102 protein-coding genes, 3 tRNA genes, 11 pseudogenes and 1 riboswitch (2 of these 117 running past the window's edge) are annotated in these 115,343 nt (G+C 63.6%); of the genes and pseudogenes, 53 read left to right on the top strand and 63 right to left on the bottom strand.

Annotated features, from left to right (window positions below; genetic code table 11):
- Positions 1 to 287: the 3' portion of an alpha/beta fold hydrolase gene (locus DC31_RS20365; protein WP_327036879.1), read on the top strand. Its footprint begins 76 nt before the window's first position; only the last 287 of its 363 coding nucleotides appear in the window; its start codon lies beyond the left edge, outside the window; it ends in the stop codon at positions 285 to 287.
- Positions 244 to 690 carry an alpha/beta fold hydrolase gene (locus tag DC31_RS14320; RefSeq protein ID WP_327036878.1) on the top strand — a complete coding sequence of 149 codons (447 nt, stop codon included), beginning with the start codon at positions 244 to 246 and terminating at the stop codon, positions 688 to 690. The genes DC31_RS20365 and DC31_RS14320 overlap by 44 nt, the downstream gene beginning before the upstream one ends.
- A gap of 101 nt (positions 691 to 791) precedes the next feature.
- On the opposite strand, the gene DC31_RS14315 is transcribed toward DC31_RS14320, so the two are convergent.
- The 9 genes and pseudogenes from DC31_RS14315 to DC31_RS14275 form a co-directional block, all read right to left on the bottom strand.
- Positions 792 to 1,463 carry a hypothetical protein gene (locus tag DC31_RS14315; protein ID WP_152545442.1) on the bottom strand — a complete coding sequence of 224 codons (672 nt, stop codon included), beginning with the start codon at positions 1,461 to 1,463 and terminating at the stop codon, positions 792 to 794.
- Between the two features lie 437 nt (positions 1,464 to 1,900).
- Positions 1,901 to 2,773: a DUF2510 domain-containing protein gene (locus tag DC31_RS18810; protein ID WP_036281079.1), complete on the bottom strand. Its 873-nt coding sequence runs from the start codon at positions 2,771 to 2,773 to the stop codon at positions 1,901 to 1,903.
- Between the two features lie 33 nt (positions 2,774 to 2,806).
- Positions 2,807 to 3,196 carry a monovalent cation/H(+) antiporter subunit G gene (gene mnhG / locus DC31_RS14305; protein ID WP_036281077.1) on the bottom strand — a complete coding sequence of 130 codons (390 nt, stop codon included), beginning with the start codon at positions 3,194 to 3,196 and terminating at the stop codon, positions 2,807 to 2,809.
- The gene (locus DC31_RS14300; RefSeq protein ID WP_036281076.1) at positions 3,193 to 3,462 is read right to left on the bottom strand and encodes a monovalent cation/H+ antiporter complex subunit F; all 270 of its coding nucleotides are present in this window, start codon (positions 3,460 to 3,462) and stop codon (positions 3,193 to 3,195) included. Before DC31_RS14300 ends, mnhG begins: the two co-directional genes overlap by 4 nt.
- Positions 3,459 to 4,031, bottom strand: a complete 573-nt coding sequence (locus tag DC31_RS14295) for a Na+/H+ antiporter subunit E (RefSeq protein ID WP_036281074.1) — start codon at positions 4,029 to 4,031, stop codon at positions 3,459 to 3,461. The genes DC31_RS14300 and DC31_RS14295 overlap by 4 nt, the downstream gene beginning before the upstream one ends.
- Positions 4,028 to 5,581 carry a Na+/H+ antiporter subunit D gene (locus tag DC31_RS14290; protein WP_036281072.1) on the bottom strand — a complete coding sequence of 518 codons (1,554 nt, stop codon included), beginning with the start codon at positions 5,579 to 5,581 and terminating at the stop codon, positions 4,028 to 4,030. The genes DC31_RS14295 and DC31_RS14290 overlap by 4 nt, the downstream gene beginning before the upstream one ends.
- Positions 5,578 to 6,138 (bottom strand): Na(+)/H(+) antiporter subunit C, encoded by a 561-nt coding sequence (locus DC31_RS14285; RefSeq protein WP_036281070.1) that lies wholly within the window; start codon positions 6,136 to 6,138, stop codon positions 5,578 to 5,580. The genes DC31_RS14290 and DC31_RS14285 overlap by 4 nt, the downstream gene beginning before the upstream one ends.
- Positions 6,138 to 9,082 (bottom strand): annotated as a pseudogene (locus tag DC31_RS14280) (Na+/H+ antiporter subunit A). The gene DC31_RS14285 and the pseudogene DC31_RS14280 overlap by 1 nt, the downstream one beginning before the upstream one ends.
- A gap of 108 nt (positions 9,083 to 9,190) precedes the next feature.
- Positions 9,191 to 10,255, bottom strand: a complete 1,065-nt coding sequence (locus tag DC31_RS14275) for a LacI family DNA-binding transcriptional regulator (RefSeq protein WP_036281068.1) — start codon at positions 10,253 to 10,255, stop codon at positions 9,191 to 9,193.
- A gap of 59 nt (positions 10,256 to 10,314) precedes the next feature.
- Between DC31_RS14275 and DC31_RS14270 the strand changes: the two genes are divergently transcribed.
- The 3 genes and pseudogenes from DC31_RS14270 (at position 10,315) to DC31_RS14260 (ending at position 12,960) form a co-directional block, all read left to right on the top strand.
- The gene (locus DC31_RS14270) at positions 10,315 to 11,538 is read left to right on the top strand and encodes an MFS transporter (RefSeq protein WP_036281066.1); all 1,224 of its coding nucleotides are present in this window, start codon (positions 10,315 to 10,317) and stop codon (positions 11,536 to 11,538) included.
- A 39-nt stretch (positions 11,539 to 11,577) separates the two neighbouring features.
- A pseudogene (gene nucS / locus DC31_RS14265) lies at positions 11,578 to 12,272 on the top strand (endonuclease NucS).
- Positions 12,273 to 12,294: 22 nt separating this feature from the next.
- On the top strand, positions 12,295 to 12,960 hold the full coding sequence (locus DC31_RS14260; protein WP_036281064.1) for an HAD hydrolase-like protein: 666 nt from the start codon (positions 12,295 to 12,297) through the stop codon (positions 12,958 to 12,960).
- Positions 12,961 to 13,072: 112 nt separating this feature from the next.
- Here DC31_RS14260 and DC31_RS14255 read toward each other — a convergent pair whose 3' ends face one another.
- Together DC31_RS14255 and DC31_RS14250 are read right to left on the bottom strand one after the other, a co-directional pair.
- Positions 13,073 to 13,279: a cold-shock protein gene (locus tag DC31_RS14255; protein WP_036281062.1), complete on the bottom strand. Its 207-nt coding sequence runs from the start codon at positions 13,277 to 13,279 to the stop codon at positions 13,073 to 13,075.
- 632 nt (positions 13,280 to 13,911) lie between these two features.
- Positions 13,912 to 15,957, bottom strand: coding sequence for an MMPL family transporter (locus DC31_RS14250; protein WP_036281060.1), 2,046 nt, complete (start codon positions 15,955 to 15,957; stop codon positions 13,912 to 13,914).
- A gap of 190 nt (positions 15,958 to 16,147) precedes the next feature.
- Between DC31_RS14250 and DC31_RS17805 the strand changes: the two genes are divergently transcribed.
- Positions 16,148 to 16,321 carry a CsbD family protein gene (locus DC31_RS17805; RefSeq protein WP_081813876.1) on the top strand — a complete coding sequence of 58 codons (174 nt, stop codon included), beginning with the start codon at positions 16,148 to 16,150 and terminating at the stop codon, positions 16,319 to 16,321.
- 106 nt (positions 16,322 to 16,427) lie between these two features.
- Here DC31_RS17805 and DC31_RS14245 read toward each other — a convergent pair.
- Positions 16,428 to 18,052 (bottom strand): annotated as a pseudogene (locus tag DC31_RS14245) (MFS transporter).
- Between the two features lie 136 nt (positions 18,053 to 18,188).
- Here DC31_RS14245 and DC31_RS14240 point away from each other — a divergent pair.
- Entirely contained in the window at positions 18,189 to 19,076 is an 888-nt protein-coding gene (locus tag DC31_RS14240) for a hypothetical protein (RefSeq protein WP_152545441.1), read from the top strand.
- 61 nt (positions 19,077 to 19,137) lie between these two features.
- Here the strand turns inward: DC31_RS14240 and DC31_RS14235 are convergent.
- Positions 19,138 to 19,220: transfer RNA gene (locus DC31_RS14235), tRNA-Leu, on the bottom strand.
- A 179-nt stretch (positions 19,221 to 19,399) separates the two neighbouring features.
- Between DC31_RS14235 and DC31_RS14230 the strand changes: the two genes are divergently transcribed.
- The 7 genes and pseudogenes from DC31_RS14230 to pknB all read left to right on the top strand — a co-directional run bounded on the left by DC31_RS14230 (position 19,400) and on the right by pknB (position 28,256).
- Positions 19,400 to 20,092: an FhaA domain-containing protein gene (locus tag DC31_RS14230; RefSeq protein ID WP_036281056.1), complete on the top strand. Its 693-nt coding sequence runs from the start codon at positions 19,400 to 19,402 to the stop codon at positions 20,090 to 20,092.
- On the top strand, positions 20,089 to 20,604 hold the full coding sequence (locus DC31_RS14225; RefSeq protein WP_036281054.1) for an FHA domain-containing protein FhaB/FipA: 516 nt from the start codon (positions 20,089 to 20,091) through the stop codon (positions 20,602 to 20,604). Before DC31_RS14230 ends, DC31_RS14225 begins: the two co-directional genes overlap by 4 nt.
- Before the next feature lie 7 nt (positions 20,605 to 20,611).
- A pseudogene (locus DC31_RS14220) lies at positions 20,612 to 21,928 on the top strand (PP2C family protein-serine/threonine phosphatase).
- On the top strand, positions 21,925 to 23,310 hold the full coding sequence (locus DC31_RS14215) for an FtsW/RodA/SpoVE family cell cycle protein (protein WP_036281052.1): 1,386 nt from the start codon (positions 21,925 to 21,927) through the stop codon (positions 23,308 to 23,310). Before DC31_RS14220 ends, DC31_RS14215 begins: the two are co-directional and overlap by 4 nt.
- Positions 23,310 to 24,767 carry a peptidoglycan D,D-transpeptidase FtsI family protein gene (locus DC31_RS14210; protein ID WP_036281050.1) on the top strand — a complete coding sequence of 486 codons (1,458 nt, stop codon included), beginning with the start codon at positions 23,310 to 23,312 and terminating at the stop codon, positions 24,765 to 24,767. Before DC31_RS14215 ends, DC31_RS14210 begins: the two co-directional genes overlap by 1 nt.
- On the top strand, positions 24,764 to 26,500 hold the full coding sequence (locus DC31_RS14205; protein WP_081813875.1) for a protein kinase domain-containing protein: 1,737 nt from the start codon (positions 24,764 to 24,766) through the stop codon (positions 26,498 to 26,500). The genes DC31_RS14210 and DC31_RS14205 overlap by 4 nt, the downstream gene beginning before the upstream one ends.
- A 49-nt stretch (positions 26,501 to 26,549) precedes the next feature.
- A complete protein-coding gene (gene pknB / locus DC31_RS14200) occupies positions 26,550 to 28,256 on the top strand; it encodes a Stk1 family PASTA domain-containing Ser/Thr kinase (RefSeq protein ID WP_036281048.1) in 1,707 nt (568 codons plus the stop codon).
- A gap of 7 nt (positions 28,257 to 28,263) precedes the next feature.
- On the opposite strand, the gene DC31_RS14195 is transcribed toward pknB, so the two are convergent.
- Genes DC31_RS14195 through DC31_RS19715 form a run of 4 tightly spaced genes read right to left on the bottom strand, consistent with a single transcriptional unit; the run spans position 28,264 to position 29,849 of the window.
- A complete protein-coding gene (locus DC31_RS14195) occupies positions 28,264 to 28,899 on the bottom strand; it encodes an anthranilate synthase component II (protein ID WP_036281046.1) in 636 nt (211 codons plus the stop codon).
- Positions 28,896 to 29,051 carry a hypothetical protein gene (locus DC31_RS18805; protein WP_036281044.1) on the bottom strand — a complete coding sequence of 52 codons (156 nt, stop codon included), beginning with the start codon at positions 29,049 to 29,051 and terminating at the stop codon, positions 28,896 to 28,898. The genes DC31_RS14195 and DC31_RS18805 overlap by 4 nt, the downstream gene beginning before the upstream one ends.
- 10 nt (positions 29,052 to 29,061) lie before the next feature.
- Positions 29,062 to 29,619 carry a class E sortase gene (locus DC31_RS14185; protein ID WP_235201535.1) on the bottom strand — a complete coding sequence of 186 codons (558 nt, stop codon included), beginning with the start codon at positions 29,617 to 29,619 and terminating at the stop codon, positions 29,062 to 29,064.
- Complete coding sequence (locus DC31_RS19715; protein WP_235201534.1) at positions 29,571 to 29,849, bottom strand: hypothetical protein; 279 nt, start codon at positions 29,847 to 29,849, stop codon at positions 29,571 to 29,573. Before DC31_RS19715 ends, DC31_RS14185 begins: the two co-directional genes overlap by 49 nt.
- Before the next feature lie 78 nt (positions 29,850 to 29,927).
- Between DC31_RS19715 and DC31_RS14180 the strand changes: the two genes are divergently transcribed.
- Positions 29,928 to 30,167, top strand: coding sequence for a cell division protein CrgA (locus DC31_RS14180; protein ID WP_036281042.1), 240 nt, complete (start codon positions 29,928 to 29,930; stop codon positions 30,165 to 30,167).
- A 180-nt stretch (positions 30,168 to 30,347) separates the two neighbouring features.
- Here the strand turns inward: DC31_RS14180 and DC31_RS14175 are convergent, their stop codons facing one another.
- The 5 genes from DC31_RS14175 to DC31_RS14155 form a co-directional block, all read right to left on the bottom strand.
- Positions 30,348 to 31,091, bottom strand: coding sequence for a rhomboid family intramembrane serine protease (locus DC31_RS14175; RefSeq protein ID WP_327036877.1), 744 nt, complete (start codon positions 31,089 to 31,091; stop codon positions 30,348 to 30,350).
- A gap of 174 nt (positions 31,092 to 31,265) precedes the next feature.
- Complete coding sequence (locus DC31_RS14170) at positions 31,266 to 31,823, bottom strand: peptidylprolyl isomerase (protein ID WP_036281038.1); 558 nt, start codon at positions 31,821 to 31,823, stop codon at positions 31,266 to 31,268.
- Between the two features lie 64 nt (positions 31,824 to 31,887).
- Positions 31,888 to 32,847, bottom strand: a complete 960-nt coding sequence (locus DC31_RS14165; RefSeq protein ID WP_036281036.1) for a hypothetical protein — start codon at positions 32,845 to 32,847, stop codon at positions 31,888 to 31,890.
- Positions 32,844 to 33,284 (bottom strand): hypothetical protein, encoded by a 441-nt coding sequence (locus DC31_RS14160; protein ID WP_152545440.1) that lies wholly within the window; start codon positions 33,282 to 33,284, stop codon positions 32,844 to 32,846. The genes DC31_RS14165 and DC31_RS14160 overlap by 4 nt, the downstream gene beginning before the upstream one ends.
- Before the next feature lie 144 nt (positions 33,285 to 33,428).
- Complete coding sequence (locus DC31_RS14155) at positions 33,429 to 34,184, bottom strand: WXG100-like domain-containing protein (protein ID WP_235201533.1); 756 nt, start codon at positions 34,182 to 34,184, stop codon at positions 33,429 to 33,431.
- A 161-nt stretch (positions 34,185 to 34,345) separates the two neighbouring features.
- On the opposite strand from DC31_RS14155, the gene DC31_RS14150 reads away from it, so the two are divergent.
- Positions 34,346 to 34,840, top strand: coding sequence for a hypothetical protein (locus tag DC31_RS14150; protein WP_036281032.1), 495 nt, complete (start codon positions 34,346 to 34,348; stop codon positions 34,838 to 34,840).
- A gap of 38 nt (positions 34,841 to 34,878) precedes the next feature.
- On the top strand, positions 34,879 to 35,337 hold the full coding sequence (locus tag DC31_RS14145; RefSeq protein ID WP_036281303.1) for an aminoacyl-tRNA deacylase: 459 nt from the start codon (positions 34,879 to 34,881) through the stop codon (positions 35,335 to 35,337).
- A gap of 22 nt (positions 35,338 to 35,359) precedes the next feature.
- Here DC31_RS14145 and DC31_RS14140 read toward each other — a convergent pair whose 3' ends face one another.
- The 3 genes from DC31_RS14140 to DC31_RS14130 all read right to left on the bottom strand — a co-directional run bounded on the left by DC31_RS14140 (position 35,360) and on the right by DC31_RS14130 (position 38,703).
- Positions 35,360 to 35,782 (bottom strand): NUDIX hydrolase, encoded by a 423-nt coding sequence (locus DC31_RS14140; RefSeq protein ID WP_036281030.1) that lies wholly within the window; start codon positions 35,780 to 35,782, stop codon positions 35,360 to 35,362.
- A gap of 44 nt (positions 35,783 to 35,826) precedes the next feature.
- Entirely contained in the window at positions 35,827 to 37,422 is a 1,596-nt protein-coding gene (locus DC31_RS14135) for an amidohydrolase (protein WP_036281028.1), read from the bottom strand.
- 138 nt (positions 37,423 to 37,560) lie between these two features.
- Entirely contained in the window at positions 37,561 to 38,703 is a 1,143-nt protein-coding gene (locus DC31_RS14130) for an aminotransferase class V-fold PLP-dependent enzyme (RefSeq protein ID WP_036281026.1), read from the bottom strand.
- A gap of 247 nt (positions 38,704 to 38,950) precedes the next feature.
- Here DC31_RS14130 and DC31_RS14125 point away from each other — a divergent pair, with 247 nt between their 5' ends.
- On the top strand, positions 38,951 to 40,021 hold the full coding sequence (locus tag DC31_RS14125; protein ID WP_036281024.1) for a 3-deoxy-7-phosphoheptulonate synthase: 1,071 nt from the start codon (positions 38,951 to 38,953) through the stop codon (positions 40,019 to 40,021).
- Positions 40,022 to 40,076: 55 nt separating this feature from the next.
- On the opposite strand, the gene DC31_RS14120 is transcribed toward DC31_RS14125, so the two are convergent.
- The 12 genes and pseudogenes from DC31_RS14120 to dnaA all read right to left on the bottom strand — a co-directional run bounded on the left by DC31_RS14120 (position 40,077) and on the right by dnaA (position 53,233).
- Positions 40,077 to 40,149, bottom strand: a tRNA-Ala gene (locus tag DC31_RS14120).
- 28 nt (positions 40,150 to 40,177) lie between these two features.
- Positions 40,178 to 40,251 (bottom strand) — tRNA-Ile (locus DC31_RS14115).
- Positions 40,252 to 40,303: 52 nt separating this feature from the next.
- Positions 40,304 to 41,257, bottom strand: a complete 954-nt coding sequence (locus tag DC31_RS14110) for a DUF4097 family beta strand repeat-containing protein (RefSeq protein WP_081813874.1) — start codon at positions 41,255 to 41,257, stop codon at positions 40,304 to 40,306.
- Positions 41,254 to 41,949, bottom strand: a complete 696-nt coding sequence (locus tag DC31_RS14105) for a response regulator (protein WP_036281022.1) — start codon at positions 41,947 to 41,949, stop codon at positions 41,254 to 41,256. Before DC31_RS14105 ends, DC31_RS14110 begins: the two co-directional genes overlap by 4 nt.
- Positions 41,937 to 43,214, bottom strand: coding sequence for a sensor histidine kinase (locus DC31_RS14100; RefSeq protein ID WP_036281020.1), 1,278 nt, complete (start codon positions 43,212 to 43,214; stop codon positions 41,937 to 41,939). Before DC31_RS14100 ends, DC31_RS14105 begins: the two co-directional genes overlap by 13 nt.
- Before the next feature lie 135 nt (positions 43,215 to 43,349).
- Positions 43,350 to 43,753, bottom strand: a pseudogene (locus tag DC31_RS14095) (DUF3566 domain-containing protein).
- Positions 43,750 to 46,314 carry a DNA gyrase subunit A gene (gene gyrA / locus DC31_RS14090; RefSeq protein WP_036281018.1) on the bottom strand — a complete coding sequence of 855 codons (2,565 nt, stop codon included), beginning with the start codon at positions 46,312 to 46,314 and terminating at the stop codon, positions 43,750 to 43,752. The pseudogene DC31_RS14095 and the gene gyrA overlap by 4 nt, the downstream one beginning before the upstream one ends.
- Positions 46,315 to 46,354: 40 nt before the next feature.
- Positions 46,355 to 48,400, bottom strand: a pseudogene (gene gyrB, locus DC31_RS14085) (DNA topoisomerase (ATP-hydrolyzing) subunit B).
- Between the two features lie 119 nt (positions 48,401 to 48,519).
- Complete coding sequence (locus DC31_RS14080) at positions 48,520 to 49,011, bottom strand: DUF721 domain-containing protein (protein ID WP_036281016.1); 492 nt, start codon at positions 49,009 to 49,011, stop codon at positions 48,520 to 48,522.
- Positions 49,004 to 50,220: pseudogene (gene recF / locus DC31_RS14075) on the bottom strand (DNA replication/repair protein RecF). The gene DC31_RS14080 and the pseudogene recF overlap by 8 nt, the downstream one beginning before the upstream one ends.
- Positions 50,221 to 50,273: 53 nt before the next feature.
- Positions 50,274 to 51,416: a DNA polymerase III subunit beta gene (gene dnaN / locus DC31_RS14070; RefSeq protein ID WP_036281014.1), complete on the bottom strand. Its 1,143-nt coding sequence runs from the start codon at positions 51,414 to 51,416 to the stop codon at positions 50,274 to 50,276.
- A 424-nt stretch (positions 51,417 to 51,840) separates the two neighbouring features.
- Positions 51,841 to 53,233 (bottom strand): annotated as a pseudogene (gene dnaA / locus DC31_RS14065) (chromosomal replication initiator protein DnaA).
- A 319-nt stretch (positions 53,234 to 53,552) separates the two neighbouring features.
- Here dnaA and rpmH point away from each other — a divergent pair.
- The 10 genes from rpmH (at position 53,553) to DC31_RS14020 (ending at position 61,214) form a co-directional block, all read left to right on the top strand.
- A complete protein-coding gene (rpmH, locus tag DC31_RS14060; protein ID WP_036281012.1) occupies positions 53,553 to 53,690 on the top strand; it encodes a 50S ribosomal protein L34 in 138 nt (45 codons plus the stop codon).
- Positions 53,691 to 53,695: 5 nt separating this feature from the next.
- On the top strand, positions 53,696 to 54,046 hold the full coding sequence (rnpA, locus tag DC31_RS14055) for a ribonuclease P protein component (protein WP_081813873.1): 351 nt from the start codon (positions 53,696 to 53,698) through the stop codon (positions 54,044 to 54,046).
- Complete coding sequence (gene yidD, locus DC31_RS17800; protein ID WP_081813872.1) at positions 54,043 to 54,393, top strand: membrane protein insertion efficiency factor YidD; 351 nt, start codon at positions 54,043 to 54,045, stop codon at positions 54,391 to 54,393. Before rnpA ends, yidD begins: the two co-directional genes overlap by 4 nt.
- Before the next feature lie 3 nt (positions 54,394 to 54,396).
- Entirely contained in the window at positions 54,397 to 55,470 is a 1,074-nt protein-coding gene (gene yidC, locus DC31_RS14050) for a membrane protein insertase YidC (RefSeq protein ID WP_036281010.1), read from the top strand.
- The gene (locus tag DC31_RS14045) at positions 55,467 to 55,997 is read left to right on the top strand and encodes a Jag family protein (RefSeq protein WP_036281008.1); all 531 of its coding nucleotides are present in this window, start codon (positions 55,467 to 55,469) and stop codon (positions 55,995 to 55,997) included. The genes yidC and DC31_RS14045 overlap by 4 nt, the downstream gene beginning before the upstream one ends.
- A gap of 31 nt (positions 55,998 to 56,028) precedes the next feature.
- Positions 56,029 to 56,652, top strand: a complete 624-nt coding sequence (rsmG, locus tag DC31_RS14040; RefSeq protein WP_036281006.1) for a 16S rRNA (guanine(527)-N(7))-methyltransferase RsmG — start codon at positions 56,029 to 56,031, stop codon at positions 56,650 to 56,652.
- Positions 56,653 to 57,469: 817 nt separating this feature from the next.
- Complete coding sequence (locus tag DC31_RS14035) at positions 57,470 to 58,393, top strand: ParA family protein (protein ID WP_036281004.1); 924 nt, start codon at positions 57,470 to 57,472, stop codon at positions 58,391 to 58,393.
- A complete protein-coding gene (locus DC31_RS14030) occupies positions 58,393 to 59,364 on the top strand; it encodes a ParB/RepB/Spo0J family partition protein (protein ID WP_036281002.1) in 972 nt (323 codons plus the stop codon). Before DC31_RS14035 ends, DC31_RS14030 begins: the two co-directional genes overlap by 1 nt.
- Positions 59,365 to 59,429: 65 nt before the next feature.
- Positions 59,430 to 60,869 (top strand): sugar porter family MFS transporter, encoded by a 1,440-nt coding sequence (locus DC31_RS14025; protein ID WP_051606996.1) that lies wholly within the window; start codon positions 59,430 to 59,432, stop codon positions 60,867 to 60,869.
- Between the two features lie 9 nt (positions 60,870 to 60,878).
- Entirely contained in the window at positions 60,879 to 61,214 is a 336-nt protein-coding gene (locus DC31_RS14020) for a hypothetical protein (RefSeq protein WP_036281000.1), read from the top strand.
- Positions 61,215 to 61,304: 90 nt separating this feature from the next.
- Here the strand turns inward: DC31_RS14020 and trxA are convergent, their stop codons facing one another.
- The 3 genes from trxA to DC31_RS14005 form a co-directional block, all read right to left on the bottom strand.
- The gene (trxA, locus tag DC31_RS14015) at positions 61,305 to 61,628 is read right to left on the bottom strand and encodes a thioredoxin (protein WP_036280998.1); all 324 of its coding nucleotides are present in this window, start codon (positions 61,626 to 61,628) and stop codon (positions 61,305 to 61,307) included.
- A 66-nt stretch (positions 61,629 to 61,694) separates the two neighbouring features.
- Entirely contained in the window at positions 61,695 to 62,657 is a 963-nt protein-coding gene (gene trxB, locus DC31_RS14010) for a thioredoxin-disulfide reductase (protein ID WP_036281293.1), read from the bottom strand.
- 106 nt (positions 62,658 to 62,763) lie between these two features.
- On the bottom strand, positions 62,764 to 64,869 hold the full coding sequence (locus tag DC31_RS14005; RefSeq protein ID WP_235201532.1) for a DUF6049 family protein: 2,106 nt from the start codon (positions 64,867 to 64,869) through the stop codon (positions 62,764 to 62,766).
- Between the two features lie 188 nt (positions 64,870 to 65,057).
- Between DC31_RS14005 and DC31_RS14000 the strand changes: the two genes are divergently transcribed.
- From DC31_RS14000 to DC31_RS13980, 5 genes are all read left to right on the top strand, one after another.
- Entirely contained in the window at positions 65,058 to 66,569 is a 1,512-nt protein-coding gene (locus DC31_RS14000; protein ID WP_036281291.1) for a DUF7059 domain-containing protein, read from the top strand.
- Between the two features lie 48 nt (positions 66,570 to 66,617).
- Positions 66,618 to 67,670, top strand: coding sequence for an LLM class flavin-dependent oxidoreductase (locus tag DC31_RS13995; protein WP_036280994.1), 1,053 nt, complete (start codon positions 66,618 to 66,620; stop codon positions 67,668 to 67,670).
- Positions 67,671 to 67,880: 210 nt separating this feature from the next.
- Positions 67,881 to 68,444, top strand: coding sequence for a hypothetical protein (locus DC31_RS13990; protein ID WP_036280992.1), 564 nt, complete (start codon positions 67,881 to 67,883; stop codon positions 68,442 to 68,444).
- A 23-nt stretch (positions 68,445 to 68,467) separates the two neighbouring features.
- A complete protein-coding gene (locus tag DC31_RS13985) occupies positions 68,468 to 69,664 on the top strand; it encodes an AIPR family protein (RefSeq protein ID WP_160173249.1) in 1,197 nt (398 codons plus the stop codon).
- A gap of 414 nt (positions 69,665 to 70,078) precedes the next feature.
- Positions 70,079 to 71,506 carry a CCA tRNA nucleotidyltransferase gene (locus DC31_RS13980; RefSeq protein ID WP_036280988.1) on the top strand — a complete coding sequence of 476 codons (1,428 nt, stop codon included), beginning with the start codon at positions 70,079 to 70,081 and terminating at the stop codon, positions 71,504 to 71,506.
- A gap of 10 nt (positions 71,507 to 71,516) precedes the next feature.
- Here the strand turns inward: DC31_RS13980 and DC31_RS13975 are convergent, their stop codons facing one another.
- Positions 71,517 to 71,912, bottom strand: a complete 396-nt coding sequence (locus DC31_RS13975) for a PIN domain-containing protein (protein WP_036280986.1) — start codon at positions 71,910 to 71,912, stop codon at positions 71,517 to 71,519.
- Positions 71,909 to 72,292 carry a FitA-like ribbon-helix-helix domain-containing protein gene (locus DC31_RS13970; protein ID WP_036280984.1) on the bottom strand — a complete coding sequence of 128 codons (384 nt, stop codon included), beginning with the start codon at positions 72,290 to 72,292 and terminating at the stop codon, positions 71,909 to 71,911. The genes DC31_RS13975 and DC31_RS13970 overlap by 4 nt, the downstream gene beginning before the upstream one ends.
- A gap of 119 nt (positions 72,293 to 72,411) precedes the next feature.
- On the opposite strand from DC31_RS13970, the gene DC31_RS13965 reads away from it, so the two are divergent.
- The 3 genes from DC31_RS13965 to DC31_RS13955 all read left to right on the top strand — a co-directional run bounded on the left by DC31_RS13965 (position 72,412) and on the right by DC31_RS13955 (position 74,697).
- On the top strand, positions 72,412 to 73,344 hold the full coding sequence (locus tag DC31_RS13965) for a VOC family protein (protein WP_036280982.1): 933 nt from the start codon (positions 72,412 to 72,414) through the stop codon (positions 73,342 to 73,344).
- Positions 73,341 to 73,970 carry an alpha/beta hydrolase gene (locus DC31_RS13960; protein WP_036280980.1) on the top strand — a complete coding sequence of 210 codons (630 nt, stop codon included), beginning with the start codon at positions 73,341 to 73,343 and terminating at the stop codon, positions 73,968 to 73,970. Before DC31_RS13965 ends, DC31_RS13960 begins: the two co-directional genes overlap by 4 nt.
- 79 nt (positions 73,971 to 74,049) lie before the next feature.
- Positions 74,050 to 74,697, top strand: coding sequence for a hypothetical protein (locus DC31_RS13955; protein ID WP_036280978.1), 648 nt, complete (start codon positions 74,050 to 74,052; stop codon positions 74,695 to 74,697).
- A 12-nt stretch (positions 74,698 to 74,709) separates the two neighbouring features.
- Here the strand turns inward: DC31_RS13955 and DC31_RS13950 are convergent, their stop codons facing one another.
- Positions 74,710 to 75,849, bottom strand: coding sequence for a hypothetical protein (locus tag DC31_RS13950; protein ID WP_036280976.1), 1,140 nt, complete (start codon positions 75,847 to 75,849; stop codon positions 74,710 to 74,712).
- 33 nt (positions 75,850 to 75,882) lie between these two features.
- On the bottom strand, positions 75,883 to 76,758 hold the full coding sequence (locus DC31_RS13945) for a GlsB/YeaQ/YmgE family stress response membrane protein (RefSeq protein WP_051606992.1): 876 nt from the start codon (positions 76,756 to 76,758) through the stop codon (positions 75,883 to 75,885).
- Positions 76,759 to 76,871: 113 nt separating this feature from the next.
- On the opposite strand from DC31_RS13945, the gene DC31_RS13940 reads away from it, so the two are divergent.
- The 5 genes from DC31_RS13940 to DC31_RS13920 all read left to right on the top strand — a co-directional run bounded on the left by DC31_RS13940 (position 76,872) and on the right by DC31_RS13920 (position 82,713).
- Positions 76,872 to 77,852 carry a glycosyltransferase family 2 protein gene (locus DC31_RS13940; RefSeq protein ID WP_200872938.1) on the top strand — a complete coding sequence of 327 codons (981 nt, stop codon included), beginning with the start codon at positions 76,872 to 76,874 and terminating at the stop codon, positions 77,850 to 77,852.
- The gene (locus DC31_RS13935; protein ID WP_036280972.1) at positions 77,849 to 79,201 is read left to right on the top strand and encodes a polysialyltransferase family glycosyltransferase; all 1,353 of its coding nucleotides are present in this window, start codon (positions 77,849 to 77,851) and stop codon (positions 79,199 to 79,201) included. The genes DC31_RS13940 and DC31_RS13935 overlap by 4 nt, the downstream gene beginning before the upstream one ends.
- Entirely contained in the window at positions 79,198 to 80,382 is a 1,185-nt protein-coding gene (locus tag DC31_RS13930) for an acylneuraminate cytidylyltransferase (protein WP_036280970.1), read from the top strand. Before DC31_RS13935 ends, DC31_RS13930 begins: the two co-directional genes overlap by 4 nt.
- Before the next feature lie 70 nt (positions 80,383 to 80,452).
- Complete coding sequence (locus DC31_RS13925) at positions 80,453 to 81,325, top strand: N-acetylneuraminate synthase family protein (RefSeq protein ID WP_036280968.1); 873 nt, start codon at positions 80,453 to 80,455, stop codon at positions 81,323 to 81,325.
- A complete protein-coding gene (locus DC31_RS13920) occupies positions 81,322 to 82,713 on the top strand; it encodes a DUF6716 putative glycosyltransferase (protein WP_036280966.1) in 1,392 nt (463 codons plus the stop codon). The genes DC31_RS13925 and DC31_RS13920 overlap by 4 nt, the downstream gene beginning before the upstream one ends.
- Before the next feature lie 130 nt (positions 82,714 to 82,843).
- Here the strand turns inward: DC31_RS13920 and DC31_RS13915 are convergent, their stop codons facing one another.
- Positions 82,844 to 83,713, bottom strand: a complete 870-nt coding sequence (locus tag DC31_RS13915) for a hypothetical protein (RefSeq protein ID WP_036281286.1) — start codon at positions 83,711 to 83,713, stop codon at positions 82,844 to 82,846.
- 92 nt (positions 83,714 to 83,805) lie between these two features.
- Positions 83,806 to 85,059, bottom strand: coding sequence for an acyl-CoA dehydrogenase family protein (locus DC31_RS13910; RefSeq protein WP_036280964.1), 1,254 nt, complete (start codon positions 85,057 to 85,059; stop codon positions 83,806 to 83,808).
- Between the two features lie 180 nt (positions 85,060 to 85,239).
- Between DC31_RS13910 and DC31_RS13905 the strand changes: the two genes are divergently transcribed.
- The 5 genes from DC31_RS13905 to rplI all read left to right on the top strand — a co-directional run bounded on the left by DC31_RS13905 (position 85,240) and on the right by rplI (position 88,333).
- Positions 85,240 to 86,481 (top strand): acyl-CoA dehydrogenase family protein, encoded by a 1,242-nt coding sequence (locus DC31_RS13905; RefSeq protein WP_051606990.1) that lies wholly within the window; start codon positions 85,240 to 85,242, stop codon positions 86,479 to 86,481.
- Between the two features lie 182 nt (positions 86,482 to 86,663).
- Positions 86,664 to 87,032, top strand: a complete 369-nt coding sequence (rpsF, locus tag DC31_RS13900) for a 30S ribosomal protein S6 (protein ID WP_036280962.1) — start codon at positions 86,664 to 86,666, stop codon at positions 87,030 to 87,032.
- A gap of 5 nt (positions 87,033 to 87,037) precedes the next feature.
- Positions 87,038 to 87,556, top strand: coding sequence for a single-stranded DNA-binding protein (locus DC31_RS13895; protein WP_036280960.1), 519 nt, complete (start codon positions 87,038 to 87,040; stop codon positions 87,554 to 87,556).
- Between the two features lie 58 nt (positions 87,557 to 87,614).
- Positions 87,615 to 87,869, top strand: coding sequence for a 30S ribosomal protein S18 (rpsR, locus tag DC31_RS13890; protein ID WP_036280958.1), 255 nt, complete (start codon positions 87,615 to 87,617; stop codon positions 87,867 to 87,869).
- A gap of 11 nt (positions 87,870 to 87,880) precedes the next feature.
- A complete protein-coding gene (rplI, locus tag DC31_RS13885) occupies positions 87,881 to 88,333 on the top strand; it encodes a 50S ribosomal protein L9 (RefSeq protein ID WP_036280956.1) in 453 nt (150 codons plus the stop codon).
- A gap of 168 nt (positions 88,334 to 88,501) precedes the next feature.
- Here rplI and DC31_RS13880 read toward each other — a convergent pair whose 3' ends face one another.
- Entirely contained in the window at positions 88,502 to 89,686 is a 1,185-nt protein-coding gene (locus DC31_RS13880) for a chaplin family protein (RefSeq protein ID WP_235201531.1), read from the bottom strand.
- A gap of 82 nt (positions 89,687 to 89,768) precedes the next feature.
- Entirely contained in the window at positions 89,769 to 90,596 is an 828-nt protein-coding gene (locus tag DC31_RS13875; protein WP_152545439.1) for a hypothetical protein, read from the bottom strand.
- Between the two features lie 504 nt (positions 90,597 to 91,100).
- On the opposite strand from DC31_RS13875, the gene dnaB reads away from it, so the two are divergent.
- The 3 genes from dnaB to DC31_RS13860 all read left to right on the top strand — a co-directional run bounded on the left by dnaB (position 91,101) and on the right by DC31_RS13860 (position 95,259).
- A complete protein-coding gene (gene dnaB / locus DC31_RS13870; protein ID WP_051606988.1) occupies positions 91,101 to 92,474 on the top strand; it encodes a replicative DNA helicase in 1,374 nt (457 codons plus the stop codon).
- 30 nt (positions 92,475 to 92,504) lie between these two features.
- Positions 92,505 to 93,074 carry a dihydrofolate reductase family protein gene (locus tag DC31_RS13865; protein ID WP_036280950.1) on the top strand — a complete coding sequence of 190 codons (570 nt, stop codon included), beginning with the start codon at positions 92,505 to 92,507 and terminating at the stop codon, positions 93,072 to 93,074.
- A 100-nt stretch (positions 93,075 to 93,174) separates the two neighbouring features.
- Positions 93,175 to 95,259 (top strand): heavy metal translocating P-type ATPase, encoded by a 2,085-nt coding sequence (locus DC31_RS13860; protein ID WP_081813870.1) that lies wholly within the window; start codon positions 93,175 to 93,177, stop codon positions 95,257 to 95,259.
- 118 nt (positions 95,260 to 95,377) lie between these two features.
- Here DC31_RS13860 and DC31_RS13855 read toward each other — a convergent pair whose 3' ends face one another.
- The 4 genes from DC31_RS13855 to DC31_RS18510 all read right to left on the bottom strand — a co-directional run bounded on the left by DC31_RS13855 (position 95,378) and on the right by DC31_RS18510 (position 100,606).
- A complete protein-coding gene (locus DC31_RS13855) occupies positions 95,378 to 97,393 on the bottom strand; it encodes a hypothetical protein (RefSeq protein WP_152545438.1) in 2,016 nt (671 codons plus the stop codon).
- Between the two features lie 137 nt (positions 97,394 to 97,530).
- On the bottom strand, positions 97,531 to 99,063 hold the full coding sequence (gene dacB / locus DC31_RS13850; protein ID WP_160173248.1) for a D-alanyl-D-alanine carboxypeptidase/D-alanyl-D-alanine endopeptidase: 1,533 nt from the start codon (positions 99,061 to 99,063) through the stop codon (positions 97,531 to 97,533).
- A 43-nt stretch (positions 99,064 to 99,106) separates the two neighbouring features.
- On the bottom strand, positions 99,107 to 100,300 hold the full coding sequence (locus tag DC31_RS13845; protein ID WP_051606983.1) for a serine hydrolase domain-containing protein: 1,194 nt from the start codon (positions 100,298 to 100,300) through the stop codon (positions 99,107 to 99,109).
- 132 nt (positions 100,301 to 100,432) lie between these two features.
- Positions 100,433 to 100,606, bottom strand: a complete 174-nt coding sequence (locus DC31_RS18510; protein ID WP_160173247.1) for a hypothetical protein — start codon at positions 100,604 to 100,606, stop codon at positions 100,433 to 100,435.
- 252 nt (positions 100,607 to 100,858) lie between these two features.
- On the opposite strand from DC31_RS18510, the gene DC31_RS13835 reads away from it, so the two are divergent.
- Positions 100,859 to 102,118 carry a serine hydrolase domain-containing protein gene (locus DC31_RS13835; protein WP_235201530.1) on the top strand — a complete coding sequence of 420 codons (1,260 nt, stop codon included), beginning with the start codon at positions 100,859 to 100,861 and terminating at the stop codon, positions 102,116 to 102,118.
- 46 nt (positions 102,119 to 102,164) lie between these two features.
- Here DC31_RS13835 and DC31_RS13830 read toward each other — a convergent pair whose 3' ends face one another.
- Positions 102,165 to 102,830: a response regulator gene (locus DC31_RS13830; RefSeq protein WP_036280942.1), complete on the bottom strand. Its 666-nt coding sequence runs from the start codon at positions 102,828 to 102,830 to the stop codon at positions 102,165 to 102,167.
- Complete coding sequence (locus DC31_RS13825) at positions 102,818 to 104,500, bottom strand: sensor histidine kinase (protein WP_036280940.1); 1,683 nt, start codon at positions 104,498 to 104,500, stop codon at positions 102,818 to 102,820. Before DC31_RS13825 ends, DC31_RS13830 begins: the two co-directional genes overlap by 13 nt.
- 178 nt (positions 104,501 to 104,678) lie before the next feature.
- On the opposite strand from DC31_RS13825, the pseudogene DC31_RS20640 reads away from it, so the two are divergent.
- Together DC31_RS20640 and DC31_RS20635 are read left to right on the top strand one after the other, a co-directional pair.
- Positions 104,679 to 105,952, top strand: a pseudogene (locus DC31_RS20640) (flavin-containing monooxygenase); the annotation flags it as partial.
- An 18-nt stretch (positions 105,953 to 105,970) separates the two neighbouring features.
- Positions 105,971 to 106,924, top strand: a complete 954-nt coding sequence (locus DC31_RS20635) for an SDR family oxidoreductase (protein ID WP_442921910.1) — start codon at positions 105,971 to 105,973, stop codon at positions 106,922 to 106,924.
- 91 nt (positions 106,925 to 107,015) lie between these two features.
- On the opposite strand, the pseudogene DC31_RS13810 reads toward DC31_RS20635, so the two are convergent.
- The 7 genes and pseudogenes from DC31_RS13810 to DC31_RS13780 form a co-directional block, all read right to left on the bottom strand.
- Positions 107,016 to 107,611, bottom strand: a pseudogene (locus DC31_RS13810) (histidine phosphatase family protein).
- An 83-nt stretch (positions 107,612 to 107,694) separates the two neighbouring features.
- Positions 107,695 to 107,922 carry an RNA-binding S4 domain-containing protein gene (locus tag DC31_RS13805; protein ID WP_036280938.1) on the bottom strand — a complete coding sequence of 76 codons (228 nt, stop codon included), beginning with the start codon at positions 107,920 to 107,922 and terminating at the stop codon, positions 107,695 to 107,697.
- Positions 107,923 to 108,017: 95 nt separating this feature from the next.
- Positions 108,018 to 108,944, bottom strand: a complete 927-nt coding sequence (locus tag DC31_RS13800; RefSeq protein ID WP_036280936.1) for a J domain-containing protein — start codon at positions 108,942 to 108,944, stop codon at positions 108,018 to 108,020.
- Positions 108,944 to 109,660 (bottom strand): nicotinamide riboside transporter PnuC, encoded by a 717-nt coding sequence (gene pnuC, locus DC31_RS13795; RefSeq protein WP_036280932.1) that lies wholly within the window; start codon positions 109,658 to 109,660, stop codon positions 108,944 to 108,946. Before pnuC ends, DC31_RS13800 begins: the two co-directional genes overlap by 1 nt.
- Before the next feature lie 84 nt (positions 109,661 to 109,744).
- A riboswitch (FMN riboswitch) is annotated at positions 109,745 to 109,873 on the bottom strand.
- A gap of 52 nt (positions 109,874 to 109,925) precedes the next feature.
- Positions 109,926 to 111,479: an HNH endonuclease signature motif containing protein gene (locus tag DC31_RS13790; protein WP_036280929.1), complete on the bottom strand. Its 1,554-nt coding sequence runs from the start codon at positions 111,477 to 111,479 to the stop codon at positions 109,926 to 109,928.
- A gap of 194 nt (positions 111,480 to 111,673) precedes the next feature.
- Complete coding sequence (locus DC31_RS13785) at positions 111,674 to 112,591, bottom strand: DUF808 domain-containing protein (RefSeq protein WP_036280927.1); 918 nt, start codon at positions 112,589 to 112,591, stop codon at positions 111,674 to 111,676.
- Positions 112,592 to 112,656: 65 nt separating this feature from the next.
- Entirely contained in the window at positions 112,657 to 113,487 is an 831-nt protein-coding gene (locus tag DC31_RS13780) for an SDR family NAD(P)-dependent oxidoreductase (RefSeq protein WP_036280925.1), read from the bottom strand.
- A gap of 22 nt (positions 113,488 to 113,509) precedes the next feature.
- Here DC31_RS13780 and msrA point away from each other — a divergent pair, with 22 nt between their 5' ends.
- The gene (msrA, locus tag DC31_RS13775) at positions 113,510 to 114,043 is read left to right on the top strand and encodes a peptide-methionine (S)-S-oxide reductase MsrA (protein WP_036280923.1); all 534 of its coding nucleotides are present in this window, start codon (positions 113,510 to 113,512) and stop codon (positions 114,041 to 114,043) included.
- A 91-nt stretch (positions 114,044 to 114,134) separates the two neighbouring features.
- On the opposite strand, the pseudogene DC31_RS13770 reads toward msrA, so the two are convergent.
- A pseudogene (locus DC31_RS13770) lies at positions 114,135 to 115,179 on the bottom strand (NAD(P)-dependent alcohol dehydrogenase).
- 45 nt (positions 115,180 to 115,224) lie between these two features.
- On the bottom strand, positions 115,225 to 115,343 hold the end of the coding sequence (locus DC31_RS13765; RefSeq protein WP_235201528.1) for an alpha/beta fold hydrolase. Its footprint extends 661 nt past the window's final position; only the last 119 of its 780 coding nucleotides appear in the window; its start codon lies off the right edge, out of view; its stop codon occupies positions 115,225 to 115,227.

The following is a 115,343-nucleotide window of genomic DNA, read 5'->3' as shown; positions in this document are numbered from 1 at the left end:
TCGCCGAGGACTTCGGTACCGGCGTGCGACCGTACGTACTCATCCACGGCATCGGCATGGGACGCAGCGTCTACCTCGACTTCGTCGAGCGGCTATCCGGGCGCATCATCGCGCTCGACCTGCCCGGATTCGGCGAGGCGCCTGAGCCGGTCCGTACGTTGACCATGGAGCGGCACGCCGACCTGATCGCGGCATTTCTTCGCAGCATAAAACGTTTCGGACGCCGTGATCATCGGCCACTCGATGGGCAGCCAGATCGGCGCGGAGTTGGCGGCGCGGCATCCTGACCTCATCGGCGGCCTCGTGCTCGCGGGTCCCACCGTGAACAGCGCTACGCGCAGTATCCGGGAACAAGCCACGTATCTGCTGCGGGATCTGCTCGGCGAGCGCCCGACTGTGCTGTGGCGCGGCGGGCGGGAGTATCTCCGCGGGGGTCCGCACTTGATCCGGAAGATTCGCGCAACCGTGGTTCACGAGCCCGAGAAGGCGTATGCGCGTGTGAAGTGTCCTGTGCTCGTGCTGCGCGGCGAGCGCGATCCGCTCGCGCCGGTGTCGTGGTGTCGCAAGATCACCGAGCTCGTTCCCGGGCCCGCCGAGATGCACGAGGTCCCCGACCACGGCCACGGCACCCTGATCAGTGACGCCGAGTTCGCCGCCGACACGATCGCGGAGTTCGCCGCGTCCCTCTGAGCTGCGGGTCGCGGGCTGTTCTGGTTCATAACTCCTCCAAACTTGCCGGGAGCACGGCGTTTCGACGCGCAGCGGGCCGAGCTCCACTGTTTTTGGAGGAGTTATGAACGCCGACCGGCGGGAAGTGCGGCCCGAGAGCGGCCACTGCCGCGGCAATTGACCTTCGTCCCCGCCGTGTCTCGCATGATCTCAGTTGCGAGCGGGCGGAGGGTGACGCACCCGAGTTTCGCTGCGGCCATGTCGCGATGTCGATCTTCGACTTGTTTCTCCCAACCCTCGTGCCACTCTTTGCTGTCGCACTCGATGATGAGCCAACCCTCAACGAGGAAATCGACGTAGCCAACGCCGGGCAGGAATACCTGAGTTTCGTACTTCAGGCCCAGCCCACGCAGGATCAGCCGCATGAATGTCTCTGGTCCAGAAGCCGCCGAGGCATCGACCAGCGAGAGCAGCACACGGTACCGCTTCGGGAGCAGCGCGAACACGGCCTCAAGTTGCGCCGGCGACATCAGGGAGTGATGCAGCACGCTGTCCAGCGTGGCGAGGGCTGCTCGCGGCGACTGACAGCGCACTGCCTCCCGCACCGCGACCTGCAAAGCAACCGCGTGCATCGTCTCGGCGCCAAGTGTCGAGTCAGCGTCGAGCGCGGCATTCCAATGCAACTTCGTCGCGTCGTTCTTCGGCGCGCGAATTCGGGATGTGCCGCGATCGATGTGCACATGAAGGTGCGGACAGGCCAGTACAAAGATGCCTATCGCCTTCAGTAGAGACAAGCACGACAGCCGACCGCCGATTCGTACAGCCTCTGCCACATCGTGGCCGACCCGATCTCACCGCGGCGGTGATGTCCCGCCCGCTGGATCCAGTCTGGAGCAGCTCCGCGCGCGTGAATACAACTTGCACGTATGCGTCTCGAGCGCGTTCAACCACTGTCTTCTGCTTCTCTCCCATTCCAGAAGTGTCGACAGTGCTCCGGTACGCGGTACGCCTGTTTCCACGGATCGGGGATAGGTTCGGACAACCCGAATTTGTGCAGCAAGAGTAGAGGTGGCCGATGCGGCGGACGCGTGGTTCACAACTCCTCCAGATCGGGCGAGTTCGGGCCCGATCGCGCCCGATGCGGCCGGAAGCGTCCGTTTGTGGAGGAGTTATGCACAACAGCGCGGGCGGGCGCGCGGGGGCCGCGCAGGCGAGCGGGCGGGCGGGGCGCTCAGCGCAGCGGCGGGGCCTGCGTCGGCAGAATCATCGTGTAGCGGCGGATGTACGTCAGCAGCACGATCAGACCGCCCGCGAGGCCGAGGATCACCGCGGGGATGATAACGGCGACACCCACCCACCTGTCCAGCAGAGCGATCATGGCTATTCCGAGCACTACGCCCAACGCACCAACCCCCGCAAGGACCCAGCCCGCAATCATCGAGACGCGGTAGCCGCGGGCGCCGGCGTGCGCCGGCCGCACCCCGAACTTCTGCCCGACGTAGTGGCTCCACTGGGTTCCGGTCCACCAGCGCGTGACCCGACCTGCGACCGGATACCAGCCGGCACCGGCACCCTCAGCCTCGCCAGGCAGTGGTCGCGTCGAAGGGTCAAACACCGGCACAGTCGACGGAACAGAGAGCTTCTTCAGTTGACTGACGCGGAAACTTCCGATCAGCCAGATGACGCCGCTCGCCAAGAACAGCACGGGTGTGATCGCCAAGCCTGGCTGACCCGAGAGGCTGTACGTGTTGAACTGCGTGAAACCCAGGACGATGAAAAGAATTCCCAGCGTCATCCCGGTAGACGCGGGTTCAATGGCGAAGGCATCCGGGCGCGACTTGCCATCACGAAGGCGGTACGGGGTCCAGCCGCCACCATCCCACCAGCGGACGTCCGATGTACCGACCACGGGGAACCAGCCCATCGGCGCGGCCTGCGCGACAGGCGCCGCATACTGCGCCTGAACCGGCTGCTGAGCCTGAACCGCCTGAACCGCCTGCGCAGCCACCACCACCGCGCGCTCGTGCGCGGTCCATTGCGTGCCGTCCCACCAGCGTTCCTGTCCAGGAACTCCGGCGTCATACCAACCCGGCTGTGCGTTCACATCTCCCCCTCGTAGCTGCCACCCTGCGGGCGTCTAGCCCGCCCCAGGTGGCGTCTGCTTCGACTCCGCGAGTTCGTCGACCACCAGTCGACGCTCTCCGGTCGTGCCGTTACGGTAGGCCTGTCGTCCGACCATGTGCGCCGACAGCGGGGCTGTCGCGAACTGCATCAGCACGATGGGCGCGACCAGCGCGAGCCCGAGCAGAATGCCGCCAACCGAACGCTGCGACAGCGCAATCGCCAGACAGATAAAGATGATCCCGAGCACCTGCGGCTTCGTCGCGGCGTGCAACCGCGAGGGAACGTCGCGAAAGTGCAGCAGCCCCACGGCGGCAGAAAGACACAGCACCGCGCCGAGCAGGATCAGCACCAGCACCGCCACATTGATGATGGCATCCGGAATCTCGAAACCGAGCACGTTCATGATGTCGTGTTGTCCCTTCGCGCCACATACCGAGCGACCGAGATCGATCCGAACACGCCGACCGCCGCGATGATGAGCAGCACCGGGATGTTGCGGGTGTGCCCGTTGATCGCCATCTCTGCGCCCAGAACACACATCACCTCGGTGAGCAGAACGTCGGATGCCACAGCACGGTCAAGAATCGACGGGCCGCGGATGATCCGAAACACCGTCAGAATCGCAGCGATGCCGAAGACCACCACGATCGCGCCCATGAGGATGTTCACCGCACACCTCCCGCGCGTTCGTCTTCCTTCAGCGCACGATACTGCGCAGGGCTGCCGAGCGCCCGGACGATCCTTCGCTCCCAGCGGAGCACACCTTCACGCTGCTTGTCCACATCCGCGCGGCTCCGCACCCCGATCACGTGCAGGTACAGGATGCCGCGGTCACGGTCTGTTTCAACGACGAGAGATCCGGGGATCAGCGACGATGTCACCGAGACGTGGGTCATGATCAGGTCATCCGCATACTTCAGCGGCACGGCCATGATGGCGGCGCCCGGCTGATGCCGGAAGTCGAATACCTGGATCGTGACCGCAATCGCCCCGCGCAGCACTGCGAACAAGAACTTCACGATAAACGATGCCGTATACCAGACGTTGATCCGGCCGGAGAGTTCGATCGTCGGCAGGCGGAACACCCGCGTGACGAAGACGGCAACGACAAGGCCGCTGACGAGCGAGAGCACGGTGAACTGGTTCCACAGCAGCATCCACAACAGGATCAGCCAGACCAGGAAGGGCACCTGCAGCCACACGTCATGCAACAGATGGCGGCGCGTCTCAGGACTCACGGAGACACCTCCTCTTCGAGCTGCACCAGGTTAACCGGCTGCAGCAACGAGTCGCCGATACGGTCACACAGTGCGTAAAGAGGACCAGCGAAGACCGTCAGCATCAGTGTCACGCCGACCATCCCGCCCGTCGCGAGCGTCATGATCTTCGGGATGCGACGACGCTCTTGGTGCTCGTCGGCAGCCGGAGCGTTACCGAGGTAGGAGATGCGTCCGTCGGTCTCGGTCAAGTCTTCTTCTTCGCGCCAGAACGCAAGGTTCCATGCGCGCATGAGCGCATAGAGGGTCAGGAGTGACGTCAGGATGCCGCCAAAGATCAGCACCATCATGATCGGAGTGCCGACGGATGCCGCGGCCTCGAAGAGCGCGAATTTGCCGATGAATCCGGAGAAGGGTGGGAGGCCACCCAGGTTGATGGCGGGCACGAAGTAGAGCACGGCCAGCAGCGGTGCGGCCTTCAATAGTCCCTTGACGCGCAGGATCGACGTGCTCCCGGCACGACGCTCGATGAGGCCGACGGCGAGGAAGAGAGTGGTCTGGACGACGATGTGGTGGACGATGTAGTACACCGTCGCGCCGATCGCTGCTGGAGTAGCAATCGCGAGACCGAAGATCATGTAGCCCACGTGGCTGACGAGCGTGAACGAAAGGATTCGCTTCAACTCGGCCTGCGCCACCGCACCGAGAACACCGATGACCATGGTGGCGAGCGCGACGATCAGCAGCAGCGTGTTGATGCTGTTCTCGGCGAACAGCTGCGTCTCGGTGCGGATCAGCGCATACACGCCGACCTTGGTCAGCAGGCCGGCGAAAACCGCAGTTACCGGCGCCGGTGCGGTCGGGTACGAGTCCGGGAGCCAGAACGACACCGGGAAGATCGCGGCCTTGATTCCGAACGCGACGACCAGCATCAGGTGCAGCACGAGCTGCGTCTCCTGCGGAAGCTCCGTCATCCGCTCGGCGATCTGCGCCATGTTCACGGTGCCCAACGCCCCGTAGATCATCGCGATCGCGGCGAGGAAGATGATCGACGACACCAACGAGACGACGATATATACCGCGCCGGTGCGGATACGGGACTCCGTACTGCCCAGCGTAATCAGCACATATGAGGCGACGAGCAGAATCTCAAAGCCCACATAGAGGTTGAACAGGTCGCCCGCGATGAAAGCATTGAAGATGCCGGCCGCGAGGATCAGATACGACGGATTGAAGATCGAAATCGGAGTCTCGTCCGTGCCGTCGGCCGCACCCTGACCAATGGAAAACAGGAGCACGGCGAGCAGCACGATGCTGGAGATCAGGACCAGCAGTGCGGCGAGTCGATCGACGTAGAGCACGATTCCGAACGGAACCGGCCATCCGCCCACCGACACCGCAAGCGGAGTCCCACCGTCGACCGCGACAAGCAGGATTGCCGCGATGATCGCCACGGCGGCGAGCGTCGCGACGGTGACGAACATCTGCAGGCGCGGGCTGCGGCCGAATACCAAGGTGATGGCCGCGCCGAGAAGCGGAAGTGCGACGAGAAGAGGGACAAGCGCGGTCACGGGCGGTCCTCCTCTTCGGCAGGGTCGGGGATCGAAGGCGCAGTGTCAGCCTTCGCGGCCGCTGGTCGATCCGTGGGTGCATCGTCGTGGATCGAAGGATGATCGCGCATGTGCAGCACAGTGATCGGCGCGGTGTGCACTCCGACGAAGTCGGTGGTCGCTTCTTCCTCTTCCACGTCGTCTTCGTCGTCCATGACGTCTTCGTCCGCGTCGGTACGTTCGCGCAGGGCGATGTCGGCCTCGTCATCCTCGACGGTGTCGGCCTGACCGAGCTGCCATGACCGGTAGATGAGAGCGAGCAGGAACGCGGAGACGGCAAACGTGATGACGATAGCAGTGAGCGTCAGCGCCTGCGGCAGCGGGTCGCTCGTGTCGATCTCGCCGTAGAACGGTGCGTTGCCCGGCACGCCCATCACAATCATCAGCAGCAGGTTTGTGGCGTTTCCGAGCAGCAGGAACCCTATGAGCACACGGGTCAGGCTGCGCTCGAGCATGGCGTAGGTGCCACACGCGAAGAGCACAGCCATCACGAGGATGAGGGTGATCGAAACATCCATCAGCTACTCACCCCCCGCGTGCGCATCTGCTGTGCCTGCTTGTCGACCTCGGCGCCGAGGCTGCGAAGCACGTCGAGCACGAGGCCGATGACGACGAGGTAGACCCCGGCATCGAAGATCGTCGACGTGACGAACTCCATGTGCCCGATCCCCGGAACTTCCCACTCCCAGAACGAGCTGGTGAGCGGCGCGAGGCCGAAGAACAGCGGAACGACCGCGGTGCCGACGGCAAGGATGAGTCCGGCGCCCAGCAGGCGACCAGCATCCGTCGGGGCCGCGGCGCCCAACTCCCAGCGTCCGCCGGCGATGTAACGCATAACAAGCGCCATGCCGGCGACGAGGCCGCCCGCGAAGCCGCCACCGGGGCCGTTGTGCCCCGCGAAGAGCAAATAGATCGACACCACGATGATGGTGTGGAAGAGGATACGGACGATCACCTCGAGCAGAATCGAGCGGTTTTCGGGCTTCATCTGCTGCCCGCCGACGAGCCAGGCACGCGGGTTGCTGCGGTTCTCGGCGGTCTGGAAACGGACGCCCTCGGTCGTTTCGACCAGCGGTGAAATTCGCGCCTTGCGGCGCAGCCGCTTCGGCAGTGCCGGACGCTGCGAAAGCATGTCGGCGCGGTGGCTGACGAACACGAGGGATGCCACACCGGTGGCTGCGAGCACCAGAACGGACAGCTCTCCCATGGTGTCCCAGCCGCGCAGGTCAACGAGAGCGACATTCACGACGTTCTTGCCATGGCCGATCTCATAGGCGAGCTCGGCGAAGGAGAGCGAGATCGGCTCCGTGATCCGGGCTTGTGTTGCGACAACCGCGATGAACGCCATCGTCACGCCGACGGCGATTGCAAGGACCGCACGCGGGATGCGCGATACCGAAGCGTTGTGCTCACCCATCCGCGACGCAGCCGCCGAAGCACGAGCGCGAACGCACCATCGTGACGGTCTCCACGAGAATCTGCGTGAGCGCGAGGTCGGGCGCCCCGCTCGTCGCAAAGAGCGCGACCATGCCGAGCCCCGTGACCGAGACAAGCACGACGCCGGTGTAGCGCTTCCGCGCCTGCACGGCGAAGATCGCAGCGATGGCCATGATCGGCGCGACGGCGATCTGGGTCGGCGTGTGCCAGGCCGACAGATTCAGCTGATCGACGTCGCTGGCGAGCAGCGCGGTGATCTCGGCCGCGACAAAAAACGACGAAGATCGTTCCGACATACACCGGCAGCGAGCCTCGCTGAGTGAATGTCGTCGTGATCACGGACAGGCGGTCAACGCCGCGCATGACGTAGTAGTACGCATCGGCGGCGGTGAACTTCAACACACGTGGCTTGCGGTCCCAGCCAGTGCGACGCGTGAGCAGGAACAGTCCGATACCCAAAAGAATCGCGACTGCCGAGATTCCAAGAGCGGGCTCGAACCCGTGCCAAAGGGCAAGATGCCCCGGACCCTCGGTCGCTGCCCCCTCGGCATCCAAACCGGGGATCGCGGTGATTGCGTAGCCATTGAGCGCAACGTCGACGGCAGGGGCTCCGATGCCGGCGGCGAGCGTGAGCCCCGCCAGGATGATCGGCGCCGAGAGGAATCCGACGGGAGGGTCGGGCCAAGGCGTGTCTGCCACGCGCTCACCCTGCTTATCGCGCTTCTTCCAGAAGGCCCCCCACAGAAAGCGCACGCCGTATGCCGTAGTGAGAATAGATCCGAGGATGACGCCGATCAGCGCAACGAGTCCCCACACTGAACCACCCATTGCATCGTCGAGCAGGCCCGTGAGGGCCGACTCCTTACCGACGAAGCCGATGGTCGGAGCGATGCCGGCCATCGATGCCACGGAGATGAACGCGACCGTCGCCATTACCGGCGCCTGTCTGCCCACGCCGGAGAGCTCATCGATGTCACGCGTGGAGAGCTGACGGTCGATAACACCCACGATCAAGAACAGTGCGGACTTGAATAGTGCGTGGCCGATCACCAGCGCAATCCCTGCGAGTGCGGTGGCTTGCGTGCCGTAGCCGACCACAACGGTGAAGAAGCCCAGCTGACTGACTGTACCGAACGCGAGAATGCGCTTGAGGTCGGTTTCGCGCAGAGCCTGAATACCGCCGAGCAGCATCGTGAACACGCCCAGGGAGACCACGATCGGACGCCACGTATCCGACAGCGCGAAGATCGGCGCGAATCGCGCAATGAGGTAGATGCCAGCCTTGACCATGGCCGCAGCATGCAGGTAGGCGCTCACGGGCGTTGGTGCTGCCATCGCACCCGGGAGCCAGAAGTGGAACGGGAAGATTGCCGATTTGCTCAGCGCACCGATCAGCAGCATCACGATCGCGGCATTAACGAGCGGGCCGCTGGGGGCGAGCTCGAGGATCTCGGTGATGCTCGAGGTACCGGCCCCAACGACCAGAATCACGACGCCAACGAACATGATCAGTCCGCCGAGCGTCGTCACGAGAAGTGCCTGCAACGCAGCACGACGGCTGGCAGCGCGGCGGCGGTAGTGGCCGATCAACAGGTAAGACAGGATGCTGGTGACTTCCCAGAACATCACGAGCATGACCAGGTCATCGGTGAGAACGAGGCCGTACATCGCGCCAGCGAAGCCGAGCAGAACGCCAGCAAACTGACCAAGATCAGTGACGTCGTCAAAGAAGTACCAGCGGCAATAGAGCAGCACGAGCGCGCCCACGCCGGTGACAATCAGGGTAAGCACCCAGCTGAGTACGTCCATGTGCATGGAGAGATTTAGACCCAGCTGTGGGATCCATTCCACCGCCTCGAACGGCGCTGGATCATCACCCAGCACCTGCGGCGTCATCATCAGTGCCTGAACGAATGCCGCTGCGGGAATAAGAGCCGCGATCGCGAACGCCTGCGCGCCAAGCCACCGGACCAGCAACGGGAGAAGGAGAGACCCGAGCAGGAACACAGCGAGGAGCAACAGCATCGGCGGCTCCTCAATGGCACGTCGGCCTTCACGGCACAGGCGGGCAGGTTCTTCACAGTTTACCCGGCGGTAGCGTCGTCCCGCGCGGAGCCCAATTTTCGGGCCGGGTTAGGCGGGCGGCTGCGCAGTCGTCGTGCCGGCCCGGAAGCGGCAGGTGAAGTGCAACGATGCCGCGTGCTCGCCGCGGAGCATCCGCGCGATCTGTTCTCCCGCGGCCCGGCCCTTCTCCACTGCTGGCTGCACCATCGTGGTCAGCACGTGCGGTCCCATACCGTCGAGCGTGATGCCGTCAAAACCGGCGACGCTAATATCTTCCGGCACTCGCAGTCCAAGCTCTTCGGCCGCCCGGATCACGCCGACGGCAAGCAGATCGCTTTGGGCAAGAACAGCGGTCGGTCGCGTCGAAGAGTCTGCGAGAAGCGCTCGCCCCGCGATCACTCCCTCGTCGATGGAACTGCTTCCGGCAGAGACCGCTAACGCGTCCGGGTACACCTCGCGCACCCCGGCAAGCCGGTCGATCGTGACGTCAACGCTCGCCCGCGCCAGGCGTTCGGCGTTGACCACGCCGCGCTCACGGTAGCTGTCGAGCGGCAGCGTCACAGTCGCGACTCTTTCGTGGCCGAGCCGGCGGATGTGCCGGGCGAGGCCGTTCGCCGCCTCGCGGTTATCGAGAGAGATCTGCGGGACCCCCTCGCCCGCGTCCCCCTCGATCACGACGACAGGCAGTCCTCTCGAGCGGACGACCTCTAATGACGCACGGGTGCGGCCGGAGCATCCGATCAGCACGACCGCGTCGACCGGCGCCGTCGTGAGCGGTGATGCCTCGTCTTCCCCCGGCTCATCGCGCAGCAGCAGAACCCCTGCACCCAGCGAAGCAAGGCCATCGGTGAGCCCGTCCATCATGGGAATGGTCACCGGATCGAGAAACGCTGTGCGCAGCTGACCCTCCAGAACCACGGCCACAATCCCACTGCGTCCGCGCCTGAGAGACGCCGCACGTGGATCTGGGCCGAGGTAGCCGAGATCCACTGCCGTGGCGCGGACCCGCTCGCTCGTGGCATCCGACACCTTCGTCTTGCCGCTGAACACGACGGAGGCCGTCGAGGTCGATACACCTGCTGCGCGCGCCACGTCGGCGAGAGTCGCGCGACGTGGGGCGGAAGACGAAGCCATGATTCGAGGATAGCCCGAAATATTTCCGGAAATCGAATCGATTCGATACGCTCTCTCTCATGGACTTTGCCCTCAATCGCTCGCAGTACGTTCGTTGGCGCAACGCGATCTTCGCGATCTTCCTTGCCAGCGGACTCTCCATCGCGACGTGGGCCTCCCGCGTGCCGGACATCAAAATCTCGCTCGGCGTCGATAACGCACAGATCGGCCTGCTGCTGCTCGGCATGGGAATCGCCTCGATCCTCGGTATCTCAGCGAGCCCCGCAGTCATGGCGCGCACCGGTGCACGACGCGGGATGCTGAGTGTAATGATCACGCTGGCGCTGGGCCTCGCCGTGATCGGTGTCGGCACCACGGTGTTCCAATCGTTCCCGCTCGTCATCGTCGGTCTTGTGCTCTTCGGATTCGGCAACGGATGCCTCGACATCATGATGAACGTCGAGGGAACAGCCATCGAGCAGAAGGCCGGGAAGACGATCCTGCCACTGTTCCACGCCTTCTTCAGCTTCGGCACCGTCATCGGCGCGGGACTGGGCTGGGCGGCTGCAACCGCCCATGTCTCCGTGATCGCGCACGCCGTCATCGTCGCCGCCATCATCTTCGTCGGCGCCTTCGTCTGCATCGCGAACGTGCCGAACCGCGAGGCAACGCTCGATCCGGCGCCCGCCGGCGATAAGCCGCACTGGCGCGAACGCATGCATGTCGCGCTTTCGGCCTGGCGCGAACCGCGCACCTACGCACTCGGCCTCATCCTTCTCGGAATGTCATTCGCCGAGGGCGGCGCGAACGACTGGCTGGCACTGGGCACCGCAGAGGATCACGGCGGCGGCACCGCCATGGGCGCGGCCGCACTCACCGTTTTCGCCGTGTGCATGACTCTGGTGCGGGTGTTCGGCGGACCGCTCGTCGACCGCTTCGGGCGGGTGCTCGTGCTGCGGATTCTCGCCGGCGCCGCGGCGACCGGCATCCTGATGTTTATCCTCGCCCCCTCGCTGCCCTTCGTATTCGTGGGTGCCGCGCTCTGGGGTATGGGTGCGTCACTCGGCTTCCCCCTTGGCATGTCGGCAGCGGCGGATGATCCGGAGAAGGCCGCGGCACGCGTGAGCGCCACCGCCACCATCGGATACGTCGCCTTCCTCGGCGGCCCACCCGTGCTCGGCATGATCAGCGAGCACATCGGGTTGCTGAACACGCTGTTCATCCTCGTTGCGCTCGTCGCATTGTCTGGCTTCGCCTCTGGCGCTGCGCGCCCGCTGAAGGTCACCACCGCTTCGCGTTTATGAACGCACCACGGGCACGGTGAAGACCGTTAGGCTCGTCGGGTGCGTCTCGTCATCGCCCGCTGTTCCGTGAACTACACCGGACGGCTCAATGCCCACCTGCCCCTTGCCACGCGTCTGCTCGTGCACAAGGGTGACGGGAGTCTGCTCGTGCACTCCGATGGCGGCAGCTACAAGCCACTGAACTGGATGAGCCCGCCCTGCACCCTCACCAACGAGGAGCCCGGCGAAGAAGAGTCGATCGCCGGCGCGTCGAGGTGTGGCGCGTCACTCACAAGAAGACCGGCGATGCGCTGCGTGTGCAGATCTTCGAGGTGCTGCACGACTCGAATCACGAGCTCGGTATCGATCCCGGCCTGCAGAAGGACGGCGTCGAAGCCGATCTGCAGCGGCTGCTCGCCGAACAGGTCGGACTCATCAGCGAAGGCGCGACACTCGTGCGCCGCGAGTACCCGACGGCGATCGGTCCGGTTGACCTGATGGTGCGGGATGCCTCGGGCGCTGCCATCGCGGTCGAGATCAAGCGGCGCGGCGACATCGACGGCGTCGAGCAACTCACGCGTTACCTCGAGCTGCTCGGGCGCGATCCGCACCTCGCTCCGGTGCAGGGAGTGTTCGCCGCCCAGGAGATCAAGCCGCAGGCGCGCGTGCTCGCCGAAGATCGCGGCATCCGCTGCCTGGTGCTCGACTACGACGATATGAAAGGCCTCGAATCGGGCGTTCCGCGACTGTTCTGAACGGCAACATCTAGGTTGAAGCATGCCCCAATCCCCCTATTCCTGTGTGCTGTGGGACGTCGATGGCACCATCATCGATGCCTCAGTCGGCATCCTTCGTCGCCTCGAGATCGCTCTGACTCACTTCGGTCACCCCGCGCCAACGCGCGACGATCTCGTGCACTGGATCGGGCCGCCGATGTTCGACTCCTTCCAGGATCAGGCGGGCATGACGCCTGCCGAGTCTGCTGAGGCTGTCACGTTCTACCGCACGCTCGGCAAGGCCGACGGCTACACCCGAGATGTTGCGACCTATCCCGGCATCGTCGAACTGGTCCGGGACGTCCACGCCGCCGGCATTCCACAAGCGACCGCGAGCTCGAAGCCAGAGATACAGGTCGACGCTCTCGTAGATCACTTCGAGCTGCGCTCGGCGTTCCTCACGACAGTGGGTGCGACCCCGGACGAATCCACCCTTGCGTCGAAGACGGACATCGTCGCGGAGGCACTGCGTCGGCTCGGCGAACGCGGAGCGGACACCTCGCGCCCGGTATTGATCGGCGACAGGCACCACGACGTCGTCGGCGGCAATGCCAACGACGTGCCGGTGATCTTTGTCGAATGGGGCTTCAGCAACGAGCACGAGGGCGACGAAGCCGCTTTCCGCGTGGCATCCGTGGCGGAGCTGCGAGCCCAAATACTGAGCTGATCCACCCGGGCTGATCCACCCGGGCTGATCCACCCGGAAAAGGCACAGAACTCCCCACCAGAGCACGCGAAAGGCGGCTCCGGACGGGGAGTTCTGTGTGTATGCCGCGCCGTTAGACGGGACGAATGTTTTCGGCCTGCAGGCCCTTGGGGCCCTGCGCCACCTCGAACTCAACGCGCTGGTTCTCTTCGAGTGAGCGGTAGCCGCTTGCTTCAATGGCGGAGTAGTGCGCGAAGACGTCAGCGCCGCCGTCATCGGGGGAGATAAAGCCGAAGCCTTTTTCCGAGTTGAACCACTTAACCGTGCCTTGGGTACTCATGTACTGCCGTTCTGCTTGAAATTTTGTCGATGCCGGGTGCCCCGACGATGCCCACAATATCTGCGCAGCGCGCACGCGGAAGGGCTCAGACGAGAAGGTAACCCAAATGTTGCATGAGCAGCACATTCGAGCAGCGGCGCTCCCGATGTCCGCACAGACACTCGCCACGTGCCGGAATGGAGATCAACGTGCCCGAAAAAGAAAACGGCCCTCACCGCGGGGGGAGCGATGAGGGCCAAAGACGACCGGAGGGTGCGTCATAAAACACCCTAATACCTAACCAGATGTCTTGTCCCCCATTTGGGGGACAAATTGAGAAGATCGTGGCAAGATGCTAGATAGTGGCCCTCTCGAATAGCCCATTGGGGACTGAACTACTAGAGGGGCCCGATCACATGCGCCGATCGTCGGGCTGGGGAAGTTAATCCGTCTTCTGGGGAAGATGGGACGATCAATCCCCGTGCGCATGTCCCCTATACGAGGGGTTGAAGTTGGGGAGATGATCCTGCGTGGATCGCAGGTCTCGGGAGGAGATGGGGCGCACAGCACGGAATACATATTCCGTCGCCTCACCTCCCCCGAAACCGCGGGATACCACGAAACCGCAGGATGCCGCGGCGAGGGCCCACGCGTCAGACGATGCGATCGGCGGGTCGGCGCGGCCACCAGATGCGATCGCCCAGCACTCCGAAGAGCGCAGGCACGATCACCGTACGCACGATCAGCGTGTCGACGACCACACCTACGCCGACGATCAGGCCCAGCTGACCTAGTGTCACCAGCGGCAGCACGCCGAGCGCGGCGAACACCGCGGCAAGCACGATGCCGGCACTGGTGATGACCGCGCCCGTATGCGAGACCGCGCGCACCATGCCTTCTCGCGTGCCATGCTCCGCAGCCTCAGCCCGCGCCCGATGCACGAGGAAGATCGTGTAATCGATCCCCAACGCAACGAGGAAGAGGAACGCCAGTAGCGGCACCTGAAGATCGAGCGCCGGCTGATCGAACAGCACCCGACTGAGCCATGATCCGAGGCCAATGGCAGCGGCAGCGCTGGCAAGGTTCACCAGCAGCAGCACGATAGGCGCCACGATCGAGCGCAGCAGTACGAGCAACACGATGAAACTCACGGCGAGGACGAGTGGAGCGATCACCAACAGGTCCTGTTGATTTCCCGCCCTGGCATCCAGGTCAGTAGCGACCGCGCCGCCGACGAGTGCGTCAGCATCCGGCACATCGTGAGCGACGTCGCGCAGCTCGCTCACCAGAGCAAGGCTCTCGGGAGTGCTGGGAGCATATTCGCCGGTGACCATGATCTTCGTCAGCGATCCGTCGTTGGTCTCGGCGATGGCGTGTGCGCGCACGACACCGTCGACGTCTTCGACTGCGGTCAGTACGTCATCAGCCTGTGCAGTGTTCGCCACGACGAAGATGGGCTGCGATTCTCCGGGCGGGAAGTGATCGGCGAGCACTTCGAGTCCCGCTGCCGACTCCGACTGCACCCGGAACTTCTCGACCTGGTTGAGACCCACCGACGTGCCGAACAAGCCTGCCCCCATCACGGCGAGGATCGCAAGGCCAGCACCGAGGCTCACCCACGGGCGACGCATCACTCGAGTGGCGATGCCGTGCCAGACCGTGCCCTGTTTCGCACTGCTGCCTGCCTTCGGCACGAAGGGCCAGAACACCTTGCGGCCGCAGACCGCCAACAGCGGCGGCAGAGCGAATAGCACCGCGGCGAGCGCAATCAGCAGGCCGACGGCTGATGAGATGCCGAGGCCGCGGGTGCCGGGAATCACGGCGAGCGCAAGCGTGAGCAGTGCGAGAACAACGGTGATGTTGGAGGCAAGGATGGCCGGAACCGTCTTCCGCCAGGCCGAGCTCAGTGCCTGCCGGTGATCTTGGTGGGTGAGTAGTTCTTCGCGGTAGCGCGAGATCAGCAGCAGTGCGTAGTTCGTGCCAGCCCCGAAGACGAGCACGCTGATGATTCCGGAGTCGAACTGCAGGTCGAGCCACGTACCAACTGCTCCGGTCACCTTGCTGGCGAGCTGATCGGCGAACGCGACCACGACGAGGGGGATCAGCCAGAGAACGGGCGAGCGGTAGGTGATGATGAGCAGCAGCGCCACGATCAGGATCGTCACCAGCAGCAACGTAAAGTCAGCGCCGTCGAATGCCGAGGTGACATCCGCACCGAATGCCGGTCCGCCAGTGACCTGCAAGATCAAGCCACCTGGAGCCGAGAGGGATGAACGCAACTCTTTGATGATGTCGGCAGTCTCTGCGTTGTCAGCACCGACGGTGATCGGCGTGACGATGACGCCGGCCGCACCATCCTCACTCACATTCGGGCCGGATGCCGTAAGGCCGGTGTGTGCGTCGAGCGCGGGCACCATCTTCTCCAGTGCCGCGATGTCGGCGGTTGAGAGATCAGCGGCATCCTCGCGGGTGGCGACGATGAGTACGGACTGCTCATCCGCGTTCGGGAAATCGTCTAGCAGCGCGCTCACCTGAGAAGACTCGGAGTCTGGGGGCGCCGTCTCATTTCCGGAGGGACCGTCGATCCGACTGAACATGCCGAAGAGTGCCACGAAGACTAGAAGAACGATGCCGAGGGAGAGCCATGCTCCGCGGCGAGAGGTGAGCCGATCGGAGAAGCGCGCGCGAGAAGCTGTCATGCCTCAAGCCCACCAGGATGCGTGCTCTCGGACATCGCTCAAGAGGTTGAGCCGAATCTCCATCGTTTGATCGACGTTGGGCGCTTGTAACGAGCGAATCCACGTTCGTCAACCCCCTTAAACCAACTGATCTGGCATGTAAGAGTCGAAGACACCGGATCACGGATCCGCTACGAAAGGAATGGATCATATGGGTATCGGAGACAAGGCAAAGCACGCAGCCGAAGACGCCATCGGAAACGCCAAGGAGGGCCTCGGCAAGGCCACCAACAACGACGACCTCAAGCATGAGGGTCAGGCAGACCAGGCGAAGGCCAACGTGAAGAAGGTCGGAGACGACATCAAGGACGCTTTCGACAAGTAGGTTAAGTCGTCCTATCGCGTCGCTGTCGGATGCTGGAGCGAATCGAGCTCCCCCGACAGCGGCGCGATTTTCTTTTGTGCGCTTCAGCGCGCGGCGCGGCTGGCCCTCAGCGCGCGGCGCGACGCAGGCGCAATGCGCCGACGAGACCGAGAACGAGGAAGACGGTGGCGATCAGCAACGCCAGCCGGGTGCCATCCGTGAAGCCCGCCGCGAGCGCCTCGACAGCCTTCGCGGTCTGATCGCCCAGGTTGCTGGCCGAGCCTTCTGCACGCAGCTGGCTGATGGTCGTGCCGGCTGACTGTCGGGTGGTGGTTGCGAGCTGGTCGGCAGTCTTCCCGGTGATTCCTGCGGCATCCAGTGCGGCAGGCAACGTGAGCGCGAGCGAAATGGACAGCGTCGCGCCAGCGAAAGCCGTGCCCAGCGCCGAACCGATCTGGCGCACGGTGCTCTGCGTCGCCGATCCTTGACCTGAGACCCTACCGGGACATCACGCAACACCGTGCCGGTCAGCTGCGCCGACGCGAGGCCGAGGCCGAGGCCGTACACGACAAGCGGAATAGCAATGAGCCAACCGGGTGTCGTGCTGCTGATGATCAGAACGAGGATGCCGACGCCAAGGACCTCAAGCGCCAGCCCAATGAGCACGGTACCTGGCGAGCCGAAACGTGCGGCGAGGTGCCGGGCGGATGCGCCGGAGAAAAACGCACCCAGTGCCATCGCAGCGAGGACGAGTCCCGCGCCCATGACGTCGAGCCCGAGCGCATTGATCAGGTAGAGCGGCAGTACGAAGATGATCGCGAACTCGCCGACGGCGACCATCGCCGCCGTCACGTTGCCCCACGAGAACGTGGGGAGAGTGAAGAGCGACAGATCGAGGATGGCGTCACGCTGCACGTTTTCGCGGTGACGCTCCCACACGACGAAAAGCGTCAATGCCACCGCCGCGATCGCGAATGCGATGGGCACGGCCGAGATCGCGGCATCCGCTGGCCACACCCATCCGAAGAGATTCAACTCGACCTTGGGTTTCCACCAACCCAGCTCTGGGCCTTCGATGACGGCGAACACGAGCGTGCCGAATCCGATCGCGCTGAGCAGCGCACCGTCGACGTCAGCGCCTGGGCGCCCCTTGCGTCCGCGCGTATTCGGCACGAACAGCAGTGCCCCGATGAACACGAGAATGCCGAGCGGAATGTTCACGAGGAAGATCCAGTGCCACGACACCCACTGGGTGAGCGCTCCACCGGCCAACGGCCCGACGGCGGCGGCACCCGAGATGACAGCGCCCCACACACCGAAGGCCGCAGCGCGGTACTTGCCTCGGAAGACCGCGTTGACGGTCGAGAGCGTGGATGGCATGATGAACGCCGCCCCGATCGCCTGCACGGCGCGAGCCGCGATGAGAGGGCCCGCAGCATCCGACATTGCCGCCAGGATGCTGCCACCGACGAAGACTGCAAGTCCAATCAGGAACATGAGTCGGCGTCCCCAACGGTCCGCGAGCCGCCCGGTTGAGAGCAACAGCGCCGCCAACAGCACCGCGTAGAGGCTATTCACCCACTGCGCATCGGTCAGGTTGAGGCCGATGTCGCCGATGATCGCGGGGAGCGCGACGCCGACGATGGTGCCGTCGAGCACAATGAGGCCGAGCCCGATCGACAGGACGGCAAGTCCCAGCCATTCTTTTCGGGTGGGTGCCTGCTCGGCGGTGGCGGTGGTTTCAGTGCTCATGCGTTCGGCGTTCCCTTCGGTAACGAAGCTAGTCCTGCCGCTAGCGATACGACTCCATCAAAAGGAGGATAGTGAGGCAGCCCGCTGAGATAACGGTCAAGTGGCGCAGGTCGTTCCGATCAGCAACGATAGGAAGATGCTCGGGCTCTTCGGAACGATCTGGCGCCCGTTGTGGCAGAAGCGCGGCGAACCCGTAGAGCTGAAATGGCTCTCGGCACGCACGTACACCGCAAAGTGGTACCCGCAGGGTATCGACGTGGGTACGTGGCAGGGCCGACGAGTCGTGGCGGTCAGCTGGTTCCGCAAAGACAAGAGTGGTCGACACCTCGCATCCCGCGTTTCCATGATCGACCTGAAACGCTCGCGGCTCGTTGATATCGCCCTCACATTCGAGGATGACGACGGCAGAATTCACCCGGCGCAGATTCACGCCGGTGGAATTGCCTGGTTCGGCGATCGGCTCTTCGTCGCCGCAACCGGGCAGGGCATCTGGGAGTTCGACATGCGCGCAGTCCGCCGTCTGGGGCGCGCCGATGCCCGACGAGCCATCGGGGCGAACGGACGCGGCTATGGAGCCTCTGCTCTGGCCGTCGTCCGCACCCGCGTGCATCCCGTTCCATTGCGGTGTTCGTTCGTGGGGCGCGTGTTCGATGCGGACGGCACATCGCTGCCTCGAGTGCTCATCGGCGAGTATCGCAACGACGAGAAGGGTCGCATCGGCGAGTTCACGATTCCCACTGGGGATGAGGGATTCACGAAACTCGACACCTCTCGCCCCGGCATCCGCCATATGCAGGGTGCCGTGCACTGGGGAGAGCACCGCTACGTCTCCCAATCCCGTGATCTGAAAGCGGGCGCGCTGTGGAGCGGCACGGGTGAGACTCTCGAGCGCAACGAGGTTGTGCTGCCCGTCGGATGCGAGGATCTCGCCCTTGATCCCGAAGACCGGATGCTGTGGTCGCTGGGTGAACACCCGTGGCGTCGCGTAGTGCGGGGTATCCCGTTCACACAGCTCGACATATGAAGACATAGAAACTGGCCCGGTCTCCTGAAGGGAGCCGGGCCAGTTTCATAAAAATCTCGCGTGCGCGAGGGGGGACTTGAACCCCCACGCCCGTAAGGACACTGGCACCTGAAGCCAGCGCGTCTACCATTCCGCCACTCGCGCGAGCGCTGCGTTCCGAAGAACTCAACTTCCCGAGGATATCACGCGATCTGCCCGCTCCTGAAACGCGCCCCCGCTCCCCCGCAGGAAGTGGTTTTTCGGCACAATGACGTGGTCCGAAGGCGGACATTCAGCACAACTGGCTACGATATGTCTACCGTCGGCCATGCCAGAGGAGCCCAGTGGGACTACTTGACAGCTTTGAGAAGGGTCTTGAGCGCGCCGTAAACGGTGCATTCGCCAAGACCTTCCGTAGCGGCATCCAGCCGGTAGAGATCGCCTCGGCGCTCCGCCGCGAAGCGGACACCAAGGCTGCCGTCGTGAGCCGCGACCGCATCATTGCGCCCAACAGCTATGTTGTGCGCCTCAGCGCAGATGACGACGAGCGGATGCACGCACTCGGCGGCGCACTAAAAGACGAGCTGCATGCACTCATCAACACGCACGCCAAGTCGCAGGGTTACAGCTTCGCCGGCCCCGTTTCGATTGCGATCGAAGCAGATGAGAAGGTCGCCACCGGCACGGTGCGGGTCAGCTCCGGCACGGCGGAAGGACGCGTCAGCTGGCAAGCGGTCGTCGATGTCGACGGAAAGCGGCACACCCTTACTCGGGCGCGAAACGTCATCGGGCGTGGCAGCGACGCCGACATTACGATTTCGGATGCCGGATCCAGCCGCAAGCACGTCGAGATTCTGTGGGACGGCGAGCGCGCCATGATGCGCGACCTCGGCTCGACCAACGGCACCAAGGTCAGTGGACAGAAGGTGCGCGAAGCGCCGCTCCCCACCGACACCACCATCACGATCGGTCGCACCGATCTCGTGTTCCGGATCGTCCCCGTCGCCGCTGATCGCCCCTCGGGGGTGTCCCGATGAGTGAACTGGTTCTCCTCCTCCTGCGCATCGGCTTCCTTCTGCTGCTCTGGTTCTTCGTGTTCGGCGTGGTCTACTCGCTGCGTGCCGACCTGTTCGGCGTGCGCGTGCGCAAGCTTCCCGCCGAAGCAGCAACCGGCGCTGCGGTGCCCGCTGCCGCCCCTGCCCCGACCACCAGGCCCAAGCCGTCTGCGCACAGCGGCGGTGCGGCAACCACGAAGAGCGTCTCCACACTCGTCATCACTTCAGGGCCTAAGGCCGGTCTTGAGCTTCCGCTCGGAACTGAGCCGATGACCATCGGTCGCTCCAGCGAATCCGGTCTCGTCATCCGCGACGATTACACCTCGAGCCATCACGCACGCCTGCTGTTGCGCGGCGATGCGTGGGCCATCCAGGATCTCGACTCGACCAATGGCACCTATCTCGCCGGCACGCGCCTGTCGGGCGCGCCGACGCCAATCAAAATCGGCGACGCGATCAAGGTCGGCGCCACGACCTTCGAGCTGCGAGCCTGACGCCGGCATGGTCTTCGAAGGATCAAGTGCTGCGATCTCCCACACCGGGAAGGTCCGCTCCAACAACCAGGACTCCGGTTACTCCGGAGCGAACCTCTTCGCCGTCGCCGACGGTATGGGCGGCCACGCCGGCGGCGATGTCGCCTCCAGCATCGCGATCCAGCGGCTCGAGCGGCTCGATCAATCCTTCGACTCCACCGACGACGCGCAGGCTTCGCTGCAGGCCGCGGTCACCACGGCCGCGGGCGACCTCATTCGTGCGGCGAAAGAACGACCAGAGCTCGCGGGCCTCGGCACCACGGTCAGTGCGATCATCATGGTCGAAGACCACGCCGTCATCGGCCACATCGGCGACTCGCGCATCTATCTGTACCGCGACGACGATCTGACCCAGATCACCGCGGACCATACGTTCGTCCAGCGTCTCGTCGACTCCGGCCGCATCACACCGGAAGAAGCTCGCTACCACCCGCGTCGCTCGGTGCTGATGCGCGTGCTCAGCGACATGGATCACGATCCAGAGTTGGACATGTTCGTCATGCCGACACTCCCCGGCGACCGCTGGGTGCTTTGCTCAGACGGACTGTCCGGCGTCGTCGACGAGTTGCACATCCTCAAAGCCATGCGCTTGGGCCTGCCCCCAGGGCGCACCGCCGACAACCTGCTCAAGCAGGCCCTTGACGGCGGAGCGCCAGACAACGTCACGACCGTCATTGTCGACGTCGGCGGGGTGCACCCGCTCTCCTCGGGCACCCCGACCATCGTCGGTGCGGCATCGAACCCCTCCGGCGTCCTCATCCCGGCAGCGCGCGTCGGCCGCACAAGCTGGCTGCACCCGGTGCGTCAGGCAGCCAACGAGCCCTCGCACTTCGAACCCGCCGCCGACTACCTCGAAGAGCTCATCGAAGAAGATCGCCGCGCGCGAAGCGCCGCCGAATCGGTTGGTTCGCTGCACTGGTCGTGGTGATCCTTGCCCTCGCCGCGCCGGTCTCTTGGCGTACAACTGGACGCAGACGCGCTATTTCGTCGCGCCGACGATGACAGTGTCGTGATCTTCCAGGGTGTACAGCAGAGCATCGGGCCGATTTCTCTCTCGAGTGAACTCGACGACACCGGCATCCTGCTCGCCGAGCTTCCTCCCTATCAGCGTGCGTCGGTTGAACGCACGATCAATGCGCGCTCGCTCGCCGATGCGATGGCGATCGTTGATCGGCTGCGCGCCGGTGCGGATGCCGTCGTCACGGAGACTCCCGCCACCACGCCCTCGCCGACACCGATCCCAACTCCCGCGGCCACGAGCACTGACGGAGGGGATGCCGGATGAGCACCGACGTCGCCGCCGACACCGCGGTCATCAAAGCCCTCAAGCGGATGCGAATGCCGCAGACCCAGCGCAACCGCGAGTTCTGGCTGCTGCTGTTCGCCTGCGCCATCAGCGGGGCAGCCCTCACGCTCGTGCAGCTGGGCGCACTCGGCCTGATCGACCCGTTCATCCTGTTCATCGGCGGCGGCCTGGCGGTCCTCGCCTTTGCCCTGCACATCGTGCTGCGTGTGGTGGCATCCGACGCCGACCCATTCGTCCTTCCCATTGCGACACTGCTGACCGGCCTCGGCATTGCGATGATCTACCGGATCGACATCGCCGAACACAACACCGGCTGGAACGCGTACTCCACGAAACAGTTGGCCTGGACGGCTATCTCGCTCGCTGGCGCCATCGTCGTCGTCATTCTGCTGCGCAACTACCGGATCCTGTTCCGCTACACCTACCTCTTCGGGCTCGCCGGAATCCTGCTGCTGCTCCTGCCGTTCGTTCCCGGCCTCGGCGCCTCCGGCTCGAACGCCGACGTGTGGGTGTCTCTCGGCGGCCTCTTCGCGTTCCAACCCGGTGAGCTCGCCAAGATCTGTCTGGCGATCTTCTTCGCCGGCTATCTGGTGCGCACGCGAGAGAGTCTCACGTCAGTCGGAAAAGTCTTCCTGGGCATCACCTGGCCGCGCATGCGCGAGCTCGGCCCGGTCATCGTCGTCTGGCTGATCTCACTGGGCATCATCGTCGTGCAGCGCGACCTCGGCACCGGCATGCTCATCTTCGGCATGTTCATTGCCATGCTCTACGTTGCGACCGGAAAGACCAGTTGGGTGCTCATCGGTCTCGCGCTCGTCGCCGCCGGCGCACTCGTCGCGACGCAGATCCTTGCATACGTGCACGCTCGCTTCGTCAACTGGCTGTTTGCATTCGATCCGACGGTCGTTGACCCGCAGGGTCCGGGCTACCAGCTCGTGCAGGGGATCTTCGGTCTCGCCCACGGGGGCCTCATCGGCACCGGTCTCGGACAAGGCCGCCCAGACATCACCCCGCTCGCGCACAGTGACTACATCATCCCCAGCCTGGGCGAAGAGCTCGGCCTCATCGGGCTGTTCGCGATCCTTGCGCTGTACATGGTGTTCGTCAGCCGGGGGGTAAGGATCGGCATCGCCGGGCAGGATGACTTCGGCAAGCTCCTCGCGACCGGACTGTCGTTCACGATCGCGCTGCAGGTGTTCATCATGGTGGGCGGCGTGACGCGCGTCATCCCGCTGACCGGCCTCACCACACCGTTCCTCGCCGCTGGCGGATCGTCGCTGGTCGCGAACTGGCTGATCGTAGCCCTCCTGCTGCGCATCTCGGACGGCGTACGCAGCCAGCCCAGGGCGGTGATCGGCTGATGACTAAAGAACTCCGACGTCTCAGCATCGTGATGCTGTTCATGTTCCTATCGCTGTTCGCCGCGACGAGCTGGATCCAGGTGATCGAGGCAGACAACCTCGGACAGGCCGATCGCAACACGCGCTCATTGCTCGACAGCTACGAGATCCAACGCGGCTCGATCATCGCCGACGGCATGCCGATCGCCTACTCCGTGCCCGCAGACGACGAATACCAGTACCAGCGCGTGTACGCAGATTCACCGATGTGGTCGAGCGTCACCGGCTTCTTCAACCCCGCGCTGCAATCGTCGACCGGCATTGAGAACGCGTTGAATGGTGATCTCTCCGGAACGGGCGCGAACGCATTCTTCTCCGAGATCGAGCGGATCGTCTCCGGCCAGGCGCAGACCGGATTCAGCGTCGAGCTGACCCTGGATGCCGCGGCTCAACAAGCGGCGTACGAAGCTCTCGGTGATCTGCAAGGTGCCGTGATCGCCATCGAGCCCAAGACTGGACGCATCCTTGCGATGGTCTCTACGCCCGGCTATGACGCGAACGAGATCGCCGTGCACAGCGCCAACCAAGCGGATACCGCGTACAACACTCTCGACGCGCTCCGACCGAACCCGCTGGAGAACCGCGCGATCGCCGGCAACCTGAACCCGCCGGGATCGACATTCAAGGTCCTGGTGGCTGCGGCCGCGTATGCCACCGGCAAGTGGACGCCTGACTCGCCCCTGCCCAACCCCGCGCGCTACGCGCTACCCGGCTCCACGGCGCAGGTCTCCAACGCCTGGGGCGGCACGTGCGGCGACGGCGCCACAGTGACGATCTCCGAAGCCATCCGCCTCAGCTGCAACATCCCGATGGCCGAGCTCGCCGTCGCGATCGGCGACTCGACGATCCTTGAGACGGCCGAGAAGTTCGGATTCAACAAGAGCTTCGATACTCCGCTGGCGTCGACGCCCTCCAGCTATCCGCGGGCCCTTGATGACGCGCAGACCGCGCTCACGGGCTTCGGCCAGGGTCAGGTAACGGCGACGGCGCTGCAGGTGGCAATGATCTCCGCCGGGCTCGCCAATGACGGCGTCGTGATGAACCCGCGACTCGTCGATTCAGTGATCGGAAATGATCTCTCGACCGTCCGGGAGTACTCGGACAGTGAGTTCGGCCGTGCCGTCGATGCAGATGTCGCGGCTGCCGTCACTCAGTCAATGGTGGCGAGCGTCACGGATGGCGCGGCGACGGGTGCAAGAATAGATGGAATCGACGTAGCCGGTAAAACGGGGACGGCGGAGAACGACGGAGACGAGCCATACACGCTCTGGTTCACCGGTTTTGCGCCGGCGGACAACCCGCAGATCGCGGTGGCAGTCGTCGTCGAAAACGGCGGCGGAATGGGACAGTCGGGATCCGGTGACTCGCTCGCCGCCCCGATCGCGAAGAAGGTCATTGAGGCGGTGCTTAACAGATGAGGCCGACGCAAGGTGTGTCGTTCGGTGGTCGATACGAGCTTCAGTCACGTATCGCAATCGGCGGCATGGGCGAGGTATGGGAGGCAACCGATCACGTCATCGGACGTACGGTTGCCATCAAGATCCTCAAGGACGAATACATGGGGGATCCGGGCTTCCTCGAGCGCTTCCGCGCTGAGGCCCGTCACGCTGCCCTCGTCAACCACGAGGGCATCGCCAGCGTGTTCGACTACGGCGAGGAGAACGGCAGCGCCTTCCTCGTCATGGAACTCGTGCCCGGTGAGGCGCTCTCCACTGTTCTCGAGCGCGATGGCGCGCTGGGTGCTGACAAGACGCTCGACATCGTCGCGCAGACGGCATCCGCTCTTCAGGCCGCACACGCGGCCGGGCTCGTGCACCGCGATATCAAGCCGGGAAACCTGCTGATCACTCCGGATGGCCGAGTGAAGATCACCGACTTCGGCATCGCCCGCATCGCCGACCAGGTGCCGCTGACGGCGACCGGCCAGGTCATGGGCACCGTGCAGTACCTCTCCCCCGAGCAGGCCTCGGGACACGCGGCATCCCCCGCGACCGATACCTACTCGCTGGGCATCGTCGCCTACGAGTCGCTCGCCGGCAAACGCCCCTTCACTGGCGAGTCGCAGGTAGCGATCGCGATGGCGCAGATCAACGAGCAGCCACCGCCGCTGCCGCCGACAGTACCCATCCCGGTGCAGAACCTCGTCATGGCGATGATCGCAAAGAAGCCGGCCGACCGGCCCTCCTCTTCTGCGACCGTCGCTCGGGCCGCCCAGGCGCTGCGCCGAGGCGACCTCAACTCGGCGGCAATCGCGGTTCCTGCTATCGCCACCGGCGGGATCGCTGGCGATGACGCCACGCGCTTGCTGACCTCGAGCGGTGACGACGGAAACACTCGGATTCTGCCGACGACCGCGCAGCTGCCCGCAGAGGGTGCTGCCGCGGCGGATGAGAAGAAGAAGCGCAGCCCGTGGACGTGGCCGCTGATCGCGCTGATCGCCCTGCTGGTGATCGTGCTCGGCGGAACGGTGATCGCTCTGATGAATCAGAACGATGGCCCGGCGCCCGTCGAGTCCACCGCCACCCAGGCTCCGCCCAAGACGCCCAGCCAAGCCCCGAGCAAGACGCCATCGCCCACGCCGACGCGTGTCAGCGTTGACGGGCTGGGGCTCATTGGCATGACGTGCGATGACGCGATGGCAACTGCCACCGCTGCTGGCCTCGCTCCGGTCTGCCAGACGGGGACCAACCCGGCACCGTCGGATGAGCAGGTAGGCACCGTTGAGTCGGTCAACCCGCGCGGTGACCTCGAGCAGGGTGCTTCGATCACGCTGGTGCTTTACGGCGACCGGGTGCAGATCGGCTCCCCGACAAGCGCGCCAACGATCACGGGAGATCCCGTCGCTGCCAGCACGGTCAAGTTGAACTGGACGAACTTCACCTGCCCGAGTGGCACCGGCAACCTGAGCGGCTACAAGGTGACGATTACGAACGCCACGTTCGCTGACGGTACGACGGCGTCCACGTTCGACCCTGCCACGCGAAGCGCCGACATCACACTCGGCAATGCCGGGTTGCAGGTCACCGCGACGTACACGGCCCTGTGTTCTGGTGGCGGCAACGACCAGCGCGAGTCTGGTCCTTCCCCGCAGATGGCTGTGTCGATCACCGCCCCCACCACGCCAGCCCCCGACGGTGGCGACGCAGGCTGAGTAGCCTAAAGAAGAATCAGAACCATTGCCACACCAGGGAGAGTCATCAGTGTCCGTAGAGCCGCGCATCATCGCTGAGCGATATCGCGTTGACGAGCTCATCGGCCAGGGCGGCATGGCAAAGGTTTACCGGGGCTACGACATCACGCTCGGGCGAGAGGTCGCGATCAAGATCCTCAACCCCGAACTCGCTCGCGACACCGCGTTTCGCAACCGCTTCCGGCTGGAGGCCCAGGCGGCATCACGGATGGCGCACCCCTCGGTTGTGCGTGTGTACGACGCCGGCGACCCCACGTCAGCGGGCGAAGGCGCGCCGGCAGCGGGATCGCCCGGTAGCGAGCCGTACATCATCATGGAGCTGGTGCGCGGCCGTCAGCTGAAGGATGTCATCGCTGAGGGACCGGTCTCCGTCGAGGATGCTGTGCGCTACGCCGACGGCATCCTCGAAGCGCTCGACTACTCGCATCGTGCCGGCGTCGTGCACCGCGACATCAAGCCCGGCAACGTGATGATCACCGAGAAGGACCAGGTCAAGGTCATGGACTTCGGCATCGCACGCGCGGTGTCCGATTCTTCGTCAACAGTCGCCGAGACCACCCAGATCATCGGCACGGCGGCATACTTCTCGCCGGAGCAGGCGAAGGGCGAGCCGGTCGACGCGCGCGCCGACCTCTACTCGACGGGCGTCGTGCTCTACGAGATGCTCACCGGCCGTCAGCCGTTCCGCGGCGAGTCTCCTGTGGCAGTGGCGTATCAGCACGTGAGCGAGACGCCGTTGGCTCCGACCGAGGTGAATGAAGACTCGCCCGGTGCGCTTGACCCGATCGTGCTTCGTGCTCTCGCGAAAGACCCGTACCAGCGGTATCCGGATGCCGCGAGCTTCCGTGCCGCGCTCGACAATGCCGTCGCCGGCAAAGCGCCGAGCAAGCGCCAGCTCGGCGCATTGACCAGCGAGCTGTACGGATCGAGCCCTCGACAGGCACAAGAGACAGCACGCTCACTGCGTCAGCTCAGCACCGACACCACCATGGCCCGCACGCAGTCCGGACCCCCGGTCGTCTGGATATGGGCAGGTGTCGCGCTACTGGCCGTACTGCTTATTTCGGTGCTGGTGTGGGTGCTCATGATGCCGCGCGGCGAACAGATCCCCACCTCATCACGCACCGTCCCCGATCTCTCTGACGTGTCTTACGAACGCGCACAGGAAGCGTTGCTTGATCTCGACCTGCAGTCTGCTCTGGTGTACGAGGCGAGTGCCAGCGTCACAGAGGACAACGTCATCCGCACCAACCCTGTCGGCGGCCAGTCCGTGGAAAAGGGCCAGAAGGTCACCCTTTACGTTTCCACCGGTGCGGAAACCGTGGCTGTGCCAACGCTCGTCGGCCTTTCCCAAACTGCGGCCAGGGCTGCGCTTGCGGGCGTGGGTCTCGAGATGGGTAGCGTCATCCAGCGCAATGAGCCCAACAGTGCCGCTGACACGGTGTTGGAAGCGAGCGTAGACGAGGGCGCAGAAGTCGCTCCGAAGACGGTCGTCGATGTCGTCGTATCCAGCGGCCGCGTCACCCTTCCAGATGTATCCGGCTGGACGGTAGACGCCGCAACCGCAAGGCTCGAAGAACTCGGGCTGACGCCAACCCCGGTTGCGCAGGCAGACTGCCCCGCCACTTCACCCTCGACCGTCGCATCGATGTCTGCCGCACCGGGAGACGTTGCCGTGCACTCCGAAGTCCAACTCCGCTACTGCACCGGCGGATAGGCCTGAGCTAGCCAGGGAGCGGATGCAGCTCGGCCGCAGCCGCGACCGCATTGGCATCGCCGAGTTCGGCCAGCCAGTTTGCCAGTAGGCGATAGCCATGCGGGGTAAGCACACTCTCAGGGTGAAACTGCACACCGCGGATCGGCAGGTCACGGTGCGCGATTGCCATCACCGTTCCTGAATCTGTGCGCGCAGTAACGATGAGCTCCTGTGCGAGTGAAGACTCGGCCAGGGCGAGTGAGTGGTAACGCCCGACATCGAACGGCGAGGGGATGCCATCGAACAGCGCTGAGGAGTCGTGATTGACCGTTGAGACCATGCCGTGCATGAGTTCCGGAGCCTCGGAGACCTCGGTGCCGAAGGCCGCGCCGATCGCCTGGTGCCCGAGGCAGACGCCCAGCAGCGGCATCCGTCGGGCGGCAGCGAGCTCGACGATGTCGACCGAAGCGCCGGCGTCGCGTGGACGTCCGGGACCGGGAGAGAGCAGCACGCCGTCGAAGGTCGGCAGAAGGCGAGCGAAGCCCGCGGCATCCTCAGCATCCGCTTCAACCAGCGAGACGTCGGCACCTAGCTGTCGAAGGTAGCCGACCAAGGTGTGAACGAAGCTGTCGTGGTTGTCGACGACCAGCACCCGTACGCTCATCCCAAATCGACCTCACCGGGAGTGATCAGCGGGCTCACCCAGGGGAAGAAATAGAAGAACAGCCCGTACAGAATCGCTGCGACCGCGACGATCAGAATCAACACGCGCACCCACCACGGACCGGGCAGGATACGCCAGAGCGCTGCATACATCAGATATTCCTCACCAGGACGGGGATGCGACGACGTCGACAGAAGCCATGGATTCCGGTGCTCCCTCGGCCCGAGGCTGGAACCCTTCGAATACGGCGTATCCCACGATGCGCTCAGCCAGCGAGTAGAGCGGCGAGCACGCGGTCAAAGTCAGATAACGCTCGCCGGTGGCGGCGCCTGGGACCTGCGGAACATCCGCAAGAACGTCGACCTGGCCCGGATGCACGTACTCAAGCGTGCGGAAACGGTAGGTGTACCACCCGTCCTGCGTCTCCACCACGACCGCATCGTTGAGACGCAGCTTGTCCATCCTGTTCAGAGGGAAACCCCACGTCGTACGGTGCCCAGCGACCGAAAAATTGCCGACCTGTCCCGGCATAACGGACTGCTCGTACACGCCGATCCAGCCGTTATCGAGAGTGGTGGAGCGTGAGGTTCCCCCCGCGATGGCGACGTTGTAGTCGTCACCGAAGCGCGGGATACGCATCTGCGCAAGATATTCACCGTCGCCCGGATGCGTCAGCAGAGGCGGCTCGTACCAGGTCTCACCGGTGTCCTCGTCGGCCACGACAGGTGGCAGGTCGGGTACCGGCGCTGCTCCCACTTGTGCGTGATCTCCTGACCTTGGCTATTGCTCTGTGCACTGATGATCAAGTCACCGATCCACATCTGCCAGGCGACAAACAGCAGCACGATAACGCCGGCCGTGAGCAGCAGCTCACCGAGCACACTCGTGAACGTGGCACGCGAACCTCGGCGGCGCTCGCGGCGGGGCGACGTCGCGACGGGTGCACTCATACGCGAGATCTTATCTCTCGCAAATAGACGACAGCCGAAGAAGCTGAGAGTCAGCGTGCTCTTGGGTAGACTGGGCCCATGGCACGAGACCGCAAGAGCGAAGAACCCGTCGTCGAGCGCGCCGAAGGCGATGCCGCCCCGAACGCCGTCTGGTTCAAGCCAGTGATGATCGGCTTCATGCTGCTGGGGCTGGTGTGGATTCTCGTCTTCTACATCTCCGGCATGCAATTTCCCGTTCCGGGCATCGGCTCATGGAACCTCGGCATCGGCCTTGGCATCGCAATGATCGGATTCCTCATGACGACGCGCTGGCGCTAAGCCTCCATCTGCTTCACGGCCCTCGCTTCGGCGGGGGCTTTTTCATGCCATCTTCCGGATGCATCTCTGCATCCTCAGCGGTTACGTCGTGTCCGGAGTTATCCACAGGGTTATACACACCTGGGGAGAATTACACCAGTGTTATTCACAGGAGTGGAGAAACCTGTTAACAACTTCTGATCAGGGCATAAGGATCAGCGGCGGGATGAAGGCCACCACCACGATCAGGAGAACGACGGTGGCTGCGAGCAGGATGATCTGCAGGCTGCGCTGATTCGGGCGCCGCGTGCGCATGTAGATGAAGGCGACCACGGCACCGATAATGGCACCGCCCAGGTGTGCCTGCCAGGCTATCCCGCCGATGAAAAAGCCGATGGCGAAGTTGATGCCGAGGACGATGAGGATCCCTCTGACGTTCGCGCCAATGTGGCGTCCGATGATCAGCAGCGCTGCCATGAGTCCGAAGATCGCACCGGAGGCACCGACCGTCGCAGTCGTCGGCGCGATGACGGCGACCATGACGGATCCCCCGAGGCCGCTGATCAAGTACAGCGCGAGGTAGCGAGACCTACCCAGCATGGGCTCAAGGCCTTGCCCGAGCATCCACAGAGCGAGCATGTTCAGCGCCAGGTGAATGAAGCTGCCATGCACGAACACGGCGGTGAGTAATCGCCAGGGTTCGAAGAACCCACCATTGAGGTTCGGGTACAGATAGGGAGCAGCGAAAAGTAGTGCGCTGGTGATCTGTTCGCCAATGCCGGGGATCAGTTGCACCAGACCGATGAACGAGGTGATCGCAAGGAGCGCGTAGGTGATGACGGGCTTGCCGCTGCGCACCGCCGTGACCGAACCGGCTGAACGGGAACCCCACTGGCGCTGTGCGCGCTTCTGAGCGGGAGTGCGCTTCTTGCGCTCTGCGTCCATGCACTCCGGACAGATGACGCCGACCGGGGCTTGAGTCTGGCACTCCGGGCAAATGGTGCGCATACACCGCTGGCAGAGCACGAAACTCTGCCGATCCGGATGGCGATAGCAGAAATTGTCGCGATTGCTCGCGAACTCAGGTGTCGTCATCCGGATCGGCCAGAGGAAGTTCGATCAGGCCGCGACGATGTCGACGGACTGCAGAACGACGGGCTCGATCGGACGGTCGCCCGCAGCGGTGGGGACTGCGGCGATCGCATCGACGACCTTCTTGGAGGCATCATCTGCCACCTCACCGAAGATCGTGTGCTTGCCCTGCAGCCACGGAGTGGGGTCGGTGGTGATGAAAAACTGCGAGCCGTTGGTGCCCTCGGCCTTGCCGGTGATGGCGTTACGACGCTGACCTGCATTGGCCATGGCGAGGATGTAGGGCTCGTTGAAGTTGAGCTCCATGTTGATCTCGTCGTCGAAGTTGTAACCGGGGCCCCCGACGCCCTGACCGAGGGGGTCGCCACCCTGGATCATGAAGTTCGGGATGATGCGGTGAAAGACGACGTCCTTGTAGAGCGCGCCCTCGCCCGGCTTGCCGGTAGCGGGGTGCGTCCAGTCCTGTGTGCCGTCGGACAGGCCGACGAAGTTCTTGACCGTCTTCGGGGCATGATCACCGAAGAGGTTGACGACGATGTCGCCGTGGTTGGTGTGCAGAGTTGCGACGTGTGAGTGCTGAGCCATACGTCTATTGTCGCAGAGCTTCGTATGACTTCGCTCGGTCTGCGCAGTCAGATCGGCTCTCCGGCTAGACCCCGACGCCCGGCATCAGGACGGTGACATCAACCGTCTGGTCCGATTCGTAGTTGAACTGCACGTACCGTTCCCCGACGAGATAAAGATCCATATCTTCGCTCGCGTAATGAGGAGTGCCGAAGTGCTCTTTGATCTGAGCACGGCTGGATGGCAGCGCGCACCCTGTGACCAGACGTTCGGGCCGCGGGTAGGCCGATTCGTCCTCGTCGGCGATCAATCTGACCAGTGCACCGACGAGAAGTTCGTTCTTGAACTGGAGGATCACACCGGTTTTGGGGAACCGGTGGTATTCCCACGCTGCGCCGTCCTGCTCTGCCTCTTCAACTTCCATTGCGGGGCCAGCGAGAACGATCAGCGCAAGGTGCTCAGGCGAATGGATCGGCTTGCCAAGCGCGTTCAGGAAGGCACTGAGTTCGCCGTCGATTTCTGGTTCCGCTTCGGGCTCAGCACGGAGCGCCTCCGCAGCGTCGGGGTCGGGATCTGTGGCCGTGGCGCTTGCAGACGTCGTGGATGCGGTTCCCACCCCTGGGGCCTCACGCTGAGCGACTGCCATGGTGAGGGTGCCTTCTTCGAAGGCGAATCGCACAAAGGCGTCGTCGACCGCGTAGAGCATGGCCTGCGGCGTCGAATAGTACGGCTCCCCGAGGACCCGAACGATGTCGTCACGCGATGCATCGGGCCCGATCCCATCGACAAGACTCGACCAGCCGAAATACGGGGAACGGTCGCGACTACCTTCGGCATAGAAGAAAACGCTGCTGAGCGCACCGGCCTTCAGAAGGAAGTCGGCGCCTCGATCCATCTGGATGAGGTATTTCTCCTCGAACCCGCGATCGTTGTACGTCTCGACCTTGTACTGGTCTCCGACGAGTGCAACTGCATCCGTGAATCGCTGTTCACCTTCGCTCGTCCCCAACGCATTCACATACGTGACAATCGCACCCTCGATCATCCGATGCCTCGCTCCCTGTTCATATTCCGGATCAATTGGATCACATCACTGATCTCGTCGGGCTTCAGCCTGCCATCGTTCATCAGATTATTCCTCAGCGTGCTCAAGTCTCGTTCCATAGCAGCCCCGAGATCACTCGCATCCAGGTCGATCTGATCCTGAGTGTTGCGCCCCTTGAACGTGCGACTCATCGCGTGCAGCGCGTCGCTGAGTTCGACGGCGACGCCGCTGTTATGTATCGCGTCGCGTACCTCTTGCCGTTGCGCCGGGGTCATATCACCCACATTGGCATTTTCATGAGCGCGGATGAGCGCCGCGGATGAGGGGATGTGATCATGCTGCATGTGGTCGCCGACCGTCTCACCCTTCCTCAGATCCCGGTAGGTGCCGACGTCAAACTCTCGCACCGGCCCGCGCCCGTCGGTGTAGGTGTCCATCCCCTCGATGTCACTCTTGTTGCTCCTGTGCGCGTCGCCCCTTTTGCGGAGCATGTCACCGAGCTTCTTCAACTCGTGCGGCATGTCACCCAGCGATCGCAGCAACGGACGGATGACCGACTCTCCGATGTTCTTGCCCATTGTCTAGTCCCCCGTGACATTCAGCGTAGAGAGATCGGTGAACAATCTCTCGGTCAACGTCTCGATGTCTTCGGCATGCATGTCCATCTGCTCTTGCGCCTGCCCCAGCGCCTGAAGGTCGGCCGCGAACTCGTCGACATCACCGAGGTTCGACTCGACAATCGGTGAGTCCAGCGCAGCCATGACCAGCACCGGGAGCTGCTCTGCCATCGGCTCGATCACCATGGGGAGCACTTGATTGAGCACCTGCTCGACCGCGATGTCGACCGCAGCGTTGAGCAACCTCTTCTTGATCAGCAGCATGGGCCCCGCGCCCAGCGCCGTGACCGGATTAGTCAGCATCGCGACCAGTGTGATCAGGGTCGTCGACACATCGAAGATGACCTTGAGCTTCAGAGCAAGCACCACGTCCGCCGCGATATCGATGCCCGTGGGAACCGGGTCGAGCAGGTCGAGCAGTCCTTGCAGATTCTGCGAACGGTTCGTGTTCCATGCGCCCACGTACGCCGGCCCGGTCTTGCCGCTCATGGCGGCTGCGAAATCGCCGTTGACTTTGCGGTCTACAGCCTGAATCGCGGACTCGAATTCGGTCGTGAACACCCGGATCATCTCACCACCGCGACGTAATTCATCCTCGTCGACATCTGGCCACTCAAACCCGAGCTTCTCCATCACCCAGATCAGCTCATTCGGCAACATCATTCCCATGGCAGCATCCCTCCTGCAACGACCGTAGGCAAAGAAGCCAGAGACCACCATGGGCACTCCTTCCCTTCGAGACTTTCTGTCTCAGGCAATTTCACCAACTGGGAGTTCGCTAAACCGGCTGATGAGATGGCACGGCAGGCATTTTCTCTCCCGGCATACAGACTCGTCTGGCAAGATAGTGAACCCGTACTCCCCAACGACAGGAGAACATCGTGAGCCTGACCCGCAAGCGGAAGAAGGAACTGCGTCGCCTGCAGAATGACGCCAACGACCTCTGGGAGAACCAGCAAGTTTTGGTCGGTCATGCTGCTGACGTCGCCCGCGAAGCTGGCCGCCAGCTTGGCAACGTCGGACGCGAGCAGGTACTGCCGGTCGTGCAGGACGCGTACAACCGCAACGTCGCCCCGACGGTGAACCGCGGCATCAAGCTCGGCCGCCACGTCGTGGATGACAAGGTCGTGCCGCTCGTCGGCGGAGTCGTCGGCAGCGCACTGTCTGCCTGGGATGTCGCAAACGCCAAGCGTCAGCAGCTCCCGTTCCTGCGCCAGCCCGAGCCTGTAAAGACCGGCCCGGGTATTGGTGGCGTCATTGCCATCATTCTCGGTATCGCAGCCGCAGCTGGCGTGGTCTACGCCGCATGGCAGGCCTTGCGCACCGATGACGAGCTTTGGGTCGCTGACGACCCGCTCACGGCACCGCCCGCGTGAATTCTGAGCAGTCGGCATCCCTCGACCCGCACGGGCGGGTGAGGGATGCCGCAGCCGCGCGTGGCCTCGATATCGAGCTGCGCGAGCGGCCCGAGGCCGGCAGCCTGCATGAGGCCGCTGCGCTTCTCGGAATCGAGCCGTCCGGAATTGTGAAGACCCTCGTGGTCAAGCGCGCCGACGACACGTACCTTTTCGCACTCGTGCCAGGAGGTCGCTCGATCTCGTGGCCGAAGCTTCGCGCCGTCGTCGGCGTGAACAAACTACGCATGCCAGAGCCTGAGCTCGCCCTCGCCGCAACCGGTTACGAGCGCGGCACCATCGTTCCCATCGGCAGCAGCAGTGACTGGCCAGTTTTCGCCGATGAGTCGATCGTCGGAAAGCGCGTCGCCATGGGCGCGGGATCGCACGGGTACAGCCTGTTCGTCAACGCAGATGACCTCATCTCCGCCTATGACGCGACAGTGGCTGACATCACCGTCCCGGAGACTCCGCGCTAAGCGGCGAGCACGGATAACGGGCTTAAATCACCTCGGCCATTCGCAGTGCGATGTCGACCAGCTTGACGCGTTGCAACGCCGCCACCTCGGCGAGGGTGAACCACCCGGCCATGTCGGTGGAACCATTCTCTTCGAAGCGCAACTTGCCGCCGGAGATCTTCGCGCGATAGACGATTCGCAGCGTGTGCAACGGATGCGGCGCCTTTTGCACGCGGCGACCGGCTGGGATCACCCGCGAATGGATGCCGAGCAACTCTTCGACATGGACCGAGTAACCGGTCTCTTCGCGCACTTCACGGCGCACAGCATCCTCGGGATCTTCACCAGCCTCTAGACCACCGCCCGGCATCGTCCAGGCGACGCGGCGCCCCTCGGTCCAGCGCGCGAGCAATACCTTGTCCTCGTCATTCGTGATGACGGCGTACGCTGCGACCCGCAGATCCATGAGCCAACCATAGTCGCTGCGCCGCGCCGCATTCGGCCTGGCGGTCAGACGACCTTCACGCCCGCGAGGTAAACGGCACGCACCACGGTCTCGGCGAGTTCTTCGGCCGGGACGGTTACTGGATCACGGTCCACGACAATGAAGTCCGCAAATAGGCCCGGTGCCAGCGCTCCCACCTCATGCTCGCTGAACAGTTGCCAGGCGGCGTTCGTCGTCTGAGCGGCGAGGGCCTGGACGCGCGTGACTGGTATGCCGCCCGGCATCCGAAACCCGCTGCGCGTGGTGCGCGTCTCGGCGACGGCCATGTTGCGGAACGGCTCATTCGGGGTGACCCAACCGTCGTTGTGGAACGTCGCCCTGTGTCCGGCGGCGAACGCAGCGCCGGCATCCGCCCAGGCTCCGCCGTGCTCGGGGCCGAACAGGTCATCGACGAGCACTTCTCCCCAGTACGTGATGTGGTCGACGAACAGGCTGACGGTGACTCCGAGGGATGCTGCCCGCTCGAACTGCGCCGGCAGCATCGCCCCGCAGTGCTCGAGTCGGAATCGGTGGTCGGTGAGTCCGTGTCGGGTGATGATCTGCTCGTACACGTCGAGCGTCGATGCAACAGCGAGGTCACCGTGAGCGTGGCACGAGAGCTGCCACCCACCGGCGGCATACGGTTCGGCGATCTCGTGCAGTTGGTCGGTCGTGTAGTTCGCGGTGCCGATGTGGTGCGGTTCGAGGCCCAGCGCACGAGTCGCCTCGGTATCGAGGTAGGGAAACGACGTGGCGATGTTGCCGATCCAGGGAGAGCCGTCAGACCAGGTCTTCACTCCCACCTGGCGGAACAGCTCGTCGCCGTTGCCACGTGGTGATGCCGTGCCGCCGGGGCGTGACATCTCGTACCAGCGCAGCCGCACCGGCAACTGCCCCTTGGCGTACAGTGCCTCGACGAGCGGGTTGAGATCGGCGTTCCAGGAGAGGTCGGAGACCGTGGTGATGCCGCGTCGCGCGAGGTCACGCAGATGCGCAACGAGGAGTTCCGGCAGGTGCTTCTTCGCGCTTTCCAGCACCGGAGCGACGACCTTCTCGACTGCGGCCTCTTCGACGGCGACGCCACTGAGTGCCCCGCTCGCGTCATGCCCGAAATGGGCGCCGACCGGGTCTTCTGTCGTTCTGTCGATTCCAGCGGCACGTGCTGCAGCAGTGTTGAAATACGCCGAGTGCCCGGAGTTGTGGATGACAACGAGCGGGGTGTCGCCCGCGAGCTCGTCGAGCCAATGGATGTCAGGGTCAGGGAGTCCTCGCTGCAACAGCGAATCCCATCCGTTCGCGAAGATAGCCTGCCCATCGGATGCCGCAACCGCTTCACGGAGCGCAGCGAGGACGCCCGCGGCGTCCGGAATTGTCACGGGACGGATGTCGAGCACGAGATCCGAGAGGAGGATCGATGAGTATCCGGGGTGTCCATGCGGTTCGATCAGCCCCGGTATCACCCATCCGTCGAGCGCGACGGTTTCTGCGTCGGGATACTGTGCAGTGAGTTCGGCGGCCGCACCCAGCGCGACGATGCGGCCCTCTTCGACGGCGAAGGCCTCTACCTGGGTTCGGATATCTGTGCCGAGCGGGCGGACCTTGCCAATGAAGACTGTCGTCATGGCGTCAGTCTGGCAGGGATGCCTGGCGGGCGGGGTCGTAGTGGGTCATTGAGCTCGCGGAGGGGCCACAGTGGGTCGCTGAACTTGTGATTTAGCGGCGAAGCCCGACCCCCACCCGCTCGATCAGGCCCCGCTCGATCAGCGTCCGATGGCGTCGAGAGCCCGCTCGAGGCGCGCGAGCGTGCCGTCGACGTCGGCGAGCTTGTCGAGGCCGAACAGGCCGAGGCGGAAGGTCGAGAACGACTCTGGCTCATCGCAGTGCAGCGGCACACCGGCGGCGATCTGCAGTCCCTGTGCCTTGAATGCGGCTCCCGACTTCATCGCCGGGTCATCCGTGTGCACGACCACGACGCCGGGGGCGGCGAATTCGGATGCTGCGACCGACGGCAGCCCGCGTTCGGCAAGGAGCGCCCGCACCCGAGCACCCAGTTCGATCTGCGCGTCGCGGAGCTTCTCGAATCCGCGGTCGCGCGTCTCAATCATCGCTGCGAGGTTATGCACCAGCGCATCGGTGGGCATGGTCGCGTGATACGCCGGACGGCCAGCACGATACTCGTCGGCGATGGCAAGCCACTTCGCGAGGTCGATCGCGAAGCTCGACGACGGACGGCTGGTGACAGCATCCCTACCGGCCTCGCTGAGCATGACGAACCCGGCGCACGGCGAACCGCTCCAACCCTTCTGAGGAGCGGAGAGCAGCACATCAACGCCGAGAGCCTGCATGTCGACCCAGATTGCGCCGGAGGCGATGCAATCGAGCACAAGGAGAGCACCGACCTCGTGCGCGGCATCCGCAAGTGCACGCACATAGTCGTCGGGCAGAATCATGCCGGCCGCGGTCTCGACGTGCGGCGCAAAGACGACCTCGGGCTGGCGCGCGCGGATCGCAGCGGTCACTTCGTCAATGGGCGCCGGCGACCACGCAGCCTGTGCGTCATCCGAATCGGGGCGGGCTGCGAGCACCGTGACGTCATCGCTGATGCCACCCACGTCGAGGATCTGTGACCAGCGGAACGAGAACAGTCCATTGCGGACGACGAGCGTGCGGCGACCGGTGGCGAGCTGGCGAGCGACCGCCTCCATCGCATACGTGCCGCCACCCGGCACGATCACCGAGGTGTGCGCGTTGTACGCCTGGTCGAGAATCGCGAGGATCTGCTGCATCGCGTCAACAAATCGTGCGGACATGTGGTTCAGCGAGCGGTCGGTGAAGACCACCGAGTACTCAAGAAGGCCGTCCGGGTCGACATCATCGTGCGGGAGGTGGGGCAGCTGGCTCATGCGCCCATGATCCCACGAGGGGTGCCGATCAGTAGAACCGTGGGAGCCGAGCATGTACGTGCATGGGGTATTGTCGTTTGCATGACAATCCGTTGGTATGCGTATTACGAGTCGGCTCTGGAGGGGCCGGCGCGAATTTAGCGCGTACCGACACCTTCAGAGCGACAAGCCAGAGCATCTTGCTCTGGCTTTCGCCGTTTCCACGGCGGGCTCTGACCAGGTCCGCCCTCTCATCAGGACAGGACCCATGAACACCATCGATGCCACCGCCGACCTGCACGTCGCGCAGTTCACCACGCTTCCCACGCCCGCCGATATCGCCTCTGAGCTTCCGGTTGGCGAAGAGCGAGCCTCACTCGTCGCCCGCACCCGCGCAGAGATTCGCGCGATCATGTCGGGAGAGGACGACCGACTTCTCGTCGTCGTGGGTCCCTGCTCGATCCACGACCCGGCCGCCGGGCTCGAATACGCAGGTCGCCTGGTGCGCGAGGCTGAGCAGCACCGCGACGACCTGCTGATCGTCATGCGCACGTACTTCGAGAAGCCGCGCACCACAGTCGGGTGGAAGGGCCTCATCAACGACCCTCACCTCGACGGCAGCCACGATATCGAGACCGGTCTGCGCCTGGCGCGCGGATTCCTGCGCGATGTGACGGCGCTCGGGATGCCGTGTGCCACCGAGTTCCTCGAGCCGATCAGCCCGCAGTACACCGCTGATCTCATCACCTGGGGTGCGATTGGCGCACGGACCACGGAAAGCCAGATTCACCGGCAGTTGGCATCCGGCCTGTCGATGCCGATCGGTTTCAAAAACGGCACGGACGGCGGACTTCAGGTGGCGCTGGATGCCGCGGCCGCAGCATCCGCTCCGCAGGCGTTCCTCGGCATCGGAGCCGACGGCCGGGCGAGTCTCGTGTCGACGACGGGAAACCCTGACACTTCTGTCATTCTGCGCGGCGGGGCCGATGGGCCGAACTACGGTGCAGAGCACGTTCAGCGGGCGTCTGCGCGACTGTCAGCGTCGATGCTGGTCCCACGGGTGATCGTCGACGCGAGCCACGGCAACAGCGACAAGGATCATGTGCGTCAGGCGGAGGTCGCAGCCGAGCTCGGTGCACAGATCGCCGATGATGGCGCGGCGATTGCCGGCGTGATGCTGGAGAGCAACCTTGTCGCCGGTGCGCAGAAGCTCGACGTCGCCGCCGGACGGACGCGGTTGACCTACGGCCAGAGCGTGACGGATGCCTGCATGGGCTGGGATGCGACGGTCACGGCTCTTGCCGCGCTGGCGAGTGGGGTGCGTGAGCGGCGCGGGTGATCACTGGAAGGAAGAGAAGCGGCCCAGGCAAATGCCTGAGCCGCTTCTCGATCTGTGGAGCCTAGGAGATTCGAACTCCTGACATCCTGCTTGCAAAGCAGGCACTCTACCAACTGAGTTAAGGCCCCGTAAAAGTATTGAATTGTGGTGACGGAGTGGGGATACCGGGATTTGAACCTGGGACCTCTTCATTATCAGTGAAGCGCTCTAACCAACTGAGCTATATCCCCGTCAACCTCCAAGACTTTACCGGAGATTGACGGAAAATCCGAATCGAGCCGATCAGTTGCCCGGCCGAAGAACGACACTCCCGGCCGACACCGATGCACTGATCGTCGACTGCGCTGAGCTCGACGTGTTCAGCCTGTTATCGAGCGAGCCGGCACTCACATCCTGAGTGACGTTGTATGCCTCATTCGGCACCGTCAGGTCGAGCGAACCGGCACTCACATCGATCGTGATGTCGTGCGGTGTGGAGCCCGTCAACTCGCCTTCCAGCTTGCCCGCCGAGATACCGAGGTCGGCTTCGTCGACGTCGGATAGGTTCAGATCCGCGCGCCCGGCACTGATCCTGGCCTCGATTGTCTGCGCAGCGCCGTCGATCGACAGTGAGCCAGCGCCGACAGTGATGTGAAGGTCATTGAACGCCCCTTCGACATCAAGGCTTCCCGCACCCAGCGAAAGGTCTGCGTCGAGGCCAGCGTCATTCAAGCTCTGCGGCAGCGTGAGCACAACCTGCTCGTCAGCACTGAACCACCCGTCACCGAACCAGCCGATCCCGAACCACGAATTGTTGTCGGGACTGCGCACGCTGAGCTCGTCCCCGTCGCGCTCAAGAGTCCAGCTGCCATTGCGGCTTCCGGTCACCTCGAGCGTTGCCTCCTCGACGTCGCCAAACCGCGCCGTCACATCGCTCGCGGCCACATCGAGGGTGATCGCGTCGATCCCGTCGACGTTCACGGACTGCATTTCGACGCCGTCCCGTTGGCCTTCGGACTGTGCAGACATGTCGTGCACGGCAGCGACCGCCGCAGTGCCCCCCGTGCCAAGCAGCACGAGACCGCCAAAGACCGCGAGTGCAATCGCACCGGCCCTCGCACCCGACCCGCGTGACGCGCGAGGTGCGTCAGAAGCCGCGTCGGATGCCGTCGGCGCTGCAGCCGGCGCATACTCGGCCGGCGGCGGGGTGAGGGGCACGTCGTGCCCACCCTGCGGGTTCTGCGATTCGGTGGTCACGATGATGCTCCTGTCTGAGGCTGACTGCCGGTCGGCGTAGCGCCGCCGGTGTTCTCAATGTGGGCGAGGGCGGCAAGCACACGCCGGTTGCCCGATTCGTCTTGTTCGAAGCCCAGCTTTTGGAAGATGGCGGTGATGTTCTTCTCGACGCTGGCGGGGGAGAGGAACAGGATCCCGGCGATCGCCTGGTTCGACTTGCCCTCGGCGATCAGCGCCAGCACCGTGCGTTCCCGTTCGGTGAGGCGCAGCATCCGATCGTCGCGATTGCGTCGAGTGAGCAGCTGGGCCACGACCTCTGGGTCGAGGACCGAAGCACCCTCCGCGATCCGCTCCACCGAAACAAGGAACTCGGAGACATCGGCAACTCGGTCCTTGAGCAGATAACCGAGCGGCCCGCCCTGCGCTGCGATCAGGTCACTGGCGTAGCGCTCCTCGACATACTGCGAGAGCACGAGCAGCGGCAGCGACGGATGGGTCTTGCGCAGTCCGAGCGCCGCCCGGATTCCCTCGTCGGTGAACGTCGGAGGAAGCCGGACATCGAGGATGCAAAGCTCCGGGTTCGCGGTCTGCACCGCCTCAGTCAGCCCCTCGGTGTCTGGCAGGGCCGCGACAACCGTGTGACCGGCATCCTCAAGCAGACGCACGAGCCCTTCACGCAAGAGGACGGAGTCCTCACAGATCAGGATGCGCATGGCACGCTCACCTCCACCGACGTCGGACCGCCCTGCGGACTGTCGATACGGATCGTGCCGCCGGCGGCGAGCACGCGGTTCGAGATGCCGTCGAGTCCTCCACCGGGCTGCACTTGCGCGCCCCCGATGCCGTTGTCTTCGACGCGGGCCCACAGCACACCCCCCTCACGCAGCCGCACCACGACGCGAGCCTCACTGGCCCGAGAATGCTTTGCAGAGTTCGTGAGGGATTCGGCAATGGAGAAGTACACGGCAGCCTCAGCATCCCGACTGCACCGGCCATCGAGACGCACATCCAGGTGCACGGGGATATGCGACCTGCTGGCGAGGGCCGACAGCGCAGCATCCAGCCCTCGATCGTCGAGAACAGACGCGTGGATGCCGCGGGCAAGCTGTCGCAGCTCAGTGATAGCGGCCTTCGTCGAGGTGTGTGCCTCGTTGATCAGTGCCTTTGCGGCTGCCGGATCGTGGTCGATCTTCTGCTGAGCGAGGCCCAGCGTCATGCCGACGGACACGAGCCGAGGCTGCACCCCGTCATGCAGGTCGCGCTCGATGCGAGTGCGCTCGACATCAGCCGCGCGCACGGCGCCCTCACGCTGAGCGGAAGTGGTGCGCACCTGCTCGGTGAGCTCTACCTCGCGATTCGGCACCACGAGCGCCCTACTGATCGTGCGGTGCAGCAGCGCAAGACCGATGATGCCGGCGGTGGCGGCGAGAGTGCCCAGGATGCCGACGAGCACAGCCCACTCCACGCCGACGTTGCCGACACCGAACGCGAGCGGAATCGACACCGTCTCGGCTGCACCGAGGGGAGCGAAGATCGTCACTACTGAGAACACCAACGCCCAGAAGAGCCGCAGCACGAACGCCCCGAAGATGCACGCGATAGTGAAGCTGGCGAGTGCTCGCCACATCCGCCCGTCGATGCTTTGTCGTCCGACTGAGCGGAGCCACCCACCGAAACCGGGGCGCTGGCGCCGACGCAACTGAAGGTCGGCGATGTCGAGGCGATACAGCCCGCGCACGCGCGCCACCTCGAACCATCCGACGCCGTACATCGCGTAGACCAGGCCGACCAAGAACACGAGCCCGATCCCGAAGGCGAACAGCAGTCCGATTCCGGTTCCGAATATTGTCGCGAGAATTGTGATCACCGCAGCACCGAGCACGCCGAGCGCTGCGAGATGCAGGATGGTCAGGAAAACGCCCAGTGGCGCTTTCCTGGGCGGAGCACCCGAGATGCGGGAAGCAGTCTGTGTGGTCATGGTTCAAACGTAGAACCTGGCCAATGCCCGCGACACCGTGTCACCCGGAGTAGATGATTCGGGTTTTCCCTACCCGCGGCTTCCGGAAACGACGAATGGCGGATGCGTGAGCATCCGCCATTCGTCTAAAAGATGTCAGTTCGACATGAAGCCGACCAGCAGACCACCGGTGACCTTGACGGCGAGGTTGTAGATTCCGGCGATAACCGCACCCAGCACCGTGAAGACGATGAGGTTCAGGATCGATACGACCGCGGCGAACGCCATCACCTGGGGGAGTCCCATGAAGCTGCGACCGAAACCGAGCCGTCGGTGATGTTGGCGACGAACTCATCTGCCTGCGCAATGATGTTCGTCGCATCCAACACCAAGTAGATGAGGAAGAACGACACCATGGTCACGATCGCGAGCGCGACTGCGCCCAAGAACGAGAGCTTCACGGCCGACCAGAAATCGACGTAGACCAGACGCAGTCTGACCTGCTTGCCACCGGTCTTACGAGTGGACTTCTTCGCCAGCTTGTCGGCTACTGTGCTCATTCGTCGGTACTTTCCTCAGGGATCTGCGTGTCTTCGGGAGCAGGTGTCTCAGAATCTGACTCTGCCTCCGCCACTTCTTCGGCGATGACCCGCTCACTGTTGCGGGCAATGGCGAGGATCCGGTCCTTCTCGGAAGTCCGGGCAAACACCACTCCCATGGTGTCACGGCCCTTGGCGGGCACCTCGGCCACGGCAGAGCGTACCACCTTGCCGCTGGAGAGAACCACCAAGACCTCGTCATCCTCAGACACCATCAGTCCGCCCGCGAGGACACCCCGATCGTCGTTCAGCTTCGCGACCTTGATGCCGATTCCACCGCGTCCCTGAACGCGGTATTCGGAGATCGACGTGCGCTTCGCGTAGCCACCGTCGGTGACAACGAAGACGAAACCGTCTTCGCCGGCGACGGATGCTGAGAGCAGATCATCCTCGCCGCGGAAGCTCATGCCCTTGACGCCCTCCGTCGCGCGGCCCATCGGGCGCAGCGCCTGATCGGTGGCGTTGAAGCGCAGTGACATGCCATGACGGCTGATGAGCAGGATGTCATCCGTCGCATCGACCAGGAGAGCACTGACGAGCTCGTCGCCCTCGCGCAGGCGGATCGCAATCACGCCGCCCTGACGGTTGGTGTCGTAGTCCGCCAGACGCGTCTTCTTGACCACGCCGCCACGGGTGGCGAGCACCAGGTACTCGGCAACCCCGTAATCGCGCATCGCAAGAATCTGGGCGATGTTCTCATCCGGCTGCAGCGCCAGCAGGTTCGCGACGTGCGTACCCTTGGCGTCACGACCCGACTCGGGAACCTCGTACGTCTTCGCCCGGTACACCCGGCCCTTGTCGGTGAAGAACAACAGCCAGTGGTGCGTCGTTGTCACGAAGAAGTGCTCGACGACGTCATCCGCGCGCAGCTGCGCGCCCTTGATGCCCTTGCCACCACGGTGCTGCTGACGATAGTTATCACTGCGCGTGCGCTTGATGTAACCATCACGCGTGACGGTGACGACCATCTCTTCTTCGGCGATGAGGTCTTCCATCGACACGTCGCCGTCGAAGCCCTGCAGGATGTGCGTGCGGCGATCGTCGCCGAAACGCTCGACAATACCTTCCAGCTCCTCGCGGATGATCGCGCGCTGGCGTGACTCGTCGGCGAGGATCGCCTTGAGGTCTGCGATCTGCGCTTCGATCTCGTTGGCCTCGTCGATGATCTTCTGTCGCTCAAGGGCGGCAAGACGACGCAGCTGCATTGCGAGAATCGCATCCGCCTGGATTTCATCGATATCCAGCAGGGACTTCAGCCCCGTGCGGGCCTCATCGACAGTAGGGGAGCGACGAATCAACGCGATGACCTCATCGAGCGCGTCGAGCGCCTTGAGGTAGGCGCGGAGGATATGTGCCCGCTCTTCAGCCTTGCGCAGCCGGTAAGTGGTGCGACGAACGATGACCTCGATCTGGTGCGAGATCCAGTTCGTGATGAATCCGTCGAGGGCGAGCGTCCGCGGCACACCATCGACGATCGCGAGCATGTTCGCGCCGAAGTTATCCTGCAGCTGAGTGTGCTTGTACAGGTTGTTCAGCACGACCTTGGCGACGGCATCCCGCTTGAGCACGACAACGAGGCGCTGACCGGTGCGATCGCTGGTCTCGTCCCGGATGTCGGCGATGCCGGTGATCTTGCCATCACGGGCGAGGTCACCGATCTTCACCGCGAGGTTGTCGGGGTTGACCTGGTACGGCAACTCGGTGATCACCAGGCAGTTGCGGCCCTGGATCTCTTCGACGTTGACGACCGCGCGCATCGTGATCGAGCCACGACCCGTGCGATATGCCTCGTGAATCCCCTTGGATCCGAGGATCTGCGCACCGGTCGGGAAGTCCGGACCGGGAACGCGCTTGATGAGCCCCTCAAGAAGCTCTTCACGCGGGAGATCGGGGTTATCAAGGGCCCAGAGCGCCGCCGCAGAAACCTCGCGCAGGTTGTGCGGAGGGATGTTGGTGGCCATGCCAACCGCAATACCGACCGAGCCGTTGACGAGCAGGTTCGGGAAACGCGCCGGCAGAACCGTCGGCTCCTGAGTCTGACCGTCGTAGTTGTCCGTGAAGTCAACGGTCTCTTCTTCAATGTCGCGCACCATCTCGAGCGCGAGCTGAGCCATCTTCGTCTCGGTGTAACGCGGCGCAGCAGCGCCCATGTTGCCGGGGGAGCCGAAGTTGCCCTGACCCTGAGCGAGCGGGTAGCGCAGCGACCACGGCTGCACGAGACGCACGAGAGCGTCGTAAATCGCCGTGTCACCGTGCGGGTGGTACTGACCCATGACCTCGCCGACGACACGAGCACACTTCGAGAACGACTTGTCGGGGCGGAACCCACCGTCGTACATGCCGTAGATCACACGGCGGTGCACGGGCTTCAGGCCATCGCGCACATCCGGCAGGGCACGGCCGACGATAACGGCCATCGCGTAGTCGAGGTAGCTACGCTCCATTTCGTACTTCAGATCAACCTGGTCGATCTTGCCGTGCTCGTGGAAGGGAATCGCGTCGGGGTGGTCTTCGTCAGTCATGTGTTTCTTTCAGTTCCGGTCGCCGTCAATGCCTGGGGCATCAGATGTCGAGGAAGCGGACGTCCTTGGCATTGCGCTGGATGAAGCTGCGGCGAGACTCGACGTCTTCACCCATCAGCACGCTGAAGATCTCGTCTGCAGACGCGGCATCTTCAATGGTCACCTGGCGGAGGGTGCGCGTGGTGTGATCCATCGTGGTCTCCCACAGTTCCTTGGCATTCATCTCACCGAGACCCTTGTAGCGCTGCACGCCAGAGCCTCGGGAGACGCTTGCCATTGGAGAGTCCGTGCTGCATCAGCGCATCGCGCTCGGCATCCGAGTACACGTACTCGTGCGGCTGATTCGACCACTTCAAGCGGTACAGCGGCGGCATCGCGAGGTAGACGAATCCGGCCTCGATGAGTCCGCGCATGTAGCGGAACAGCAGCGTCAGCAACAGTGTCGTGATGTGCTGGCCGTCGACGTCAGCATCCGCCATCAAAACAATCTTGTGATAGCGAGCCTTCTCGATATTGAAGTCTTCGCCGATGCCAGTGCCGAAGCTTGGATCATCGCCTGGACTTCTTTGTTACCCAGCGCCTTGTCGAGTCGTGCGCGCTCGACGTTGAGGATCTTGCCGCGCAGCGCCAGGATCGCCTGCGTGTGCGGGTCGCGACCCTGCACCGCCGAGCCACCCGCGGAGTCACCCTCAACGAGGAAGATCTCGCTGATCGAGGGGTCCTTGCTGGTGCAGTCCTTCAACTTGTCTGGCATCGCGGCTGACTCGAAGACGCTCTTGCGTCGAGCCGTCTCGCGGGCCTTGCGGGCAGCCATGCGGGCGGTCGCTGCATCAATCGACTTGCGAATGATGTTCTTCGCCTGCGTCGGGTTGCGATCGAACCAGTCGCCGAGCTGATCGCCGACAACCTTCTGCACGAATGCCTTCGCCTCGGTGTTTCCGAGTTTCGTCTTGGTCTGACCCTCGAACTGTGGCTCACCGAGCTTGATCGAGATCACCGCGGTCAAGCCCTCGCGCACGTCGTCTCCGGAGAGATTGTCGTCTTTCTCTTTCAGCAGGTTGTTCGCACGCGCATATTTGTTGACGAGTGTGGTGAGCGCCGCACGGAAACCTTCTTCGTGCGTGCCACCCTCGTGCGTGTTGATGGTGTTCGCATAAGTGAAGACGTTCTCGGTATAACCGGTCGTCCACTGCATCGCGACCTCAAGCGAGATCTTGCGCTCTTTGTCTTCTGATTCGAAGTCGATGATCTCGTCATTGACGACTTCGGCGTGACGCACCCGGTTCAGGTACTCGACGTAGTCGACAAGGCCACGCTCGTAAAGGAAGGTGTCGCCGCGCTGCTTCGTGACGGGGACGCCGTCTTCTTCTGATTCGTAGGTCGAGCCTTCGCGCTCGTCCTCAAGCTCGATGCGCAGTCCCTTATTGAGGAACGCCATCTGCTGGAAGCGAGTACGCAGGGTTTCGTATTCGAACTCAACGCCGTCGGTGAAGATCGTCGCGTCTGGCCAGAAGGTGATCGCGGTGCCGGTCTCGTCGGTCGGCTCGCCCTGGACAAGGCCCTGCTCCTGTGGTTGGCCACCATTCGAGAAACTGTGGGTCCAGGAGAATCCTTGACGCTTGATCTCAATGTCAAAACGTGTGGAGAGCGCGTTCACAACCGAAGAGCCAACGCCGTGCAGACCACCCGAAACCGCGTAGCCGCCGCCACCGAACTTTCCACCGGCGTGCAGGATCGTCAGGACGACCTCAACTGTCGACTTATTCGGGTCAGAGGAGTGCGGGTCGACCGGGATGCCACGGCCGTTGTCTACGACACGCACCCCGCCATCTTCGAGCAGGGTGACAACAATGGCATCGCAGTAACCAGCGAGGGCTTCATCGACAGAGTTGTCGACGATCTCGTAGACCAGGTGGTGCAGGCCGCGCGGACCGGTCGAGCCGATGTACATACCGGGGCGCTTGCGGACAGCTTCGAGGCCTTCAAGAATCTGAATGTCAGCCGCGCCGTACTCAGCGGATGCATTCTCTGCGGGGGTTCCCCCGATGGTCGATTCCGGCTCGTCAGCGGGGGATTCAGGCGTCATCAGAGGGCATTCTCCACATCGATATCTCGAAACTCCAGTCTAGCTGGTCTGGAGGGAGATATCTCCGCTCAGCGCCCGCGTGTGGCCCTGAAATCGATCTGGAGTCCTCGCACGATGCCCTACCCGTAGGTATCGCGCGGACCGCGCCCTGGGACGGCTCTCGGGCCCCATTTCCACGAGGGAACGTCAGGGCCGATGAAACGGAGGTTATTCACACCCGCCTGCGGATAGCGTCGGCCGATCTCGGTGAGGATGGTCGCGCGCATGAACTGCAGGTTCTTCGCCCACGCCGTCGAATCACACTTGACCGTCAACATCCCGTTCTCTAAAGACACCGGCTCGGAGTGCTTGGCCGTGTCGGCACCGGCAAAATCTGCCCATTGCCGTACAACATCTTCGCGCGCCAATGAAGACTCCCAGCCCGAGTCGCGGGTGAGCTTGTCGAGCACCGCACCGAGCGCGCCCGGGTCGCGACCAGGAGTGAATGGTGCGTTCTCGTCATCATCGTGAATGCGCCGTTTGCGCTTCCAGGACTTCGAGCTCGGCTTCAGACCGCGAAGACGCAGGTAGGTCGAAACGGTCTCTGGCACGTCGGAGGCGGCGTCACTCATCGACTGCGCCGTTCTTGCGCTCATCAACCGGGGCGCTATCTCGATCGTCATCTTCGCGGTCGGCGCGGTCGTCGCTGATGGTGCCCGCGTCGATTCTTACGACGTGACGGTGCAATTCCTCTGGAATGTCTTCTTCGACGGCAGCTGTCACAACAACCTGTTCGTATCCGACGGTCAGGGCGGCGAGCCGCTGTCGACGATCAGCGTCAAGTTCAGCGAAAACATCATCGAGAATCAGCACCGGGTCGCCCGCTGGCGACTCGGCACGCAAAAGTTCGGCGGATGCCAGGCGCAGAGCGAGCGCGATCGACCAGGACTCACCGTGCGAGGCATAGCCTTTGACCGGAAGTCCACGGACGCTGAGGATGAGGTCATCGCGGTGCGGCCCGACAAGAGTGAGGCCACGTTCGATCTCTTTACCGCGCTTTTCCTGCAGCGCGATACGGAACATCTCGCGATCTCACCCTTGGTGTCGGATGCTGCCGGCGCTTCGCCCTCTTCCGGATCGCCACCGCGCACCGACAGCGCCCACTCCATTTCTGGACGGTGATCAGCGCCGGCAATCGCTGTGTACGCAGCTGCGAGGGGAGTGCGCAAATCAGTCGCAAGTCGAAGGCGTGCATCGATGATTTCGGATCCCAGCGCGACAAGTTTGTCGTCCCACACATCGAGGGTGCTGAGACCTTCGCCGCGGATGCCGCGGGCACGAGCGGATTTCAGCAGCGCTGTGCGTTGTTTGAGGACCCGGTCATAGTCGCCCAGCACTGCAGACATGCGTGGTGTGCGCTGTATGAGCAGTTGATCCGCAAAACGACGACGTGATGACGGGTCGCCGCGCACGATCTGCAGATCTTCGGGGGCGAATAGTACGACATGCGCATAGCGCGGGAGCTCGCTGATTTTCGAGGGAGAACCGTTAATGCGCGCCTTGTTCGAACCCTGACGATTCACCTGAACTTCGGCGAGAACTCGGCGCTCTCCGACCGAAAGCCTGGCACGAATAACACCGAATTCTTGGCCGTCCCTGACCATCGGAGCATCCGACGACACCCGGTGAGAGCCGAGTGTTGCAAGAAAAACGATGGCCTCTGCGAGATTGGTCTTCCCCTGACCGTTCTTGCCTACGAGTACATTCGGGCCTCGGTGCAACGTAAGTTCGGCGGTCGCGTAATTGCGGAAGTCCACAAGGCTCAAGTGCTCCACAATCACGAACTCAGCCTACCTTTTGGGTCCGACAACGGCCCCGGGCGAGTACTTCGGGGTCAGCGGAGGAGGAGGTTGGGCTGCAGCAGATACTTGAACGAGTCCAGGCCAGCCTGATCGACTGAGGTCTGACTCGTGATCAGCACCGGACTGAGCTTGTTGGCGTTGTCACTCGAGGTGAACGTCACCCGGACGAACTCGCTCTTCACCGCACCGAGTGCCTCAATCAGGTACTGCGGGTTGAGACCGAGCGTCACATCATCGCCACCGGACAGGTGCGCGTCAACCGACTCGGATGCTCGCGCCTGTTCGCTGCCCGAAGCATCCATTGTCACGCTGTCCGTTGTAAACGTGAAACGCAGCGGAGCTGCACGATCCAAGACCAGCGACACACGGCGAACTGCTTCGACGAGGTCGGCAGTGCTAACGACGGCGTAGTGCTCGGTCTGGTCCGGGAAAAGCCTGCGTACGGGCGGGAAATTACCCTTGATCAGGAGAGAAGTCACCGTCTTGTTGCCGGCGGTGAAGGCGATGATCTCGCGATCTCCTGCTCCAGAGAACGCGACCTGGATGTTGCCAGCGTGACCGAAGGTTTTGCCGACCTCGATCAGTGTGCGGGCCGGAACCAGCGCGGTCTGCTCGGCCGCCTCGCCATCCCACGGAACATCACGCAATGACACGCGGTAGCGGTCGGTAGCGACAAGGCTGAGGCTCTGGCCGGAGACGGAGAGCTGCACACCGGTGAGCACCGGGGTCACGTCGTCACGGGAAGCAGCGAACGCGACCTGCGCGATTGCGGTGCTGAAATCATCTGCCGGAACGACACCCGATGAACCAGAAACCTCTGGAATCGAGGGATATTCCTCGACGGGCATGGCGGCGAGCGTGAATCGTGCTGAACCACACGTGACCGCAATGCCACCGTCTTCTTCGACGGCGATCTCAATCGGAGCATTCGGGAGACGGCTGGCAATATCCGAGAGCAGCCGCCCGTGCACAAGAATCGTGCCGGGTGTGTCGACCGTTGCTTCGATTGTTGTCCGAGCAGATGCCTCGTAGTCAAAAGCTGAGAGGGTGAGCCCTTGATCCCCTGCTTCAATCAACACACCAGCGAGGATCGGCTGCGGATTGCGCTGTGGCAGCAGCTTGACGACGAAGGACACAGCCTCGCTGAATACATCGCGGTTGACCTGGAACCTCACGGGCGCTCCCTCGTCGTTTTACAGGACCTGACCGCCGGTGGGCCCACGTCAGGGAATCCCATGCTATCCCCACCGGCAGGATGCGCCATACGCCGGCTCCTTTCGCCCTTGAGGTCATTGGATCGATCTCTCAGAGGCTTAACTCCTTAACATTCTTAACAGCTGTGGAAACTGTGGATAACTCGGTGGATATCAATCGCGAGTAAGGAACTACACGCGTGTGAGATGTGGAATTCCTGAGGAATCCGCAGCTAAGTGAGGCACGTGCGTCATCCGCTGATTGCGAAGTTATCCACAGGTTGGTGCGATTTGCACACATCCGTCCCGATTTTGACGAGATTCATCCACAAGTTATCCACATGTGCAATTCGCCGTTATCGTGTGCGCCGAAAAGCTGTCAACCCGCCGTTTGGAGGCAAATTGGTCAGCGTCGTCCGAGCTGTGTCGTGATTTCCGTCACCTGGTTGTAGATCGAACGACGCTCTTTCATGAGGTCACTGATCTTTTTTGTACGCGTACATGACGGTCGTGTGATCACGATTACCGAAGAGTTGACCGATCTTGGGAAGCGAAAGATTCGTCCGCTCGCGGCAGAGGTACATCGCGATCTGTCGGGAGGTCGCGATCTGCTGCGAACGGCTCGAGCCATACAGGTCATCGACCGTGAGCTTGAAGTACTGTGCGGTTGCCGTGATGATGTCGGTCGGTGAAATAATGTTGTCTTCCGCGGTGTCGATGATGTCGCGGAGCACCGTCTGGGCGAGCGAGATGTCGAGTGCTGAGCGATTCAGGCTGGCGAAGGCCGAAACGCGGATCAGTGCGCCCTCGAGTTCGCGGATGTTTGAGGACACCACGGTGGCGATGTATTCCAGCACCTCGTCAGGAATGTGCAGCGCCTCACTCTGCGCCTTCTTGCGGAGAATCGCAATACGCGTCTCGAGGTCGGGCGCCTGCACATCGGTGATCAGGCCCCACTCGAAGCGGCTGCGCATCCGATCTTCGAACCCGGTCAAGTGTTTCGGCGCGACATCGCTCGTGATCACTACCTGCTTGTTGTGATCGTGCAGCGTGTTGAAGGTGTGGAAGAACGCTTCCTGTGTCTCGGCCCGACCCTGCAAGAACTGGATGTCGTCGATGAGAAGGATGTCGACCTCGCGGTAACGCGCCTGGAAGGCAGAACCGCGGTTATTGGCGATCGAGTTGATGAAATCGTTGGTGAATTCCTCGCTGGAGACGTACCGAACTTTCACTCCGGTGTAGAGCGATTGTGCGTAGTCGCCGATGGCGTGCAGGAGGTGGGTCTTACCCAGGCCGGAATCGCCATAGATGAACAGGGGGTTGTATGCCTTCGCGGGCGCTTCTGCGACGGCTACTGCTGCAGCATGCGAAAAGCGGTTTGATTGGCCGATGACGAAGTTGTCGAAGGTGTACTTGGGGTTGAGGCGCGACTCATGCCTGATCGGCGTCGGCTGTTCCATCGTGAACTCGGAGCGCGGAGCCTCTGGACGACCGAAGTCGGCAACCGCGATCGGCACAGTTTGCTGTTCGGTGAGCTCGTGGTTCACGACAACGCGGAACGTCGTTACTTCTTCACCGAGCTGCGTGAGTCCCTCCATGATCGGTACCCGCAGGCGCTTGTTGATCTGCGCAGCGGTGAGGTCATTCGGTACGTCGAGATACAGCGTGCCGCTCATGACTCCGGCGGGAACCGCGAGGCTCAGAAAGCCTTGAAGCTGAGGGGTGACACGGTCGTCTTGGTCGAGCAGGTCCAACACCTGAGCCCAGATCGGAACGTCGGGCTGGGCAGGAGATGACATGGTGCTCCGGGCAAGGGCTCGCGGAGGTAAGCCAAAACAGCCTTGCCCCCTGTGGATAACTTCGGTTGCCACGGTAGTCATGGAACCTCCAGAGGGCAACCTGCGCACGGAAAATCAACGGTGTGTCGCATGTGCAGGGAGACTGGAGGTTGTGGATAATTGCTGTACAGAGCGATCACACTCGGTCACACCGTCGCGCGGAGATTTGCCCTCTGCGCCGGTAAGACGTACCCTTAATCGGTTGACTTGTGCCCGAAATCGGGCAGTTCCCTATGTCCCCGGTTGTATACCCCGGTGACAGCGTTCCCGGAGTGATCCCATGACCAAGCGTACGTTCCAGCCCAACATCCGTCGTCGTGCCAAGAAGCACGGTTTCCGCGCGCGCATGCGCACCCGCGCCGGCCGTGGCATCCTCTCGGCCCGCCGTGCGAAGGGCCGCACCGAGCTTTCTGCGTAAGCCTCGTGCTCGCCCGTCCGCACAGACTGACGCGCGGCACCGACTATAAGTCGGTCGTCCGTCGCGGTGTCCGGTGCGGGGGCGCCCGGGTCATTAGCTCAATGCTGGTGACCGGGGAAGCACGTGAGCCCCGGTTCGGGTTCATCATCAGTAAGCAGGTGGGCACAGCTGTGATCCGCAACACCGTGCGTCGACGGCTCAAGGCCGTCTGTGCGGCTGCGCTCGCAGACGTACCTGAGGGCACGGATATCGTCATCCGTGCCCTTCCTGCGTCTGCAACCGCGACGTTTGCTGAGCTCAACGCCGACGTGACGCGATGTCTGGCGCGACTCAACCGTGAACGCGTGTCATCGTGAGCGCTCTGCCTTCCTACGCAATGGGTTCGGCTCATCTGCATGCCGGTGACCTGGCGCGGAGCATCCCCCTCGTCCCACGAAATCTTGTCTTAGGGTTTCTGGCCGGATACCGTGCGGTGATCTCTCCTCTTTATGGAGAAGTCTGTGCGTACTACCCGTCCTGCTCGGCTTACGCTGTAGGTGCGGTGCAGCAGCACGGCGCTGTAAAGGGATCCGTGCTGTCGGCATGGCGCATCCTCAGATGCAATCCCTGGACAAAAGGCGGCGTCGATGACGTTCGCCCCCACGACCATTTCCGACACGACCTGACCGCTCGAGGTTTCGTCGTACCTTCTCGAAAGGACTGAACAGTGGGTCTTGACCTCCTGCTCGCCTCCGCCACCCCCTCGCCGGCTGCCGGTACCGGGGGCGGCTTCGATCTGCTTGGCACCATTCTGTGGCCGCTGAAGTGGGCCGTTGAGCTTATCCTCGTTGCTTGGCATTGGCTGTTCACGTCTGTGGGGTTGCCAGAAGCAGCCGGCATCACGTGGATCCTCTCGATTGTCGGTCTTGTGATCATCGTTCGCGCAGCGGTCTTCCCGCTGTTTGTGAAACAGATCAAGAGCCAGCGCAAGATGATGGAAATTGCACCTCAGATGAAGAAGGTGCAAGAGAAGTACAAGGGCAAGAAGGATCAGCTCTCTCGTGAGGCGATGAGCCGCGAGACGATGGCGCTTTATAAGAAGCACGGCACCTCGCCGATGTCGAGCTGTCTGCCCCTTTTGGTGCAGATGCCAGTATTTTTTGCCCTGTTCAGCGTGCTAAACGATGTCTCAAAGCACGCCAAGGCAGCCCTCGGTGGTGTGGGCCTTTTGAGCCCAGAGCTCACCAAGCAGTTCTACGACGCAAAGATCTTCGGCAACGTCTCGTTGCATGGAACGCTGGGTGACGCTGTCGATGCCCAGAACACCGTTGCGATCGTTCTGCTCGTGATACTCGTCGTGCTGATGATCAGCTCGCAGTTCTTCACTCAGCTGCAGATCATCTCGAAGAACCTGTCGCCCGAAGCCAAGACCGGCCAGGCGTACCAGATGCAGAAGATCATGCTCTACATCCTGCCGCTGGGTTTCATCTTCTCGGGTATCTTCTTCCCGCTCGGCGTCGTCGTCTACTGGTTCATCTCGAACCTGTGGACCATGGCACAGCAGTTCCTTGTCATCCGCGAGATGCCGACTCCCGGATCCGAAGCCGCCAAGGCACGCGAAGAGCGTCTGGCACGCAAGGGTAAGGCGATCGATTCGTCAGGCAAGGTCGTTCCGATGTCGGTGTATGAGGCTGAGCAGCAGCGCCTGCTTGAAGAGGTTGAAAAGGCCAAGCAGGAAGCACCAACGCGTCAGCAGCCGGTAGGTAAGAAGCGCGCGAAGAAGAAGGGTCCCAACGCATGACCAGTGACAACGTGGCCGAGCGCACCGAATCTTCTGAGCGCGCTGGATCGTCTGAGCGCACCGAGCCCACCGTAGAGCAGCTCGAGCATGAAGGTGACGTCGCCGCCGACTTCATCGAGGAGCTGCTCGACATCGCCGACATCGATGGCGACTTGAACCTTGACGTTCGTCAGGGCCGTGCATACGTGTCGGTCGAGGCAGAGGGTGAAGACATCTCTGTGCTCGCCGACCCCGATACCGTGCAGGCACTGCAGGAGATCACTCGCCTGGCCGTCCAGAACAAGACCGGGTCGTTCTCGCGCCTGATTCTCGACGTGGGTGGGTCCCGTGATGCGCGTCGTCGCCAGCTCGAGATATTGGTGGATGCCGCAATGGCAAAGCTCGACGAGGGTGCTTCTCAGGCTTCACTCCCATCGATGTCCAGCTACGAACGCAAGCTGGTACACGACATCGCCGCTGACCGCGCGCTCGTTTCAGAGTCGTACGGTGAGGGTGCCGATCGCCACACGGTGCTCCGTCGCCGCTGATGTTTCACGTGAAACATTGCCTGGAAGCCGCATGACTGAGGTTGAGAACGAGCCGGATGCTGCGGCATCACTGTTCGGAGATCGAATCGATGTTGCCCGGGCTTTCACTGCAGCTCTTGCTGCACAGGGAGAAGAGCGTGGTCTGATCGGGCCACTTGAGCTTCCACGCCTGTGGACTCGTCACGTGCTGAACAGCGCCATTGCTGCGCCACTCTTTCACGGCTCGGCGGCCGACATCGGATCGGGGGCAGGGCTCCCAGGACTCGTCATTGCGATTGCACGCCCCGATGTGCGCTGGACACTGGTTGAGCCGATGGAACGACGCGTCAACTGGCTCAACGAACAGGTCTCGGAACTCGGCCTCGAGAACGTCACGGTCCTACGGTCACGCGCCGAGGACGTGCGCACGACCGAGAAGTTCGACATGGTTACCGCCCGCGCGGTCAGCGCACTGCGCACCCTCATCCCGTACACCGCACCGCTGTTACGCGATGGGGGAGAGCTCGCACTTCTCAAAGGCATGAACGCCCCGGCGGAAATCGATGCCGCAGCCAAGCAGATCAAGAAGTATCGGCTCAGTGATGTGCGGGTTGAAGTACTGGGTGAAGGGGTGTTGGGGGAAAGTACTCGGGTAGTTCGGGCTACTGTTCGGTAACTTTGCTGCTGTTGCGCGCCCTTTGGGCGACGCGGTCGGGTGCCTGCGGGCTCCGGGATGCCGTCTCTCTCGCAGAGCGGGTGCCCTCCCCGCAAGCGGGGCCCCTCCCGATGCTCGTTCGTTCGGCATCCCTGCGCCCTCTGTCGTTGGTGGGGTATCTGCCGTACTTCTTTGGGTGAGATGGGGTAGCAGCGTCTCGCTTCGCTCGACGGCTGCGGCACATTAGCTGGCCCTTTAGGAGTCGGTCACTTAGCCGTCGAAGTGTGAGCACAGATGTTTCACGTGAAACATAGCTGCACCGTCAAGAACGCAACGATGCGGACGAATGGTCGCACATCCCATTGGAGCAGAGCCTGCAGTGCCCCGAACAAGGTCGACGCGTTTCACGTGAATCATCCGCCCGTGCCGACCGGCAGTGCTGATTGCGCGCGATTGCGTGTCCCACTGAACGAGACGTGTCGAACCTTTGTTGAGGCAGCAATGTTTCACGTGAAACACTCACAGATCCGCCCGTCTGTGGCCGCCCACCAACGCGTGTTTGCAGACTAGGCGCAGTCGTAGAGCGAAGCGATACGCTGCTACCCCCGTCCAAGCCTCCAGTTGGGGGCACTGAGTTCATTTCTAGAGCAGAGGGGTTCGGATGCCGCACGAACGAGCATCGGGAGGGGCCCCACGAAGGTGGGGAGGGCACCCGCTCTGCGAGAGAGACGGCATCCCGAACCCCGGAAGTGCAGCCGATTACCGACGCAACTCCGCCCCAGTGCCACCAACGTCCCACCTTGCGATTAGAGTGGAACGCGGTCCCCGAAAGGAGTGGATGTTTCACGTGAAACAGTCCGAGAAGGCAACAGTGAACGATACTTTCGGGGTCGATACGCCACTGGCACGCGAGATCGCTGATCTCAGTGCAAGGCGTCGAAATCTGGAAGCGACTGCGGTTGAGTTCGCTGGGGAAACCCGCGTGCTTACCGTGTCGAACCAAAAGGGTGGTGTGGGTAAGACCACCACGGCCGTGAATATCGGTTCTGCGCTAGCAAGTTTGGGCGCGAAGGTGCTCGTTATCGACCTCGATCCTCAGGGGAATGCCTCTACGGCGCTTGGTGTGCCGCACAACGCGGAGACCCCGAGCGTTTACGACGTACTGATCAACGATGTTCCTCTGGCGGACATCGTGCAGCAGAGTCCGGAATCCCCGAACCTCCTGTGTGCCCCGAGCACTATCCACCTGGCCGGCGCTGAGATCGAACTGGTGGCCCAGGTTGCGCGGGAACACCGTCTGCGCGGAGCGCTCGACGTCTATCTCAGTGACAATGCGGCTGATTTTGTCATTATTGACTGCCCGCCGTCGCTGGGTCTGCTCACGATCAACGCTTTTACCGCGGCATCCGAGGTTTTCATTCCTATTCAGTGCGAGTACTACGCACTCGAGGGTCTGAGCCAGCTGCTCGGTAGCATCCAGATGATCCAAAAGCACCTGAACACTGACCTCCACCTCTCCACAATCTTGCTGACGATGTATGACGGACGCACTCGTCTTGCGCAGCAGGTCGCCGACGAGGTTCGTACGCATTTCCCTGAGCAGGTGCTGCGCACGGTGATACCGCGTTCAGTGCGCGTGTCTGAGGCCCCGAGTTTTGGTCAGACGGTGATCACATACGACGGAAACTCCGCCGGTGCGATCGCATACCGCGAGGCCGCTGTCGAGATCGCATCGAAAAAGATGCCGAGCAAGGAGAACTGATGGCAAAGCGCACTGGACTGGGTCGAGGAATCGGCGCACTTATCCCCACTGCAGATCAGTCGGCGCGTCCCGTTGACGTGTTCTTCCCCGGCGGTTCGCTGAACCCGGCCGGTGGCGTCAAGGTCGCTGAACGCTCGGAAGCGCCCACAGACGATCTCACTGAAGTTCCTGGCATCCGTCTGATCGAGATCGACCCGAACGATATCGTTCCGAACCCACGCCAGCCGCGTACGCATTTCGACGCCAATGACCTCGCAGAGCTTGTGCACAGCGTGCGGGAGTTTGGCGTCTTGCAGCCGGTTATCGTCCGCAAGAACGCTGATGGTCAGTTCGAACTGATCATGGGAGAGCGCCGCACCCGCGCAGCGCGAGAGGCGGGACTTGCTTCGATCCCTGCGATTGTCCGCGAGACGGCAGATGAAGACCTTCTTCGTGATGCCCTCCTCGAGAACCTGCACCGTTCCGAGCTGAACCCGCTGGAAGAAGCGTCTGCGTACCAGCAGCTTCTTGAGGACTTCGGTATCACGCAGGAGGAGCTCGCGACACGGATTGGCCGCTCACGTCCGCAGATTAGCAACACGATTCGACTGCTCAAGCTGCCCGTTCCCGTGCAGCAGCGCGTCGCTGCCGGTGTGCTGAGTGCTGGTCATGCTCGTGCCCTGCTGTCACTCGCCGATCCCGTCGCAATGCAGAAGCTCGCCGATAAGGTCGTCAATGAGGATCTTTCTGTGCGTGCCACGGAGGAGGCAGCCAAGGCTGTTCCCTCGAGTGGATCGACCAAGACGAAGCCACAGGCGGGTGCCCGTCGCGCGTATCTCGACGAGGTGTCGGGCAAGCTCGGTGACCGCCTCAACACCCGAGTCAAGATCACTCTGGGTGCAAGAAAAGGCCAGGTCGCGATTGAATTCGCATCTATTCAGGATCTGAACCGAATTCTCTCTGAACTCGGAGAAGAAGGCTACGGCGCCTGACTTTCAGTTTCATTGACAACGAAGCACCCGCGACTCGTAGAGTGAACAGAGACAGGGGAGAGCACATGCCAGACCAGAGCAAAGCCGGGCGTTTCAACGCTCGCGTTATCGGAATCAGTATCGCCGCAGCTTTGGGCGGGTTCCTGTTTGGGTTTGATACGGCGGTGATCAACGGCGCCGTATCTGCTCTCGCTGGCGCGTTCGAACTTGGCCCCGCTCTTCAGGGTTTCGCCGTGTCGTCCGCACTGCTCGGCTGCGCAGTGGGTGCGTGGTTCGCTGGCAGCCTCGCGAACAAGCTCGGTCGCATCCCTGTGATGGTGATCGCCGCGGTCCTCTTCTTTGTTTCAGCGGTCGGATCGGGTCTCGCTTTCGGTGTGGTTGACCTCATCGTCTGGCGCGTGATCGGTGGAATCGGAGTGGGGGCGGCATCTGTCATTGCACCGGCCTACATCGCCGAAGTTTCACCCGCGAAGGTGCGTGGGCGACTCGGCTCTCTGCAGCAGCTGGCGATCGTGACCGGTATCTTCACCGCGCTGCTCTCCAACGCTCTGCTCGCGAACATCGCGGGTGGCGCGGCAAACGTGCTGTGGTTCGGCATTGATGCGTGGCGCTGGATGTTCATGGTCGAGGTCATTCCGGCCGTGATCTACGGCGTTATGGCACTTCGCCTGCCAGAGTCTCCACGCTTCCTCGTTGCCCGAGGAGACATCGACAAGGCCTCGCAGGTGCTGTATGACTTCACCGGTGAAACCGACGTGAATCTCAAGATCGAAGAGATCCGCTCCACTCTGAACTCTGAGCAGAAAGAATCGTTGAAAGACCTGCGAGGGAGTCGCTTTGGTCTGAAGCCGATCGTCTGGGTGGGCATTCTGCTGAGCGTCTTCCAGCAGTTCGTCGGCATCAACGTGATCTTCTACTACTCCACGACGCTGTGGCTTTCGGTCGGGTTCGATGAATCGCAGGCGCTGATGACGTCGGTGATCACCTCGGTCACCAACATCGTCGTGACGATCATTGCGATCCTGCTCGTCGATAAAGTCGGCCGTCGCCCCATGCTGTTGGCAGGATCGATCGGCATGGCCGTAACCCTGGGCATGATGGCAGTCGCCTTCTCGTTCGGCACGCTGCAGGATGGCGCCGTCGTGCTGCCGGAACCTTGGTCGCTCATCGCACTGATCTGCGCCAACGGCTTCGTGGTCGCTTTCGGTGCAACCTGGGGGCCCTTGGTCTGGGTTCTGCTGGGGGAGATGTTCCCGAACTCGATCCGCGCCGGTGCGCTCGCAGTGGCGGCCGCCGCGCAGTGGATTGCGAACTTCTTCATCTCGACGACGTTCCCCGCCTTCGCTGAAATCGGCCTCACTTTCGCCTACGGTTTCTACGCATTCTTCGCGATCGTGTCGTTCTTCTTCGTCTACTACCAGGTGCCGGAGACGAAGGGCCGGGAGCTCGAATCGATGACGGATTCTGCGGAGGTCACGCGCCGACGCCGTCCGAAGCGCGCGTAGGCTGGATGCATGTCAGAAGCTGTTCCACGTCGCGCCAGCCTTGAAGTGCTGCGTGCCGAGGCGGCCGACGAGCTTGCCGTGCTCATCCAGGAGCGCCTGCTGAGCGGTGAAGACCCGTGGGACTTCATGGAAGAGCTTCCCAGCGTCGATGAGCTCGTCGTGTTCCTTCTGCGCGCCGACAACATTTCTGCAAATGACGGTGTGCGACCGAATGCCGCGCGTCACTACCGTGTGCTGCGCCAGATCGCGCTGGAGTACCCCGAGCTCACGAGTGCCGTGTGGGGGATGCTGGGCGAAGGCTCGCGCCACCGTCGGTGGGACGCCTCAATCGCCGACGCCCCCTGAGCGCAACAACGACCGGAGAAACCGCGTAGAAACAACGAAGCCCGCCCCTCCAGCGGAGAGACGGGCTTCAGAAGTGCAGTGCGAGGGGACTTAGCCGATGAACTCGGCGAGGTCCTTCTCGAGAGCGGGCTTCGGCTTTGCGCCGATGATGGTCTTCTTGACCTCGCCGCCCTGGAACACCTTCATCGCCGGAATCGACGTGATCTGGTACTTCATTGCAAGCTCGGGGTTCTCGTCAACGTTGAGCTTGACGATCGTGATCTTGTCTGGATTGTCGGCCTGGATCGCGTCGAGAACCGGCGCGACCATACGACACGGACCACACCACTCGGCCCAGAAGTCCACCAGAACGGGGCCTTCGGCCTGGAGTACGTCCTGGTCCCATGTGGCCTGGCTCGTTACCTTGGCAGTCATCAGATATCTCCTTGAATTGAGGAACTCCCTGCTACAACAGCAGACGAGTGAAATGTGTTCCCGGTGTTAGACGGCGACGGACTCGGTAGCTAATGACGCCGGCTGCTCGTCGGATGCCGCGAGGAAGTGCTCGGCGTCGAGAGCTGCGACCGTGCCAGAGCCGGCAGCGGTGATCGCCTGACGGTAGGTCGGGTCGATGACGTCACCAGCGGCGAAGACGCCCGGAACAGATGTGCGAGATGAGCGGCCGTCGACCCAGATGGTGCCTTCGGGCGTGAGCTCGAGCTTGTCGTGCACGAGGTGTGTGCGCGGGTCGTTGCCGATCGCGACGAAGACGCCATCCAAAACAAGCTCACTCTCTGAGCCATCGACCGTCGAGCGCAGTTTCACGCCGTTGACGCTGTCGCCACCGGTGATCTCGGCGACCTCGCTGTTCCAGATGAACTCGATCTTCTCGTTCGCGAAAGCGCGGTCCTGCATGATCTTGGATGCCCGCAGAGTGTCTTTGCGGTGAATGACGTAGACCTTGTCCGCAAAGCGGGTGAGGAAGGTTGCTTCTTCCATCGCCGAGTCGCCGCCGCCGACGACCGCGATGTTCTTCTCGCGGAAGAAGAAGCCATCGCACGTCGCGCACCACGAGACGCCGTAGCCCGAGAGGCGCTCTTCGCCCTCGATGCCGAGTTTGCGGTACGCCGAGCCTGTCGCATAGATCACTGACTGTGCTTCGTGGGTGATTCCGCTGCCGAGCGTGACCTTCTTGACCGGTCCGTCGAGCTCGAGCGAGGTGACATCGTCGTAGACGACCTCGGTGCCGAACTTCTCGGCCTGCTCCTGGAACTTCGTCATGAGGTCTGGACCCTGGATGCCCTCAGGGAAGCCGGGGTAGTTCTCGACGTCGGTCGTGTTCATGAGTTCTCCGCCGACCTCGACGGAACTCGCGATGAGCAACGGCTCGAGGTTCGCGCGCGCCGCATAAATGGCGGCGGTGAATCCGGCCGGACCGGAGCCGATGATGATGACCTTGCGCATGTGCTCTCTCTCTTTGCCTGGCAGGACGCTCCACTGCTTCAACCCATCGTAACCGCGAGGCATTCCATGACGCTGAGGACAGGCGTTGTCTCATGCGCAGACGCGGTTATTCTTTCGTTGACTCGTCAGGCGTGGCATCCGTTTCGAATTCGGCATCCGCTTCACCGTCACGATCCTTGCGGCGCCGCACGACGGTGCGCACGATACCGAGGATGAGTAGCAGGGCGATCATGCCGCCGAGGATGCCGAGGCCGATGTTCTCCCACTCTGCACGTACCGCGACGGTCGCCGACTGGTCGACGCCGACGGGCACGCCGGTGGGAGAGGCGAGGCTGAATTCGACGGTGAGATCGCCGCTGCCCACGCGCGCCTCGACGGGCACCTTCACGCGAGTATTGCTGGCCGGCTGCGCCGCGACCTCAGTGGTGGGCCGCACGTCCAGGCGCGCATCGGAGGGCGTGGACGTCAGCGTCACGTTCACTGCCCATGGAAGATCGTTGCGCACCCATACGGGCAGGGGCGCAGCAGAGGTGAAGAGCTGAATCGGGCTCGGTGGTTGGACTCCGACTGCGTTCAACGTCTTCGTTGTTGCGGTGCGATGGGCGGCAGCATCCTCGGGGTAGGTATCGGCGACGCCCACACCAATCAAGCGCATCAGCTGCAGCCGTTCGGGTGAGCGCAAAACAAGAGTGTCGTCAAGGATTGACGAAAATGCCGTCAACTGCGCTTCATCGGCCAGCAGACTACCCAGCATCGTCACGCGTGTGGTGACGGCGTCATTGGCCGCATCGGTTGCGTCGCCGAGGGTCGCGGATGCCGGGACGGTGTTACGCAGTTCGCTGAGCCCGACCGGCGCGGCGATCGTCGTGACCGACAGGATTGTTTCGCGCAACGCGTCGGCCGTGCGGGTTTCGTTGCGGTCCAATCCCACCAAGAGTGAGGCCTGCGGGCGGGTGAAGGACAGGTGGGCGATGCCCTCGGCGATGTCGCCTTCGCGTGTGGTCGCGTCAGCGTCTCCCGCGGCGCGTGACAGTGCGTCGGATGCCGCGGCATCCATCACCAGAACATCGTGGGAGTCGACTTCAACACGGGCACTGCTGTACGCGGCGAGTGACGTGGACGGAAGCACCGTCGTGACATCGGTACCGAGGTACTCGTTGAATGTGGCGAGGTCTGCGGTGGTGACGTCACCCAGGGGCCAGACAATGCCGGGGGCGGCCGAGCGAAGAGCGGTGAGCTCTGCGTTCGTCGGCAGCACCGGCTCCGTCGGGGCGCCAGACGGGGTGGCAGATGGCGTGGGGGATGGCGTCGCCCCGCCACTGCTTTCGATGAAGTTCGCATCGTTGAGGTACGGCGCAAGCGACAGTGGAGCGAGCAGCTCCGGTAGGCCCGCTCGCGCCTGCACTGTGGCATCCGCATCGCCGAGCTGCAGCGCGAAGCGCTCGTTGGGGAGGGCATCCAGGCGGGTGAGCCAGTCGGTTGCGCTGAGGGGCGCCGCAGTGCCGAGGGCGCGGATTGCCGCGGGAATCAGCGGGTCGACGGCGAGTGCCGCCGACGTCCCGGCGACCCCGTCGAGCTGTGCAGTGAGAGCGCCAGCAGTGAGAGCGCCATCTGAGGCGGTGAGAACGGTGAGCTCGTCGGCGGTGAGGAGGCCTCCATCGGCGGGCGTCGCGGTGATCGGTACCAGCACGCTCACCTGGGCGGCTGCGCCCGAATCGACGATGAGCACGCTGCTTGCGGTGATGTTCTGCGAGGAGAACGTGTCGTTCTGCAGGTCTCCGGTTGTCGCGCCCGCGAGCTTGGCGCGAATCGGGTACACGCCGTCCGCAAGCGCGCCGAGAGCGCTCGCTGGCGTGAACACCGACGTGATGGACGAATCGGATGCGGTGACCGGATCGGAGTTCTCCGCAGCGAGTGGCGCGAAAGATCCGGATGCTTCGCCAGAATCGAGCCACGAGGCGAGCGCAGATCCATCGAGGAGGGGCGTCCGATTGAGCTCGACCGTTACACGGCCGGTCGACAGCTCTTCGTCTGTGCTGTTGGTGATCGTGACGGTCGTTGTCAGTGAAGAACCGGGCTGGATCACGCCGTGCGCGCCGGTTGAGAGTGCGATGTCGACGGCGCCCTCACTGGTGTCCTTGGCAGCGGCGGATGCTGGCGCGGCAAAAGTCAGTTGCGGAGCGAGAGCGAGTCCGGCGGCCAGAGCGAACACCACAAAACCGCGTGCACTGCGTTGAGCGCGCGCGCGACGACCTGTTCGGGGGCTGATCAAAGTCTCTGGTCTTCCTCGGGCGCCATGGCGGGCGGCCCGTGAGTTGTGACCCTGCGATTCTAGGCTGGCACCACGAGTGAACCCTGAAGGCGCGTAGAGTGACGGCCGTGTCCGACGCTCTTCCGCCCATGCCGCATCCCGCACTTGTCGCCGCTCTCGCGGCCGATCTGGATGCTGCCGACTTCCGTTCTGAACCGCTCCGTCGACTGTGGGGCGAAGAAGAGGACGACGCGTTGGGGCGCGGTGTGCGAGAGCCGTTACTGCGCGCCATCGCTGGTGATTCGGGAGTTCTGGCAACGCTCGGTCGACTCTTCGTGCTCGGGATGCCGCAGCCGCTCGCATCTGTCGCGGCGGCGCTTCCGCGGCTCGGGGTCGAGGGGCTGGTCGCACTTGGTCTTGCGCTGGTTTCAGAGGCCAGTGATGAGATCGCGCCGATTGCGATGATTCACCCGCAATCCTTCGTTGATGCCGAGGGTGTGGGGGAGTGGTGGATCGCCAGCGATCTCGATGAACTGGCCCTCGGCACGGAATTGCCCGCTGACCACGTGCTCGGCGTGGGCGGAGCCTCACGCACGCTGGCCGAGCTGATCGTGCCGGCACCAATCGACCGCGCGCTCGACCTCGGCACAGGATGCGGCATCCAAGCCCTGCTCGTCGCCCGGCATGCCCGAGAGGTAGTCGCAACCGACATCTCGGCGCGCGCTCTTGCGTTCGCCGAGCTCAATGCCCGCCTGAACGGGGTCGAGAACATCACGTTCCGGGTGGGCAGTATGTTCGAGCCCGTCGCTGGCGAGGAGTTCGATCTGATCGTTTCCAACCCGCCCTTCGTGATCACGCCGCGAGTGGATGGCGTGACCGCGTACGAATACCGCGACGGTGGACTCATCGGCGATGCGCTCGTCGAGCAGTTCGTTCGTGCGGTGCCCGCGCATCTCGCCGAGGGTGGGATTGCGCAGCTGCTCGGCAACTGGGAGTCCCTTTCGCAGGCGGGCGCGGGTTCGCAAGCGGCCTCGGGCCTTGACCGCCTCGAGTCGTGGATCGATGACAGCCTCGACGCCTGGGTCGTCGAGCGCGAGGAGCTTACCCCGCTCGGCTATGCCGAACTGTGGATTCGCGATGGTGGCACGACTCCGCGAGATGCCGCGTTCGATCGGATGCTGGCCGCGTGGCTCGACGATTTCACCGAACGCCAGGTCACGGCGATCGGGTTCGGGTATGTGCTGCTGCGGCGCCCGGAGTCCGCGGATGCACCGCGACTTCGGCGTTTCGAGCGGGTGTCGCAGCCACTCTCCGCCCCCGGGCGAGCTCTGCACAGTGGGCTCGCTGCGCATGACTCTTTGGCCGACGGCATCCCTTCGATTCTCATCACCGCACCCGACGTTACTGAGGCGCGGCATTACATGCCGGGCGATGATGATCCGAGCGTCATCGAGCTGCGGCAGGGCGGTGGGTTCGGGCGCACGCTTTCGGTCGATCCTGCGCTCGCCGGGCTCGTCGGTGCGTGCGACGGTGAACTCACGGTCACGCAGATTGTCGCTGCCCTCGCCGATCTGTTCGAGGTGCGGCTTTCTGATCTGTGGGCTGAACTCGAGCCGCGCGTGCGGCAGCTGGTGCTGGACGGATTTCTCGTTGCGGATTGATCATGGCGGTCGGGAATGCCACCGGTATCCATTCGGTTGCATGAAATCATGAAGGCTTTCGGATTTCTCTCGTTTGGGCACTACGCGCCCGTGCCCGGCTCTGGTACACGCACGGCCGGCGACATGCTGCACCAGACGATCGACCTCGCGGTCGGCGCGGATGAGATCGGGGTCAACGGCGCCTACGTGCGCGTTCACCATTTCGCTCGCCAGTCGGCGTCGCCGATGCCACTGCTCGCGGCGATGGCAGCCAAGACCGAGCGCATCGAGGTCGGCACCGGCGTCATCGATATGCGCTACGAGAACCCGCTGCAGTTTGCCGAAGAGGCCGCAGCCCTCGACCTGATCGCCCGCGGACGCATCGCGCTCGGCGTGAGCCGTGGTTCACCCGAGACTGCTCTCCGCGGTTACGAATCTTTCGGCTATGTCGGCTCTGAAGACCCGCGAGGCGCCGATCTCGCCCGTGACAAGTTCGAGCTGTTCCTCGAGGCGATCGATGGCGCAGGTGTCGCCCCCGGAGACCCGAAGCAGGTCGGTGAGGGCCGATACTTGGCAATCGAGCCGCGCTCTGAGACCCTGCGCGATCACATCTGGTGGGGCTCCGGTTCACGCGCGACCGCGGAAGAGACCGGCCGAAAGGGTCTCAACCTGATGAGTTCGACCCTGCTCACTGAGGCGACCGGTGTGCCGTTCGACCAGTTGCAGCGAGAGCAGATCGATCTGTATCGCGCGGCATACAAGGATGCGGGCCACACTGGAACCCCTCGCGTCTCGGTCAGCCGCAGTGTCTTCCCGCTTATCTCGGATATGGACCGGGCGTACTTTGGCCTCCGTTCCGCCGAGAGCGGTGACCAGATCGGCATCATCGACGGCATGCGCTCGACCTTCGGCAAGACCTATGCCGCCGAGCCGGATGCCCTCATCGAGCAGTTGCTCGCGGACGAGGCGGTCATGGCCGCTGACACTCTGATGCTGACCGTCCCCAACCAGTTGGGCGTGGACTACAACCTGCACGTGCTCGAGTCGTTCGCGAAGTACGTCGCGCCTGAGCTCGGCTGGAAGTCGAACACCGAGGGACCGGTGCACGGCGACGCGATCTGAGCGTCTCAGACTGCGAGATGGTTCGATCATGCATCGGGATCGTGTGGCCGCCTGAAACTGTCGACTGTCGCCGCTGAGCCTATTCGCACGACGCTGAAACGCCTTCGGTAGCTTGCGGCTTCATCGCCCAACACCTGATCCGCTGACCCGACGCTAGTATCAGTGCAACAACGGGATGAGGATCACCGCCGTCGCTGATCAAGGGGAAAGATGCACACTCTTACGGGTAAACGTGTCGCCAAGTTTGCGCGCGACTTCGGCTTCGCGGTATCGGAGGATAAGCAGTTCGAGCTCTACGTCGCGGCCAACTATCTTTATCCCTACCTGCGAGACGATGTGGGGAAGATCGAGCGGTCCGTGCGCGGAGGAGGGTCGGACGAGGGAATCGACATCGCCGCCGTGGTCGTGAACGGGCAGCTTGTATTCGAACCGTCGGAGATCGAAGAACTGATCTCAGAGCAGATCTCGAATACCGCGCGCGTCGTTTTCATCCAGGCGAAGACGAGTGAGTCCTACGACACAAAGCTGATCTCGAAGTTTCTCCACGGGATCGAGTCAGTCACGAAGTATGCGATCAACCCGCAGAATATTAATCTCCCTGCCGCCCTAGTCGACCTCGCCGCGTTGATCGACAAGATCGCCGAGAACGGTGACAAGTTCCAGGAAACGCGAATCCCGTGCGAGGTGTTCTACGTCACGACCAGTGGACACGACGGGGCTGATGCTCGCAAGGAACTCCAGGTCACCGAGCGGTTCGCCGGATCAAAGAACTAGGGGTGTATTCGGAGCCGTTCGAGTTGAAAACTCACGGACACGATGCGCTCGCGGCGAAGCTGAAGGAACGACACGGGCCACAAAACGTCCGTTTCGACTTCACGAAGCGACAGACCATCCCCGCCACGGAACGCGTGAGTGAGGCCTACATCGGGCTACTGTCTGGCGCGGAGGCTCTGAAGTTATTGACGGACGAGACTGGTTCCATCAGGCCCGGTATTTTCGATGACAACGTGCGGCTGGATCTCGGTGCGCACAACACCGTCAACACCCGCATCACTCGAACCCTCCAGAGTGAGGAGCGTGAGCAGTTTCCGTTCCTGAACAACGGTCTCACCATCATCGCTAGCTCACTCAGGGGAGCCGGAGACAAATTCTTCATATCTGGCTATCAGATCGTAAACGGTGGGCAGACGAGTCACCAGCTGGTGAGGTGGGCGGCGAGTGAGGCGGTCAAAGAGAAGCCGGAACTCTTGTCCGATCTTTGGATTCCAGTGAAGATCGTCAGTTCAGACGATGCAAGAGTGAGGACGAGCGTCGCGATTGCCACCAACCTCCAAACTCCGATCGGTTCGACGGACATCCAGGCGAGTTCTCAGACAGCCAAGGACGTCGAGGAGTATTTCACTCAGTCAGGTGCCGATGGCCTGCGATACCTGCGTCAGATCCAGCACGCGGCACTCGACTTTCCGAGGACGCGCGTCGTCACTACTCCGGAGCTCAACCGCGCCGTCGCCGCCACCCTCTTCGGCGAATCCTTCCGAGCGATTGGTTCCCCGAAGGAACTCGAAGCCGAGGATTCCTTCGTCTGGGGCAACTACTCAGTCGAGGCGTATTACTACGCAGCCTGGCTCCTCTACCGGGTGGATCGATACTTCGCTCGCACTCCCGACTCCACAACTCTGAAGGCGGCGAAGCATCACATTGCCATGATGGTCTCTGTCATCATCAATCCGCAGATAGCGTCGGTGTTCGAAGCGGGTGACCTCGAGTCCGCGAGGCGCCGGCTTGTTGCGGCTAAGAAGGTCCAGTTCAAGGTCACCGATTCTGACCGGATCGAATTCGCCATCTCCAAGGCGATGGAGCTTGCCACGGAGCAGTTTCAGACTGTTCTTTCCGAGGGGCGAAGCCTCCGGAAGGATGATGTGCGAAACCGACGCCATCAGGAATCTCTTCTGCAGAAGGCGAAAGCGGTGAAGCCGAAGGCCCAGTCGCGCTGAGGGCACGAAGAAGGCCGGGGATCGACCCTCAATTAACAGCCCCCGGTCTTCGCCGTTCTTTCAAAGCTCAGATATCAGTAGCCTTCCTCTCTCGATCGATCTGCTTGATCCGCCTCATCGCGTCCGCGACCTTATCCTGCCGGGATTTGTCCTTGGTTGCCTGCCACTCGTCGACCGTCATGTCGTAGCGACCGCTCAGAACCTTCTGAACCGTCGTCGAACTGATCGGCATTTCCTTGCCGTGCTTCTTGCTGTAGACCTTAACCGCCCCAGCGATGTGCTTGATCCATACCCTTCAGCGTGGAGGGTATGGATATAGGCAACGTGGCTCCTGGAAAGCTTCGGCTTCTGGCCGAGGTTCATTCCTGCCCCCCGTCGCCGTGGGAAAGCACGCGCCCCGGTACGCTGGAACCCATGCTCAATATGGCCGAGGGCCTCGCACGCCTGCGCACTCTCGCAGAAGGACCCGTTGTTTCGGCGCTCGCGAATGCGTTCCAGGCCGCGGGGTTCGAACTCGCTGTAGTCGGGGGACCAGTGCGTGACGCGTTGCTTGCCCGCGAAGTGAATGACCTCGACTTCACGACGAATGCCTCGCCCGACGACATCCTCAAGATCGTCACGCCGATTTCCACCGCACAGTGGGACATCGGCCGCGCCTTCGGCACCATTGGTGCACGCATTCGGGGTGAGCAGGTCGAGATCACGACCTACCGCGCGGACAGCTACGACGGCGTGACGCGCAAGCCCACCGTCGAGTTCGGCGACACGATCGACGGTGACCTCGTGCGCCGCGACTTCCGGGTGAACGCGATGGCGCTGAAAATCCCTGAAATCAAGCTCGTTGACCCGACGGGTGGGGTCGAAGACCTCGTCGCCGGCATCCTGCGCACACCGACCGACCCGAACGTGAGTTTCGGTGACGACCCGCTGCGGATGCTGCGTGCCGCCCGTTTCAGCGCGCAACTCAGTTTCACGATCGAGGCTGAGACGAGCGCGGCGATCACGCGCCTGCGCGACACGTTGAAGATCGTGAGCCCGGAGCGCATTCAGTCAGAGCTCGTCCGGCTCATGCAGACCGATGACCCGGTGCGCGGCATCCGCGTGCTCGTTGACACCGGGTTGATCGAGGAGTTCCTGCCCGAGGTCAGCGCTCTGCGCCTCGAGGTCGACGAGCACCATCACCACAAGGATGTTTACGAGCACTCGCTCACCGTGCTCACCCAGGCGATCGAACTCGAGCACGTCCGAAGCCCGGGTGCCGCCCCCGATGTGCCACTGCGCCTTGCCGCTCTGCTTCATGACATCGGCAAGCCGCGCACGCGAAAGCTCGAAGGCGGTGGCGCTGTCACCTTCCACCACCACGACGTCGTCGGCTCGCGAATGGCACGCAAGCGCATGAGCGCGCTGCGTTTCGACACCGCCACGACGGATGCTGTTGCCACTCTCATCGAGCTGCACCTGCGCTTCTTCGGCTATGCCGAGGGCGCGTGGACCGATGCCGCCGTGCGACGCTACGTGCGCGATGCCGGCGACCTGCTCGAGCGGCTGCACATCCTCACTCGCGCCGACGTCACCACGCGTAACCGGCGCAAGGCGTCGCGCCTGTCTGGGGCATACGACGACATTGAGAAGCGCATCGCCGACCTGCGCGAGCAGGAAGAGCTCGACGCCATGCGCCCAGAGCTCGACGGCAATCAGATCCAGCAGATCCTCGACATTAAGCCGGGACGCGAGGTGGGCGAGGCCTACAAGTTCCTGCTTGATCTGCGGCTTGACGAGGGCGTGCTCGGGCCGGATGCTGTCGAGCAGCGCCTCCGCGAATGGTGGGCTGCCCGCAGCTGAGACGTGGTGCTCAGGCGCGCAGTTCGGGAATCAAGATCTCGACCTCGTCGGCGACAAGCTCGAAGTCTTTCGAGTTCAATGTCACGAGGCTCGCGCCGAGCGAGTGGGCATGCCCGGCGAGCATGATGTCCTTGCTACGCGCATGTGCGGGCCGGGTCTTCGCGACGATCGCGGCGAGACGCCCGTAGCTCGCAGCGGCGGCGTGGTCGTAGGGCAACCACGGAGTCGCGAGAAGCGCATCAATGCGTGCAAGCTGCGTGATGCGGCGGCGGCGCTCGCGTTGATCTCTGGCGAACTCGATGCCGAACTGAAGCTCAGCGAGCCCGATGATGCTGAGGCCCAGGCTCTCATGCGGCAGCAGAACATCGTCGATATTGATCAGCACGTTCGTGTCGAGCAAGATCACTTCCGGCTCGCCTGACGTCGCCGCGCCGCGTCGAGCAACTCGTCCGCCCGTTCCCACGGATCCCTCAGGGCTTCTTCGGACGCCTCGCCGCGGTATGTGTCGAGCTCTTCGGCCCATACCCGTGCGGTCCGTCGTTCCTCTTCGGTAGGCGGGTTCGCAGCGATGCGTGCCATGACCTCGCTGGCCGGAACCGAGAAACGCCGCGCGTTCACCTGTCGCGCCAGTTGATCTTCCAGGCCGCTACGGAGTTCCTCGCCATCGGCAAGCCGAGTAAGCACATCACGCACCTCCGCTTCCATTGATCGGGCGTTGCGTCGAGCGCGCTCTTTCAGCGCGGCGACCACCTCGTCGGCAAGATTGCGAATCGTCACTGCTGCCATTGGGCACCTCCTGCCAGCATAATGCTAGCACTTACCGTCGTCGCTCTGTGAGGGTTGGGAATAGACCCGCGGCACACTTGGTTGCACCTGCAAGTAAGTACTTCCGCAGAGGAGAAACCATGAATGCCACCGACACCGCGGCCGCTCCCATCGACGAGCGCACGCTCAACACGCAGACCGCGATGGATGCCGTCACCCTCCGCGTCGGCGACATCGAGACCATGTCGTCGTATTACGCGAACGCCCTCGCCCTCGAGCCGATCGAGGAGCGCAGCCGCGGCACCGAGGTGCACCGCGTGCTCGGCCGCGGCACGACTCCGATGGTGCGTCTCGTGTCGACGCCGAACCTTCCGGCGGTCGATCCACGCCACGCCGGGCTATTTCACACCGCGTTCCTCTTCGACGACGCCCCGGCGCTCGCCGCCACTGTGCTGCGCGCAGCGCAGGACCCGCGCGGACACTTCACCGGATCCAGCGACCACCTCGTCAGCGAAGCGTTCTACTTCACCGACCCCGAGGGCAATGGCGTCGAGCTCTACGTCGACCGTGCCCGGGATGAGTGGCAGTACGTGAACGGCGAGCTGCAGATGTCGACGCTGCGCCTCGACCCCAACGCCTACCTGCAGCAGCACCTCGACCAGAACACGGTCGACACGGTCGCGAGACAGGCTGGCACCGTCGGACACGTGCATCTGCAGGTCGGAGATATACCCACCGCCCGCGCGTTCTACGTCGACGCCCTGGGCTTCGAGACCACTGTTGCCAGCTACCCCGGTGCGTTGTTCGCCTCGGCTGGCGGCTACCACCACCACGTTGCGATGAACGTCTGGAACAGCGCCGGCGCCGGCCCCCGGGCCGCGCAGCTCGGCCTCGGCGACGTCGCGATTACCGTCCCTGGCCGCGAAGACCTTGACGCCCTGGCATCCCGACTCCGCGAACGAGGCTTCTCCTTCGCCGACGACGGCCGTGCGATCACAGTCGCTGACCCCTGGAACACCCAGGTCACCATCGCCCTTCCCGGCGCCAACGTTGACGAGGTGCTGGCGCGATGACTCTCCACGCTCTCACCTCACCGAACTGGTCGCCGACAGCAGAGACGGTCGCCGTCTTCTTGCACGGATACGGCTCGAACGAGCGTGACCTCACCGCCCTGGCATCCGCTCTTCCCGAAGGGATGCCGTGGGCGTCGCTGCGCGCACCGATCGAAGTCGCTCCTGGCTCGCACGCCTGGTTCCGCATCGTCACGCCGGGCCACCCCGATCAGACCGCTCTCGACGAGGCAACGGAGGCTATCTGGTCGTGGGCGGATGCCGCGCTGCCGTCGAGTGCACGAATCGTGCCGATCGGCTTCTCGCAGGGCGGGCTCATGGCCTCGCAGCTCTTGCGCACCCACCCCGCGCGGGTACTGGCGCCCGTCGTGCTCGGCGGGTTTGTGCAGTCAGGCGAGCAATCGGGGGATGCTGTGCTGCGCGAGTCGCGCCCGGCGATGTTCGTGGGCCGCGGCGCCGAGGACCGCGTTATCCATCCCGCAGCCGTCGAACGCACCGACGCGTGGGTGCCGACGCACACCACGCCGACCGACCGGCGGTATCCGGGGCTCGGGCATGGCATCGACGGCCGAGTGCGCGATGACATGCAGGAGTTCCTCGCCAAGCAACTTGCGGATGTTGGACCATGACCGCGCCAGCGAGGTGCTGCCGGAGGTACGCAAGGCACTAGGTGCCTGAATAGGCCTGGAGGCTGAATAGGATTGCGGCATGCAACTCTCTCGCGTTGTCGCAACCAGTGCGGTCATCGGCGTGCTCGCTCTTGCGGGATGCGCCGCCCCTCAACCGGATGCGGACAAGACGCCAGAGCCCCCCAGCTACGACTACGACCTCATCGACATGAGCTCGATCGGTGCGGCGACTCCCGCTGGTACGGCACTGAGCTTCCGTGATGTGGCCTGGCTGCCGATCGCAACCGACGCTGGTGACGTACTGAACGGATTCACGGTGCTCGATGTGGTCGAGCACGACTCGTCGTTCATGGCCGAGACCGTGATCAATCCTGAAGAGTTCGCCCAGTACACGCCGTACGTGATCTTCGTCGAACAGCACGTCGACGGTGACGTCACACGGGGCATCCCGCAAGTGCCGCTTTATCCGATGCTCGCCGACGGGACTCCCGGCGCGTATGTCCAGTCACCATTGGATGCCGCATCCGGTGGGTGTGGAGCGGAGATCCCGCCATACGACGGCTCAAATACCAAGATGTACTGCATCATCGGGCTGGCTGCCGAGGGCCAGCAGGTTGTCGGGCTGCTCTACAACAACACCACGTCCCTTGACGTGTGGGCAGATCCCGAGAACCTGTACCAAAGCGCACCCGTCACCTGGACAGCGCCCACCTCCCAACACCCCTGAGGCCTCTGCCGGTCAGCTCAGAATTCGCAGCCAGAACCAGCCGAAGCCAAAGAGCACGACCAATAGGATCGGTAGCCAGCGCGTGCTGCGCTTCAGACGCCGGCCCTCACGCGCAACGCCGGGCGGCGGGCTGAGCATCCCCGCCGGTGGAGCGAAGGGAAGCGACGGCGCCCCCGGCTGCGCTTGCCCCATTGCCGGAGTCGCCGCGAACGCCTGAGCGTGTGCACGACCCTGCTCTTCGAGAAGACGGTCGTCGCGCCAGCGGGCCCACTGGTCGAACTTAGTGATGAGCGCACCGACGACGGTGAACAACCACGCCCAGGTGGCCGGATCCAGCGTTGACGCCGCGCGCTTCGTGTACAGGAACAGCCAGTCATCCACGATCTCTACGTCGAGCTGGGCAGCGTTGTCGATGAAGCGCGCCATGATGTCGGGCGTGAACAGGTAGAGAGCGTCCTGCTCGTAGCCCTCTGGGCAGTACAGCGTGAAGTACTTGTCGAAGTCGCCCTCGAGCGAGAGCTGCTGTTCTTTACGGAAGGATGCCGGGAGGTTCGAGCCGAAGCCGTTGTTACCGAGTGCGTCGAGAACGATGTTCGGCAGCGGCACGTCGAGCTTCACCGCGACGTAGCCCCAGTGATACGTCGTCGAGTTCTTGCCCGACTTGACCGTGTACTGGTAGTTACCGAACTCCACGAACCTGGGGGAGTGTCCGCGGACAAGCTCGCCCGACTTGCGAGAGTTGCCAAGGCTGAAAATCATGCCCGGCAGAGGTGGGTTTTTCACCTCATCTTCGTAGGTCATACCGTTCGCCGTCGCGAACCTGCTGAGGCGGAAGCGCTTGATCCGTGCGTGACGGTTGCCGAAGAAGAGCGCGATCCCGAAGGCGATTGCCGCGAGGAAAATCAGCACGAACAATAAACCGAGGATGGGTGTACCGCTGCGGAATCCGGTCACGGCTGCGAGTCCCAGTACGGGAAGCATCACTGCCAGCAGGACGATCACGACAACGATCGCGATGATCGCGCCGACATTCGTGCCGCCGTTGCCGCGTGCCCGCATCTCGCGGACGAACGCGCTCACGGCCTGTGGATTGACCGGTTCGGTCAGCGGCCGGGCATCGAAAGAGATCGGGTGCGGGCCGGGAGGTGACATACTCACGCATCCACGCTAGCCGCCGATGGTCGATCAGCGGTGATCGTCATGCCATCGAGCCCACTGATCCAGTTTGGCCATCAGCGCATCGACAGTGCCGAACAGGCGCGCCCAGGTTGCGGCATCCGGCGTGGTCATCCTGTCCCGGGTGTAGAGGAACAGCCACTCGTCGACGATCTCGACGTCCAGTGTGGCGTTGTTGATGAAGTGCGCCATGATGTCGGGCGTGAACAGGTACAGCGCGTCACGCTCGTATCCCTGCGGGCAGTAGAGCGTGAAGTACCGATCGAAGTCGCCCTCTAGCGACAGCTTCTGCGACCTATCGAACGTTGCCGGAAGGTTTGAGCTGAAGGCGGAGTTGTTGCCGGTGGCGTCCAGCACGATGTGCGGAAGCGGCACATCAAGCTTGATGGCGACATAGCCCCATCGGCGCGTCGTCGCGTCTTCTCCGTAGCCGGTGGTGAAGCGATAGTTACCGAACTCGACGAAACGCGGGCGCGCGCCGCGTACGACTTCAGAAGACGTGCGCGCCCTGCCGATGCGGAAGATCATGCCAGGCAGCGGCGGGTCGGGGATCGAGTTCAGATAGGTCATGCCATTCGCACCGGCGAACTGGCTGAGACGGTAGCGGTCGGTTGGCCCCACTCGATTCTTCGCGAGGCGACTCACAACGAAGACGATCATGGCGACGAGGATTGCCACGAACAGGAGCATCCCGGGGGAGATTGCTTGCCCGCTCCCCAGGGAGAGGACGGTCATGAAACCGAAGATCGAGAGGATGAATGCTCCGATGATCCCGATCAACACAAAGACGAAGATCTTCCCGACGTCTACCGGCGGTCGGTTCGCCCGTTCGAACTTCTTGGCCGCGCGCTGGTCGACGGGTTCGGTCAGGGGTCGAGCATCCATGGTCTCCACGGTACCGGGCAAGAGCCGAGTCACCGCTCGTTCATCTAGGCGTCGATAACCGGCAAGACGCAGATGCGACCATGCCGGACACCTTCGATCCACACAGGAGCCCTGTGCGCACACCTCTCGCCACCGTCATCCTTCCCGCGAAGGACGCCTCGCCCTACATTGGCACCGCGCTGGAAACCCTGCTGCGCCAGTTCGACGACCCTGGTGCGCTCAAGCTGGTGGCGATCGATGACGGCTCGAGTGATGACACCGGCGCACAGATGCGGCACTACGCCGAACGTTTCGATCACGCCGAGGTCGTCACCAACTCGCACCCGGTTGGTCTGGCCAGCGCACGTAATCAGGGACTCGCGCATGTCGAAGGCGATGCATTCTGTTTTCTCGACGGCGATGACTGGATGCAACCCCACCGACTCCAAGTGCTCACCGAACGCCTACGTGAGCTGAGTTGCGACTTTCTGCGCACCGACCATGTGCGCGTGACCGGTTCCAAAAGAGTGCTCAAGCGTGCACCGTATGCCTGGCGAGGCATAAGCGCTTCTCCCCGAGACGCGATCCTCCCGACCGACGACACGACGATGGTCGACTACCCCTTCGCGTGGGCCGGAATCTTTCACCGTCGCATCCTCGACCGCGGCCTGGCGACGTTCTCCGACGGGCTGTTCACCGCGGAGGACCGCCCGTGGATCTGGCGCCTGCACCTGCAGGCCAACTCCTTCGCCGTCGTTGACGCCCCGGCTGTTCTCTACCGCCGGGGGGTGCCCACGTCGCTCACCCAAGTGCGCGATCGCCGCCAACTCGACTTTGCTCGAGCGCTCGCGCAGACGGTCGAGATTGTCGAGCAGGATGACGAGGCTCACCGCTTCATGCCAAAAGTGGCATGGACCGCGTTGGCGTTGAGTTCACACCAGTTCGTCAGGTCGCGGCGGATGGAACCAGCGCTGCGACGAGAGATGCGGGAAAGCATCCGGCACCTGCTGGCGAGCCTGCCCAAATCAGATGTCGACGTCGCGCTGAGCCGCTTTGAGGCCTCGCGACGCCGTGTGCTCGCACGAACGCTCCGAAAGGCAGGGCAGGTGACATGACCCAACTCTTCGCGCTGCACAGCGCATACGGTCTCACCACCGCCGTCGCTGCCCTCGATGCGGGTCTCATCGCTGACGATGGTGGGGAACGCATCCTCGTGCCGTTCAACACCGCGCGAGTTCCGGAGACGACGACCGGGCTGGACGAGTTGCCAAACCTGGCGACCCTTCGCGCTCGATTCGATCGCATCGAGCCGCTCGACGGCATCCTCACGCCATTGCATCCGAGTTCCTGGCTTCCGGACGAGGTCGACCTGCCGACCCTGAACCGGCTGTTCACCCGTGCGTGGACGCTCGATGACGACCTTGAGCTATTCGTGCAGAGTCCACAAGTGGCGCCAGCGCGCACGCTGCTTTCACTGTTCCCCAACGCGCGGATCACCATCATCGGCGACGGACTCATGACGTACTCGCCGATCCGGGTTGCGCTGGGGCGAACGGTCGTCGAGCGGATCGGCCGCGTCGTCTACGCCGATGTCGTGCCCGGGGTCGAGCCGCTGGTGTTCGTCGAGGCAGGTGCCGCGCGTGTTCCCGTGCCGCCGGCTGCGTTCCGTGCGGTTCTTGACGAAACTGCAATGCCAGACCCCGCGCTCGACGCTCTCGTTGACGGCACGTCGACGGCACTCGTGCTCGGACAGTACCTCGCAGCCTTGGGGCTCGTCTCCGTCGACGACGAGATCGCGATGCAGCGGGACATGGTCGATCGTGCCATGCAGTGGCATCCGGAACGGATCATTTTCAAACCGCATCCGTCCGCGCCGCCCTCGGTCACCGATGCGGTACGTGAGCGGGCGCTCGGCCATGGTGCAGAGTTCGTCGAGTATCGCGGTGTTCAGCCCGCCGAGCTGATCGCCGAGCGACTGGATGCCGTTGGCGTTGTCGCCGGATTCTCGACCGCTCTTCCGACCGTGCAGGCGCTGTTCGATCTGCCGATCGCCTCGGCCGGCACCGAACAAGTGCTGCGCCGGCTGACGCCGTTCAAGAACAGTAACCGCGTGCCGGTGACCATCGTCGACGCACTGACTCGTCCGAACTCGCCGTACCGCGATCCGGAGCGACTGCAGTTGCTGATCGACGCGGTCGGCTACGCCATGCAACCAGTGATTGCCGAGCACCTGCGTCCCCGTGCCGAGGAGCTGCTGCGACAACTGTCAGCCGCTGAGCGGAGGCGATACTTCACCCCGGCACGGCTGATGGAGCTGCGTCTACCCGGTGCTCCGCCTGAGGGTGCCATTCGCCGCGCACTGCGCTCGAACGGTGGTGCGGGGCGTATTGAAGAGTTTCGACTGACGCTCGGTGGGGCGCGCCGGCGTGCGGCTCGGGCCTGGAAGGCGGTGCGTGGATCATGACGGCAGACGCGAATATGCCAGCAGGAATGACTGTCGCGATCATCCCCGCGCGCGGTGGATCCAAAGGCGTACCGCGCAAGAACCTGAGCCGAGTTGGCGGCGTTCCACTGGTGGTGCGCGCTGTGCGCGCTGCGGCCGCAGCCAACGGCGTCGATCTCGTGATCGTTTCGACCGATGACGACGAGATCGCCGCAACCAGCGCGGCTGCGGGAGCACGTGTCATCCGACGCCCCGCCGAGATCGCGGGCGACACCGCGTCGTCCGAGAGCGCAATCCTGCACGCTCTGGACGAGCTGGAGCGCAGCGGCGACCTCATCGACGTCGTCGTGTTCGTGCAAGCCACCTCGCCGTTTATCCCGAGCAACGGCATCGACGAGGCCATTGACGAGGTGCGCGCCGGGCGTGCGGACAGCGTGTTCTCCGCACACGAGACGTACGGATTCCTCTGGCGCCGCCAAGCAGATGGTGCCGCCGCGGCGATCAACCACGATGCCAGCCACCGCCCGCGCCGCCAGGACCGTGAGCCGCACTACTTAGAGTCCGGCGCCTTCTACGTCTTCCGCGCCGACGGCTTCCGCCAGGCAGAGCACCGCTTCTTCGGTCGCATTGGGATCGTCGAGGTCCCCGAGTTGACCGCGATCGAGATTGATGATGCACAGCAGCTCGCCGTGGCATCCGCTCTCGCGAGCGTCGTCGACGCACCCGAACCCATCACAGCGAAGGCAATCGTCACCGACTTCGACGGGGTGCACACCGACGACACCGTTCTCATTGACAGCGCCGGCGGCGAGCAAGTTCGGGTCAGTCGCGAGGACGGGATGGGTGTCGCGCGGCTGAGGCGCGCTGGCATCCCGATACTGATTCTCTCCACCGAAGTAAATCCGGTGGTGCGAGCACGGGCAGAGAAACTCCGCGTGCCGGTGCTGCATGGCATCGAAGACAAGGAGTCTGCGCTCGCCGCATGGGCGTGCGACAACGACATCGCGCTTGCCGACATCGCCTACCTCGGCAACGACATCAATGACCTCGGCGCGATGCGAACCGTCGGCTGGCCGATCGCCGTTGCGAACGCGCATCCAGAAGTTCTCGCCGCAGCCAGAGTGGTGCTGAGCCGGGCGGGCGGGCAGGGTGCGGTTCGCGAGCTCATCGAACGTGTTCTGTCAGCTGACCGACCCCGGTAACCATCGCTTCGCGTGATGTTCACAGTCGCGGCGTACCCAGGAATAAGGCGTACACGACTGGAGGACGATCATGACTGTCAGCATCGGATCACACGTGATCGGCGGCGGCCGCCCGGCCTACGTCATCGCTGAAATTGGCTTGAATCACAACGGTGACGTTGAGATCGCGAAGAAACTGATCGACGTTGCAGCTGACGCCGGGGCCAATGCCGTCAAGTTCCAGAAGCGCACGCCGGAGATCTCGACTCCCCAGCACATGCGCGACGTTCCGCGGGAGACCCCGTGGGGGACGATGACCTACCTCGACTACCGCTACAAGGTGGAATTCGAGCGCGACGAGTACGTCGAAATCGGCGACTACGCGACGCTGCGCGGGCTCGACTGGTTCGCGTCGCCGTGGGATGTGCCCAGCGTTGCATTCCTTGAAGACCTGAACGTCGTCGCTCACAAGGTCGCATCCGCAAGCCTGACCGACCTCGAGTTGCTTGCCGCTCTGCGCGATACCGGCAAGCCCATCATCCTTTCCACCGGCATGTCGACGATCGAGCAGATCGATCGGGCGCTTGAGGTTCTTGGCACCGACCGTGTGGTCCTCATGCACGCCACCTCGACCTACCCGATGGAGCCGGAAGAGGCGAACCTCCGCGTCATCACCACCCTGCGCGACCGTTACCCCGGTGTGCCGATCGGCTACTCCGGACACGAACGCGGCCTGCAGATCTCGTTGGCAGCCATCGCGCTCGGCGCCGTTGCGGTGGAGCGCCACATCACTCTCGATCGCACCATGTGGGGCTCCGACCACGCGGCCTCACTCGAGCCCGCCGGCCTGCAGCACCTCGTGCGCGACATCCGCGTCATTGAGACTGCGCTCGGCGACGGCGTCAAGCGCGTGTTCCCGGGCGAGCAGGCCCCGATGGCGAAACTGCGTCGCGTCCCGGCATGATCGGCGATCTCCGCGTCGTCGCGATTGCCGACGCCGACTCCTTCGTGAAGTGGTCAGCGGCGTTGCTCGACTCCGTCCCTGACATCCGTCGACACCTGCTGCTCGTGCGCACACCACTCACGGTGAGCAAACAGCAGGAGCAGATCGCGCTCGCTGGCACCAGTCTCGGGGAGGGCGCGGTTACTCGCGTCGGCTTCGACGAGGTCGCCGGCTGGCTCGGCGGGCACCTGCCTGACGTTGTCGTGCTCGCTGGTCGCGGACCATTCGTGCGACTGATGATGCGGCAGATCGATCGACTGCCGCATCGGCCGGTGACCCTGAGCGGTCTGCCAGGGATGTCGATTCCCGCGCAGCGCGGGGCGATGGAGTATCGCCGCGAGTCTGACCTGCTCGTCGTGCACTCGCATCGCGAAGAGCGCGCGTTCACCGAACTCGGCCGTCGACTCGGGATGCCGGTGCCTTCGGCTCTTGCCACGCTGCCGTATGTGCAGGCTTCCGGAACCCCGGTACGGTCGCGGTCTTCGATGGTGGGCTTGGGCGCTCGGGCGGATGCCGGCACCCGGGTCACCACGAATCGGCCGCTCGGCGGCGTCGCCGTCGCCGAGCGGCCTCGAGTCGGAACGGACTTGGTCTTCGCCGCGCAAGCGCTCGTCCCCGTCGAACGGCACGAAAGGGCTGCGCTCGTCAGTATCCTTCGCCGCGCCGCGAACGCCGACCCCACTCGTCGAGTCGTCGTGAAGCTGCGCTCGCGGCCGGGCGAAGCCGAGACGCATCTGGAGCGCGATGCTTACGCCGAGCTGCTGACCGATCGTCCGAAGAACCTCGTGCTCTCGTATGAGCCGATGGCGACTGCGCTCTCGAAGGCCGAAGGGCTGGTCACGATCAGCTCAACCGCGGCCGTCGAGGCCATCGCCCGCGGGATCCCCGTCATCGCTCTCAATACTTTCGGTGTGAGTAAGCCACTGCTGAACACGGTGTTCGTGGGAAGTGGCCTGATCGGAGACGCCGATGATGTCGTCGCGCGGCGGTTCCGGCATCCGGAGCCTGACTGGATGCACGACAACTACTTCCACCCCGCCGCAGAGTCGGATTGGTGGAGTCGAACGCAAGAACTTGTTGCGCTGCGGCGCGCGGGAGTGCTGCCCGCGAAGCGTGTTCCGGTAGGGCGCGGCGGCACGTTGCATGCCGCGTGGCACCGCAAGAGCGTGCTCGGCACCGAAGATCGCTCACTCGCTGGGCACCTCGCCCTCGGAGTGGGTGCTCCGGCAGTCCGCGCGATCGTCGGGCTGCGGCGTGCACGTGGCCGGGCGGGCGAAGACACCTGGGCCGATGCCAGTACCGACTACACGATCGAGCCCACGCCGCATCAGGATCCGGTTCGCCGCTGACGCGGTTTCGGTGAGCTGGCGCTGATGCGCGTTCTGCGGTGAGAAACGCCTTTCTGCATGAGACAGGTGTTGTGAAGACGTTTCTCACGCAGAAGGGTGTTTCTCGCGGTCAGTGGTTCATTTCTGGGGCTCAGCGGTTGATGTCGTCGGCGTCCCAATGCAGCGAAGCGCCTTCGCGCAGCGGCAACGCCTCGAGCGACGAATCTGTGCAGATCGCCCTAATGAGTTCGTTCGAGCCCGCAACGATCGTGGAGTCGTAGTCGATCTCAGTCACCACGACCCATGCATGGTCGGCGGGCCACAGCAGGCTGAGCGGTTCATCGTCCCAGGGGGCGCTATTGCGCCACTCGGACTGGGTGAACATCGATGGCGCGGCCGAGAACAGCACGTGATCGCGGTCGGGCAGTTCGAGTCGAGGCCCCTTTGAGATCTCGTCAGACAGGATGCCGGGGTGCCAGGTTCTCCGCTGGAACAGCTTGTCCAAAGGAGAGTAGATGCTCTGCTGCAGCATCTGCTGATGGACGGCATCCTCGCTGTAGGTGAGTGAATTCTGTGATGGGCCCGTCCGCGCGTCTCCCACCAACCCGCCCCAGCCTTCCCAGACCGCGGCGAACCCGTCATCGGGTGTCGTCGTGTGTGCGAGCAGGTGCGTGGCGAGCTGGTTCAGGGTCGCGTCATCAAGATTTCCCTCGCTGGGGGCCGAGAACTTACGTCCGTCCGGAGCGACCCGGGTGTGCCAACTGCCCTCGGTGGGTGTCTTCACAAGGTGCTGCCACGATGCCTGGGCGTGCAGCGTCGTGCCGAAGGCCGCCGCCGCCGCTGCCCAAGTGGTCGCCTCGCCGACAGCATCCGCAGCATCCGCCGCCGATCTCACGGACGGCGCGTGGAAGACTCGTGCGCACGCCTCGAAATCGTGTGGCACGAAGTGGTGGATGCTCCAATCCTCACTGAGTCGCTCGCGCAGCCAGTTACCGACAGAGACATCTGCAATCCACTCCATGTCGGCCACGCTACCCGGCGCGGCCGGTGTGATGCGGTCACCGTTCCCGTGCGGCGGGCGGGCGGGCGGGTGCGGAGGACGGGGCGGGGTGGTTAGCTCGCGGCCGCGGCGACCTGAACAGCCGCCCCGATCGCCCACACGTACGGTGGCACGGTCTGGTTGATCTCCCAATCGCCGATGATGCGCTGTTTGAACACCACCGGGTTGTGCGAGCTGACTGTGCGAGCGTTGCGCCAGTGACGGTCGAGTCGCTTCGCAGCGGAGGTACCCGACGCGCCGAGCGCGTCGAAAAGGGCGCTCGTGGCTGATTGAGCGAGGCTCGTGATGACGACCTGACCGCGAGCCGAATCCAGCTCAGCGCGGATGTTCGCTTCTTCCTCTGCATCCGCATCTGCAACGAAGTGGCCAAGGTAGGCGTCCTGCGATGCCTCGGCCGCACGCACGGCGGTGGCGCGGGCGGCGAACGCCTGCGATCCAGCGATACCGACGACACTCTGCACGAGCGGGTCCTGGTTCCATTCCGGGCTCGCACCGTGACTGAACACGCGCTTGCGTCGCTGCGCCTCACCAGCGAACTCGGTCACGGCGTTCTCGGCGATGCCTGCGAGAGTCGCCAGCAACACCACTTGGTAAAAAGCGGTTTGGTAGCGGAAGCGGTCGGCGAACGCACTGACCGCTTCGGCATCAACCCGGGCGTTCTCGAGAACGGTCGTGCCGCTGCCGGTGGTGCGCTGACCGAAGCCGTCCCAGTCGTCGAGCAGGGTCACTCCACTCTGATGGGTGTTCACAATCGCGATGACGGTCTCGCCCGTGTCGAGTCGCTGTGCATACACATCGAGCCAGTCGGCGAAGATGCTGCCGGTGCTGTAATACTTCGTGCCGTTGACGACGAGGCCATCGGGGCCCGCTGACACCTTCGTGTTGACGTCGCCGACCTTCACTTCGCCGATTTCGGTCCAGGCGTTGCCGGCGAGCTCTCCGTTGACGAAGCGCCGGAACCACGTCGATTGGTCGCTGGCAGCATGGGCATTGAGGCGATCCTCGACAAGAGCGAAGTGACCGCGCAACGCCTGCGGCAGGTTCGGGTCGGCGGCCGCGAGATCGGCGAGAAGTTCGACGAGCTGAGGCAGCGAGACGCCGTATCCACCGTATTTCTTCGGCACGCGGAGGGCCCCGAATCCGGCCTCGGCGAGTGCGCGGATGCCGTCACGCGGAAGCTCTCTGGACTCATCGCGGTCGCGCGCACCCTCAGCGATGGCGTCGAGAATCGCGCGAAACCGCGCGCGAATCGGCGTGAGGTCGGCACCGCTGGAGATTTCGGAAGAGTCAACGAAGAAGCTGGTCATGACCCAGACGCTAGTCACCGCAGACGCCCTTGGCCGAGAGACCGTCGCGTAACGTCACGTGACGAAACGTGAGGACACAGCATTGACGCGCGGCGGGAACGGCTGGGAGCGTGGCTGCATTCACGGCCCGGACGCAACTCTGCGAGTGCGACGGACGCCAGACCGGACAGGAGATCCGAAATGACCACTGCGATCACAGCATCCGCCCTCGTCGACCGCTGGTCGAGCGCGCCTCGCCCCGCAACGGAGCAGGAATGGCTCGCTCGCGCACAGGAAGTCGCCGACATCCTCGCCGCCGACGCCGTCGAGCGCGATCACGCTAACGAGGCACCACACACCGAGGTGGCGCTGCTCAAGAATGCAGGATTGGTCACCGTGCTCGGCCCGCGAGCCCACGGCGGAGCAGAGCTGCCCTGGGACGTCGTGAACCGGATCGTACGCATCATCTCGCGGGCGGACGGCTCGATCGGACAGTTGCTCGGCTACCACTACGTATGGGCCTGGGCGGTGCGCCTGGTCGGGACCGAGGCGCAGATTGCCGCCGTCGAGCAGCTGTACACCGAGGGCAACCTGTTCTTCGGTGGCGCGGTGAACCCCCGCGACTCCGATCTCGCGATCACCGAAGAAGGCGACGAGCTCATTTTCACGGGGCGCAAATCGTTCTCGACCGGAGGTCGTGTCGCTGACCTCACTGTTCTGGAGGGCGTGCTTGCCGGCACCGACACGCACATCTTCGCTATCGTCCCGACCGATCAGCCCGGCATCCGCTTCCTCGGCGACTGGGACAACCTCGGTCAACGCCTCACCGAGTCTGGGGGAGTGGAGATCGAGGGTGTGCGTGTGGACTGGGCGGGCGCTGCCGGCTTCACCGACCGCGTCTTCCAGCCGTTGGCCTACAACGAACTCAAGGTGCCTGCGTTGCAGGCCGTTTTCAACAACATCTACCTGGGAATCGCCGAGGGTGCGCTCGCCGCAGCCAGTGCGTACACCCGTGAGCGGACCCGCGCGTGGCCGTATGGCGGCGAGGACAAGCGGCGCGGTGTGGACGAGTTCTATGTGCTGGAAGGATACGGTCAGCTGGCCTCGAAAATCTGGGCGGATGCCGCACTCATCGACGCGGTCGACATTGAGATCAGCGCTGCACTGCACGCACCTCGGGAAGAGCTCACCGAGCGTCGCCGCGGTGAGCTCGCCGTCCGCGTTGCGGCCGCAAAGGCGCGAATTATCGAAGACGGTCTCGAGGTCGCGACCCGCATCTTCGAACTGACCGGCGCCCGCGCGACCGCGAACAGCATCGGCCTCGACATTTATTGGCGCAACCTCCGCACGCACAGCCTGCACGACCCGCTGCCGTACAAGCGGCACGAAGTGGGTCGCTTCGTCCTGCTCAATGAGGTGCCAGAGCCCAGCTGGTACACGTGAGCGTCGGAGCTTGGACGGGTGCGCTGACAGCTGTGTTCGAGACACGCCCGGATCTCAAGTAGACTGTTGTGGTTGTCTGCCCATCGGACCGCATTCGGCGGCGAGAAGAGCAGGCACGTGCACACACCCTCCTGTTTTCGGGAAATTCCCGAAAACCGTTCTAGTCCGAAGGAGGTGGGTAAGTGACGCACCAGTACGAACTCATGGTCATTCTGACCCCCGAGATCGACGAGCGCATCGTCGCCCCGACCCTCGACAAGTTCCTGAAAGTCATCACCAATGATGGTGGCTCGATTGACAAGGTCGACATCTGGGGTAAGCGCCGTCTGGCTTACGAGATCCAGAAGAAGACCGAGGGCATCTACGCCGTCGTCAACTTCACGGCTACAAGCGAAACCACGCAGGAGCTTGACCGTCAGCTGAAGCTGAACGAGCAGATCATGCGCACCAAGGTTCTGCGTGCCGAGGAAGCTCAGGCAATGGTCGCATTCGAAGCCAAGCGCTCCGAAGAGAAGGCTGCTCGCAAGGCCGCCAAGGCAGCAAAGGCCTAAGGCTCATGGCTGGCGAAACCGTCATCACCGTTGTGGGAAACCTCACGGCCGACCCCGAGCTGCGTTACACGCAGAACGGGCTGCCGGTGGCGAACTTCACCATCGCATCAACGCCGCGCAGCTTCGACCGGGCAGCGAATGAGTGGAAGGACGGCGATGCGCTGTTCCTCCGCGCATCTGTCTGGCGCGAGTTCGCCGAGCACGTGGCGGGCTCGCTGACGAAGGGCATGCGTGTTGTTGCGCAGGGCCGTCTGCGTCAGCGTTCCTACCAGGACCGCGAGGGCAACCAGCGCACCGCTATCGAGCTGGAGGTCGACGAGATCGGCCCTTCGCTTCGGTACGCGACCGCGCAGGTTACCCGCGCTGCTTCTACCGGCGGTGCCGGTGGCGGCGGCGGTGGACAGTCGCGTCCCGCGCAGCAGCAACAGCAGGTATCGGAGGAGCCGTGGTCAACACCCGGTTCATCGACCAGCGCTGATGCGTGGAGTACTCCTGGCAGCTTCGGCGACGACACCCCGTTCTAAAGTTCTGGGTTTAAAGTTTCTGGATGCCTCGGCATCCGCTCATCAATAAGGAATAACCATGGCTGGAAAGTCGAGCGGCGACCGCCGCAAGCCGCGGAAGGGTGGCAAGCCCACCGCTCCCGCGAAGTCGATCCGGGTTGGCGTCATTGATTACAAGGACATCGCAACCCTCCGTAAGTTCGTTTCGGAGCGTGGGAAGATCCGCGCCCGTCGTATCACCGGTGTCTCGGTGCAGGAGCAGCGTCTGATCGCCACGGCGATCAAGAACGCACGCGAAATGGCGCTCCTGCCCTACGCTGGCGCAGGCCGGTAAGGGGTAACGAGATGGCAAAGCTGATTCTCACGAACGAAGTTGCCGGGCTCGGAAGCGCCGGCGACGTGATCGAGGTCAAGAACGGGTACGCCCGTAACTACCTCATCCCCCAGGGCCTCGCTACGGCGTGGACCCGTGGTGGTGCCAAGCAGGTCGAGTCGATCCAGGCCGCCCGCAAGGCGCGCGCCATTCACGACCGCGACGAGGCTGTGGCTCTGAAGGACAAGATCGAAGACACGAAGGTTCGTCTGGCCGTCAAGGCTGGCGCTGCCGGACGTCTGTTCGGTTCTGTCAAGACCGACCACGTCGCTGACGCTGTTGAGGCTGCTGGCCTCGGCAAGATCGACAAGCGCAAGGTGACGATCACCGCGCCGATCAAGTCGACTGGCGACCACGAGGCGACTGTGCGTCTGCACGAAGACGTCATCGCCGTCATCACCCTTCAGGTCGTCGCGGCCAAGTAGTCCGCAACCACCTGCGCGAACGCCCTCTGTCCTTCGGGATAGGGGGCGTTCCGCGTTGGCGCGCTGGTGTGTTGTGAATCGGATGCCGGGCACACCGGTGTCCGGTTGGGCCGACAATTCCTCTTCGAGGGTGCCGGCCCAACCGGACCGTTTACCGCTGGTGTTCGGCTACTGCATCGTGCGGCGACGCAGTAGCAGGCCGGCACCGAGCAGCATCAGCAGTGCAGCCAGCACTGTGGGTGCAAGATCGCTGCTGCCACCGGTGGCAGCGAGCCGCGGAGCCGTTGCCATGATGGCCGATCCGTTTCCGCTCGGGACGGTTCCGGGGTTCGGGTTCGTCCCGGGGTCGGTTCCGGGGTTATTTCCCGGGTCGGTGCCCGGGTCGGTACCAGGATCGGTGCCCGGGTCGGTCCCAGGATCCGTGCCGGGGGTTGTTCCCGGTCCGGGGTCGGTGACAGTGCTGGTCCCGACGACCGAGATCGCGTTGCCGCCGATCGTAAGCGGGATGCTGAGCGGAGCCGCGATTTGCGACCCACCCAGGATCGATCCCACACCCGATGTGAGGATGTCACCACCCGCCGCCGGTGGCGATGCGGGCGTGCCCGCGCCTCCTCCGGTCACATCGCTCGTGCCGAGCACGCTGATCGCATTACCGAGAACCGCTACCGGTGCGGTGACGGGTGCGATCACCTGAGTGCCGCTGGCGACACCGTCTGTGCCGTCGGTGACAGCCTCAGGTGTCGTAGCATCCGTGGTGCCCGTTAACGGTGCTGGCGTTGAGGAGGCGGGTGCCGCCGACTCCTCAGACGCTGCGACGTCGCTTGTGCCCAACACCGAGATGGCATTGCCAGACACGTTGACCGGAACGTTCACCTGTAGCAACGCCTGGCTGCCGCCAAGCAGCGAGTCGGTGCCAGATGTCGTCACGGATGGCACCCCCGCAGCCGGAGCGGAAGCCTGGGGAGCTTCAGTCTGGGGATCAGCGGGAGGGGTGCTGGTTGAAGATGAACCGAGAAGGCTCACCGCGGTGTTTTGGATGGTCACCGGAACGTCGACGGTGATGACCGCCTGCGTCCCGGATGCCACCCCATCTGTACCGCTCGTGGTCGCGACCGGATCGGTCGCGGTGGGTTCTGCAACGGCGGCGGGTTCTGGTGCCGGTGCATCCACGCTGGATGTTCCGAGCAGGGCGATGGCTCTTCCGGTGATATCAACGGGTATCGAGACGGGGATGATCGCCTGGGTTCCGGAGAGGATGCTGTCCTCTCCATCGGTTTCTGCCGCATTGGCGGCTGTGGCGCCGAGCAGGGTGATCCCGCCGGCTACCAGCACGCCCCAAAGGACGCGCCTCACTGTTGTACGCATAATGTTCAGCTCCTGACTGAGGTGGGGTTGATGAGGTCCGCGCGATCTGGGGTCGCGCGCGACACGTCTGTCATCCGCGAGGGATGACAGAACCCCGGTCAGTCAGGAGAGGTGTCGGTTTCGGCGACCGGAGACGACGGCAGATCGTCATCCGGTGCGCCGAGAGTTCGCTTCCAGTAATGAAGCGAGTCGACGGGGGTGTCAGCGAGGCGTGCACCGTCACCAACGGGGCCTGCGCCGTGTCCGGCGGAGGAAGAAGGTGCCGGCGAACCCGGCGGAGCATGCGCGCCTTCGCAGGCAGCGACGGCACATCGCTGGCATCCGCACTGTCATCCACGGTGGCGAGCGTGGCTCCGGAATCGTCAAATAAGCGTCCGGTGAGCATGGTCGCGGTGGCTGCCGGGGCAGACGTCTCGGCGCTTGCCACGGCCGTGATGGGGGCCGAAACGATTCCGGTCGGTATGTCGCTCTGGGGCGAGACTCCGGAGTCTGTGGTGTCTACAACGGCTGCGACATCATCGACGGCACCGGGGACGCCGAGACCGCTGAGAACATCGCCGATGACGGGGACGGCGGTAGCGGCATCCAGAATCGGGGTAGTGATGCTTGAAACGGGGGCGTGTTGAAGCAGATCGGTCACCACCGGGACGGATTCAGACGCCACCTGCACGACGGGAGTCTGCAAGATAGGTGCGACGACATCGGCCACTACGGGTGTCACGACCTCTGTCACGAGCGGAGCGACGATCGACGTGACGTTTCCGAGGAGTCCGTCGGGCTCTTCCTCGGCGTGTGCGGCGCCACCGCTGGTGAGGATGCTGAGCGTCGCCCACGCGAGCACTCCGAACGTGCTCCACGCGATGCCGGTCGAAATCCGACGGGATGTAGCAGTAGCCACGTTCACCTCCCCCTCGAAGGGAAACGTTCACAACACAAGATGCGTCGTGTGGCCGACGATACCCGTTGGCGGCAGCGCGTGTCTAGGGCTAATTCGCGTGTGACCGGCGCCTTACCACCGCACGCCCGGAAGACGCGCCCGACAAAATTCGCGCTTGACTTCTCCCCAAGTTGTACACATCTTCCAACGAGTGAGGGAAACCTTCAATGACGCGTTTAAGTCGATTCTCATCCACAGCATCGTGAATACTAAATATCCAGGTCAAAGGCAATAAATGAGCATAAATATTGCGTACAGCACAGGGTTATCCACATGTGTTTTACACAGACACTCCGAAGTTCTCCGCACACTCTCCACAGAGTTATCCACAGGCCGTGTTGCAGGTGGAGAACGTCGCTTCTAGCGTGGGGGAGCGACGAGATGTCGGTGGTGTGTGATTCGCTGTGTGCGATCGCGGGACACTCCGCCGTCGCCACCAACATCTAGCGCACCGAAGGGAGCACCGTGTCGATTGCCGACATCTCGGAGGAGCGTCTCGGGGGCCAGCGCAAGCCAGAGCGCACGCCACCACACGACCTTCTCGCCGAACAGAGCGCCCTCGGTGGAATGCTCCTGTCGAAGGATGCTGTCGCCGATGTGATCGAGACGCTCAGGGGCGCCGACTTCTACATTCCGAAGCACGAGCTCATCTTCGAGGCGATTCTCTCGCTGTACTCGCACGGTGAGCCCACAGACGTCGTTGCGGTCACCGACGAGCTGATCAAGACCGGCGAGCTGGGCCGCGCCGGCGGCGCCGACTACCTGCACACGCTTACGTCGATCGTGCCGACCGCGGCGAACGCTGGGTACTACGGCAGCATCGTTTCGGAGCGTGCGATCCTCCGTCGCCTCGTCGACGCGGGCACTCGCATCGTGCAGCTCGGCTACGACGGTCAGGGCGAAGCTGCTGACATCGTCAACAACGCGCAGGCAGAGATCTACGCGGTCACCGGCATGCAAGAGGTCGAAGACTACGTTCCGCTGACCGTCGCTGTCGATGCTGCGGTCGAAGAGATCGAGGCCGCCAGCGGTCGTGACGGTTCGATGACCGGCGTGCCGACCGGCTTCAAAGAGCTCGACGAGCTGACGAACGGTTTGCACGGCGGGCAGATGATCGTTGTCGCGGCCCGACCGGCAATGGGTAAGTCGACGCTTGCGTTGGACTTCGCTCGTTCCGCCGCCATCGGCCACAACCAGCCGGCGATCTTCTTCTCCCTCGAGATGGGCAAGGCTGAGATCGCGATGCGCCTGCTCAGTGCCGAGGGCGCGATCCCACTGCAGCACATGCGTAAGGGCACGCTCGACCCGCGCGACTGGACGACCGTGGCAGCGACCCGTGGTCGCATCAACGATGCACCGCTCTATATTGACGACAGCCCCAACATGACGCTCGTGGAGATTCGTGCGAAGTGCCGTCGCCTCAAGCAGCGTTCGGGACTGCGGATGGTCATCATCGACTACCTGCAGCTGATGACGAGCGGCAAGCGCGTCGAGTCTCGCCAGCAAGAGGTCTCGGAGTTCTCGCGTGCGTTGAAACTGCTCGCGAAGGAGCTGCAGGTTCCGGTCATCGCACTGTCGCAGCTGAACCGTGGTTCTGAGCAGCGCCAAGACAAGAAGCCCCAGATCAGCGACCTTCGTGAGTCGGGCTCGATTGAGCAGGATGCCGACATGGTGATCCTGCTCCACCGCGACTCGGTCTACGACAAGGACATTCGCCCCGGCGAGGCTGACCTGATCGTCGCGAAGCACCGTAACGGCCCGACTGCGACGATCAACATCGCGTTCCAGGGGCATTACTCCCGGTTCATGGACATGGCCCCGGGTGGGGACTTTAACTGAGTGTAGGTTCCACTAACGGGGAGCAACGAGATGAGAGCACTTCGATACTCGATCAACGTCACGCTCGACGGCTGCTGCCATCACGAGGCAGGGCTCCCGCCGGACGAAGAGTCGATGCGCTATTGGACCGCCGAGATGGCACGGGCCGATGCCCTGCTGTTTGGCCGGGTGACCTACGAGATGATGGAGTCGGCGTGGCGGAAGCCAGCCACGAATACGTGGCCTGACTGGATGGATGAGTGGGAGATCCCGTTCGCCGAGACCATCGACCGGGCGAAGAAGTACGTCGTGTCGAGCACGCTGAACGGGGTCGACTGGAACGCCGAGCTGGTGCAAGGAGACTTGGGTCAAGCGGTGCGGCGGCTCAAACAAGAGCCAGGCGAACGCCTCTGGGTGGGCGGAGTGACGCTTCCCCTGGCGTTGGCAGATCTGGGATTGATCGACGAATACGAGTTCATTGTGCAGCCGGTCCTTGCCGGACACGGGCCTACATTGCTCGCCGGTCTGCGCGAGCGCATCCAGCTCGAGCTCGTGGATCGCCAAGACTTCCAGTCGGGGGCGGTCGCGCTCCGATATCGACCCACGCGAGTAACGGTTTGATGAGACGGCCGCGCAAGGCCTGAAATACCCCTAGGGGGTATGGTTGGTGAACGCGGTGGGCTTCCCGCACGGTTCCCCAAATGCCAAAGAGGATCAGTTCATGAGCAACCCGCACAACGCCAGCGCTGAGCACCCCAGACACGATGCTCATAACGGACACGATGCTCATAACGGGCACGGCGCTCAGAATGGTCATGCTGGGCACGGCGACCACGTCGGCCAGTTCCGGCGGCTCTTCTGGATCATGCTTGTCATCGCCATCCCGACCGTTGCCCTGTCTGGCATGTTCGCGTCGATCGTCGGCTACCCGCTCCCCGATATTCCCGGTCTAACGTGGGTCTCCCCGGTCCTGGGAACAGTCATGTATGTCTGGGGCGGAAAGCCGTTCCTCGTTGGGGCGCTGAGTGAGCTCCGCTCGCGCGCACCAGGGATGATGCTGCTCATCGGGCTCGCCATCACCGTCGCTTTCCTCGCCTCGTGGGGTGCGAGCCTCGGAGCCCTTCATCACGAGCTCGACTTCTGGTGGGAACTCGCGCTCCTGATCGTCATCATGCTGCTGGGGCATTGGATCGAGATGCGCTCCCTCGCCCAGACGACATCTGCCCTGGATTCTCTCGCCGCTCTTCTCCCGGATGAGGCCGAACGCGTCGAAAACGAGACGGTCGTGACTGTCTCTCCAGACGACCTCGTCGTCGGCGACGTCGTCGTCGTGCGACCAGGTGGCAGCATCCCCGCTGACGGGCGCATCGTCGATGGACGCGCATCTATGGATGAATCCATGGTGACCGGTGAATCCCGCACTGCGACCCGCACCATTGGTGACCAGGTCACGGCGGGCACAGTTGCCACTGACTCCGGGCTTCGAGTCGAGGTCACGGCTACCGGTGACGACACCGCTCTCGCCGGCATCCAACGTCTTGTGAGCGACGCACAGAATTCCTCATCGCGCGCGCAACGCCTCGCCGATACCGCCGCCGGGTGGTTGTTCTGGTTCGCGCTCGGCGCCGCCGTTATCACCGCACTTGTATGGACGCTCATCGGGTTCCCGGATGCCGCGGTGATCCGCACAATCACGGTGCTCGTCATCGCCTGCCCTCACGCACTTGGGCTCGCGATTCCGTTGGTTGTTTCAATCGCCACCGAACGCGCGGCACGTGGCGGCGTGCTCATTAAGGATCGGATCGCGCTCGAGAGCATGCGCACCGTCGACACCGTGCTGTTCGACAAGACCGGCACGCTCACGAAGGGCGAGCCCGTCATCTCGGAGGTATCCGTCGTCGAGGGGATCGACACTGACCGGGTGCTCGCCCTGGCCGCGGCCGCAGAATCTGACAGCGAGCATCCGCTTGCGAAGGCGATCGTTCGGGCGGCAGGCGACAAACAGCTCAGCATCCCGAAGAGCGGCGACTTCACGTCATCTCCCGCGGTAGGGGTCACCGCGACCGTCGAGGGAACGACCGTTCGTGTTGGGGGACCGCACCTGCTCTCTGAGGAGAACGTCGAAGAGCTTCCCGTCGCTGACCGCTGGCGCAAGGATGGCGCCATCATCCTGCACGTCATCCAGGATCAACGCGTGATCGGCGCCCTGAAACTCGCCGACGAAGTGCGCCCCGAATCTCGTGAAGCGGTCGAGGCGCTACATGCCCTCGGTGTGCAGGTCGTGATGATCACCGGAGACGCCGAAGCCGTCGCACACGCTGTCGCCGAAGACCTCGGCATCGACCGAGTCTTCGCCGGGGTTCGTCCAGAGGAAAAAGCCGCGAAGGTTCAGGAGCTCCAGCACGAGGGTCGAAAAGTGGCGATGGTCGGCGACGGCGTCAACGATGCCCCCGCCCTCGCTCAGGCAGACATCGGACTCGCGATCGGCGCAGGGACGGACGTCGCGATCGCCTCCGCCGGCGTCATCCTCGCCAGCGACGACCCCCGTTCCGTACTCTCGGTTATCGAACTGTCGCGCGCCACATACCGGAAGATGAAGCAGAACCTCTGGTGGGCTGCCGGCTACAACCTCATCGCGGTGCCACTCGCCGCCGGTGTACTCGCCCCCATTGGGTTCATCCTCCCCATGTCCGTCGGGGCGATCCTCATGTCACTGTCCACCATCGTCGTCGCTCTCAACGCACAGCTACTGCGCCGCCTCGACCTTCGCCCCGACATCACGGCCCGCGCCATCCTCGACCGATGATCACACCCGGCACGGAGCACACGATGACCGATCTCAGCGAAACCCCAAGAGCCTGACACGGATGCTGCGACCGTACCCATCGATAGGGTCGCGGTCGCAGCATCCTTTGTTCGTCGCGTCAGCTCTTTCGCCGGCGTCGATGCGTCGGAACGAAAAGCAGTGCTCCGCCACCGAGCAACGCGATCGCGAGCATGGCCGACCACACGAGCTGCTCCGTCGCGACACCTGTAGTGGCGAGTGAAGCCTGCCGTGCTGAGCCAGACGCGCTGATCGGCGCGGCAACCGGGTTGAGCGATGTACTCGGAATCTCGACGACCGGATCCTCACCGAGACGCGGAGCCAAGGGTCCATCTACGCCCTCTTTGATCCACTGGCCCGACTTGTCGGCGAACGTCGCCGAGACTCCCTGCAGCAGGTACAGCCGGTTGTTCTGATTGACGTAGATGTCACCTGATGCGTGGATCATCGGCGGCGAGCCCACTACCCATCCCTGACGGTTCGGTGGGATTTCGTAGTCGAACCCTTCGCTCGTCTCCGTCGTGTTTTCGATGTCCCACCCGTACGTCGCCTTCACCTCAAGTTTGAAGTGCGCACCGATTCCTCCCTCGACGCCTACCGTGACCTCGGTTCCGAACGACGTGGTGGTCGATTGCGACGATTTCGTTTCGAACTTCAGCGCCATGGGCTTATCGGTGCGGTTGTTGATGTAGCTCGAGATAGGGCGTTCGGCCCCTTGCGCCTTCTCTGCGTTGGCAAGGCGCAGGTCGCACAACTTCATGTCGACCTCGCATACTGACTTGATGAGCTGGGCCTGTAGCGGGCGCTGACTCGCTGGAATGACGGTGACGTCCCGCGTGCTTACGGTGAACGTCACGTCCAGCGTGTCACTGTCAGGGCTCGTGCCGTGATCCGCGCATGCGTACGGCGCTGTCGAGTCGTTCGGCAGGTCGTCCCATACCGGCGCATTGTCTCCCCAGGGGTCCTGGTCGATGATCATGCACTTCCCACCGGATGTTGCGCTTCGAGGTTTATTGACCCACCCGACCACCCAGTAGCGGGTCGGTTTGCCGTTGTCGAGGATCCTGTACGTGAATGACACCTTCGCCGCCGCGCCGACGATGGGGCGATCAGGTTCGCGCCATACCGTCGCGAATGTGGTCTGGCTGGATTGCGGGACCGTCGTGGCGCCCGGCTGCGCGAACGGAAGGAGGAAGAGGTATTTGCCGTCGTCGAGTGAGACCGATCGCTCGGTCTGCACCGTTCCCGACGCCTCCGCCCACCGGTTGAGGTCAATCGAGACGGTCACGGTCTGGTTCAGCATCGAACTCTCCGAGCCCGGGGTGCGCGCGAAGCACGTGAACGGTGTGGGGGCGATCTGCACTCCACCGGCACGCGGATCGCCCGTGGTCACGTCGCAAGTGCGGAAGTAGTGAAACCCCGAGGTGTAGACGTGGATCTTGACCCAGTAGTCCTCATCGGGTGCGTTCGGTATGGCCATCGCCACTTTGTACACGACAGTCAGCTCCAGATGAGCGGACGCATCTCCGAGGTTGCCCTTGACGGAGAAGACATTCGTCGCGCTCCCGTCGATGTTGGTAGGAAACGCATTGGACACCGTTCCGTGGGTCGCGCCGGTGACGGCGCCATTGGATAGAGTTACGCGCTTCAGGTTGAAGTCGACAGTGATCGACCCCGCCTCCACCGCCTGAACCCCCACGTCGGGTTCCGCCGCGTCAGCCGCGGGCGCAGCTCCGTCCGGGACGGCCTCTACTTGCACCGACGGCTCGTCGGTCGAGGGTGTTCCCTCCTCGGAGGCATCCCCCTCCCCGGGGGCTGTGTCCTCTTCGGAGGTACTCGCCTCTTCGGATGGGGCCTGTTCTGTGGCGGCCTGTTCTGCGGCGGTCGGCTCTGTGACGGCCGCCTCCTCCTCAGCGGGATTCTGCTCTGTTGCGGTCGCCTCCTCGGAATCCGGGGCGGCGTCGCCGTCGGCCTCTGAACCTGGTGCGATCGTTGTCAGATCATCACCCCACTTCATGTCCATCGCGACGGCAGGGCTTGCAACGAACGCCGTGACCACGACAGCCATCGCCGCCATCAGTGCCGCCATCCGCCGGATGCGTCTTGTCTTGTCCATATCCTGTTCCACTCGTTAGCGCGGTTTTCCGCGGTGACATCATCCAAAATGACCAGCCAAATCGATGATTGCGTGCCGGCGAGCACTGATCCATAGACCTGTGTCGTCCGTGTGTGTCGATGCGACGATGCGCTGCTTCAGAACGCCTGCTGGATGATCGCGGCGACTTTGCCGACGTCGTCGTTGGCGACGAAGACGCCCTCGATCTCAGGGAAGAACCCCTGGTTGACGATGATCGTGAAGGCGAGCTGGCGGCCTTCGGCAGTCTCCATCACGCCGCCGAGGGTCTTCGTGCCGAGCCGCCACAGATCGTTGAACTCGTCGCGACCCATCAGGGTGCCAGTTTTCGCGCGTACCTTGCCGGCCGCGGGCCCGTCTGCCTCTACGGCGAAGAGTGAACCGTCTACGCCGAGTATCGGCATGGTCGCCTGCCAGCGCTCCGCATCAGGGCGCTTGGCCATCAGAGTTTGGATCTGCAGCGCGTTCTCGGGCGTGACGTAGTTGCCTTCGAGCCCTGATCCGTCGATGAGGGCGGCGCCGCCGATATCTAGACCCGCTTCATCCCAGATCTTCGCGATGGCGGGCATGCCCGTGTCGCAATCTGGCGAGCCGTATTCGACTGCGAGCCGGCAGATGAGAGTCTGCGCTCCGCGGTTGTAGCTGATCTTCATCACGTAGGTCGCTTCCTGCTCGAGTGAAAGCGATTCGAGTTCGGCGACCGACGGTAGCGCGTCGACGGCGGCGCGATCGGCGAGCTTCGAGGTGGGATTAGGCGTGATCGGATCGGCGGCGACACTCACTCCCGCACGTTCGAGTGCCTCGATGAAGGCGGTCCGTGCGAAGGTCGCAGGAGCCGTGAAGGCGTGCACTTTGAGTTGTGGGTCGCTGTCGGCAGCGATCGTGCCCTCCACCAGGATCTCTCCCTCACGGGTCGGCTTTGGGAGCGAGATGCTCGTGGTGCCGCCTGCCTCGACTGTCTTGACGGTCGACGTCACGATCCACGGCGAGACCACGGGGGTCATGTCGACGGTGGCCATCTCACCTGGCTCGCCGGGATGCACCATGATGTCGATGAGGTTCTGATTGATGATGATCGGCGTGATCGGCTCGCCTCCGAGAGTGCCGGTGAAGAGGCGGTCGTCGACCACCACATCGCCGCCGACGGAATCAATCCCGGCCGCTTTGATCTCGGCCGCAAGTTCGTTGAGGCCGGTCAGCGGATCCTCTGGCGTGAGGGTGGAACCCGCGAGGAAATTCGCATCGTTGTGATCGAGGTTCGTGAAATCGACCGACCCATCGTCCTTCGTGCGCCCACCCATGGTGAGGTCGCCCATGCCGACGAGGACAAGGTCGCCGGCGAGCGCACCGGCCGTGACCTCGCCCGTGCGCTTTACCGGCGTTGTGATGGTGTGGTCGGGTCCCCACTCAAGCCACGCTGCCCCGGCGCTGTAAGTCTTCACGAACGATCCGGGCTCAGCCATTCGGTTCGCATTGAGATCGATCAGCACCTCGCCGGTGTCGAGGTCGGTCACGGCGATCGACCAGGTTCCGTTGGCGTACTGATCCTGATTCATGACCTGAAGCGCGGCATCGGGCAACCCCTCGACCGCATACGGGTCCTTTGGCTCGGCAGTGCACGCGGTGGTGACGGCGAGCGTCGCCGCGGCCACTGCCGTGATGGCACCATGCGGCGTAGAGAGCTGCGGTTCATGATCAGGATCCGTTCTCGAGGATGTCGGCGATACGGCGGAACGTCTGATCGGCGGGGTGCGCCAGGGGCACCACATTCGACTCGTTCATGAAGACGACGATGCTTGCGCCGGATTCGGGCTGGTGGAAGACCGCAACCGTGAAGCCGAGGCCTTCGCCGTTGTGCCCCCACCATCCGTTGGTCTCACCCATGCCCATGGCATAGATGTCGTATGGCGGACCTTCATCGAGCGGCGCCCCCTGCATCCGCTCGGTCTGCGTCGCCGGTTCTAGCAGTGATCCGCTCGCCAGGACCTCGGCCCAGACGCGGGCGTCGTCGAGCGTGCTGACCATCGACCCCGCAGCGCCGTAGATCGACATGTTGTCGTTCTGCACGGTCTGCTCGCCGTCGCTTATCGCGTACCCGAGCGGATGCTCTGACCACTTCGAGGCGTCGATGAGGTACTGAGTGCCGGTCTGACCGAGCGGCTCAAGGATGCGCTCGGCGAGCACATCGCCGATCTCCTGCCCTGTCGCCTTCTCGACAACAGCTCCCAAGAGATTCGTGTTGGCGTTGATGTAGACCTTCTGATCACCGGGCGCGAAAAGCTCGGGCTGATCGACGGCGAAGCCGTTGAGATCGCCGAGGGTGAAGACCCTTGAATCATCTTCGCTGTAGGCCTCGCCAAACCCATCCGTATTCGTGTAGTCGTGGTTGCCGCTCGACATCTCTGCGAGTTGTCGGATCGTGATCTGATCGCCGTTCGTGATGTTGTCGACATACTGGTCGATCGTGTCGTCGAGGCTCACCTTGCGTTCGTCGACGAGCTGCAGGATGAGCGTCACGGTGTATGACTTCGTCACGCTGCGCAGTGGCCACGTCATGTCGGGGTCGATCGGTGCCTGGGCAGCGATATCGGAGAATCCGGTCAGGGATGTCCACGAACCCTCACCGGGGATCCAAACACCTACAGCAGCGCCGGGCACGCCGTATTCGGCCATAGTCGTGTCGATGACCTGTTGGAGTTCGGCCTGCAGATCGTTGGGTAGTTCGCCCTCCGGGGCCACCGGTCGGATGAACTCCGGCGCCGCAGTGGCGGGGCTCGTTTGGCTTGGCGCAGCCGAGGCCGCGCATCCGACCACGAGGAGGAGCGCACCGATCGAGGCGATGCCGGCGATCGTGCGTGGGATCCTCTGGCGATGAATGTGCTGCGTCATTAGTAGTCTCCTCGGTCGTGATGAAAGTGGGAGCGCCCCCGGCCCCCCGACAGGGAGCGCCCCCGGCCCCTCAAACACCCTCGCCGTCGAAGCACATCACCGACAAGGGACCTGGGTCGCTGATTCACCGCTTCACGGGCGACTCAGCCATGGCGGATAGGGCTTCAGGTCGTCTGCCTCGTGCGTGGGCGTTGGCGTGGGCGTGGGTGTTGGCGTGGGCTCGCCAGCACCGGACACCGCGTCCAACTGCTCGTCGGTGAGCGGCTCCGAACCGGATGTCGGCTCCTCACTCTTGTCGTCATTCACGATTCCCGCCCACCCTTCACCAGAGTCCGCGAGGCTGTTGCGTGCTCTCCGCCCATGCTGTGCGGGTTTGACGATGGGCACCATGGACGCAGGTCCCCCGTTCTCGCCAGGAGCGCTGAATCCAGAAGAAAAGGAACCAGAAAACGACTCCTTCGGATCGTTCACAGGGGACCTGCGTCTATAGCTCGTTCCGCCAGTGGCCTGGAGACTGGAACAGATCTCGCGCCGCTGGCGTGGGCGAAAGGGAGCGACGTGGACGGCATAACGAACACCCAGGCAGCCCGACGAGGCACCTCGCGGAGGCGGCCGGTCACAGCGGTCGTCGTGGTTGCAACGGCTCTGGTGCTCGCTGGTTGTGCCGGTAGCACTGCGGCGCCAAACACCGCCACGCCCAGTGCGTCATCGTCCAGCGACGCCGTCTACACCTTCGACGTGGATGCGCTTACGACGCTCTTCGAAGAATCCGTCGACGAGATGCTCGTTCCCGGCGCGGTGATGATCATCCGCACTCCGGATGGCGAGGCCGAGGTGGCCTACGGCGTCACCGAATGGGGAGGGTCCACGCCGGTGACGCTCGATGACCACATCCGCATCGGCTCGAACACGAAGACCTGGACGGGTACGGTCATCCTGCAGCTTGTCGAGGAGGGGGCCATCGCCCTCGACGATCCGGTGTCGAAGTATCGCCCGGATGTGCCCAACGGCGACAACATCACGATCGAGCAGTTGCTGACCATGCGCAGTGGCTTGTACAACTACACGCAGACGCTCGAGCTGAACACCGCGTTGGATGTCACGCCGGAGCGGGTGTGGGATCCGGAGGAGCTGGTGAAGATGGGTCTCGCTGAGCCGCCGTACTTCGCCCCGGGAACGGGCTACGAGTATTCGAACACCAACACGGTGCTCCTCGGACTCATCGCCGAAGATCTCGACGGCAAGCCGCTCGCCAAGATCTACGAGGACAGGCTGTTCACTCCGCTCGGGCTCACCGAGACGTCGTACCCCGACGTGACTGACACCTCGATGCCGGAGCCCTACCCGCACGGGTATATGTTCTCCAATAACGTCGACACAATGGACGGTGAAGGATGGCTGTCCAACGCCGAGATCGCTGCGGCCGCCGCCGGGGATCTGCTGCCGACCGATCACACCAACGACAACCCGTCGTGGACGTCTGCTGCGGGCATGGGCATCTCCACAGCGCCGGAGATCGCCACCTGGGTGGAGGCGCTCGCCGGTGGCGGACTGCTGAGCGACGAGATGCAGCAGCGCCGGATGGCGAGCCTGGAGCCGAACGAAGAAGGCGGCCAGTACGGATGGGGCATCGCGGGGATGGGCACCTTCTACGGGCACATCGGGTCACTACCGGGGTACAACTCGTTCATGGGCTACGACCCCGCCACCGACGTGACCGTGGTCGTGTGGACGACGCTCGCTCCGGGTGCCGACGGTGCGGCGACGGCGGCGCTTCTCGCCAGGTACCTGATCGAATCGATGTACGGCACCAGCTGAGCCGGGGGAAAGTCAAACCCCGGCACACCGACGAGGCGCGCCGGGGTCAGTGCGCCAGGGGGACCGCGGCCTGCAGGTGACGGACGACGGCGAGCACTCGGCGGTGGTCGTCGGCATCTACCGGCAGGCCGAGGGCGTCGTAGATGTGCGAGGTGTGCTGGACGACCGCCTTTTCGCTGAGGACCAACTGCGCGGCGATCGCCGCGTTGCTGCGCCCCTCGGTCATCAGCCCGAGAACCTCGACCTGGCGCGGGGTCAGGCGGCCCACCGCCGAGGTACCGCGACTTGCCCGTGCGACCAGTACCGACACCACCTCTGGATCAAGCGCGGTGCCGCCGGCAGCAACGCGACGAACGTCGGCCGTGAATGTGCGTACGTCTGCGATCCGCTGTTTGAGCAGGTACCCGAACCCACCGCTGCCGCCTTCGAGGAGTTCGATGGCGTAGCGACGCTGCACGTGCTGCGACACAACGACCACACCGATGTCGGGATGAGTACGTCGGATGCGGAGCGCGGCGACGAGTCCCTCATCCGTGTAGGTCGGCGGCATCCGGATGTCGGTTACGACGAGCTCTGGCGAGTGACGCGCTACCTCACGTTCGAGCTGCACCGCGTCGCTGACACTGGCGAGAACATCGAACCCGTCGCTCGCGAGGATGTGCGCCATTCCTTCGCGTAGAAGCACCTCGTCTTCACCGATCACAACGCGCATGGCAACTTAACCTTCACGTTGGTTCCCCGGGTCGGCTCGGACTGGATGTCTATGGTCCCCTTGAGTGCCTCGACACGATCGGCGAGACCACGCAGGCCGATGCCTGAGCCTATGCGCGCCCCACCGATCCCGTCGTCCTCGACCTCAAGCACCATCATGCCCTCGCGTTGGTTCATCGTCACGCGCACCTTGGACGCCCGGGCGTGCTTGACGGTATTCGACAGCGCCTCGGCGACGATGAAGTACGCGGTGTGTGCGGTTGCTGTAGCGATCGTCGTCTCGTCGAGGTCGGCATGCAGCGTCGCGGGCACCGCGAGGCGGTCCACGAGATCTTCGGTCGCAGCCAAGAGGCCCTGCTCCAGCAGCGCGGCAGGCAGTACGTCGTGCACGAGTCGGCGGAGATCCGCTGCCGCGAGGTCGATTCCGCGTCGCAACGTCTCCAACTCCTCAGTCGCCGCCGATCCGGCGGTGGAACTGGCGATGGTCTGGGCTTCTATGCCGAGCAGGACGAGTTGCATCTGCAGCCCGTCGTGCAGGTCGCGCGCGATGCGGAACCGCTCTCGGTCCGCTGCCTCGACGATGCGGATGCGCGAGAGCAACAGCGCCTCGTTGCTTGAGAGCAGCTGCGTGGTCAGACGCTCCCGATCAAGCGCGATGGCGAGCACCTCGGCTGCGCGTCGGACGGGGGCTGGCCCGGCGATCATCCTCGCGTCATAATCGACGGCGCCGACGAGATCGTCATCCACCATTACGTGCAGCCAGCCTCGGTCGGCGTCCGATGCATCGTTGTGCGCCTCAAGGCCTTCCTCGTCGACGAAGCCGCCCTGCGGCGCATCCCAATACACGACCCGAAGCGTGCTGTCGCCGAGAGTCGAAGCGAGGGCTTGTGCGACGGCGGGGCGGCTCGCTCCCCGGATCGCCAGCCACTCGCTGAGTGCCTCGAGCGGGGTCGTGCGCGTGAAACTGCCCAGCAGTACACCGAGGAGGAACGCGATGGGGAGGCCCACGAGGAGTGCCGACTGCAGCACGCTGACCAAACGCAGATCCGCGCCGAGCGGGAACAGGATTCTCGGAATCATCGGCAGCGCCAGAACCGCGAGGATGCCGTATGCGAACAGTGGCAGCAAGATACGGCGGTGCGCGGCATCCGCAGCTCTCAGCCGTCGCGCAAGGACTATCGCGGTCATGATCATCACTGTCAGGCCGAGCGCGCTCTGCGCAAACGACAGCAGGTCGAACGCAACGGTTCCGATTGTCAATCCGCGCGCTGAGTCGAAGACGATGCAAGTGATGTAGCCGAGCACGACGGTGACGGTGGAGAGCGTGCCGCGGATTCGTCCGGAAGGGAACGCGAGGAGCAGGTGCACAGCCACGGCAAGCGGTGTGGTCGCGAACACCATGCTCAGCACGGTCAGCGCCGGTACTCCGACGTTGGCGGTACTCACCAGCAACACTGAAACCGCACCGATCAGCAGGAGCCCACCGATCCCGTTCGTTGGCCTCCGCCACCACGCGAACACTCCCGCGGCCGCCCAGATCCAGAACAGGCCGACAAACTGCAGGATGTCGAAGGGGCTGTCGTTGGCATCGATTCCGAGACCGATCTCGATGATCCCGATCACAAAGACGAAGACGACAATGAAGAGCAACGCGAACTCAAGCGATCCCACGCGCCGCCCTGAAGACGTCGGGGGGTCGGATGGGCGAGCGGCGTTATGGAGGGATGTGAGGACACGGGGTCTCTCTCGAGAATAAAGAAGCAAACGCGATCACTCCCAGAGTGCCCGACCTCATAGCGCCGGACAAGGGACCTGAGTCCACTCCTCGTTTAAATGGCATACTCACCGAATGGCTTACTTCGTGAAGCCCGCGCACCGCAGCGCTGCGGTCGCGGCATCCATTCCTCGCGACGAATCATTACCGCGCGTGTGCGTGATCGGAGCCGGCTCTTCAGGTCTTACCGCCGCAAAATCGCTCTACGTGGCGGGCGTCCCATTCGACTGCTTCGAGAAGGGCAGTGAGATCGGCGGCAACTGGCTGTTCAACAACCCGAACGGACAATCTGCCTGTTACGAGACGCTCGAGATCAACACGTCGTGTCCGCGGATGGCGTTCTCTGACTTCCCGATGTCCGTCGAGTACCCGGCCTCGCCCGACACGATCAGGTGCACGCCTACTTCGAGCAGTATGCAGCGCACTTCGGCTTCCGCGACATGATCACCTTCGACACGACTGTGATTGACGTCTCGCGTACCGACAGCGGCGGGTGGCGCGTACTCGTGGAAGGCCCGTCTGGCGCGGAGACCCGTGAGTATGACGCCGTGCTCGTCGCGAACGGCCATCACTGGGACCCGCGTTGGCCCGAACCCGCCTACCCCGGCACCTTCGACGGTGAGCAGATTCACGCGCATGACTATCGCTCTGGTGACCAGCTCGACGGCCGCGACGTCGTCGTCGTCGGTGCCGGCAATTCCGCCATGGACATCGCTGTCGAAGGTGCGCTCCGGGCGAAAAGCGTGACGCTCTCGATTCGTCGCGGCCAGTGGGTGATGCGCAAATTCCTGTTCGGGATGGCATCCGATCAGATCGCACTGCCCGGTTGGATGCCGTGGTGGATGACGACATTGCGTCTGCGCATTGGTGCACTTGCCTCGGGTGGCCTGAAGAAGTACGGGCTCCCGAAGCCGCCGCATGCGCCAGGGCAGTCTCATCCTGTGCAATCCGAGCAGATCCGCGATCGGATCGCGGCGGGGAAGGTCGTCGTGCGTCCCGGCATTCGTCGCTTTGACGGCGATGAGGTCGAATTCACTGACCGCACCCGCGTCCGCGCCGACCTGATTGTCTGGGCGACCGGATATCGGGTGTCATTCCCGTTCCTTGCCCCGGCGCTCGTCAATCCTGAGGGCAACGAGTTTCCGCTGTGGAAGCGCACGGTTCACCCGGACCTTCCGGGCCTCTACTTCATCGGCCTGCTGCAGCCCGTCGGTGCGGTCATGCCGCTGGCCGAGGCGCAGGCGGCATGGGTGACCGAGATGCTCACCGGTCAATACCTGCCGCCCAGCGACGCGGAGGTGCGCACTCAGATGATGCGCGATCACGAGCGCAACAAGCGCCGGTTCTACGCATCGCCGCGCCACACCATGGAGGTCGACTTCGACCACTACCTGTGGGATCTCGCCCGCGAACGCAGGGCCGGTGCGAAGCGCGGCCGCGCAGTCGGACCCAGGAGCAGACAAGCGGATGCCGTGGCAGAAGCAGGTGGCCGCATGAGCGTGCCGCTGTCACTTCAGGGTCGGGTCGTCGCGATCACGGGCGGCGCGAATGGGATCGGCCGCGAGACCGCAGCGCTTCTCGTAGACGCCGGTGCCAGGGTCGCAATCGGTGACTACGGCGGTGACGCCGCGCGTCGCGCGGCGAAGGACCTCGGTCGGAGTGTGGTCGGGTTCAACCTCGATGTCACAGACTCGGAGTCATTCGCTGCGTTCGTGGCATCCGTTGAATCGGAATGCGGGCCGATCGATATTCTCGTCAACAGTGCCGGCGTCATGTGGGTCGGATCCTTCGAGGACGAGCCCGAGATCGCGGCGCGGCGCCAACTCGACGTCAACCTGCTCGGTGTCATTCACTCGGTCAAACTCCTCGCCCCGCGCATGCGGGCGCGCGGCGCAGGTCGCATCATCACGATCGCCTCAGCGGCATCCATTCTTCCGACGCCGGGAGAGGCGACCTATGCGGCCAGTAAGCACGGCGTACTCGGATACCTGAAGGCCGTGCGCGCTGAGCTGCGCAAAACCGGCGTGCAGCTCGCTGTCATCATGCCCACAGTGGTTGACACCGCGCTCGCCGCAGGTACGAGCACGGGATCGGCGGCGATGCTGCAGCCCGCCGACATCGCCCGCGCGGTCCTGCGCACCATAGCCCGTCCACGTTTCGAGGTGACCGTGCCCGGCTATGTCGGCGTCGCGTATCGCATCGTGAGCCTGCTGCCGCAACGATTGCGCGATGCGGTACTGGGCAGAATGGTGCCGGATCAGGTGGCGTCCGTCGATCGGCAGGCGCGCTCGGGGTACGAAGGGAAGTTCACGCAGGAGTGAGCTCTGACCCAGCTGCGCCGCCAGATCTAGTTCACCGGTAGCGGGAGAGAGCACCACGTTTTTACGCCCACAGCGCTGAGGTCCCACGGCGTCAGGACTTCGGTGGCTCGAGCGGCAGCTGCGGTCCGTAGTTCCATGCCAGAATCGCGGGGTGCTCACGGTCGTATCCGAGTACGGACACAGACCCGGCACCGAAGGTAATCGACGCGCCGAACCTCGGCGCCTGGCGTAAAAATACGGCGGCGAGGATGCGCAGATAGTGCCCGTGCGCGACGAGCGCGACATCGCCATCCACCATCGCCGGAAGTACACGGGTGAGCACGCGGGAGGCCCGGGCTGCAACCTCTTCGACGGTTTCGCCCGGAGTCTCGCCGCGGATCACACCGTGGGTGAAAGCGGACCAGTTGTAGCCGAGCTCGCGCGGATGTCTTTGGTCGTACGTCCTTCATACCCGCCGTAATCCCACTCGATCAGCAGGGGATCGATCTCGGCGTGCAGCCCCGCAAGCGCAGCCGTGCGGCGGGCGCGCTGCAGTGGAGAGCTGAGCACCAGCCGGAAGTCGTAGTCGCGCACCAGTTCACCGGCGGCGCGCGCCAGCTCCTCGCCGTGCGCGGTCAGTGGCACATCCGTGACACCGGTGTGCCGTCCGCTTCGCGACCATTCGGTCTCGCCGTGTCGCAGCAGCACAAGCTTGCCCTGCGGGTTGTCGGGTGCAGGCCGGTCGGGCAGCGGATCGGTTTCGGTCACAGGGACACCGTACTCACTCGGCCTCACGGCCGAACGCGAACCGTACGCCCTTCGAACGTGACGAGGTCGCCGTCGTGCAGTTGGCGTCCGCGTCGGCGCTCCACTTCGTCATTCACGCTGACGTAACCGTCGATGGTGACCTCTTTGGCGTTGCCACCAGAATCGAGCAGACCGGAGAACTTGAGGAACTGGCCCAGGCGGATGACGTCGCCGCCGATGGGCACGTCGTCAATCGAATCAGCGTTCGTCATTCCTGAATGCTAACCGGCCAGATCGAGAAGACGATCAATCGCACCTCGCGCTCGCGTTCGGTGATCAGCTGCAGCTCTTGGCGTCTCGGGCGGGCTCAGACGAAGCGCACGGTCTGCTGCAGACGCGTGCGCACGTCGAACAACTCGTTGCCGCCGATGTCGCGGGCGCCGGGAACACCCTGCCGCAGCACGAGGTGCAGCGCGCTGCGACGAACCACGACGACGGGGACGCCTCGGATGCTGCCAAGCGGCGTGATTGCCTGATCCAGGTCGTCGTCGGGGAGTACAACGATCGCACCGCCGAAGCGGACGTGAGCAGCGCGCGCGATCACGCGCATCCGTGCGAGAAGACCTGCGACCGGTCCGCGACCCCCGCGACCCCCGATGCCCTGGCCGATGATCTCGCCTCGTTTGAACCGCACGACTTCGGCGAAGTCCTCTGACATCACGCCATATAGTCCGGACGGGCTGAGCACGACGTGGTCGAGCTTTTCTTCAGCATCCGCGCCCGTGGAAACGTCGTGCCACACGGTGAATCCCATGCCGAGATCGGAAACGGTGCGGGCTGTTTCTTCCTCAGCGAGTGCGTCGGCAAGCATGCGCCGCAGCTCGCGCGGGGCGGAGCGCACCAGAGCAGGGTCGTACGGATCGGGAACTTCGACGCCGTGGCCGGCCCACTCGCGGATCAGCGCGAGGTAGCGCTCGCGGCGCCAGCCGCCCGGATGCCCGTACGAACGCGCGCGCGGACGCGTATCGGTGGTGGCGGTGCGCGCGTGCCAACCGCTCCAGCTCACCTCTTCATCGGTGAAACCGTGCCCGCGGTCGTATGCTGCGCGACCCTCCGGCGTGCCGATGACTTCCCACGCGCGCTGCACCTGGATGAACGCTGCTGAGTCGCCGCCGGTGTCGGGGTGCGTTTGCCTGAGCCGCAGGCGATACGCCCGACGCAGCTCTTCGTCGCTGACGGAGGGGTCGACACCGAGAACTTCGTACGCGGAGTGAGAGAGGGGGCTGTCGAACATCACTCCCTATTGTCCTCTGATGTCACCACCCGCGGATCCGGCATGATCGTGTCGATCTTCGGCTTCGCGTTCGCTTGCGCTCGCCACCATACGACGAAGCCGACGGCGGTAAACATTCCGTAGAAGACATACATGAATCCGGTGGCGTAATAGCCGGCGCTGAACAGCAGTGGCACGCCGACCACATCGACAGCGATCCAGATCAGCCAGAACTCCGTCCAACCCTTCGCCATGCCGTAGGTCGCGAGGAGCGAACCGACGAAGGTCCAGGCGTCGGCCCATACTGGCTCGTACGACCCGAGCACTCGGAACAGGGGAGTGAGTGCCACCGTGCCGATCACCATGACGAGCACGATGCTGATGCGCGCGCTGTTCGGCGCCCAACGAGGGGTGACCTGTCCGTTGTCTGCCGTCGCCCGGCGCCAGCGGTTCCACCCGTAGATCGCGACCGCGATGAACATGATCTGACGCCCGGCCTGCCCGAGCAGATTCGGCAGTGAGTGCGCGGGGTTCAAGATCGAGCCGAGAAAGACGGTCAGCAGCAGCAAATTGCCGACGATTCCCACCGGCCAGGCCCAGATCTTGCGGCGCATACCGCCGAGCGCGCTGGCGAGACCGAAGACGTTGCCGACGACCTCGCGGATGAGCAGGGTCTGCCCGCCGGGCAGCATCCACTGCGAATTGAAGGCGTCGACGAGCCAGCTCAGGAAGTCCATGGTTCTCTTCTCGGTATCGGTACCTTGAATCGGTGCGCCGAGGAGAGGTGTGGCGGACTACGTGCGTTACCGCACGCGCATCAACCTGTGCTTCTCCCATCCAGACTGTGACTGTCGGTACCGGAATTTCACCAGTTCAATCGCGGCCGTGAAGGGCTGCGAGTCGCGGACTTTGACCGCCGGTTCGGACTTTCACCGATCCCGGAGCACGTGAGTGTTCACTCGGAAGATTACCTGATGGTTCGCTCGCTTCCCGCGATCGCGTTCACCAGACGTTCCAGGCGGGCTCGCGTTTTCGTTCCGTATCGAGCGCGTCGTCCACCGCCGCATAGTCGAGATGGGGCGAACGCCAGAGCCCGTACGGGTCCCACCAGTTTGGTCCGCGGATCTCGGGTTTGCCGTTTCTCATGCGGATCGCCCAGATGTTCTCGTCGAGAGTTCGGTGGTGGTGCCAGCACAGCGGAACGCCGTTTCTCGTGTGCGTCGGGCCACCGCGAGAGTATTCGGTGACATGGTGTATTTCGCACCATTCGGCAGGGATGTCGCATCCCGGAATGAGGCAATCGCGATCACGAAGAACGATCGCTCGCCGCTGATGCGTGTTGAAGATGCGGGCGGAAGTGCCGATCGCGATGATCGCTCCGTTCTCGTCAAACAACACCCGCTCAACTCCACCCGCACAGCCGACGTGTGCGGCGGCCCTGAGCGGAACGTCGTAGCCGGCGCCCTCGATCGTCGCCCGTCCGCTGCCGCTGGCGAAGTCCGCCGCGCTGACCGAGACGACAAGCGTCGGGGCTGCCCCGCCGGATTGTGGCATGCCACCGGATGCCGCGGCCACGCCGAGAATCGTCGCGAATGCGTCGTGCCGCTTCTGTGCGTGGCTGCGGAGGTCTGCAGCTTTCGACGGTGGTGACAGCACCCTGTGGTCGGGCGATCCGTCCGCTCGGGTACTCGTCTCGTCCGACGGTCGGAACTGCACGGTGCCTCCAACGGTGCCTCCAACCATGCCTCCAATGGGTGTGTCGGGATCCACCTTCGGATTGACCAAGCTGTCGATGAGCTTTTGCAACTGTGCCGCCACCTCGGGGAGCAATTCGCCGCGCACGGGCACCGATCCATCGCGCAATCGGCCGACCGTGATGTGCCGGCGCCGCGTCCCAGCGCGGTCGCTGGGCTCTGATCCGTCGGGGTCTAGCCGATTGATGATGTGAGCGGCGAGCCCGGCAAGTTCATCGGTCGACGGTCGTGGTGCGCGCTCGTCATCCACACCAGCCCCGACATCCCCCTCGTCGCCATCCAGTGGCCTCCCGGTCGCGAACCGCGCGAGCACGGCATCCGCCGCCAACCGGTCGGCTGCACCTAACTTGGCCAGCTTCTGGAACGGCGTCACACACGCAAGGAATCCGCTCAGTGAGACCTCGCCAGCCAGCAACGCCGCGGAAAGTTCGGGGAACGGCGCAGGCAAAAGATCGCCCGAGCTTATGTTGAGATCGCGGTGCACCCCTGCGGTGGCCGACACGTACCGGCGGGCGGTGTAGCCGTCGACGTACAGCACCCTGCGCAGCAGATCTGCGGCATCACGGCATCCGACCTGTGTTGTCAATCGCGCGCCACGTTCGCACTGGTCGCGCTCCACGACCCGGTCAGTCGCCTCTGTGATCGCGCCGTCCAGCCGACGTTGGATGCGCCCGAGTACTTGCAACGTCGACACGAGCTCATCGTCAGATGCCAGCCGCACCCCACCCTGCGCGCTCGACGAAACCATCGTGTCGGCGAGTTGCCGATCGATGTTCGCGAGTTGCTCTGGAAGGGATGTCATACCTCCATTAAATAAGAGGCCACCGACATCCAAATCCCAGGTCAGGCCCCATTCACAAACTGTGGATAACTCCGAGTAGTGCCTCACCTGTGCAGAATGAGTCGTGCGAGGAGAGACCCTTCGTCAGGCTCAGCGAGCGGTCTGCTCGGGGGCCGCGGCGAGCCGCGAGATGAGCAGCGAGGCGAGCAGCGAACCTACGCCGCCACCTTCTGCGGCGACTCTCCACCCTCTGTGAACGAGGGCTCTTTGCCCAGCATCCGCCCGATCAGCAGCACCACTCCGACGACGACCAATCCCACGACCAGCCCGGCCACGGCAGAGACGAATGTCTCGCCGATCCAGGCGAGCACAGCACCCAGCGGGGCCAGCAACGAGTGGATCTCATGCAACATGTCGCTGAAGAACACCAGCCCGACCTCGCCGAGGTTCGCAAGCAGCAGGTGTCCGCCGACCCACAGCATCGCGACCGTGCCGACAACGCTGATGACGCGGAACACCGCAGGCATCGACCGCACGATCCGCGTGCCGGTGTGCCGCACGCGACGAGAGTCGTTCTTGGCCATCTTCAGGCCGATGTCGTCAATCTTCACCAGCAGCGCGACGGCGCCGTACACGATGACAGTCATCATCAGCGCGATCACGGCGAGGATCGCGAGCGTCGTCCAGATGCCGAGCCCCGCCTCGAGGTTCGACAGCGAGATGAGCATGATCTCGGTGGAGAGAATCAGGTCGGTGCGGATCGCACCCCACACCAGCTTGTTCTCGTTGCGAGCGCCCTCTTCAACGTGCCCGTGGTGAAACCCGAACCACTCGAGAACCTTTTCGGCGCCCTCGAAGCAGAGGTACGTTCCCCCGAGGATGAGCAGGTACGGCAGCACCCACGGCGCGAACGCGGTCAGCAGGAGCGCGATCGGAATGATGATGACGAACTTGTTCACCAATGAGCCGAGCGTGATCTTCATGACTACCGGCAGCTCGCGCGCCGGCGAGATTCCTTGCACGTACTGCGGAGTCACGGCGGCATCGTCGATCACGACGCCCGCCGACTTCGCGGACGCCTTCAATGCGGCGCTCAGAATGTCGTCAACGACGGCGAGCAGACCAACCGACATGTGTTCTCCCTGGAACTGGTTCCCGAAAATGATGTGTGGTTCCGGGAAGCAAGACTACTGGGAGCTCAGCCCCGCCCCGTGAACTCGTCCATCGACGAATAGACCTTGAATACCCGGTTGGCGACGACATCCCACCACTTCGTGGGCAGGATGCCGCGGAAGGCCATGGCGAGCTTTACGCTCCACGGGCGCAGCACCATCGGGGTGCCGTTGAGCATCCCGTTCCATGCGGCGGCGGTGGCCTGGCGCGGGGTCATGATCGGCGTCATCAGCGGGCCACGCGCACCCTCGAACATTCCGGTCGAAACGTAACTGGGGCAGAACGTCGTCACGGCGATGTGTCGGTGTCCGTACGAGCTCAGCTCGAGGCGCAGCGACTCGCTCCAGCCGATCATCGCCCACTTGGATGCTGCGTACACACTCATGTTCGGATTCGCGAGAGTCCCCGCGGCAGAGGCGATATTGAGAATGCGCTTCGGGCGCGAGGTGTCTGCAATCATCTCGGGCAGCACCTCACGGGTGAGCCACATCGCCGCAAGCGCGTTGATGCGCATAGTAGCTTCGATGTCGCGTGCGGGGTCATGCTCCCAGAACGGTGCCCCTCGGACGATGCCTGCGTTGTTGATGACGACATCCGGCGTGCCAAGGTCTGAGCGCACGCGCTCGACACCCGCGGCGATCTCCTCCTGGCGAGAGACGTCGACCTTGTAGGCGCGCACATCAACGCCAGAGCGGGAGAGATCTGCGGCGAGAGCGGTTGCGGCATCCTCATCGATGTCCCACAGGGCGACGGCACGAGCGCCGCCAGCTACGGCGCGCCTGGCATATAACTCGCCCATTCCTCGAGCTGCACCAGTGATGAGGACGAGAGCGTCAGTGATCGGATCCTTAGTCATTCATCGAGCGTACGCTGGAACCATGACCGATTCCGGAAACGTCACCCGCACACCCGGCACCGAAACCGCCGTCCTCGCCGGCGGATGCTTCTGGGGCATGGAAGATCTGATCCGTCGCCAGCCCGGCGTGCTCGACACTCGCGTCGGCTACACTGGCGGCGAAAACGACCACGCCACGTACCGCAATCACCCGGGTCACGCCGAGGCGATCGAGATCGTCTTTGACCCGACGAAGACCACGTACCGCGACATCCTCGCGTTCTTCTTCCAGATCCACGACCCGTCGACGCTGAACCGTCAGGGCAACGACATCGGCTCGAGTTACCGTTCCGCGATCTTCCCCCTCAGCCCCGAACAAGAGCAGGTCGCGCGCGACACCATCGCCGACGTCGATGCCTCGGGCCTCTGGCCGGGCGCGGCCGTCACGACGATTGAGTCGGAAGGCCCCTTCTGGGAGGCCGAGCCCGAGCATCAGGACTACCTGATCACGTACCCCAACGGGTACACGTGCCATTTCCCGCGCGCGGGTTGGGTGCTCCCGCGCCGTGAGGCCTGATTCCTGCGTGAGACCCTGATTCCTGCGTGAGACACCATGTCTCAGTGGCGGTCTCACGCAGGAGATGGTGTCTCGTGCGGGATATCCGGTCTCAGACGATCGTTGAAGCGTCGATCACGAAGCGATAGCGAACATCGGATGCCAGCACCCGAGCCCACGCCTCATTGACCTGATCTGCTGAGGTGATCTCGACCTCGGGGGCGATGGCGTGCTCGGCGCAGAAGTCGAGCATCTCCTGCGTCTGTGCGATGCCGCCGATGTTCGAGCCTGCGAACGAACGGCGTCCACCGATGAGCGTGCCGGCCTGTACAGGCATCGGCTCGGAGGGCGCACCGACGTTGACGAGCGTGCCGTTGAGAGCGAGCAGCTTGAGGTGAGCGTTGATGTCGATCGCCGCGGAAACAGAGTTGATGATGAGATCGAACGTTCCCCGCAGTGCGGAACGTCTCGGGGTCTTCGGTCGCGAAGTAGTGGTCGGCGCCGAGTTCGAGCGCGTCATCCTTCTTGTTCAGCGAACGCGACAGCACCGTGACCTCAGCGCCCATTGCGTGCGCGATCTTCACAGCCATGTGACCGAGTCCGCCGAGTCCGACGACGGCGACCTTCTTGCCGGGGCCGGCGTTCCAGTGGCGCAGCGGCGAGTAGGTGGTGATTCCCGCGCACAGCAGGGGAGCGGCCTTCTCGAAGGGGATGGCTTCTGGCACCCGCAGTACGAAACCCTCGGTGACAACGATCGACGTCGAGTAGCCACCCTGCGTGATGGTGCCATCGACATCGGTGGCACCATAGGTTCCGGTCGCACCGTTCAGGCAGTACTGCTCTTCGCCGGCAGCGCAGCTAGAGCATTCGCCGCAGGAGTTCACCAAGCATCCGACGCCCACACGGTCGCCGACGGCGAACTTCGTTACTTCGGAGCCGACCTCGGCGACAGTGCCGGCGATCTCGTGTCCGACAGTCAGCGGGTACTGCTGGGCCCCCCAGTCGCCCTGGACCGTATGAATATCGGAGTGGCAGATGCCCGCCCAGCGGATGTCGATGCGTACATCCTTGGGGCCGACGTCGCGGCGTTCGATCGTGCCCGCAACGAGCGGGTCGGTGGCAGAGGGCGCAACGATGGCGGGGATTGCTGTAGGCATGCCTCGAGCCTAAACCGAATGCCGCGCTCGTGGCTCGAATAAATGTCAGCTATCGCCGTCGTCGTTCAAGAACGCCAACGCCGCATCTTTGAACGCCTTCGACCCCGGTGCATTGAAGTGGTGGCGGCCGGGAATTTCAAAGAAGCGACCCTGCGGCGCGGCAT

The organism is Microbacterium sp. CH12i, assembly GCF_000685355.1.
Classification (GTDB): domain Bacteria; phylum Actinomycetota; class Actinomycetes; order Actinomycetales; family Microbacteriaceae; genus Microbacterium.
The sequence above is the reverse complement of the archived record's forward strand: the minus strand, read 5'-3'. Positions and strand labels throughout refer to the sequence as shown.

Coding starts and splice junctions, on each gene's coding strand:
- rpmH (WP_036281012.1), top strand. CDS start 53,553: ATGACCAAGCGTACGTTCCAGCCCAACATCCGTCGTCGTGCCAAGAAG.
- DC31_RS14165 (WP_036281036.1), bottom strand. CDS start 32,847: ATGATCGAGGGTGCGATTGTCACGTATGTGAATGCGTTGGGGACGAGC.
- DC31_RS13845 (WP_051606983.1), bottom strand. CDS start 100,300: ATGACGCAGCACATTCATCGCCAGAGGATCCCACGCACGATCGCCGGC.
- DC31_RS14140 (WP_036281030.1), bottom strand. CDS start 35,782: ATGGATCTGCGGGTCGCAGCGTACGCCGTCATCACGAATGACGAGGAC.
- DC31_RS14275 (WP_036281068.1), bottom strand. CDS start 10,255: ATGGCTTCGTCTTCCGCCCCACGTCGCGCGACTCTCGCCGACGTGGCG.
- gyrA (WP_036281018.1), bottom strand. CDS start 46,314: ATGACTGACGAAGACCACCCCGACGCGATTCCCTTCCACGAGCACGGC.
- DC31_RS14175 (WP_327036877.1), bottom strand. CDS start 31,091: ATGGACGCAGAGCGCAAGAAGCGCACTCCCGCTCAGAAGCGCGCACAG.
- DC31_RS13915 (WP_036281286.1), bottom strand. CDS start 83,713: ATGGAGTGGATTGCAGATGTCTCTGTCGGTAACTGGCTGCGCGAGCGA.
- DC31_RS13785 (WP_036280927.1), bottom strand. CDS start 112,591: ATGTCGGTTGGTCTGCTCGCCGTCGTTGACGACATTCTGAGCGCCGCA.
- rpsR (WP_036280958.1), top strand. CDS start 87,615: ATGGCTGGAAAGTCGAGCGGCGACCGCCGCAAGCCGCGGAAGGGTGGC.
- DC31_RS14130 (WP_036281026.1), bottom strand. CDS start 38,703: ATGAGCCAGCTGCCCCACCTCCCGCACGATGATGTCGACCCGGACGGC.
- DC31_RS13865 (WP_036280950.1), top strand. CDS start 92,505: ATGAGAGCACTTCGATACTCGATCAACGTCACGCTCGACGGCTGCTGC.
- DC31_RS14250 (WP_036281060.1), bottom strand. CDS start 15,957: ATGACAGCTTCTCGCGCGCGCTTCTCCGATCGGCTCACCTCTCGCCGC.
- DC31_RS13780 (WP_036280925.1), bottom strand. CDS start 113,487: ATGACTAAGGATCCGATCACTGACGCTCTCGTCCTCATCACTGGTGCA.
- mnhG (WP_036281077.1), bottom strand. CDS start 3,196: ATGAACGTGCTCGGTTTCGAGATTCCGGATGCCATCATCAATGTGGCG.
- DC31_RS13895 (WP_036280960.1), top strand. CDS start 87,038: ATGGCTGGCGAAACCGTCATCACCGTTGTGGGAAACCTCACGGCCGAC.
- DC31_RS14030 (WP_036281002.1), top strand. CDS start 58,393: ATGGCAAAGCGCACTGGACTGGGTCGAGGAATCGGCGCACTTATCCCC.
- DC31_RS14195 (WP_036281046.1), bottom strand. CDS start 28,899: ATGAGCGTACGGGTGCTGGTCGTCGACAACCACGACAGCTTCGTTCAC.
- trxB (WP_036281293.1), bottom strand. CDS start 62,657: ATGCGCAAGGTCATCATCATCGGCTCCGGTCCGGCCGGATTCACCGCC.
- DC31_RS13920 (WP_036280966.1), top strand. CDS start 81,322: ATGATCGGCGATCTCCGCGTCGTCGCGATTGCCGACGCCGACTCCTTC.
- DC31_RS14240 (WP_152545441.1), top strand. CDS start 18,189: ATGCTCGGGCTCTTCGGAACGATCTGGCGCCCGTTGTGGCAGAAGCGC.
- DC31_RS14255 (WP_036281062.1), bottom strand. CDS start 13,279: ATGAGTACCCAAGGCACGGTTAAGTGGTTCAACTCGGAAAAAGGCTTC.
- DC31_RS13950 (WP_036280976.1), bottom strand. CDS start 75,849: ATGTCACCTCCCGGCCCGCACCCGATCTCTTTCGATGCCCGGCCGCTG.
- DC31_RS14170 (WP_036281038.1), bottom strand. CDS start 31,823: ATGGCTCAGCACTCACACGTCGCAACTCTGCACACCAACCACGGCGAC.
- DC31_RS18805 (WP_036281044.1), bottom strand. CDS start 29,051: ATGTATGCAGCGCTCTGGCGTATCCTGCCCGGTCCGTGGTGGGTGCGC.
- DC31_RS14225 (WP_036281054.1), top strand. CDS start 20,089: ATGAGTGAACTGGTTCTCCTCCTCCTGCGCATCGGCTTCCTTCTGCTG.
- DC31_RS14025 (WP_051606996.1), top strand. CDS start 59,430: ATGCCAGACCAGAGCAAAGCCGGGCGTTTCAACGCTCGCGTTATCGGA.
- DC31_RS14135 (WP_036281028.1), bottom strand. CDS start 37,422: ATGACGACAGTCTTCATTGGCAAGGTCCGCCCGCTCGGCACAGATATC.
- DC31_RS13935 (WP_036280972.1), top strand. CDS start 77,849: ATGACCCAACTCTTCGCGCTGCACAGCGCATACGGTCTCACCACCGCC.
- DC31_RS13905 (WP_051606990.1), top strand. CDS start 85,240: ATGACCACTGCGATCACAGCATCCGCCCTCGTCGACCGCTGGTCGAGC.
- DC31_RS13930 (WP_036280970.1), top strand. CDS start 79,198: ATGACGGCAGACGCGAATATGCCAGCAGGAATGACTGTCGCGATCATC.
- rsmG (WP_036281006.1), top strand. CDS start 56,029: ATGACTGAGGTTGAGAACGAGCCGGATGCTGCGGCATCACTGTTCGGA.
- DC31_RS13970 (WP_036280984.1), bottom strand. CDS start 72,292: ATGGCAGCAGTGACGATTCGCAATCTTGCCGACGAGGTGGTCGCCGCG.
- DC31_RS19715 (WP_235201534.1), bottom strand. CDS start 29,849: ATGAGTGCACCCGTCGCGACGTCGCCCCGCCGCGAGCGCCGCCGAGGT.
- DC31_RS14000 (WP_036281291.1), top strand. CDS start 65,058: ATGCCGCATCCCGCACTTGTCGCCGCTCTCGCGGCCGATCTGGATGCT.
- DC31_RS14320 (WP_327036878.1), top strand. CDS start 244: ATGGGCAGCCAGATCGGCGCGGAGTTGGCGGCGCGGCATCCTGACCTC.
- DC31_RS14125 (WP_036281024.1), top strand. CDS start 38,951: ATGAACACCATCGATGCCACCGCCGACCTGCACGTCGCGCAGTTCACC.
- DC31_RS13980 (WP_036280988.1), top strand. CDS start 70,079: ATGCTCAATATGGCCGAGGGCCTCGCACGCCTGCGCACTCTCGCAGAA.
- DC31_RS20635 (WP_442921910.1), top strand. CDS start 105,971: ATGGAGGTCGACTTCGACCACTACCTGTGGGATCTCGCCCGCGAACGC.
- DC31_RS14100 (WP_036281020.1), bottom strand. CDS start 43,214: ATGACCACACAGACTGCTTCCCGCATCTCGGGTGCTCCGCCCAGGAAA.
- DC31_RS14080 (WP_036281016.1), bottom strand. CDS start 49,011: ATGAGTGACGCCGCCTCCGACGTGCCAGAGACCGTTTCGACCTACCTG.
- DC31_RS13805 (WP_036280938.1), bottom strand. CDS start 107,922: ATGACGAACGCTGATTCGATTGACGACGTGCCCATCGGCGGCGACGTC.
- DC31_RS14045 (WP_036281008.1), top strand. CDS start 55,467: ATGACCAGTGACAACGTGGCCGAGCGCACCGAATCTTCTGAGCGCGCT.
- trxA (WP_036280998.1), bottom strand. CDS start 61,628: ATGACTGCCAAGGTAACGAGCCAGGCCACATGGGACCAGGACGTACTC.
- DC31_RS13995 (WP_036280994.1), top strand. CDS start 66,618: ATGAAGGCTTTCGGATTTCTCTCGTTTGGGCACTACGCGCCCGTGCCC.
- DC31_RS13965 (WP_036280982.1), top strand. CDS start 72,412: ATGAATGCCACCGACACCGCGGCCGCTCCCATCGACGAGCGCACGCTC.
- DC31_RS14205 (WP_081813875.1), top strand. CDS start 24,764: ATGAGGCCGACGCAAGGTGTGTCGTTCGGTGGTCGATACGAGCTTCAG.
- DC31_RS13830 (WP_036280942.1), bottom strand. CDS start 102,830: ATGCGCGTTGTGATCGGTGAAGACGAGGTGCTTCTACGCGAAGGAATG.
- rplI (WP_036280956.1), top strand. CDS start 87,881: ATGGCAAAGCTGATTCTCACGAACGAAGTTGCCGGGCTCGGAAGCGCC.
- DC31_RS13800 (WP_036280936.1), bottom strand. CDS start 108,944: ATGTTCGACAGCCCCCTCTCTCACTCCGCGTACGAAGTTCTCGGTGTC.
- DC31_RS14155 (WP_235201533.1), bottom strand. CDS start 34,184: ATGGTGGTCTCTGGCTTCTTTGCCTACGGTCGTTGCAGGAGGGATGCT.
- DC31_RS14020 (WP_036281000.1), top strand. CDS start 60,879: ATGTCAGAAGCTGTTCCACGTCGCGCCAGCCTTGAAGTGCTGCGTGCC.
- DC31_RS14160 (WP_152545440.1), bottom strand. CDS start 33,284: ATGGACACCTACACCGACGGGCGCGGGCCGGTGCGAGAGTTTGACGTC.
- DC31_RS13990 (WP_036280992.1), top strand. CDS start 67,881: ATGCACACTCTTACGGGTAAACGTGTCGCCAAGTTTGCGCGCGACTTC.
- msrA (WP_036280923.1), top strand. CDS start 113,510: ATGACCGATTCCGGAAACGTCACCCGCACACCCGGCACCGAAACCGCC.
- DC31_RS14210 (WP_036281050.1), top strand. CDS start 23,310: ATGACTAAAGAACTCCGACGTCTCAGCATCGTGATGCTGTTCATGTTC.
- DC31_RS14270 (WP_036281066.1), top strand. CDS start 10,315: ATGGACTTTGCCCTCAATCGCTCGCAGTACGTTCGTTGGCGCAACGCG.
- DC31_RS14105 (WP_036281022.1), bottom strand. CDS start 41,949: ATGCGCATCCTGATCTGTGAGGACTCCGTCCTCTTGCGTGAAGGGCTC.
- DC31_RS13960 (WP_036280980.1), top strand. CDS start 73,341: ATGACTCTCCACGCTCTCACCTCACCGAACTGGTCGCCGACAGCAGAG.
- DC31_RS13910 (WP_036280964.1), bottom strand. CDS start 85,059: ATGACCAGCTTCTTCGTTGACTCTTCCGAAATCTCCAGCGGTGCCGAC.
- DC31_RS14215 (WP_036281052.1), top strand. CDS start 21,925: ATGAGCACCGACGTCGCCGCCGACACCGCGGTCATCAAAGCCCTCAAG.
- DC31_RS13855 (WP_152545438.1), bottom strand. CDS start 97,393: ATGGACAAGACAAGACGCATCCGGCGGATGGCGGCACTGATGGCGGCG.
- DC31_RS13790 (WP_036280929.1), bottom strand. CDS start 111,479: ATGACATCCCTTCCAGAGCAACTCGCGAACATCGATCGGCAACTCGCC.
- DC31_RS13860 (WP_081813870.1), top strand. CDS start 93,175: ATGAGCAACCCGCACAACGCCAGCGCTGAGCACCCCAGACACGATGCT.
- pnuC (WP_036280932.1), bottom strand. CDS start 109,660: ATGGACTTCCTGAGCTGGCTCGTCGACGCCTTCAATTCGCAGTGGATG.
- DC31_RS14260 (WP_036281064.1), top strand. CDS start 12,295: ATGCCCCAATCCCCCTATTCCTGTGTGCTGTGGGACGTCGATGGCACC.
- DC31_RS13925 (WP_036280968.1), top strand. CDS start 80,453: ATGACTGTCAGCATCGGATCACACGTGATCGGCGGCGGCCGCCCGGCC.
- DC31_RS17805 (WP_081813876.1), top strand. CDS start 16,148: ATGGGTATCGGAGACAAGGCAAAGCACGCAGCCGAAGACGCCATCGGA.
- DC31_RS13955 (WP_036280978.1), top strand. CDS start 74,050: ATGCAACTCTCTCGCGTTGTCGCAACCAGTGCGGTCATCGGCGTGCTC.
- DC31_RS14035 (WP_036281004.1), top strand. CDS start 57,470: ATGTTTCACGTGAAACAGTCCGAGAAGGCAACAGTGAACGATACTTTC.
- DC31_RS14180 (WP_036281042.1), top strand. CDS start 29,928: ATGGCACGAGACCGCAAGAGCGAAGAACCCGTCGTCGAGCGCGCCGAA.
- DC31_RS13945 (WP_051606992.1), bottom strand. CDS start 76,758: ATGGATGCTCGACCCCTGACCGAACCCGTCGACCAGCGCGCGGCCAAG.
- DC31_RS14285 (WP_036281070.1), bottom strand. CDS start 6,138: ATGGATGTTTCGATCACCCTCATCCTCGTGATGGCTGTGCTCTTCGCG.